General features: G+C 47.4%; 72 protein-coding genes and 1 pseudogene (1 of these 73 running past the window's edge). 15 read left to right on the top strand and 58 right to left on the bottom strand.

From position 1 onward, the window contains the following. From QUW60_RS02790 to QUW60_RS02770, 5 genes are all read right to left on the bottom strand, one after another. Positions 1-913, bottom strand: the beginning of a protein-coding gene (locus tag QUW60_RS02790) for a hybrid sensor histidine kinase/response regulator transcription factor (protein WP_289558362.1). 1,829 nt of this gene lie to the left of the window's left edge; the window shows 913 of its 2,742 coding nt (coding positions 1-913); it begins with the start codon at positions 911-913; the stop codon falls past the left edge of the window. Between the two features lie 58 nt (positions 914-971). After that, the gene (locus QUW60_RS02785) at positions 972-1,916 is read right to left on the bottom strand and encodes a tRNA-dihydrouridine synthase family protein (protein WP_434736837.1); all 945 of its coding nucleotides are present in this window, start codon (positions 1,914-1,916) and stop codon (positions 972-974) included. 34 nt (positions 1,917-1,950) lie between these two features. Further along, positions 1,951-4,857 (bottom strand): chondroitinase family polysaccharide lyase, encoded by a 2,907-nt coding sequence (locus QUW60_RS02780; RefSeq protein WP_289558360.1) that lies wholly within the window; start codon positions 4,855-4,857, stop codon positions 1,951-1,953. A gap of 216 nt (positions 4,858-5,073) precedes the next feature. Further along, the gene (locus QUW60_RS02775; protein WP_258337831.1) at positions 5,074-6,669 is read right to left on the bottom strand and encodes a RagB/SusD family nutrient uptake outer membrane protein; all 1,596 of its coding nucleotides are present in this window, start codon (positions 6,667-6,669) and stop codon (positions 5,074-5,076) included. A gap of 12 nt (positions 6,670-6,681) precedes the next feature. After that, complete coding sequence (locus tag QUW60_RS02770) at positions 6,682-9,804, bottom strand: SusC/RagA family TonB-linked outer membrane protein (RefSeq protein ID WP_434736834.1); 3,123 nt, start codon at positions 9,802-9,804, stop codon at positions 6,682-6,684. Positions 9,805-10,305: 501 nt separating this feature from the next. Between QUW60_RS02770 and QUW60_RS02765 the strand changes: the two genes are divergently transcribed. Next, entirely contained in the window at positions 10,306-10,833 is a 528-nt protein-coding gene (locus tag QUW60_RS02765; RefSeq protein ID WP_258337833.1) for a DUF4833 domain-containing protein, read from the top strand. 124 nt (positions 10,834-10,957) lie between these two features. Here the strand turns inward: QUW60_RS02765 and hisS are convergent, their stop codons facing one another. Further along, the gene (gene hisS / locus QUW60_RS02760; RefSeq protein ID WP_289558358.1) at positions 10,958-12,325 is read right to left on the bottom strand and encodes a histidine--tRNA ligase; all 1,368 of its coding nucleotides are present in this window, start codon (positions 12,323-12,325) and stop codon (positions 10,958-10,960) included. Positions 12,326-12,677: 352 nt separating this feature from the next. Between hisS and QUW60_RS02755 the strand changes: the two genes are divergently transcribed. Next, the gene (locus QUW60_RS02755; RefSeq protein ID WP_258337835.1) at positions 12,678-13,484 is read left to right on the top strand and encodes a KilA-N domain-containing protein; all 807 of its coding nucleotides are present in this window, start codon (positions 12,678-12,680) and stop codon (positions 13,482-13,484) included. Here the strand turns inward: QUW60_RS02755 and QUW60_RS02750 are convergent. After that, positions 13,427-13,810, bottom strand: a complete 384-nt coding sequence (locus QUW60_RS02750) for a hypothetical protein (RefSeq protein ID WP_289558357.1) — start codon at positions 13,808-13,810, stop codon at positions 13,427-13,429. The two genes, QUW60_RS02755 and QUW60_RS02750, sit on opposite strands and share 58 nt — an antisense overlap. A gap of 188 nt (positions 13,811-13,998) precedes the next feature. Next, positions 13,999-14,676, bottom strand: coding sequence for a zinc metallopeptidase (locus tag QUW60_RS02745; RefSeq protein ID WP_258337836.1), 678 nt, complete (start codon positions 14,674-14,676; stop codon positions 13,999-14,001). Between the two features lie 190 nt (positions 14,677-14,866). On the opposite strand from QUW60_RS02745, the gene QUW60_RS02740 reads away from it, so the two are divergent. Then, positions 14,867-17,017: a DNA topoisomerase 3 gene (locus QUW60_RS02740; RefSeq protein ID WP_289558356.1), complete on the top strand. Its 2,151-nt coding sequence runs from the start codon at positions 14,867-14,869 to the stop codon at positions 17,015-17,017. Between the two features lie 3 nt (positions 17,018-17,020). On the opposite strand, the gene QUW60_RS02735 is transcribed toward QUW60_RS02740, so the two are convergent. Next, complete coding sequence (locus QUW60_RS02735; protein ID WP_289558355.1) at positions 17,021-18,394, bottom strand: MATE family efflux transporter; 1,374 nt, start codon at positions 18,392-18,394, stop codon at positions 17,021-17,023. Between the two features lie 172 nt (positions 18,395-18,566). Here QUW60_RS02735 and QUW60_RS02730 point away from each other — a divergent pair, with 172 nt between their 5' ends. Next, a complete protein-coding gene (locus QUW60_RS02730; protein ID WP_289558354.1) occupies positions 18,567-19,874 on the top strand; it encodes an NAD(P)-dependent oxidoreductase in 1,308 nt (435 codons plus the stop codon). Positions 19,875-19,932: 58 nt separating this feature from the next. On the opposite strand, the gene QUW60_RS02725 is transcribed toward QUW60_RS02730, so the two are convergent. Continuing rightward, positions 19,933-20,415 (bottom strand): hypothetical protein, encoded by a 483-nt coding sequence (locus QUW60_RS02725; RefSeq protein WP_289558353.1) that lies wholly within the window; start codon positions 20,413-20,415, stop codon positions 19,933-19,935. Between the two features lie 1,213 nt (positions 20,416-21,628). On the opposite strand from QUW60_RS02725, the gene QUW60_RS02720 reads away from it, so the two are divergent. From QUW60_RS02720 to QUW60_RS02700, 5 genes are all read left to right on the top strand, one after another. Next, positions 21,629-23,629 carry an AAA family ATPase gene (locus tag QUW60_RS02720; RefSeq protein ID WP_289558352.1) on the top strand — a complete coding sequence of 667 codons (2,001 nt, stop codon included), beginning with the start codon at positions 21,629-21,631 and terminating at the stop codon, positions 23,627-23,629. Between the two features lie 89 nt (positions 23,630-23,718). Beyond that, the gene (locus QUW60_RS02715; protein ID WP_258337842.1) at positions 23,719-24,330 is read left to right on the top strand and encodes an L-threonylcarbamoyladenylate synthase; all 612 of its coding nucleotides are present in this window, start codon (positions 23,719-23,721) and stop codon (positions 24,328-24,330) included. Positions 24,331-24,351: 21 nt separating this feature from the next. Continuing rightward, positions 24,352-25,218, top strand: a complete 867-nt coding sequence (locus QUW60_RS02710; protein WP_289558351.1) for a mechanosensitive ion channel family protein — start codon at positions 24,352-24,354, stop codon at positions 25,216-25,218. Between the two features lie 106 nt (positions 25,219-25,324). Beyond that, positions 25,325-26,260 carry a tRNA modification radical SAM protein MnmL/YtqA gene (gene mnmL, locus QUW60_RS02705; RefSeq protein ID WP_289558350.1) on the top strand — a complete coding sequence of 312 codons (936 nt, stop codon included), beginning with the start codon at positions 25,325-25,327 and terminating at the stop codon, positions 26,258-26,260. A 17-nt stretch (positions 26,261-26,277) separates the two neighbouring features. Continuing rightward, entirely contained in the window at positions 26,278-27,468 is a 1,191-nt protein-coding gene (locus tag QUW60_RS02700; protein WP_258337844.1) for an FprA family A-type flavoprotein, read from the top strand. Between the two features lie 100 nt (positions 27,469-27,568). On the opposite strand, the gene QUW60_RS02695 is transcribed toward QUW60_RS02700, so the two are convergent. The 11 genes from QUW60_RS02695 to hepC (QUW60_RS02645) form a co-directional block, all read right to left on the bottom strand. Beyond that, positions 27,569-28,927, bottom strand: coding sequence for a sulfatase family protein (locus QUW60_RS02695; RefSeq protein WP_289558349.1), 1,359 nt, complete (start codon positions 28,925-28,927; stop codon positions 27,569-27,571). Positions 28,928-28,948: 21 nt separating this feature from the next. Continuing rightward, positions 28,949-31,435 carry a DUF4962 domain-containing protein gene (locus QUW60_RS02690; RefSeq protein ID WP_258337846.1) on the bottom strand — a complete coding sequence of 829 codons (2,487 nt, stop codon included), beginning with the start codon at positions 31,433-31,435 and terminating at the stop codon, positions 28,949-28,951. 196 nt (positions 31,436-31,631) lie between these two features. After that, entirely contained in the window at positions 31,632-32,576 is a 945-nt protein-coding gene (locus QUW60_RS02685) for an ROK family protein (protein ID WP_289558348.1), read from the bottom strand. A gap of 10 nt (positions 32,577-32,586) precedes the next feature. After that, on the bottom strand, positions 32,587-34,215 hold the full coding sequence (locus tag QUW60_RS02680; RefSeq protein ID WP_289558347.1) for a CehA/McbA family metallohydrolase domain-containing protein: 1,629 nt from the start codon (positions 34,213-34,215) through the stop codon (positions 32,587-32,589). A gap of 19 nt (positions 34,216-34,234) precedes the next feature. Beyond that, positions 34,235-35,842, bottom strand: a complete 1,608-nt coding sequence (locus QUW60_RS02675) for a sulfatase family protein (RefSeq protein WP_258337849.1) — start codon at positions 35,840-35,842, stop codon at positions 34,235-34,237. 70 nt (positions 35,843-35,912) lie between these two features. Further along, the gene (hepC, locus tag QUW60_RS02670) at positions 35,913-37,889 is read right to left on the bottom strand and encodes a heparin-sulfate lyase HepC (RefSeq protein WP_434736836.1); all 1,977 of its coding nucleotides are present in this window, start codon (positions 37,887-37,889) and stop codon (positions 35,913-35,915) included. Between the two features lie 29 nt (positions 37,890-37,918). Continuing rightward, positions 37,919-39,199: a DUF4995 domain-containing protein gene (locus QUW60_RS02665; RefSeq protein WP_289558345.1), complete on the bottom strand. Its 1,281-nt coding sequence runs from the start codon at positions 39,197-39,199 to the stop codon at positions 37,919-37,921. A gap of 160 nt (positions 39,200-39,359) precedes the next feature. After that, on the bottom strand, positions 39,360-41,093 hold the full coding sequence (locus tag QUW60_RS02660) for a RagB/SusD family nutrient uptake outer membrane protein (RefSeq protein WP_434736833.1): 1,734 nt from the start codon (positions 41,091-41,093) through the stop codon (positions 39,360-39,362). A 14-nt stretch (positions 41,094-41,107) separates the two neighbouring features. Continuing rightward, positions 41,108-44,254 (bottom strand): SusC/RagA family TonB-linked outer membrane protein, encoded by a 3,147-nt coding sequence (locus QUW60_RS02655; protein ID WP_289558344.1) that lies wholly within the window; start codon positions 44,252-44,254, stop codon positions 41,108-41,110. A 140-nt stretch (positions 44,255-44,394) separates the two neighbouring features. Next, complete coding sequence (locus tag QUW60_RS02650; protein ID WP_289558343.1) at positions 44,395-46,659, bottom strand: surface glycan-binding family protein; 2,265 nt, start codon at positions 46,657-46,659, stop codon at positions 44,395-44,397. A 32-nt stretch (positions 46,660-46,691) separates the two neighbouring features. Next, complete coding sequence (hepC, locus tag QUW60_RS02645; protein WP_289558342.1) at positions 46,692-48,881, bottom strand: heparin-sulfate lyase HepC; 2,190 nt, start codon at positions 48,879-48,881, stop codon at positions 46,692-46,694. Positions 48,882-49,291: 410 nt separating this feature from the next. On the opposite strand from hepC (QUW60_RS02645), the pseudogene QUW60_RS02640 reads away from it, so the two are divergent. Next, positions 49,292-50,929, top strand: a pseudogene (locus tag QUW60_RS02640) (beta-N-acetylhexosaminidase); the annotation flags it as partial. 125 nt (positions 50,930-51,054) lie between these two features. Here QUW60_RS02640 and recG read toward each other — a convergent pair. Genes recG through QUW60_RS02610 form a run of 6 tightly spaced genes read right to left on the bottom strand, consistent with a single transcriptional unit; the run spans position 51,055 to position 56,354 of the window. Further along, a complete protein-coding gene (recG, locus tag QUW60_RS02635) occupies positions 51,055-53,154 on the bottom strand; it encodes an ATP-dependent DNA helicase RecG (protein ID WP_289558341.1) in 2,100 nt (699 codons plus the stop codon). Next, positions 53,154-53,825 (bottom strand): 2-C-methyl-D-erythritol 4-phosphate cytidylyltransferase, encoded by a 672-nt coding sequence (locus tag QUW60_RS02630; protein ID WP_289558340.1) that lies wholly within the window; start codon positions 53,823-53,825, stop codon positions 53,154-53,156. The genes recG and QUW60_RS02630 overlap by 1 nt, the downstream gene beginning before the upstream one ends. Then, entirely contained in the window at positions 53,825-54,373 is a 549-nt protein-coding gene (locus tag QUW60_RS02625; RefSeq protein WP_289558339.1) for a DJ-1 family glyoxalase III, read from the bottom strand. Before QUW60_RS02625 ends, QUW60_RS02630 begins: the two co-directional genes overlap by 1 nt. 28 nt (positions 54,374-54,401) lie before the next feature. After that, on the bottom strand, positions 54,402-55,202 hold the full coding sequence (locus tag QUW60_RS02620; RefSeq protein WP_258337858.1) for an energy transducer TonB family protein: 801 nt from the start codon (positions 55,200-55,202) through the stop codon (positions 54,402-54,404). 5 nt (positions 55,203-55,207) lie between these two features. Then, on the bottom strand, positions 55,208-55,627 hold the full coding sequence (locus tag QUW60_RS02615) for an ExbD/TolR family protein (RefSeq protein ID WP_289558338.1): 420 nt from the start codon (positions 55,625-55,627) through the stop codon (positions 55,208-55,210). Positions 55,628-55,637: 10 nt separating this feature from the next. Further along, positions 55,638-56,354: a MotA/TolQ/ExbB proton channel family protein gene (locus tag QUW60_RS02610; protein WP_258337867.1), complete on the bottom strand. Its 717-nt coding sequence runs from the start codon at positions 56,352-56,354 to the stop codon at positions 55,638-55,640. A 170-nt stretch (positions 56,355-56,524) separates the two neighbouring features. Here QUW60_RS02610 and QUW60_RS02605 point away from each other — a divergent pair, with 170 nt between their 5' ends. Next, complete coding sequence (locus QUW60_RS02605) at positions 56,525-57,409, top strand: NAD kinase (protein ID WP_258337860.1); 885 nt, start codon at positions 56,525-56,527, stop codon at positions 57,407-57,409. A 140-nt stretch (positions 57,410-57,549) separates the two neighbouring features. Here QUW60_RS02605 and QUW60_RS02600 read toward each other — a convergent pair whose 3' ends face one another. Beyond that, entirely contained in the window at positions 57,550-59,127 is a 1,578-nt protein-coding gene (locus tag QUW60_RS02600) for an MFS transporter (protein ID WP_258337861.1), read from the bottom strand. A gap of 181 nt (positions 59,128-59,308) precedes the next feature. Between QUW60_RS02600 and QUW60_RS02595 the strand changes: the two genes are divergently transcribed. Both QUW60_RS02595 and QUW60_RS02590 read left to right on the top strand, forming a co-directional pair. Next, the gene (locus QUW60_RS02595; RefSeq protein ID WP_258337862.1) at positions 59,309-59,866 is read left to right on the top strand and encodes a DUF3332 domain-containing protein; all 558 of its coding nucleotides are present in this window, start codon (positions 59,309-59,311) and stop codon (positions 59,864-59,866) included. Positions 59,867-59,962: 96 nt separating this feature from the next. Further along, entirely contained in the window at positions 59,963-62,449 is a 2,487-nt protein-coding gene (locus QUW60_RS02590) for a family 43 glycosylhydrolase (protein WP_289558337.1), read from the top strand. A 413-nt stretch (positions 62,450-62,862) separates the two neighbouring features. Here the strand turns inward: QUW60_RS02590 and QUW60_RS02585 are convergent, their stop codons facing one another. From QUW60_RS02585 to QUW60_RS02485, 21 genes are all read right to left on the bottom strand, one after another. Further along, positions 62,863-63,897 carry a glycoside hydrolase family 43 protein gene (locus tag QUW60_RS02585; RefSeq protein ID WP_289558336.1) on the bottom strand — a complete coding sequence of 345 codons (1,035 nt, stop codon included), beginning with the start codon at positions 63,895-63,897 and terminating at the stop codon, positions 62,863-62,865. 197 nt (positions 63,898-64,094) lie between these two features. After that, positions 64,095-68,162, bottom strand: coding sequence for a hybrid sensor histidine kinase/response regulator transcription factor (locus tag QUW60_RS02580; RefSeq protein ID WP_434736832.1), 4,068 nt, complete (start codon positions 68,160-68,162; stop codon positions 64,095-64,097). 262 nt (positions 68,163-68,424) lie between these two features. Beyond that, positions 68,425-70,665, bottom strand: a complete 2,241-nt coding sequence (locus QUW60_RS02575) for a GH92 family glycosyl hydrolase (RefSeq protein ID WP_289558334.1) — start codon at positions 70,663-70,665, stop codon at positions 68,425-68,427. Positions 70,666-70,680: 15 nt separating this feature from the next. Next, positions 70,681-71,649 carry a glycoside hydrolase family 130 protein gene (locus tag QUW60_RS02570; RefSeq protein ID WP_289558333.1) on the bottom strand — a complete coding sequence of 323 codons (969 nt, stop codon included), beginning with the start codon at positions 71,647-71,649 and terminating at the stop codon, positions 70,681-70,683. Positions 71,650-71,673: 24 nt separating this feature from the next. After that, positions 71,674-73,017 (bottom strand): MFS transporter, encoded by a 1,344-nt coding sequence (locus QUW60_RS02565; RefSeq protein WP_375337974.1) that lies wholly within the window; start codon positions 73,015-73,017, stop codon positions 71,674-71,676. A gap of 33 nt (positions 73,018-73,050) precedes the next feature. After that, complete coding sequence (locus tag QUW60_RS02560) at positions 73,051-75,327, bottom strand: GH92 family glycosyl hydrolase (protein WP_289558332.1); 2,277 nt, start codon at positions 75,325-75,327, stop codon at positions 73,051-73,053. 2 nt (positions 75,328-75,329) lie between these two features. Continuing rightward, positions 75,330-77,627: a GH92 family glycosyl hydrolase gene (locus QUW60_RS02555; protein WP_289558415.1), complete on the bottom strand. Its 2,298-nt coding sequence runs from the start codon at positions 77,625-77,627 to the stop codon at positions 75,330-75,332. A 22-nt stretch (positions 77,628-77,649) separates the two neighbouring features. Continuing rightward, a complete protein-coding gene (locus QUW60_RS02550) occupies positions 77,650-78,636 on the bottom strand; it encodes a FecR family protein (protein WP_289558331.1) in 987 nt (328 codons plus the stop codon). Between the two features lie 166 nt (positions 78,637-78,802). After that, complete coding sequence (locus tag QUW60_RS02545; protein WP_289558330.1) at positions 78,803-81,025, bottom strand: GH92 family glycosyl hydrolase; 2,223 nt, start codon at positions 81,023-81,025, stop codon at positions 78,803-78,805. Between the two features lie 381 nt (positions 81,026-81,406). Beyond that, entirely contained in the window at positions 81,407-82,927 is a 1,521-nt protein-coding gene (locus QUW60_RS02540; RefSeq protein WP_289558329.1) for a BACON domain-containing protein, read from the bottom strand. A 23-nt stretch (positions 82,928-82,950) separates the two neighbouring features. Next, a complete protein-coding gene (locus QUW60_RS02535) occupies positions 82,951-84,381 on the bottom strand; it encodes a BT_3987 domain-containing protein (RefSeq protein WP_289558328.1) in 1,431 nt (476 codons plus the stop codon). A 28-nt stretch (positions 84,382-84,409) separates the two neighbouring features. Then, positions 84,410-85,597, bottom strand: coding sequence for a DUF1735 and LamG domain-containing protein (locus QUW60_RS02530; RefSeq protein WP_289558327.1), 1,188 nt, complete (start codon positions 85,595-85,597; stop codon positions 84,410-84,412). A gap of 24 nt (positions 85,598-85,621) precedes the next feature. After that, a complete protein-coding gene (locus QUW60_RS02525) occupies positions 85,622-86,731 on the bottom strand; it encodes a glycoside hydrolase family 18 (protein WP_289558326.1) in 1,110 nt (369 codons plus the stop codon). A gap of 26 nt (positions 86,732-86,757) precedes the next feature. After that, entirely contained in the window at positions 86,758-88,341 is a 1,584-nt protein-coding gene (locus tag QUW60_RS02520; RefSeq protein WP_289558325.1) for a RagB/SusD family nutrient uptake outer membrane protein, read from the bottom strand. A gap of 13 nt (positions 88,342-88,354) precedes the next feature. Further along, positions 88,355-91,735 (bottom strand): TonB-dependent receptor, encoded by a 3,381-nt coding sequence (locus QUW60_RS02515; RefSeq protein ID WP_289558324.1) that lies wholly within the window; start codon positions 91,733-91,735, stop codon positions 88,355-88,357. Positions 91,736-91,932: 197 nt separating this feature from the next. Continuing rightward, positions 91,933-92,505 (bottom strand): RNA polymerase sigma-70 factor, encoded by a 573-nt coding sequence (locus QUW60_RS02510; RefSeq protein WP_289558323.1) that lies wholly within the window; start codon positions 92,503-92,505, stop codon positions 91,933-91,935. 480 nt (positions 92,506-92,985) lie between these two features. Then, on the bottom strand, positions 92,986-94,254 hold the full coding sequence (locus QUW60_RS02505; RefSeq protein WP_289558322.1) for an adenylosuccinate synthase: 1,269 nt from the start codon (positions 94,252-94,254) through the stop codon (positions 92,986-92,988). Positions 94,255-94,265: 11 nt separating this feature from the next. Then, the gene (locus QUW60_RS02500) at positions 94,266-94,742 is read right to left on the bottom strand and encodes a Fur family transcriptional regulator (RefSeq protein ID WP_258338302.1); all 477 of its coding nucleotides are present in this window, start codon (positions 94,740-94,742) and stop codon (positions 94,266-94,268) included. Positions 94,743-94,794: 52 nt separating this feature from the next. Next, positions 94,795-95,466 carry a DNA alkylation repair protein gene (locus tag QUW60_RS02495; protein ID WP_289558321.1) on the bottom strand — a complete coding sequence of 224 codons (672 nt, stop codon included), beginning with the start codon at positions 95,464-95,466 and terminating at the stop codon, positions 94,795-94,797. 51 nt (positions 95,467-95,517) lie between these two features. After that, entirely contained in the window at positions 95,518-97,482 is a 1,965-nt protein-coding gene (locus tag QUW60_RS02490; protein WP_289558414.1) for a dipeptidyl-peptidase 3 family protein, read from the bottom strand. After that, on the bottom strand, positions 97,466-97,936 hold the full coding sequence (locus QUW60_RS02485; protein WP_289558413.1) for a helix-turn-helix domain-containing protein: 471 nt from the start codon (positions 97,934-97,936) through the stop codon (positions 97,466-97,468). Before QUW60_RS02485 ends, QUW60_RS02490 begins: the two co-directional genes overlap by 17 nt. Positions 97,937-98,335: 399 nt before the next feature. Here QUW60_RS02485 and recQ point away from each other — a divergent pair, with 399 nt between their 5' ends. Then, the gene (gene recQ, locus QUW60_RS02480; RefSeq protein ID WP_258338300.1) at positions 98,336-100,165 is read left to right on the top strand and encodes a DNA helicase RecQ; all 1,830 of its coding nucleotides are present in this window, start codon (positions 98,336-98,338) and stop codon (positions 100,163-100,165) included. A gap of 114 nt (positions 100,166-100,279) precedes the next feature. Here recQ and QUW60_RS02475 read toward each other — a convergent pair whose 3' ends face one another. The 9 genes from QUW60_RS02475 to hflX all read right to left on the bottom strand — a co-directional run bounded on the left by QUW60_RS02475 (position 100,280) and on the right by hflX (position 114,607). Next, a complete protein-coding gene (locus QUW60_RS02475) occupies positions 100,280-100,786 on the bottom strand; it encodes a nitroreductase family protein (protein WP_258338282.1) in 507 nt (168 codons plus the stop codon). Positions 100,787-100,804: 18 nt separating this feature from the next. Next, the gene (locus QUW60_RS02470) at positions 100,805-102,484 is read right to left on the bottom strand and encodes a putative transporter (protein ID WP_258338281.1); all 1,680 of its coding nucleotides are present in this window, start codon (positions 102,482-102,484) and stop codon (positions 100,805-100,807) included. Between the two features lie 265 nt (positions 102,485-102,749). Then, positions 102,750-104,789: a M13 family metallopeptidase gene (locus QUW60_RS02465; protein WP_289558320.1), complete on the bottom strand. Its 2,040-nt coding sequence runs from the start codon at positions 104,787-104,789 to the stop codon at positions 102,750-102,752. A gap of 20 nt (positions 104,790-104,809) precedes the next feature. Further along, positions 104,810-106,747: a ribosomal protection-like ABC-F family protein gene (gene abc-f / locus QUW60_RS02460; RefSeq protein ID WP_289558319.1), complete on the bottom strand. Its 1,938-nt coding sequence runs from the start codon at positions 106,745-106,747 to the stop codon at positions 104,810-104,812. 89 nt (positions 106,748-106,836) lie between these two features. Further along, positions 106,837-107,790, bottom strand: coding sequence for a transporter (locus QUW60_RS02455; RefSeq protein ID WP_258338278.1), 954 nt, complete (start codon positions 107,788-107,790; stop codon positions 106,837-106,839). 61 nt (positions 107,791-107,851) lie between these two features. Further along, the gene (locus QUW60_RS02450; RefSeq protein WP_258338277.1) at positions 107,852-109,495 is read right to left on the bottom strand and encodes a fumarate hydratase; all 1,644 of its coding nucleotides are present in this window, start codon (positions 109,493-109,495) and stop codon (positions 107,852-107,854) included. Positions 109,496-109,791: 296 nt separating this feature from the next. Further along, a complete protein-coding gene (locus QUW60_RS02445; protein WP_289558318.1) occupies positions 109,792-111,339 on the bottom strand; it encodes a TlpA family protein disulfide reductase in 1,548 nt (515 codons plus the stop codon). A 23-nt stretch (positions 111,340-111,362) separates the two neighbouring features. Then, the gene (locus QUW60_RS02440; protein WP_289558317.1) at positions 111,363-113,351 is read right to left on the bottom strand and encodes a DUF4954 family protein; all 1,989 of its coding nucleotides are present in this window, start codon (positions 113,349-113,351) and stop codon (positions 111,363-111,365) included. Continuing rightward, a complete protein-coding gene (gene hflX, locus QUW60_RS02435) occupies positions 113,348-114,607 on the bottom strand; it encodes a GTPase HflX (protein WP_258338274.1) in 1,260 nt (419 codons plus the stop codon). The genes QUW60_RS02440 and hflX overlap by 4 nt, the downstream gene beginning before the upstream one ends. A gap of 277 nt (positions 114,608-114,884) precedes the next feature. Between hflX and QUW60_RS02430 the strand changes: the two genes are divergently transcribed. Then, positions 114,885-115,337: a cupin domain-containing protein gene (locus QUW60_RS02430; RefSeq protein ID WP_289558316.1), complete on the top strand. Its 453-nt coding sequence runs from the start codon at positions 114,885-114,887 to the stop codon at positions 115,335-115,337. Positions 115,338-115,343 lie beyond the last annotated feature (6 nt).

Here is a 115,343-nt window from a genome sequence, read left to right as displayed (position 1 = left end):
TCTGCATCTCCATGACACGGGCGTTCGACTTGTCAACCAATGCAGTCTGCAGTTTGGTATCCCTGTCGTATGGCTTGCCTTCCAAAACCGCCATCACCACCTGCATTACCTTATCCCCAGATGTCGGATAAATGAACGTTGCGTCCAGTTCACCGGAAGCCACTTTCTCCACTCCATACCCTTCTCCCGAAACTGCATCAATCCCGACAAACAACATATCCTTCTGCCGCCCGCACTTCAAAGCCGCCTGATGAGCGCCGATCGCCATGCGGTCGTTTTGGGCAAACACCAGATCAATGTCTTTATGCCGGGCTAGAATCGAATCAAACTTGTCCTCAGCTTTCTGCTGAAAAAAGCCTGCATCCGCTCTAGCCACTACCTCCATTTCAGGAGATTCGGCCAACGCATCCATAAAGCCACGATGACGCTCTTCGGCCGAGGTTGAGCCCCTCAGTCCGGTGATCTCTACCACATGCCCCTTTCCATGCAGACGATTAACGATGTAAAACCCGGCACGCCGGCCAATATCGTAGTTGTCTGCACCTACATAAGCTGTATATTTTCCCGAATGAATCTTCCTGTCGACCAATATCACCGGAATGCCCGCATCGAAAGCCTTTTCAATTACAGGAGTTACCGTTTCAGCTTCATTGGGAGAAACAACCAGCGCATCCACTCTTTCCTTGATGAACGTTTCGATGTCTTCTATCTGAATTCCGCTGTTATCTTTTGCCGAACGAATCTTCACTTCCGTTTCAGGATAGAACAAGGCTTCCCGAAGCATTTCCCTGTTCATCTGTGTCCTCCACTCATCATCACTGCATTGCGAAACGCCAATTACCAAATGTTCTTTTTCATCCGAACAGGCAGCCAGCGCCACCAAAGATACGATAAAGGCTAATACTGTTTTCATGGCTTACTATTTACAAGCCACAAAACTAAAAAAAAAAACGGGAAATCTCAAACTAAAATCATTTGCCAGTCAAACCGCTCACCGCAGCGTGATACGCGCCAAGCTTTGTTGCCTTTAACACAGCCTTGCGCGCCTTCCGGTCGGCATCCGGAAGCAGATAATCCCAAAAGCTCTTCATCTTTGTCAATAACTGGGCATCACCTCCTTGGAGCTGCCTGGAATAAGCGTCAAAAACAAAATCATGCATTTTTCTGATTCTTTCCATCTTTTCCGCTTCAGGCAATGCGCTTCCCTGGCGATACTCCAACGCCAATGCCGGATTTGCCAAAAGTCCACGCCCGACAGCCACACCGGCAAGACGGGGAAACCGTTCATGTATATCGGAGATATCATCCGCAGAGAGCAAATCACCGTTATAAAAAAGAGGTTTCTCACAAGCGTCATAAAAGGCGGCAAAAGCATCGAGATCAACACTCCCCTTGTATTGCTGCCTTCCCAGCCGCGGATGAAGAATGACGGCCGACAAAGGCAAACGGTTAAGCAAGGGCAGCAGTGCCAGACATTCGTCCGGGCTGTCCCACCCCAGCCTAAGCTTGACAGACAAAGACAATTGAGGAAAGCCTTCCGCAACACCTGTCAGCAAACTTTCAACCTCATCCGGATAAGGCAACATGCCTGCACCATTATGCCGTCTGGCAAGTACAGGAAACGGACACCCCAAATTAAGATTCGCATTGCGGTATCCTTTCTCTACAAAAAGCGAAAGAATATGCTCCGCCTTATCCCTGTCGGAAGCTATAAACTGGGGAACAAGGCTTAGGTTTTCATTGTTCTCAGGCTCAATGTCACGCATATCCTTACGGCGGATCTCTCCATGTTCGATCCGGACAAAAGGAGAATAGTAGCATTCCACCCCACCGAAAAAGCGAGCATGCGCCCGACGATAAACGGCATCCGTATACCCCTGAAGCGGTGAAAACTGAATTGAAAACCCACCTTGCATCACGCCTTCATTCTTTACTGCCACATCCATAATTTCAAATTCTCTCCAGTTCAAACTCTACAGGCTGTCCGTCTTGGCATTTCACAGTCAGTTCCGTCATGCCTTCCGAAGCCGCCAACGTTATTTTATCCGAATTCCCCACAAGCTTCCAATCGCCATAAAGCACCAAAGACTTATCTTTCGGCCTGCTGGATTCTTTAGTAGTATATGACTTTTCCTTGATATCCAGATCCGGATCACAAACGCTTATCCGAAGCGACGCTTCTTCCTGTTTGTACATAACCATGGTTTCCGCCGGAAGTTCCGAGAACAATCCGTTTTGCCCCAACTTCACGTCTTCAAACACAGCACAAGCTGTAATTCCTGTCGGGATATCCCGGACAATATGCGCTTTGTCATCGCATTGCAGCACTTCATACGAATCCAACGGTGTTCCAGCCTCCAGCTGCTCTTCCGAAGGCTGAATCCAGACCAGATACTCATAAGAAGCCTTCTGAGGAGCACAGCCATGATCAATCCATGCTGAAGCAAATTCGCCCTCTGTCAACGTGCGTTTCTTTTCATGCCGCGATTCCTGTCTGGCTATATACACTTTGACATTTCCTTCCTTTATATAATAATAATTGTCATAACCGTCACGCAGACAAAGAGGATGCTTGCCGGTCACATCAAATTCGCCGGAAAAGCCAAGTTCGTTTTTCACATCTCCGTCCACAAGCAAATCATGCGCTCCATCGTCAGTCCATACGCTCTGGAAAAGCGTCGTTTCTGTAGAATAGTCCCGATTGCTATTCGTAATTCCTGATCCCAAAAAGACCATCCGGTTATCAAAACAGAACACGGACTTCCGGGCTACAAAATCGGGCGTAAAGTTTTTCAGTTCACGTTCCATAAGCTTAGTGGCGAACATTCCGTTCTTTCCTTCAAAACTGGAAGCCCCTGAAAAATGCTCCTTCGACTTAAGCATCGTCGTGCCCTTCAACGGACTGTCAAGCATCTCAAAAGGCAAATGAATGGCGGTTGTTCCCGGAAGCCTGTTCCAATCCCAACCGTTTTCATCATAGCCGCTTGTCCGGCGAGAATCTCCTCCCATTATCTGCACGGAACCATAACTCTGGTAACGCCCGTAACGGTTGTCCTTCGTATAAATCTCTGCACCCCAGACATCCGTATTATATCCTTTCAGTGTCACCATCCAGTCATTGCGCCGAAAGACTCCCGCAGCTCCATAATTGTACACGAAGAATCCTTCCGGCGCTTTGGCAGGACGGATTCCCTGCTTCCTGAAATAACGCGCCTCCGGCGTATCTTTTCTGCACAAGCGCAAATAATCCGCAGCCAATGAACGGTCGAACTCATTTTTTCCTCCCGACAGGTCGCCCGCAAGAGCAAGAGAAGCAAACGAAGCTATATCCTCTTCCCGCATCGACCCGCCGAAAGGATGCCTCCCACTGATTCCGATACCCCATTCGTATTTGTTGCAATAATTTCTCATCGCCAAAAGCGCCGTCTTCAGCACCTGCCGGGGTTCTGCCGCCAACTCATACTGCGTGTCTTTTGTCAGTGCTACAAACGAAGCTACTGCTGCCAAGGCACCGGTTGTATAGGCCGGATAAAAGCCGCCATGATGAAACGTTGTCCCGTCCACCTTTATCCCTCCGATCGTACCGGATGTATACCTCAACGAAGACGCCACCCACCGTGACAGTCCCTTAAGAGCTCTCACACGCTCCCTTTCATCTACAAGCAGCATAGCCGACACAACCTTAGGCTGGAGCAGCGTATGCCAAGTGTCAAGCAGTTCATCCCTCCCCTGAGGACAAGGCTGGCGCGTTTCCTGCAGCGCAGCCCAAAAAGCCAGTGTCGCGACAATGGCATCGCTCTTCTGAGCCTTCCATATTTTATCGCGCATCAGCCAAGCTGTAGTGTAAATATTCCGCACCTGATATCCGTAATGATGGTTTGTTCCCATTCCGCTGCCATAGGCAAATCCTTGATCCATTGCATAATCCCAAACAAGGAAGTATTTATTCTCCGCCTCGCTCGAGCCATTATAAAGAGCATCGTAAGCAAAGCCGGAAAGCATCGTTTCCAAATCATTCCATGACAATTCTCCCTTCGCACGCTTCAACTCATCCGGAGCAACGACCGGAGCGCCGACAAAGCCGGTCAGCGAACGGCGGATGTTTGCTTTATCAAAAACGTCATACGCTTTCTTCACAAGCTTTTGAGGCGCTTTCTTCAATTCCAGCGCTGCGTCCAGACGGCCAGCCATCATATCCAGTTCTTTCTTTTCTTCCAAAGTCAGTTTTGCAGGAATCGGTATATCATATGCAAGCTGTTCCCATTGCCAGACACGGCACCAATGCCACAAATCGCGAAAATCCAACGCATTGTTATAAGGCATCTGCTGGTCGGGCGTCGTACGGAGATTCATTTTCGTAACCGGAAAAGTAAGCCGGTCGATAAAGACACGCCCTTTTCTTTTCGGTGCAACAATTCTCCATCCGGCTATTTCCTTGTCAGCCTTGTCGCCATGCATATGCTGAAATCCGATCCAACAAGCCCTCCAGCCCGCAGCACACAGATTAAAGCTGAACTGATAAGAAACATGCCCTGCAGGTGAAAGAAACTCAAACCGCAGACTGTCGGTCTGAGGCTCCTCATTATAAATCCACAAGGCTATTCCATAATTTTCCTCCTTGCCCGAAGATAAAGACAGCGGCTCTTTCATGTTCACCGTCAGCACCTCTTCAGGCCCAAACTGCCACTCCATGCTGTTTGCCCCTTCCTTATAGAACAAGGCAGAAGTACTCAAACTGTGTTTCCCGGAAGCCGTAAAGTCTTCCGGAACTTTACCTTCAAAGTTCCATGTCTGCGCATATCCGCATAAAGCCGCTCCCAAACATATAATGGAGCATATAAAAAATTTCCGTTTCATATAACAAAAATATAAAAAGACTGCCAACTTGACAAGCAATCCGAAAAATTTGGTCAAACAAAGTGGGTGTGCCAGGAACCAGCCACGACACACCCACCATTACTTAACATCTAATTCACTCATGAACAAGAATGCCATGAAACGCACCGCATCCTATTCCTCACAATGAATCATAGACATCCTGTTGAGTTTTCCTAAAACCTTTACTATCGCAAATCATTTCCAATAGTCATTCTGCTGCAATTCTCCATTTACATCCAGCTCTTTTGTCGGAATCGGCATGAACTGGTGTTTGGCTTGCGTTCTTGTCACATAATCTTTGGCACCTTGATACTGGTTGCCCGTAGCCCAGCGGGAATCATTGACAGCGGCACCCAGCTTATCGTGAATAGCTTCCACATAGATTCCCCAGCGGACCAGATCATACTTACGGAGCGATTCAAAGCAAAGTTCACGTCCGCGTTCGTCACGAACTTCCTGCTGGAAATCCTCGTAGCTTAATCCAGACAACGGGTCTGTCAGTCCAGCACGGGATCTGACAGCATTGATGCATTCATAAGCCAATGCAGTAGGTCCCTGGTTCGCTTCATTTTCAGCCTCAGCCAACATCAGAAGCACATCCGCATAACGCAGAATCGGATAATTCTCCGGTGTCCAGTTCTTTTCCTTTTGCGATGAAGGCTCCCATTCACGGCGGAATTTTCCGCAAGAACGCTGCACAATCTGGTTCTTTTTCCATTTAACTTGTGCGTCTTTGTTATTTATCTGGTAAGGAGCGATGTAAAGATCACGACGTTTATCGCCATCCTCATACAAATCCCAAAGAATAAGTGTCGGTGCATAAAAGCCATAGCTATATCCCACAGCATTACTGCCTTTCTGAATATTGCCTATAACATTTCCGATTCTGCCGTCTGTATAGTTGCCCAGTCCGTCGGCCGAACGGTTCCCGATAAATTCAGCCTCCCACATGCTTTCGTTATACACCTCATCATACTGGTCGGCAGCCAGATTCTTCCAGAACTGTTCCATATCAGGATTCAACTGATGTTTGCCAGACTTCTTCACTTCATTTGCCCAATAAGCAGCCTTCTCATAATCCGCCTTTCCTCCATTGTTGGGATTGCCGGCACGCCACAGGTAAACGCGAGCAAGAATACCCATCACCGTAGTCTTTTTCACATAAGAAGGAGATTTGTCGTAAGCACTGTCGTCTACCATGTCTACACATGCTTCCATTTCCTGCACAATCCAGTCCAACGCTTCCTTGTTGGGAGTGGCTTTCAAGGCAGAATTATTCACGTCCTTAAACGACTCCTTCCGGAGGGGCACTTCATGCCAAGCCTGCACCAGAAGGAAGTGATAGTATGCGCGCAAGAATCTGGCTTCTCCCTTTATCCTTGTTCTTACATTCTCATCCATATCTGCTTTATCTATATTGTCAAGCAGCATGTTTGCATTATTAATTCCCTTATACAAAGCCTTCCATACTCCCCATACATGCTGGTTGCTCGGATTGTGATCATTCCCATACACCTGACTGGTAAGCTGGCCGCTCTGACGCTGATAATAGCTCAAGTCATCTATGTTAGAAAGCATACAAGAATAAAAGTTTCCGTAAATAGCCTCAGTCACCAGCGTATAATACACACCGGCCAAAGCCATCGTGCATTCTTTTTCGTTTGTATAGAACGTTTCAGGCGCTACAAAGTCATACGGTTTCGTTTCAAAGAAATCCTCACACGAAACGCCGGTGGCGCACAGGCAGACAGCCAAAAATATATTTCTTCCGTATTTATATATAGTTTTCATAAATCTGTTTTTTTAGAATGTGACATTTAATCCAAACGACAATGTAAAGGCACGCGGGTATGCAGACCAGTCAAAACCCGGAGTAAGCACAGAGTTACGGGTAGAAACCTCCGGATCATCACCCGAATAATGAGTAAAGGTCGCAATGTTTTCAGCAGCAAGATAAATGCGTGCGGCACTGATACCCAGACGGTCCAAGACTTTCGGTCCAAAGTTATACCCCAAAGAAATGTTCTTCAGCTTCAGATAAGAACCGTTTTCCACATACAGCGAACTGTATTCAGTCGCTCCGTTCGCTTTGGCACGAGGCATATTGCTTTCCGGGTTTTCAGGTGTCCACCGGTTGGTGTAAGTAGCGAACATGTTGGTATTCTGCTTCGACGACGGATTTTCAAAAACCATACGGTTGGCATTGAGTATGTCATTGCCATAACTCCACTGCAAGAAAATATTCAAATCAAAGTTCTTGTAAGTAAAATTGTTAGAAAAACCGCCCGTATGCTTCGGCTGTCCGTTACCGATCGTTGTTTTGTCGTCATCGTTTATTTCACCTTCGCCGGTCAAGTCCTTGTATTTGGGATCTCCCGGCTGAGGGTTGGTCTGATAGTGAGGAATGCCATCCTTGATTGTATATACCGTTTCACCGTTTGCTCCTACAGATGTATTAAAGTCATCATACTTATATGTTCCCTCATAAACAAAGCCATACATTTTACCTGCAGATTCTCCTACCTTGCTTATATAAGCCGGCATCGTTCTATACTTGTTGTCCCAGCTGATATAGCTTGTCATATAAGGCTGGCCTGAATTCAGTGCAATGATCTCATTGTTATTGAACGCAATATTAAAATTGGAAGTCCATGTAAAGTCTTTATTCTTGATGTTTGTCGTTTCAAGTGTAAGCTCCAAGCCTTTGTTGCGCAGCTTGCCGACATTCAGTGTTGCCGAAGAGAATCCGGAACTTGCAGCAATATCAGCATCCAACAGCAAATCCTTCGTTGTCTTCACATAATAGTCCATCGTCAGATTGATGCGCCCGTCCAGAAAGCCCAAGTCCAGTCCCAAGTCAAACTGCTCCGTAGTTTCCCATTTCAACAATTCGTTGAACATGCTGCTGAGCACGTATCCTTGAGTAAACTCACCGTTCCACGGATATTTGTAAACGTCATCGCTCGTCACAAGATGAGCCATATAATCATAATTGCCGATACGGTTGTTGCCTGTCTGACCGTAGCTGAAACGCAACTTACCGTTAGACAACCAATGCAGATTGTCAGAAACAAATGCTTCGCGCTGGAAAGCCCAGGCTACAGAGCCTGAAGGGAAATATCCCCAACGATGACCTTTAGCAAACTTGGAAGAACCGTCAGCACGCATGGTCGCGGTCAGATAATAGCGTGAATCATAATTATAATTGATACGCCCAAAATATGAAAACAATTTGTTTTCTCCCTTTGATGAAGTAACCGTAGGATTGCTTCCTTTATCCAGACCAGCCATTCCGAACGACTCATTGCTGATCTGCTCGGTAGTTATAGAATGAATGTAGCTGGTATTCTTCTGCACGGACATACCGACCAACGCATTGAAGCTATGGGACTTCTTGTTCAACTGATAAGTCAACGTATTTTCATTCAGATAGCTTCTCGCTTCCCCTTGGTACAGATAGGCATTGATACCCTTGCTCTGCGTATTCGACGGATGCGAATTACCTGTACGGGTCTGCGAACCGTTGAACTCTTCATTCTTGTAGTCGCGCGCCGTATATCCGGCCGTTACCTTCAGTTTCAGATTCTTGATGATTTCATATTGTGCACCGACATTGAATGCCATGTTATTCGTCGTCTTGTGACGATATTCATTCCGTGCAGAGAGAACTGGGTTAAAACGGTAGTCTTCGGTCATGTTGACACCCTCATCATACATTTGATTCAGCAAGTCAGTTCCGGTAGGTGATACCGGGCGGAATGACCATACGCTGTACATGTATGCCGTCGACATGGATGTAGTGGATGTAGAAACAGTCGGACCATCCTGCACATTGCTTGAATAATTGGCGTTGAAGTCAATCTTTAATTTGTCATTTACCGTTTGACTCAAGCTGGCACGCCCCTGATAACGCTTGAGGCCTGAGTTGATGATGACACCCTGCGTATCATCGTATGTCAACGAAGTGGTATATTTAAGATTGTTGGCACCGCCTGTCAAAGACACATGATGGCTGTGGCTTAGTGCCGTGCGATAAATATAGTCCTGCCAGTCATACGACGGAGCGTTGCGATAGTCTTCGACGGTAGGATACAAATCTGTAAGGTAGTTGTTCTGAAAATCTTCTCCGCCGCCCATAATTTCTTGCTGCAAGGTTACAAATTCATAGGCATCCATCACCTCAGGCTTATTTTTCAAGGTACTGATTTTAAACGTGCCGTTATAAGTGACGGTTGGCTTTCCAGCACCTCCCTTTTTAGTCGTTACAATAACAACGCCGTTTGCACCGCGTGCTCCATAAATGGCTGTAGCTGAAGCATCTTTCAGGATATCAATCGATTCAATGTCATTCGGATTCAAAGTGCCAAGACCGGAACTTTCCGAGGGAAAACCGTCGATGACATACAAAGGCGCCGTGCTTCCGGTCAGCGAGCCGGCACCGCGGATTACAATGCTGAAATTGTCGCCCGGACCACCGTCACTGGAAGAAACTCGTACACCGGCAATACGGCCAGCCAGATTCTCTGTAATGTTACTTACCGGAGTCTTTACCAGATCTTTCATGTCCGCAGAGCCGATAGAGCCTGTCAAGTCCCTTCTTCTCACGTCACCATAACCGACAGCAACGACCTGCACCTCATCCAAAGTCTGGGCATCTTCCACCATTGTAATATTGAAGCGGGTTTGTTTTCCAACTTTGATCAATTGTGTCTTATATCCGATAAAAGACAACTGAAGCACATCATCCGGCTTCACTCCGCTCAGTTTAAATTCACCAGTCAAATCTGTTATGGTTCCATTGTCAGTCCCTTTCACGACCACACTTACACCGGCAAGCTCACTCAAAGCATCAACAACCTTACCGCTTATGTGACCACCACTCTGCGCCTTTACAGAAAGGCACAAGAACAGACTGGCTGCTAACATCAAAAAAAACCTGTTTCTCATGATCTTAAATTAAATAGGTTAATAAAAGCGTTTTTACAAAAACATTGTTCTTACTCTCAAAAATCTAAATCATCAACAAAACGCAACTTCCCATTGTTCATTTCCTGAAGAAAATTGCGCTACCATTCTTCAGAAGTTTATTATAAACAGCTACAAACATAAAAAATAAGCGAAATGTTAATCCTGATTCTAAAAGGCCAAACCGCCTTATTTCCAACCTATTCAGAAAGAAAAGAAATTTATAAAGCCATTCTGCCCCGCACCATTCTATATCTCCAGGCTAGAGATACAAATCTCCAGACTGAAGACATATATCTCCAGACTGAAAATGCATATCTCTAAACTGGAGATAAAAAACAGACCGCTTTTTATCCTTTTTATCCGCAATATTATGCCATTTGTCTGCAATCGCCGCAAAACAAGCGCACAGAACAAAGCGATTGACTATCTTTGCAGAATCATAAAAAACGACTTGATGCAATGAAGAAACCAAAACTTTTTTTCTTCCTGCTGACTCTGTCCGCACTTGCACTCAGCCCGATGCGGGCATCAGAACCGGAAGAGAACTTATATCTTACTCCGCAACGGCTGTTCCATATTGCCAGAAGCATAAACAAGAATCTGGTCTGTTATGACGCCAATCTGGTTGGAGGAAAACTGGATACACAAAAGCCGCTGAATGTATACTGGGTAAACCGCGAAGAGCATATGGGAGAAAAAAACGGACTGAGCTTTATCCAGCGAAAAATGGCATACGGATACAAAGTGGTGGCCGAAGGAAACAACACAAGCACGGTAACTCTGACTGCCTATGACGGCCGCAAACTGGAGATTTGCCAGCAGGGGGCGCATTACGTATGCCGCACGACCATCAATGGCAAGCCTGCTGTCTTAAAATACCTGTACGTGAAGGTAAACGACAGGAATCCGCTCAGCGTAGACTATGTGGAGCTTCACGGCGAGTCCGTTTCATCCAAAGAGAAAGTGACGGAGCGGATCATGAACTGAAAACAAAAGCACAAGGACCAGAGCTTTATACGCCAGAACTTCAGGCATATTCCCTTCTGATCCTTGTGCTTCTGCATTCACCAACGTGCCGGCGCGTCAGAACACCCGGCGACAAACGCATGGCTTATTCTCCTTTTACAGCTGAAATCAGTTCGTCAGCGGTAACCAAAGCCTGCTCTCCCGTAGTCATATTCTTCAAAGTCACTTTTCCTTCATTCATTTCGGTTTCGCCCGCGATGGCAACAAAAGGAATAGACTTGCTGTTTGCATAGCTCATCTGCTTCTTCATTTTCGCACTGTCAGGATATACTTCCGCACGGATTCCGGCCTCGCGCACCTTAGCCAGCACCGGCAAAACATAATCCGCTTCCGATTCACCGAAATTAACGAACAGCAGCTGAGTGGCTTCGGACGCCTCTTTCGGATAAAGATCAAGCTGATTCAGCACATCGTAAATACGGTCGGCACCGAAAGAAATGCCCACGCCCGAAACACCGTCCATGCCGAAAACACCTGTCAAATTGTCATAACGTCCTCCTCCGCTGATGCTTCCAATCTGCACATCAAGCGCCTTCACCTCAAAAATCGCGCCGGTATAATAATTCAGCCCGCGTGCCAAGGTCAAGTCAAGTTCAACTTCTGACTTCACTCCCAGACCTGCCACTTTCTTCAAGATGAACTCGCATTCTTCAACACCTTTCAGTCCGGTTTCACTGGAAGCAAGTACAGCCTTCAATGTCTGAAGCTTTTCTTCATTCGAACCGCCCAGCAGAATAATCGGCTGCAACTTTTCGATGGCTTCTTGAGAAATGCCTTTTGAAGCCAGTTCTGCATTCACATTGTCAAGGCCAATCTTGTCAAGCTTGTCTATAGCTACAGTGATGTCTACAATCTTATCGGCTTCACCGATGATTTCTGCAATCCCCGTAAGAATCTTCCGGTTGTTCACTTTGACCGAAACACGGATTCCGAAACGGCTGAACACCGCGTCAATCATCTGCACCAACTCTACCTCGTTCAGCAGGGAGTTGCTTCCCACCACATCGGCGTCACACTGATAAAACTCGCGGTAACGTCCTTTCTGGGGACGGTCGGCACGCCACACCGGCTGAATCTGAAAACGCTTGAAAGGAAAAACGATTTCATCACGGTGCATCACCACATAACGGGCAAACGGCACTGTCAAGTCATAACGCAAGCCCTTTTCACAAAACTTGCCCGCCAGCTTGGCTGCATTCCGGCTCAGCAGCTCTTCGTCTGTCAGGGCAGAAAAATAATCACCCGAATTCTGTATCTTGAACAAGAGCTTGTCGCCTTCTTCTCCATATTTTCCCATCAACGTAGAGAGATTCTCCATTGCCGGCGTTTCAATCTGCTGAAATCCGTAAAGATAGAACACCTCACGTATGGTATTGAATATATAATTACGTTTCGCCATTTCTACCGGCGAAAAATCTCTGGTTCCTTTAGGTATGCCTGGTTTTGTTGCCATAATTGATTTCAAGTTTTTGATTTTCCGCACAAAAGTACGCAGAAAAATGCGGATTCCGCAGATTCATGCCGATTTTATTTTAAATTTTCATCGGTTTGATACAACCGATTGAGAAATAAACTTTTAGCGGAGTATTTAAGAAACAGAGGTAACGGTTTGTCGACCATACGAAATTCAGCGATTTGCGGTGCTGTCAAATTACTCTTTCAGATACAAAGGTATAACATTCTCGGAAAAGACAATATCCGTTATCGCGCTTTTGCGTTCTATTTCTGTAAATTATTCATTGAAAGAGAGATAATCTCGCGAATTATAGCTACCTTTACGGTTGAAAACCAAAAGCATAGGCCCAATGGCAAAGATTACTGTTCAAAATACAGACATCAGTGTTGTCAAGTACAACGAAGAAGATTACATCAGTCTTACGGATATGGCACGAAGCCAGCTGCAAGAGCATATAATCTTCCGTTGGCTCAGTCTCAAAAGCACCATTGAATATCTTGGCGAATGGGAAATGCTGTATAATCCCGATTTTAATTGTACCGAATTCGGTACAATTAAAAATGCAGCGGGAAGCAACAACTTCGTGCTTTCGGTAAAAACTTGGATAGAAAGAACCTATGCAATCGGCATCCGTTCAAAGGCCGGTCGCTATGGTGGCACGTATGCACATCGGGATATAGCCTATCATTTCGGTATGTGGATTTCGCCTAAATTCCAATTGCTTCTCGTCAAGGAATATCAGCGGCTAAAGAATAAAGAACAAAGGTTGCTCGGTTGGTCGGCAAAGCGTGAACTATCGAAAATCAACTACCGCATACATACCGATGCCATCAAACAGAACCTTATCCCGACGGAAGTTACTCAGGCGCAAGCAAACATCATCTATGCCAACGAAGCTGACGTATTGAACGTGGCAATGTTTGGCATGACGGCAAAGCAATGGCGCGAAGCCAATCCTGACCTGAAAGGCAATATTCGAGATCATGCCAGCATCAACGAACTTATCTGTCTGTCAAATATGGAAAATCTCAATGCAGTGTTCATCGAACAGGGTATGCCGCAGGGTGAACGTCTTTTAAAACTCAATCAGATAGCCATTCACCAAATGAGCGTATTGGGAAACAGTGATAATGGAGAGAGAAAGTTGTTGAAATAATCATTGCCAATACATTGCCCTTTATTATAGCCTATGTTTCTTAATTGTTTCTCAAGATTCCAGTTATCTGACTTTTTCTGAGGTTCAAACCATTTGGTTCCCGATTCAAGCCATTGTTTGCGATACTCTGCTTGGGACTCAGTAGTATAATCCTCATTACCCCATTCTACACCGCAACATGGGCAAATATCGTACGTCGGAGTCTTTCCATCATCACCCCACGGATTGTGGTTGCCAAGTGGATAGCCACAAATAGGACAAAAATTGTTTCCATCAGTTTGTTTATCGGTCAGCTTCATCGCTTGCCTCCTTTCCTCCAAAGACATATAAGAAACTGTTTAAATTTTCCAATTAAGTATTTTTATCCGCCCCTTTTTGAGTTTGTTTACAAATCGGGCAGGATGCCTCTCTTGCTTTAATTTTGCGGTTATATTGGCCGGCGTATGTTCTGTCTTAACTTCCCGATGCAAATCTGCGGAATCCCTACACCTATCTAAAATTTCCTTCAAGATTTTTACTCGCGCCGGTTCATATAAATCATGACATAATAAATCAGCGTGGCCAGCGAACCCAAAGCAGCCACCACATACGTATAGGCGGCCGACCTCAAGGCGTCTGTGGCCTGGCGGTGATTAAAGGCGTTGGTAATGCCCGCACTGCTCAGCCACACCAGCGCACGGCGGCTTGCGTCAATCTCAACCGGAAGTGTGATCAGGCTGAACAGGGTAGTCATGGCAAACAGGCAAATGCCTATCAGCAGCAGCTGGGGAAATGAATTGACCATCAGAATGCCCGCCAGCAATACCCATGAAACGATGGATGAAGAAAACTGCACCACCGGAACCAAGGCTGAACGCATCTGCAAAGGTCCATAGGCACGCGCATGCTGTACGGCATGTCCGCATTCATGAGCGGCAACCGCAGCCGCAGCCACACTGCACGTTCCATAAACCCCTTCGCTCAAATTGACAGTCTTGTTCGTCGGGTTATAATGATCAGTAAGCATACCCGGCGTGCTGGTTACCGTCACATCGTAAATGCCGTTGTCACGGAGCATCTTTTCTGCAACATCGCGCCCGGTCATTCCGTTGGCTAGAGGCAACTCCGAATACTTTTCAAATTTACTTTTCAATCTGGCCTGCACAATGTAACTGATTACCGCAATGCCGATGAATACAATCCAAATTAACATAGTCTTTTTCTTTTGATTGATGATTTACAATAATATACAGCAAAAACCTTGCCAGAAGATTCCGGCCTTCCTTCTGCCGGCAGAACTGCTCAAAGTTAATCAATTTGCAGATAGCAGAAACGAAGAGATGCCGATTTTTATTTTTTTATTGGACAACTTTACGTAATTTTGTTCATTATTTGAAATGACCATGATAGTTTGCATTGCCGAAAAGCCCAGTGTGGCACGCGATATCGCGGATGTGCTCGGAGCACGAAACCGGAAAGAAGGATATATTGAAGGAAACGGATACCAGGTCACCTGGACATTCGGGCATCTGTGCACCCTGAAAGAACCGCACGAGTATTCGCCCTCATGGAAGACATGGAGCCTCAGCACGCTCCCCATGATTCCGCCGCGCTTCGGAATAAAGCTTATCAATGATCCCGGCATCGAAAAACAGTTCCGGATAATCGAAGGACTGATGCAAAAAGCTGACATGATCATCAACTGCGGCGATGCCGGCCAGGAAGGAGAACTTATACAGCGCTGGGTGATGCAAAAGGCCGGCGCAAAATGCCCGGTCAGACGGCTTTGGATTTCTTCACTCACCGAAGAAGCTATCCGGGAAGGATTCTCTAACCTGAAAGACCAGTCTGAATTCCAGTCGCTTTATGAAGCCGGATTAAGCCGGGCCATCGGCGACTGGACACTGGGAATGAATGCGACCCGACTTTATACGCTGAAGTACGGACAGAACAAGCAGGTGCTGTCTATCGGCCGCGTACAAACTCCTACGCTGGCATTGATCGTAAAGCGCCAGCAGGAAATCGAACATTTCATTCCCAAACAATATTGGGAACTGAAAACGGTTTACCGCGACACGCTTTTTTCTGCCATCGTGCGGAAAAGTGACGAAGAGCTGGCAGAAGAAGCAGAAAGGGAAAAGGAAAACCCAAATGCAAAAAAGAAAGCGCCATCAGCCGACTCCAACCGGGGCATACCGCAGATAACTGACGAAAAAACGGGCCAGGAACTGCTGGAGCGGGTGCGTCAGGCTCCTTTCCGCATCACGGAAATCTCCTCCAAAAAAGGAACGGAAGCTCCTCCCCGATTGTTCGACCTGACTTCATTGCAGGTGGAATGCAACAGGAAGTTCAGTTATTCGGCGGACATGACCCTGCAACTCATCCAGTCGTTGTACGAAAAGAAAGTGGCGACATACCCGCGTGTCGACACGACTTTTCTGAGCGACGATATCTATCCCAAATGCCCGAAAATACTGGAAGGACTGAAAAGCTACACCCAGCTCACGGCACCTCTGGCGGGAAAACCGCTCGTCAAGTCGAAGAAAGTGTTCGACAACTCGAAAGTGACAGACCATCACGCCATCATCCCTACCGGTGTACAACCGCAGGGATTGAGCGACATGGAAACACGTGTATTCGATCTGATAGCGCGGAGATTCATTGCCGTTTTTTATCCTGACTGCAAGTTTTCAACAACAACCGTTGTCGGAAAAGCCGACGAAATAGAATTCAAGGTAACCGGAAAGCAGATTTTAGAGCCGGGATGGAAAGTCATCTTTGCGAAAGACACCAAAGACATGCCGGAGGAACAGAAAGACAATGACGACGAGAAGGCGCTCCCGGCATTCACCAAGGGCGAATCGGGGCCCCACGAACCGGCTCTATACGAAAAGTGGACCCAGCCTCCGCGTCCTTACACCGAGGCAACCTTGCTGCGTGCGATGGAAACCGCAGGCAAGCTGGTGGACAACGACGAACTTCGCGACGCTTTAAAGGAAAACGGTATCGGGAGGCCTTCTACACGTGCGGCCATCATTGAAACACTGTTCAAGCGACATTACATCCGCAAGGAGCGCAAGAATCTCATAGCTACACCAACCGGAGTGGAACTGATACAGCTTATCCATGAAGAACTGCTGAAATCGGCTGAACTTACAGGCATATGGGAGAAGAAGCTAAGGGAAATAGAAAAGAAGTCGTACGATGCAGGCACATTCCTCACCGAACTCAAGCAAATGGTGACCGACATTGTATACAGCGTGCTACGTGACAACAGCAACCGGCATGTAACCGTCGCGCAAGATTTTCAGACTCCGCCGGCGACTAAAAAAGAGAATACAGCCAAGCCTCGGACACGATCCTCCAAAACAAGAACCAAGGCAAAGCCTGCCCCTGCACCGAAACCGGCCTCTCTTCCCTCCGACGACAGCATCATAGGAAAGGCTTGTCCCCTGTGCGGAAAAGGCATCATCATCAAAGGAAAGACAGCTTACGGATGCTCACAATGGAAAAACGGCTGTACGTTCCGCCTGCCTTTTGCGCAAGAAGCATAAGACTCATGCCGAACGCACCGGCATCCGGCGGAGAATCTTCGGGAATTGCCATGCAAACAGAAGCGTGCAGCAGATGGCGGCAACGGCATCAGAAATGGCCTCGGAAGCAAACACCCCGCTCACTCCCATGAAATGAGGAAGAATCAAGGCCAAAGGAACCAGCAGAATAACCTTGCGAAGCAATGCTATCAAAATGGATATCCGCGCCTGCCCCAGGGCAACAAACATGTTCTGGCAAGCGCGCTGCAGCCCGAATATAGTCATGCCGGCAAGGAACAGCGGCATTGTCCACCGCACCGTTTCAACCAGACGGTCATCGTCCGTAAACACGGCCGCGACCAAGGTAGGAAAACAAACCATAAGCATCATCAGCACAAAGTTAAACGAAAACATCACAATTACCGCCATGCGGAAACAGTCTTTCACACGCTGCTTGTCGCCATGCCCGTAGTTGTAGCTGGCTATCGGAACAAATCCTTGAGCGAATCCGGTCAGCGGAACGCTGGCAAACTGCATGGCGCTCTGCAAAACAGCCAGCGCACTGACATAAATATCACCGAAACGCTCCAGCCTTCCGTTCAGCACAAAGCCTACAAGACTTTCTGTGCTTGCCATAATAAAAGGTGACATGCCCAATGCAAGCATCGACAGGATCACTTCTTTGTCCGCCTTCATATAACGCTTTTCGAGCCGGAGCGTCGCCCTGTCTGAGGACAAGAAGCCAAGCACCCAGACAGCACTGCACGCCTGAGAGATGATGGTTGCCAATGCAGCCCCCTTTACTCCCATGTCAAGCGCGAAGATAAAGACAGGGTCGAGTATGATGTTGAGCAAAGCACCTACCAGAACAGAGCACATGGCAACGGCGGGCCGCCCCTGGCAATTGATGAACATGTTCAGTCCCGTAGAGATCTCTACAAACACGGTGCCCAGCAAATAAACCGACAGATAATCCACGGCATAAGGCAGTGTCCGTTCGGATGCCCCCGTAAGCAGCAGAACAGGCTCCATAAACACATACGCCATGAAGGAAGTCGACAAGGCAAGCAGTATCAGCAGCACAAAACCGTTTCCCAGGATTTCTCCTGCCCGCACCCTGTCGCCCTGTCCCAATGCAATGGCGGCCAGAGGAGAGCCGCCGGCACCCACGATAGACGAAAACGCCGAAATAAGTATGATGATGGAAGTGGTAACGCCCACCCCCGCCAACGCATCGGTTCCGATTTCCGGTATATGACCTATATATATACGGTCGACTATATTGTAGAGCAAATTGACAAACTGGGCTGCGACTGCCGGGAGCGCCATCTTGAAAACAAGAGGCAACATGCGGTCTGTCCCTAATCGTTCTTCGTATCGGCTGTTCTGACTATTCATACATATTATTTATGGCACGCAAAGTTACTCATTCGGTTCAGAAAATCGGGTTCTCCCGCTTTTCCTGCCTTCCGACAATGTTAAAACAAACTTAAATCTGCAAGCAATAGTTGTTCAGACAGCACAAAATAGCTACTTTTGCAAAGTCGAGTTTACAAAAGTGCAATTTTCTATGAACAACAACACATTCAAAGAAATCAATGAAAGCTTCACCATCAAAGAAGCTATTGATGAAGCAAAACGTTGTCTGAACTGCAAGAATCCTTCCTGCAAGAAGGGATGTCCCATCGAAAACGACATTCCCGGATTTATCCACCAGCTCTCTATGGGTAATATGGGAGATGCGATGGCGATCATAAACGAAAAAAGCAATCTGCCTGCCATCTGCGGACGTGTATGCCCGCACGAAAAGCAATGCCAGGGGCACTGCGTGCTTTACGCAAAGGGGAAAGGCATACAGATCGGCAAGCTGGAACGCTTTGTGGCCGATTTTGATACGGACATGAATCTGATCCGCGAACGCCTGCCGCAAAAGACACGTGGGAAAGTGGCCGTTATCGGTTCGGGACCGGCCGGACTGACCGTTGCCGGCGATTTGGCAAGGCAAGGATTCAATGTCACCATCTTTGAAGGACAGAGCGAACCGGGCGGCGTATTGATGTATGGCATACCCGAATACCGGCTCCCCAAAGAAGTCGTAAACAAAGAAATCAAAAAGATTGAAGCGCTGGGAGTCAATTTTGTGCTGAACTGCCTTGTAGGGAAACAGATAACCATCGACCAGATGTTCGAACAGGGATATGACGCCATCTTTATCGGAACAGGAACTGCCCTTCCGAAAGCGCTGGATGTGCCGGGAAGCAAGCTGAGAGGCATCGTACAGTCATCCTACCTCCTTCATATGGCGAGCATCTACAACCAGAATATCGTGCCGCGCGACATGGTTCCGTTGGAAGAAGGCGAAAAGGTAGGCATCATCGGATGCGGAAACGTAGCCATGGATGCCGCACGCACCGCCGTTCGCATGGGAGCCGGAAGCGTGAGCGTTATCTATCACAAGACGGAAGCTGACATGCCTGCCATCCAGAGCGAATACCAGGAAGCCGTAAAAGAAGGGGTTCAGTTCCTGTGGCAGACATCCACTCTGGAATTTCTTGGAAATGAAGAAGGAAAAGTGCGCGCCATCCGCGCCACGACTCCGGACGGAGAAAAAGAAATTCCGTTCGACCGCATTTTCCTCGCAATAGGTTCACGTCCAGCAAACCGCATCGTTTCGACAACCACCGGAATCGATGTCGATGAAACCGGTTACGTCATCGTGAAGGAACGTCCCTATGGCATGACTACACGCAAGGGAGTATTTGCCGGAGGTGACGTGGTACACCGCCCGCATACGGTGGTACTGGCGATGAAGGCTGCCAAACAAGTTGCGGCAGGCATCGCCCAATACGTTGACGCAGTGAAGCTTCTCGAAGCATAAACGCACATTTATTCCATATCTTGCGGGGACGCACGGTTTGTGTGCCCCCGCAAGCCGTTTATCGCCCGTTGCGTCTGATATATTCGGAAATGACCAGAAAGAAGTTCACCCTGGTATAGAACACCAGCAAGAGCACGATGTCGCAATTCACGATGCCTTTCCTCCAGGCCGACAGGGAAAAGCCGTCGGGGAAAAAGGCCATCACCAGCATAACCCCCAGATAAATGAGAAAACCTTCGGCAAAACTCTCCACGACAAAAAGCACGGGACTCTTCAAATAAGTGCGGTGCGCCCAGCTTCCCAAAGAAATCTTATAAGTCAAGGGGTTGCTGCACCGATAATGCCACAAGCCCACTACGGCCAGAACCGCACCGAACGACAAATTTACAATCACTTTCCCCCATCCGGCTCCCAACAGATACGATACCGGCAGCCAGACCAGCACGAACAGAAGCGCGCTCATCCAGCATGCCTTCCCCCTCAGACGCGGGGATGCTTCAAATTCTTCCGTTTCCATAACACAATAATAGAGGTCAACCATCTGACAAATATAAACAATGCAATGCAAAACGCCAAACTTGTTCATGCCTGAAACGGAAATGTCATCTTATAAACTTATTTTTTGATTTACATCAATAAAAGCGGGACAAAACGCAATTTTATGCTGAAAAACATATTTTGATAAGAAAAAAGCCTTATCTTTGCAGTGTAATTAAAAGAAAACAAGTTCTAGAGCTTGACTAAAGTAGAAAGAAAGTTTTAAGGATAACGTAAAAAACAATAGGTAAAAGAAAAGAGGCCTGCCGCGACGGTCCGCCAAAAAAAGAAGGTTTTTTAAGGTATTAATTAAAAAAGAAAGGGTAACAATTATGAAAAAGGTAAAAAACATTTTCCACAAAATCGCTAACGCAGATCCGATGATCTGGGGTTACGTAATGCTGAATGAAACCAACCGCAAATAATTGTTGCGGAACGCTGAGTTCGTCAGCATTCTTATCGAGAACAGGAAGGCCATAAGGCCATTGGTTAATATTACGGTAAAGAGGGTGATCCGGCTAGGGGTCATCCTTTTTTTGTACGGTTCAAGAAGCGCAAGTCCGAAATGTCAATCTGACAAAACGTCATTTCCGGACCGCGAGAATCGCCTGCTTCGGGCAAGGGCAAAGGGTTGTCCATAAAACCGCAGGCACAAACGCCCGGAGCGGTTCAAACGGCTTGCATATAGCGAAAAAGGCAGACAAAAGCATATATAGAGAAGGGAGAAACGCATCAAAAAGAAAGATAAAATCCGCAGAAGTCTTCTCTACGAAAGAATGTCAGTTGGCTGATTCGGAAACAATCCGGAGAAAAAACGCCGGCATCCGGCATCCTGAACCACGGAAACAGAGCGTTTCTTCAGGAATGACGGGACATTTCACACAAGATATATGGTCATTCGGACGAAAATGACGGGACATCTTGCCGCAGATGACGGGTTATTTTCACGGAAAGGCAGGGATGAAAATCCTCTCAGAAGGGTTTCCGGAGGGAAAGGCAGCATGTTTCGGGCAGGAAAGCGCCTATCGAAGAGCGTAAATCCGCCCGTTGCAGGTCAGCAGATCGGCCGATATGCAAACATTATGAAAGCGAAATGCCGAAGCAAACAGCGATTTGCATCCGGTGCCAAGGGCGGGATTTATCGTCCCGGACAAAGCAGCCGCACGGATTATGAAGATATTTTTGTACCTTTGCCAACCACCTAAAAGGCCAAGACCATGACACACCTCTCGATCGACACAGACAATCCGGAGTTTCAGAATGCCCTGAAACTGATCCAATATACCCGCCAGTCGGTTTTCCTTACCGGGAAGGCAGGCACCGGAAAGTCTACGTTCCTGAAGTATGTGTGCCAGAACACCCGAAAGAAATATGTGGTGCTGGCTCCCACCGGAATAGCGGCCATCAATGCCGGAGGAAGCACACTGCACAGCTTCTTCAAGCTGCCTTTTCATCCGCTCCTGCCCGACGACCCCAAATTTGCGGGAAACAAGCTCAAGGATTACCTGAAATACTCGTCCGACCACCGGAAACTGATAAAAAACATCGAACTGGTCATCATCGATGAAATCTCGATGGTACGGGCGGACATCATCGACTTTATCGACCGGATTCTGCGCACTTATTCACAGAACATGCGCGAACCCTTCGGCGGAAAGCAGCTCCTGCTGGTGGGCGACGTATACCAGCTTGAACCGGTGGTGAAAAGCGACGAAAGGGAAATACTGAACCGCTTTTACCCGAACCCATACTTCTTCTCGGCCAACGTGTTCCGGCAGATAGAGCTGGTATCAATCGAACTGACCAAAGTGTACCGGCAGACCGACAAAGTGTTCGTAAGCGTGCTCGACCATATCCGCACCAATACGGCCGGAAACGCCGACCTCCAGCTTCTGAACACACGGTGCAACGTGCCGGAAAACAGGGAGGAGAACGACCTGTATATCACCCTCGCCACACGGAGGGACACGGTTGACTACATCAACGAGAAAAAACTGGCGGAGCTTCCGGGCGAACCCGTCACGCTGAAAGGCGTCATCAAGGGAGAGTTTCCCGAAAACAGCCTCCCCACACTCATGGAGCTGATCGTAAAGCCGGGCGCGCAAATCATTTTCATCAAGAACGACCAGGAGAAGCGGTGGGTGAACGGAACCATCGGAACCATCTCCGGAATATCCGACGACGGCATCCTTTACATCGTGACCGAGGAAGGACGCGAATTTGATGTCCGCCAGGAAAGCTGGAGCAACATACGCTATCACTACAACGAACAGGAAAAGAAAATCGAAGAAGAAGAACTGGGCACCTTCACGCAATATCCCATCCGGCTGGCATGGGCCATCACCGTCCACAAAAGCCAGGGACTTACGTTCAGCCGCGTGGTCATCGACTTTACCGGAGGGGTGTTTGCCGGAGGACAGACGTATGTGGCGCTGAGCCGGTGTACGTCGCTCGAAGGCATCCGCCTGAAACGGGAAATCACCCGGAGCGACATCTTCGTGCGGCCGGAAATCGTAAGCTTCGCCAAGCATTTCAACGACCGGATCGCATTCGACCGCGCCATGAAGCAGGCGCAGGCCGACGTGGAATATGCGGAAGCAGCAAAAGCTTTCAACAAAGGCGACTTCACCGCCTTCCTGAGCTCGTTCTTCAAGGCAATACACAGCCGATATGACATCGAGAAGCCTCTCATACAGCGGTTTATACGCAGAAAGCTGAACATCATCAACCGCCTGAAGGAAGAAAACCGCCGGCTGAAAGAGGAAATGGCAGCACAACGGAAGAACCTGGAAAAGTATGCACGCGAATATTACCTGATGGGGAACGAGTGCATCACAAAGGCACACGATGCACGGGCGGCCATCGCCAACTACAACAAAGCCATCGAACTTTACCCCGGATACGTAGACGCATGGGTGCGCAAAGGCATCACCCTGTTTGATGAAGGGCACACCGAAGAAGCCGGAATATGCCTCAACAAAGCTGTCGAGATACGCCCCGGAGAATTCAAGGCCGTATACAACCGCGGGAAACTGCGCCTGCATACGGGATACATCGAGGGAGCCATAGCCGACCTTGACAAAGCGACCAGCCTGAAAGCGGAACACGCCGGAGCGCACGAATATTTTGCCGAAGCGCTCGAAAAAGCCGGGAAAGAAACGGAAGCAGCCATCCATTACCGCATAGCCGAAGAGCTCAGGAAAAAGAAAAAGCAATAAAGCGCAGGTATTCTGCACTTCAAGGCATCCGTTTCAATTAAAATTCGTACTTTTGCGGATGCGGAAGTCTAATCTTCTGCAACCAAAGCATGCTACTCAAACTTTATTCAAAGAACAACAATCCGGATGACATCCAGCGGGTAGTGGAGATACTCAACGAAGGAGGCATCATCATCTACCCGACGGACACCATGTATGCCATCGGATGCCACGCGCTGAAAGAGCGTCCAATCGAACGCATCTGCAAGCTCAAGGACATCGACCCGCGCAAGCCAAAGCTTTCCATCATCTGCTACGACCTGAGCAACATAAGCGAATACGCCAAGGTAAGCAACAACACGTTCAAGCTGATGAAGCGCAACCTCCCGGGACCGTTCACGTTTATCCTCAAGGCCGACAGCAGGCTGCCGAAAATCTTCCGTAACCGTAAGGAAGTTGGAATCCGCGTGCCCGACAATCCCATCATCCATGAAATCTGCCGCGCGCTGGATGCACCGATACTGACCACAACGCTCCCGCTGGAAGAAGGCGAAGACACCGAATACGTGACCGACCCGGAACTGATAGATGAAAAGTTCGGGGACAAGGTCGACCTCGTAATCGACGGAGGAATAGGAGGGCTTGAACCTTCCACCGTCATCAATTGTTGTGAAGATATTCCTGAAATCACACGCCAGGGTAAAGGCGAACTTATAGAATAACCATTTTACAGAAGAAACATTATGTCAGCTACACTACAACACATCATGCTATTGAGCGCTTCTACGAAAATCAATATGGAAGCCGTTCTTGACCGACTGATCGACTGGGGTATCGATGCCGGAAAAAACATCATCGGCGCCATCCTGATCTTTATCATCGGACGCTTCATCATCAAACAGATCAACCGTCTGGTAAGCAAAATACTCAGGAAAAGAAAACTGGAAGTCAGCGTAGAAACCTTCCTCAAAAGCCTCCTAAGCATCTTGCTCAACCTGGTGCTGGCCTTCGCCATCATCAGCAAGCTGGGAATAGAAACCACCAGCATCGCCGCCCTTCTGGCCTCTGCCGGCGTAGCGGTAGGTATGGCTTTGTCAGGCAATCTGTCAAACTTTGCCGGCGGACTGATCATTCTGGTATTCAAGCCGTTCAAGGTGGGCGACTATATCGATACGGAAACAGCCGACGTAAGCGGAACCGTAAAGGAAATTCAGATCTTCCATACGGTGCTCGCCACACTCGACAACAAAATCATTTACGTCCCCAACGGAGTGCTCAGCAGCAGCGCCATCACCAACTACAGCAAGCAGAACATGAGGCGCGCCGAATGGATCATAGGCATAGAATACGGTGAAGACGTAGACAAGGTGAAGGGCGTCCTCGAAGAACTTATCGAAGCCGACACACGCATCCTGAAAGACCCGGCTCCGCTTGTCGCTCTGAAGGCACTTTCGGCAAGCAGCGTCGACATTGTTGTGCGCGCATGGGCCAAAAGCGAAGACTACTGGAGCGTATACTTCGACATGAACAAGAAAATATACGATACGTTCAACCGGAAAGGAATCGGCTTCCCGTTCCCGCAGCTCACTGTACATCAGGCCAAAGACTGACGGACAGCCGAAAACATTTAAAGGTATTTAAAGGGCGGAATGTGCAGAAACCAGACTTTGCACTTCCGTGAAAAAAGATTATCTTTGCGCCCGTAAAAGACAAACGATGGACGAACGGGTACGCTACAACGACTTTTCCGGTTTTCTGGCCGCGCACTTTCCGTACAAAGTACAGAAAATATCGATCAACGCAGGCTTCACGTGTCCGAACCGTGACGGCACAAAGGGATATGGAGGATGCACATACTGCAACAACCAGACATTCAATCCGGCGTATTGCCACACGGAAAAACCTGTCGGGCAACAGGTACGTGAAGGGGTGGCCTTCTTTTCCAGAAAGTATCCGAAGATGAAATATCTCGCATACTTCCAGGCTTACACCAACACCTATGCCGGGCTGGAGGAACTGAAACGCATGTACGAAGAGGCTCTGGAAGTGGAAAACGTAGTGGGACTGGTCATTGGAACACGGCCGGACTGTATGCCGGATTCGCTGCTGGACTATCTGGAAGGGCTGAACAGGCAAACATTCCTGATCGTTGAGTATGGCATCGAATCTACAGACAACCGCACATTGAAACGGATCAACAGAGGACATACATTTGAATGTACAGCCGATGCCGTCAGAAAAACAGCGCAAAGGAAGATTCTGACAGGAGGGCATGTCATTCTTGGCCTGCCGGGAGAAAGCGGCAGGCAGATCATCGCTCAGGCGGAAACGATTTCAGAGCTGCCTCTGAATACGCTCAAGCTCCACCAGCTGCAGCTCGTGAAAGGAACCCGCATGGCGCATGAATATGCCGAACACCCCGAAGAGTTCCATCTGTACAAGGCAGACGAATACATCGATCTGACCATCGACTATCTGGAACATCTTCGTCCCGACATCGTGATCGAACGGTTTATATCTCAGTCGCCCAAAGAACTGCTCATCGCTCCCGACTGGGGACTGAAGAATTATGAATTTACCGAAAGGATAAAGAAGCGCATGAAAGAACGCGATTCATGGCAAGGAAAACATTATAAAAACAGGATACAATAAATAACTATTAGATTCAAATGGAAATTAAAGGAAAAGTTCATTATGTAGGTGTGAACGACCGGACAAAAGCATTGTTCGAGAATCTGTGGCCATTGCCTTACGGCGTATCTTATAACTCTTACCTGATTGCCGATGACGACATGGTTGCATTGGTCGACACGGTGGATGTGGCTTTTTTTGAAGTATACATGAAGAAAATCCGCAGCGTTATCGGCGACCGGAAGATTGACTATTTGATTATCAATCACATGGAACCGGACCATTCAGGCTCCCTCGCTCTCATAAAGAAATACTATCCTGAAATTGTGCTGGTCGGAAACAAAAAGACTTTCGACATGGTTGAAGGCTACTATGGCGTAACCGGCGAACGTTATGTCGTGGGCGACGGCGATTTCCTGAAGCTGGGACACCATAGCTTGCGGTTCTACCTCATCCCTATGGTACACTGGCCCGAAACGATGGTCACTTTTGATGAAACAGACGGCATTCTGTTCTCGGGCGACGCGTTCGGATGTTTCGGAGCGCTTAACGGCGGATGCATCGACAAGAACATTAACACGGACATCTATGAAAACGAAATGCGCCGCTATTATTCAAATATCGTCGGGAAATTCGGCAATCCGGTACAGAAGGCTTTGCAGAAATGCAGCAGCCTGCCAATCAGCATGATCTGTCCGACTCACGGTCCCGTATGGGAAGAAAAGATACCCCAAGTTGTCGACCTTTACGACAAGATGAGCCGCTATGAAGGCGAAGAAGGGGTTGTCATCGCTTACGGAACCATGTACGGAAACACCGAAGAGCTTGCAGAAACCATTGCCGAAGAATTGAGCAAGGAAGGCATCAAGAACATTATCCTCCACAATGTTTCGCATACCCACCAGTCCTACATTCTGTCGGACATATTCAAATACAAAGGTCTGATTGTCGGATGCACTACCTACAACATGCACCTGTATCCGGAAATGGAAGCATTGCTCAGCAAAGTGGCAGGAAGAGAGATGAAGAACCGCATCATGGGCTATTTCGGTTCATACACATGGGCCAGTGCAGCCGTAAAGAAACTGGCTGAATATGCGGAAAAGCTGAAATTTGAAGTAGTCGGCAATCCGGTAGAAATGAAACAAAGCATGAAAGCCGACAATTACGCTCAGGCAAAAGAACTGGCCAAAGCAATGGCCGACCGCCTGAAAGCAGACCGGAAATAAGATATAGCCAGCGTAAAATACAATGTGCCGATGCACGACAAACGCAGAACCCACATGCGCAAGAGTCGGAGCATCGGCACATTAATTTATATCAGCACTATCAATCGGCAGGAATCAGACTCAGATGTTTCTCCCGTCCTGGCGCAGGATGTTTCTCCAGCCATTCTTTCAACATCTGCCGGTGTTCCGCCAATACCTGAGCATAACCAGACTCAACCGCAAGGTTTTGCATCTCGCCTCTGTCTTTATCCATATCAAACAACTGCTCACGATACTTCCCCTTGTCATAAAGCACATACTTGTAATGAGGCGTGCGCACCATCCATCCCAGCGTGCCGCTGGTCTGGTTGAAATTGGTTTCAGTCACCACATATTTCTGGTGAGGCTTCTCCGGAAGTCCGCTTTCAGCAATGCCGCGGAAACTCACGCCCTGTCTGCCCGCCGGCATGTCAATGCCCGCCCAATCGCATACACTAGGCATGAGATCAACGGCATTGTTTACCAGCTGGGGCAACACCTTGCCTCCATTCTTGCTTCCCGGAAGGCAGACAATGAACGGGATATTAGCCACTTCCTCATAAAGCACGGTTTTCTGATTCCACTGGTGAGCGCCGCATCCGTCGCCATGATCGCTTGTAAATATGATAACAGTATTTTTCCACAAGTCCTGACGGTCTATTTCATCCACAATCTTTCCGATTTCGGCATCAACCGCCTCCACCAGGCGGAAATACGCATTTCTGTAGCGCCGCCAGTCGTCCGGAGTAAAATCTTGCGAGGGATACAAAGCATAACTCTGCTTCTTCTCGAAAGCGAGCACACTGGCATCATAAGGATTCACGGCAAAATTCGCAGGAAGATTCGGGCATTCCTCCAAAGGCGGTTCCTCTACCGTTGCATAAGGCGTATGCTGATGGCGTGCATATTCGCAGATATTATGCGGATTCGTAAAGGAAGCCACAAGGAAAAACGGAGTTTCAGGCTTGCTCCGGAGGAACTCCACGCAAGACTCGGCCAAACCGATGTCCCCGTTCATGCTCAGACGATGAAAACCGAAAGAATATTCGGAAGGCAGCGAAACGGTATTCGCATGCCACTTGCCTGCATAAGCACAATAATACCCTCCTTCCGTCATCAAGGAACCAAGCGTATGCTCCTGCAGTGAGTCGGGAATCGCTATGCCGTTTTCTATCGTGCCTATTTCGCTCGGCATATAGCCGGTAAACATGGCCGAACGCGTCGGACCGCTCAAAGGCATCCCGCAGTAGGCGTTCTCAAACCTCACGCCATGCGCAGCCAGCCGATCCATATTCGGCGTTTTCACCTCAGCCGTCCCAGCGCAGCTCATGGCTGCAGCCGACTGCTGGTCTGTCATAATATAAATAATATTCGGACGGTTCTGAGCAGACAATGCAACAGGGGCAACCGTCCCGGCCAACAAAAAAAACTTTACATTCATACCTAATACATAAATTTGCCACTAATATACATAATTTCCTTCAGGTATCAAGTCTGAACAAGAATGTTTCATTCCGTTTTCTTCAAGCCGGGTTTCCCGTTCGCCGACATCAAGCCGCGAAGTTCCGCATTCCACTTTAAGCATAACAGGCTTGCCGGCATCAAGCTGCGCCTCAATTGAAACGTTTCCGACAGTCCACTTTCCTTTTCCCGTGCATACGAGCGGGCAAAGATCCGATCCCTTGTCGCTCATCCGGATTACGGTCAGGAAACGCATATTTCTGACCTTTGCGGCATTGCTGAATGAAGCATGATACTGCAGAGGGGTTCCGTTCTTATATTTCTTCTTGAAGTCGACCGCCGGAGAAAAGAACTTGTCGGTCAGTTCCGCACGGAGAGGCACACTGCCAAATACATCGGCGCGTGCAACACTGCGCTCCGTATTCAGCTGCAAAGCCAGCGAATCAGCCAGCGAACTTTTTTCGACCGTATGGAGCAGCATAGTCCACACCGAAGGATTTTCAGCCTGAAGTACATCATACACAACCACGATATCCGGACGGACAAACACCAGATGCCGCTCGTATTTCTTCAATCCCGAATCGCCGAAACCGGAAGCACTGTCCTGGGCTATGCCGTTCTTTTCCAGCAAATCCTTGAACTGGCCGTCCGTCACCGGGCGGTAAGCACGGCTGGCATCGCCGCACACATACGACAGCAAGCGTCCGTGCAGGTGCCTTTTGATCCATCCATAGCCCTCATGACCGAAAGCCTGTCCGCATCCGTTCACCAGAATCGTATTATGTGCGCGCGTATGACGGTATGAAGTCAGCGAATGAGGGTCGGCAAACGACGTATAATAACCCGTCGGATAAAAAAGCCGTTCCCCTTTCCGCGAGATGTTGAAGCTGTTCTGATTGGCGTGCATATGTCCTTTTGCGCCAAAGGGAGAAGACCGGAAAAACACAGCCGTATTTTCTGCGGGATGCAGCACATCCGTATGCATGGCTGCCGCCCCTACGCCGACAAAGACCTTATCCTGAGCAACCGTATCCGGCTCCACCGCATCTTTTGCCGTCAGCCTCACATTATCCACAATCTGATACCAGGGCTCTACTTTCGCCAAAGGCTTTTTCCAATAATCAGCCGGACACTTCCCTCCATAAAAAGAGTCTGCCGGCTTCAAGGAACTGAACAGACGGTAAACGGCTTTCGGATTATTCTCCTCGCAACTGATGACCAGCATCTCAGAACGTCCCTTCAGACTTCCTGTAGCTACGCGGTCGTGCATATCTCCGAATCCGGACACAGGCGAAGCCACAGGAGAAAAATAGATGAAATAGTCGGGCAGGTTACGGTACCATCCCGACTTGAAGATGTCTATCTTCCCTATTTTCTTCAAGAGCAAAGCCATGTCAACGATCGCGCTCTGATTCACGCTATAGTATCCTTCTCCTTCAGCCCATCCGCCATCCTGAGTCGACAGGTTCGGAAAGCGGGCGATAAAGAGCTCGTAGGTGTAGCGCAACATTTCTTCAGCAGATTTCAGATGTCCCAGTGTAGCCAAAGCCGCAGTAAAGTTGCCCGTAATCTCCATCTGCCAGAAATGATTTTCCACCTGACGTGCCTCCGTGTATCCCGGCCAGCGCTTCAGCCCGTCCTTCAACTGGCTGTTGATGACCGCCAGTATCCGCTTCTTCACCTTGTCATCCAGCTTATCATAAAGCATGTCGTATCCCAAGGCCAGCGAAGTCAGCACTTTTGAGCCCAACAGGTCGTAAGTGGGCCATTGTAGCAGAACATCCGTGCGCTCCAGCAAAGCGTCGAGCAGCTCCGGTTTTCCGGAAAGCACATAGCCTTCAAGCAAGGTTCTGTATATTTCGGTTTCCTCCCCTCCTATCTGGTTCAGCCGGCGTTCCTCGGCAGGAATATCACTCTCCACCGGACCACGATACACAGGCTTGACCGCAGCCTGTTCGGCAGCACGGATCATGCGCTTGTACAACGGATGCGAAGGCGCTTCATGCCGGATAGCGTCCAGATTTCTGCCATAGTTCATTACCCTGGGATGGACCTGCGGAATATTCCGGACAAAAGCATCGAAAGCGGGTGTGACCGTTCCTTCCGCATCAGCTTCAACCACAAAAGAAAACACTCCCTGAGGACGCACCTTTCCATTGTCTACAATCTCGTATTTCCAGTACCACACACCGGGTTCAAGCGACCGGTGAGGATTGAAAAAACAATAACGCTGTCCCATGCTCCGCATAGTGGACTCGTCAGAAAACACGGAATCCCGGCTCAAATAAACATTGTAAGTCACATCCTTCTTTTCCCAATACCTCACAGAAGGCCACAACAGAGGAGATGGATTTACAGAAACCGTCACCCCTTTCTGAGGGAAAGGCGATTTCCTCCATTCCTCATAAAGATAGTCGGGCAAAAGCCCGGAAGCCAGCCCCCACTGCACCGCCATGCACAGCAAGGCCAATGATAAAACTCTCTTCATACTCATTGCCTAAACATTAAACCACATTACAAATGCCGAAAATACGGCAGACAATCTCCATCTCCAGCCGAAAGACACATATCTTCAACCTAAAGATATATATCTCCAGCCTAAAGACATACATCCTTAGGCTGGAGATACAGAACAAGTGCTGTTCCAACAGCTTACATAAGGGAAATCACGAAAGATACAAGACTCATCCGCAGAAAAACAGCGAAGCCGCCCCCAAGCATCCGGCACGGTTTCCCAAAGAAGCCGCTACAATGCGCGTGTTGACCGCACTGTCGGGAATAGCATATCTGAATGCACTCTCGCTGACTTTCTTTATATAGAAGTCGCCCGATTCGGACAATCCCCCGCCGACAACGACCAGCTGGGGACTGAATATATTGATGAATCCCGCGATGCCGTGCCCCAAAAAGTCGCAATGCTCGTTGAAGCTTTCCACGGCAATTGCATCATTTTCCTTGTACAAACGCACGATCAGTTCACCGTTAATCTCTTCCGACGGCACCGGAGCTCCTGCTTTTTCAAGACGCTCGCGGAAACGGCGGACCAGCGCCGAGGCCGAAGCATAGTGCTCCAAACACCCCACCGATCCACAGGCACACCGCTCTCCGTCTGCAATCAACGGCACGTGTCCAAGTTCGGTACCCCGGTTTGCATAACCGCCGAACAGCTTCCCATCGATCAGCACCGCACCGCCGATTCCGGTTCCGACGGTCACGAACACGATGTTTCCACAACCTTTTCCGGCACCGAAAGCCATTTCTCCCAGTCCCATCATGTTCGCATCGTTTCCGATTCGCACCGGCAGACCGATTCCCTTCTCTATGATGTCGGCCAGAGGCAGGTTCTCCCATCCGGCCAGATTCTCCGCACCGCCCAGCACCCTGCGTCCCGATGCATCCACAATGCCTGGAGTCCCGATGCCGATGCCTTCAACACGGATGCCGAGATTGGCCGCCGCATCAGCCGCATCCCTTACAGCCTTGCAGATCTGTCCCGTTATCGCTTCGGCCGAAATGTCAGCATACGAGGGCAAACGCCCCTGGCGGTGAAACGTCCCTTCGTTGTCAATCAAGGCATATTTCACGGACGTGCCGCCCAAATCAATTCCGATTACATATCTCTTTTCCATACAAACTCAATCAAACACGTTCCACCCATATCGGAGAACTGAAAGCCCACTGCTGGTCGCGCTGACGGACACGCACGTAATAATAGTCCGTATCTCTTTCAGGCTCCTTGTCCTCCATGTAATGCTCAATCATATAGCAGCTTTCAGGCATGGCGCGGTTGAACAAGATGGCCTCGCTCAGCCATCCGATCATAAAATGCGAGCGCGAGCCTTCCAGCAGCTCGCCCAGCGAATGCTTGAACTGCTTGCCGTTAAAGTCAGCCGTTATGATTCCGTCCTTCGGCATCTCCAGTTCGAGAATAACGGCCTGCGTAGCCGGAGTCAGCGTATTCGGGTTCTTCGACGTATAGAGCAAAAGCTCCGTCTGACGCTCCGATGCCGAGATGATCTTGTTGACATGGGTATGGAACTCCGTTTCACCCTCCTGCGGAGAAGTAAACGCTGCACCGCGGAAACAAGGAGTGACTTTCAGGATGCGTCCCTTGTCGATTGACAGGTTTCCCTTCCAGGTGACATAACGCTCCTCACGGTTCCAGCCGAATTCAACCTTCACTTTGCAGTGTACGGTATCGCCTTCCGGCATAACCGGAGTCATCGGACCGTTCATCCGCGCAAGCAGCCTTCCGTTCTTGACGATGTCGATATAGTCGATGCAGCTCTGCCCCTCTACATTCAGATAAATGCGGCGGCTGTTTCCTCGCACCACATCCCCCATCATCGCGTCATTCAGCCGGAAGTCAATCTTGATATTGTCGCCCGTAGCGCAGCAAACGTGGCGCGTGCGCAAGGCCTCCCATACCGCATCACGGGTCAACGAAGGAGCCAATACCCCCACACGCCCGTCGCCGTAACTTCCCGGATACCCTGAATGCTGGTCGGTAGATCCTATCAATCCGAACTTATGCCCCTGCTCAAGACCGTACAATATAGTGCCTTCCCACTGGCGCGGTCCCATATCATGCAGATACGGATAATCTCCCTGATCCGTTTCGGCCAAGCCATGACGCGAATACATTTCAACAAACGGAGTCTGATTGCCTTCCGTAAAGAACTTCCAGTTATATCCGCGGTAGCCGGTCTGATACCCCATGTGGTGAGGGGTAATGAAAACCTTATGCCCCTTTGCCTTCTGTTTCCAGTCCTCGATCGACGTACATTCTACAAGCGGGGCATTCAAGTCGTAATTCAAGGCCACGTGGTCGCCATGCTCCATGCTGTGCGCCTCATAGCCTATGAAAGTCAGAAACTCTCCCTCCCTGTTATATTCGTTCGTCATCTTTACATACTTGTCATAGCCTCCCGCCCTCAAGCGTTTGAAAGCACCGGTATGATAGTCAATGACCCACGACAGACGCGGATCGTTCCTACCCGGAATGTCCGGCCACATCGCATGAGGTGTCACGCTCACAAAATCAAGCTGCCCTTTGGCAGCCTCGAATGCGTCGCGCATATCGCCGTGCCCATACGTCAGGTTGCAATGATTGTGCAAGTCCCCCCAAAACAGCTTCGTGTTTGTAGGCGACGGCATGATTTTCTTTGCTTCCTTGCTTCCCGGCTTGCATGCGCCGAGCAAACTGCCAGAAGCGGCCAGTCCCAAAAACGACCAGCCCGAAATCTCCAAAAAATGTCTTCTGTCCATGATATCAGATTTTATATAATTACTTTTGTCTATGCTGGAATCTTCTGTCACCTTTGAAAAGCACCTTTTCCTTCTCTTCGGGATCCGTATCGCCATACTGCGTCTGAGTTTCTTTCAGCAGCGACATCATTTCCTGCTGAACTTCCGCATATTCCGGATGTCCGAACACGTTGTTCATTTCATTCGGATCCTTCTTCAGGTCATACATTTCCCACTCATCGATATCATTATAAAAATGTACCAGCTTGAAGTCCCGGGTACGTATGCCGTAATGACGCTTTACGCTATGCTCTGCCGGATATTCATAGTAATGATAATAAGCGGCCTTTCTCCATCCGTCCGGAGTTCTCCCTTCATTTTCAAGAATCGGCTTCAACGATTCGCCCTGAATGTCTTCCGGAATATCTATCCCGGCAAGGTCGAGGAACGTAGGAGCGAAATCCACATTCATGCAAATGGCCGAACTGACCGAACCTGCCTTTATCGCCTTCGGATAACGGACTATCAACGGCATACGCTGGCATTCTTCATACATGAAACGCTTGTCGAACCAGCCGTGCTCGCCCAAGAAGAAGCCCTGGTCGGATGTATAGACAATGACCGTATTGTCAAGTTCCCCCTTGTCTTCAAGGTATTTCAGCAGACGACCGATGTTTTCATCCACAGAAACGACTGTCGCCAAATAATCCCTCATATACTGCTGGTACTTCCAACTGACAAGTTCTTTTCCTTTAAGGTTGCCTCTGCGGTACTCTGCTATTCTTCCCGCATAAACAGAATCCCATTTGTGCTGCACTTCCACAGGCATTCTTCTATACACCTTTGACAGACGGTTGGTTGTGTCTTTCAGAAGCTCTTCCCTCGTCATAAGCTTCAAGTCCCAGTCGTCCGTAAAAGTCCTGGCGAGCGACATGTCCTGTTCCGCCGCAGCGCGCCCCCTGCCGGCATAATCATCAAACAGCGTGGCAGGCTCCGGAAAAACCGTATCGTTGAACATCCCAAGATGTTCCGGAGCCGGCATCCAGTTCCTGTGAGGAGCCTTTTGATGGAACATTACGCAGAAAGGCTTCGACGTATCTCTTCCGTCAAGGAAACGGATTACCTTATCCGTGATGATATCCGTCACATAACCTTTTTCCGTGATGTGTTTTCCGTTCTCGTTGAAATCCGGATCATAATAGTCGCCCTGCTCTTCCTGCCCGGTCAGTATACTCCAATAGTCAAAGCCCTGAGGCTCCGAAATCAGATGCCATTTTCCGATAACAGCGGTTTCATAGCCAGCCTGCTGAAGCAGCTTCGGAAAAGTCTGCTGGCTTCCGTCAAAGGTACTGGCATTGTCTGTAAATCCGTTCACATGACTGAACTTTCCCGTCAGCACACAAGCGCGCGACGGTCCCGACAAAGCATTCACCGCATAGCAATTGTCAAAACGGATACCTTCCTCCGCAATGCGGTCCATATTGGGAGTCTGGATAAGATGGCCTCCATAACATGACATTGCCTGTGTTGTATGGTCATCTGTCATGATGAAAATGATATTGGGCTGTTCTACATGCTCTTTCTGATGGGAAGCACATCCCAAAAGCCCGAGTGTGGCCACACAAAGACTGCCTGATATGTTTTTCATAATTACCGATTTTTCTTAAAAAAAACGAGCGTGCACCGAACTGTGACGGCACACGCTCATCCGTCAATGATTATAAATTGTATTTCAATACCTGTTTCTTGCCGTTCACCTTCACTTCCACTTCAAGCCCTTTCTCATCGAACTTCTTGTTCTTGAACTTGGCAGACATTTCGGGCGCATCGGCACTGTCTTTCATCGGATAGATGACAGTGATGTAGCGTACGGCATCGCCTCCGTCTTTTCTGACATTGAACGAAACATTCATACGCTTCACCTTCTTGCGGTAAGCAGTCGACTGCCACCCCTCTTCTTTCTTCATTGTCATTCCGTCCGGGCCGAAACATTGCAGCTTCATGTTGCTGCCGTTTTCAAACTGAGTGACGAAAGTCATATCCTCACGGCTGTTGGCTATCTTTCCTTTCGGCATCTGATAATGCAGATTCACTACACCTTTGGCACTGCCTGCAGCCTCATCGACAATCACGAAATAAGTGTTGTCGACAAAGAACACCGAACGGCGATGCTTCAGGTTCTTGTAGCCCGGATTTTCTGTCACCAAAGTCTGCACATCTCCATCCGGCTGCCAAAGCTTGGTTACAGACTCTGTCGTTTCCAAGTCCTTGTCGTTCAAGGTCAGCGTATTATGCACCCTTGTCTGGCGGAACCATTTTCTCCATTCCATCACTTCTCCTTCACCGGCGTAAACATACGAACCGGAATCAGGGAACAAGTCTTTTCCGTTGAACCAAAGTTCAAACGTTCCGTTGTCCGGCTGGCAATGCCAGAACCCTTTCGGACCAGCTTTCACAACCATCTGGGTAGCATCCATTCCCCAAGAGTTGCGGAAAACAAAGAAGCCGGATGTCAGGAAACCTTTCGACAGATAAGCAGGCAGTTCGCCTTTCTTTCCCTCCGTTGCAAAATAAAGAATCGCCTTGTTGTCGGGGAAAAGCTTCGCCCATTGCTTGTAGTTCTTTATCATTTCCTTCTTGGTTGTCAGCTTAGCATCGCTGAAACAAGGATTGGTATAGTCCGGGAAGCTGACGTTCATGTAGAACATAATCATATTTTCCACCGTATCCAGATACTTTTTCGGGAACTCGTCACGGAAGCCGTTCATATCTGCCAGATACAAGGCCTTGCAGAAGATATTGATAGCTGCCAGATGATAATGCGGATCAAGTTCAAACTGCCCTCCGTCATCATATACCTGCACACCTATCTCACGATTCAGGATATCTATCCCGCTTTTCCTCCACATCTGAGCATCCTTGAACTCGGGGAAGAAAGTCCCGGCATACATGATGCGCTGCGACTCAAACAACAGGTGGTTTCCCTTGTCAGAGTAGTGTCCGATAAGGTAGTTCGCATGTTTGTAATAATTGAGCAGGAACTCGGTAAGGAATTCCGGCGTAAACGACGGAGAAACGAGGAAAAGCTGGAACTGCGTAGTCTGGTCCTGCAGACGGTTGCTGATTTCCAGCGGACGCCATGCAAAGCGCATGTTCTCGGCATCCCCCTTCAGTTTAGAATCTCCTTTCATTTCAAACTCATCCTTGCTGATTTCCACCAGCGGATTTTTCTTTATCCAGTCGATGTACTGTCTGGTCCATTCTTCCGCATATTTTTCATCACCCGAAATACGGTAAGCCTTCCCCATCGGAGTAAACCATTTGTGACGGTGAAGCTGCCAGCGCAGTTCATTATCCTTTACCGGCCAATAGCGCCAGTCGATGTCTTCTCCGTAATTAAATGAAGGCTGGTATCCCTTATGCGCAAAAAAAGTATGCTGCAAGGCATCGTCCGCCCACTGCTGTTCGGTCTTGCTGATTTTGATGCTTTTCAGATTGATGTCCGGGGTTTTCACACCTGTGCGGGCACGGTAATAATCCAGCAGTTCTTTAGCCGCATCAGCATCTTTTCCTTCATTATGCAAAGCCTTCACCTTTTCCAGTCCGGGATAATCCAGATTAAGCAAAGAAAAGACTTCAGTCTTCAGTTCCTGCGCCATAGCCTGTCCCAAAGCAAAGCATGAAACGACAGCCATCGCCACGGTCTTCAAATTCAGTTTCATAATCATTTAAGATCTTTATAGGTTAGTTTTTTCAGGTCCATATAACGCTTCAGTGCCTCCATATAATAATAATCGGCATAATTCAACGGTGTATCAATTTCTGATCCGTTGGGAAGCGATCCGGTAGAATGCATCAATATAAATCCGCAGTTCTCGCCCGGTTTTGCCAGATAAGCAGGCGATGACAGACTTTTCAGAATCTTTTCGGCATAGTCAAAATATTTCTGTCCGTCGGAAACCATTGTGCTCAGTTCCAGCATTCCGGAAGCGGTAACTGCCGCAGCCGAAGCATCCCTCGGAGTTTCCGGAGTGACAGGAGCATCATAATCCCAATACGGAATGGCATCATCGGTCTTCACCTTATCCATAATCATATCGCCTATATGGCAGGCAAAGTCGAGATAAGTCGAGTCACCTGTTTCACGGAAGCAGGAAGTATATCCATACACAGCCCATGCCTGTCCGCGAGCCCAAGAAGAATCGTCGTTCTTCCCCTGATGAGTCTGCTTCCTTTCTACCGTACCGTCATCGTTGTAGCTCACCACATGCCAGCAGGTGTAGTCCGGACGGAAATGATTGTGCATGGTCGTATTGGCATGTTTTACGGCAATGTCCTTATATTTAGAATCGCGTGTCATCTTGCTGACCGTAAACAAGAGATCCAGATTCATCATATTATCGATAATCACAGGGAAATTCCATGCGCCGAAATCCCACGAACGAATACAGCCGATTGAATCATTATAACGTTTGTACAGATTATCCGCCGTTTCAGTCATGACAGCGGCAATGGTGTCATTCGGAGCCAGACGGCGCGCATTTCCGTAACTGCAGTTCACCATAAAGCCCAGGTCGTGCGTTCCGCCATAATAGCGGACCGGATTCAACTGATTCGTATACTTGACCGCTTCTGTCTTCAGTGAGTCATTGCCCGTCAGTTCATATGCATACCACAGCGTGCCGGGGAAGAATCCGCTTGTCCAGTCATATACATTACAAAGGCGAAGCTTTCCGAGTTTGTCGGCGGCAGGATTTATCCGCAATGAATCTTTAAAAGTAGCGGAATCACGTTCCAATTGACTGCAAAGGAAATCCATTGTATAGCCTGTCCATATTGACCGGGGGAACTTGCCAGTTCCATCAATTTCCTCCGCTGTCTGCATCAGTTGAGCAGAAGCCACATCCAAACTGTTTTTAATCCAACTGTAATCCTCCTTGGGTGCATTCTGACAAGCAGCAAAAGTCAAAGCTGCAGAAGCGAGAATAACAAAATGTCTTTTCATTCGTCTTTTTAAGTTTAATGTTAATAATTGAAGATTCTCCTGTTTCCTTCTATTACAAAGTTAGGCTTTCTGCTGTAAACAACTGACTTCAAATGTCAAAACGACTGTCAGAAAAGCCGGGAGAATCTTCAATTTTGTTGAAATTTATGTCACTTCTGTATTACCAGCCGGGATTCTGCTCAAACTGGGTACACAAGTCCATGTCGCGCTGCGGGATGGGACAAAGTTCGTTTTTGCCTTTCACCGTATAGTTGTAAACCACATAGTTGGCATCCGGCCACCAGTTCATCAACTTGTCATAAGTTTCCTGAATGGTTTCATAATAAATGCCCCAACGTACCAGATCCAGGCGGCGGTGTCCTTCAAACGCCAGCTCATACTTGCGTTCCTTGCGGACAGCCTCACGGAAAGCAGCCTGATCCATTCCTTGTGCAAGGTCATGACTGGTATCATTATAGGCACGGCGGCGCACTTTATTTACTGCCGCATATGCTTCGTCAGTCGGTCCCCCTTTCCATTCATTCAACGCTTCGGCATAAATCAACAGCACATCAGCATAACGGAGCACATACCAGTTTACATTCGACTTATCATCATTAATGACAACATTGGCAGCCTGAGTGTATTTTTCAATATCCCACTTTGCAGGTGTATAATTCTGTTTATACCTTTGTCCGGCATCCGGATTAAGATCATTCTGAGCCGCCACTTCATCCGTAATACTGGATGTTTTTGTCCACAGCACATAGTCATCATTATACTGATAATTAGCGATCGAAAGAGGACGACGGCAGTCATATCCCGGTGTACCGGCTTCCGGTTCATACGTATAAACATTGTTAGTTCCGTCTGTCGTCATACCAATACCATCTTCCGCTCTCCAGTCAAGCACAAATGAATGCACCACTTTATCGTTTGCCGCACAACGTCCTCTCGTACCTGCTATCTGAGTCGCTCTTACCCCATTCCACTTTCCGATACGTCCTACAGGATCGCTGGAAGCACTTGCAGTAGGAGAATAGAAAGAGATCTCAATCAAGCTTTCTGTCGGGTCCCAGATACTGTTGCACGTGTTATACCAAAGCTGTTCAAAATCAGCCAGCAAATCATGCTTTCCTGAATTTATCAACTGACCGGCAATATTGGCAGCCTGCTCCCATTTCGAAGTATCCTGGATGGGATATCCAGCCCATGTTGCATAAACTTTTGCCAGCAAACCCATTGCCGCACCTTTTGAAAAACGAAAATCATTACTTTCACGATAAGTGTCGTCCGTTGCATACGGAAGCGTTTCTATAGCATATTTCAGGTCTGCCTCTATGAACTCATATACCTTCACCGGATCCTCCTGCACAAAGGTAGAGGGATGCTGGTCTGACATGGCCGTACTGGTCATCAATACAATGTTTCCAAAACGGCGCACCAACTCAAAGTTATACAAAGCGCGCAAACAACGGGCTTCCGCCAAATAGATAGCGGCAAGATTCTTGTCATCCTCCGACTCAAAACTTTCCATTTTGACAGACAAACGTTCCAAGAAGTCATTGGCACGGTAAACACCCGTATAAAGGGCCTCCCATGTATTCTGGATATCTGATTGAGTGGTAGGATAAGCATTGGTCGGAACGATACGGAAGTTCTCTGTAGAGCTTCCTTCCACCTGTTCGCAGTCCGTGCCCATATTCAGATAAAAAGACAAGTTCATCCCATAAGTAGCATCAACCGCTCCGGCCTGATATACTCCAAGCAGCACGGTTTCCGCCTCACTCGCGTCGTTCATATAATTGTTCTTTTCGATGTCTACATAATCCTCTTCATCCAAGGAGCATGACGTAGCAACTGTTGTCAGACAAGCAGCAGCAAACAGCATCGTATATAGATATTTCTTTTTCATCGTTCGATTGTTTTTTAGAATTGTAAATCAAGTCCAACAGTAAAGATACGGCTCTTCGGATAAGCTCCCCAGTCAAGTCCCGGAGTCATCGGGTTGCTGGCTGCCATGCTGACCTCCGGATCGTAGCCGCTATAACCGGTGATACAGAACAGGTTCTGTGCCTGAGCATATACACGCAGTTTGGAAACCTTAAATTTCTTCGTCCATTCGCGCGGGAAAGTATAGCCCAATGTCATCGTCTTCAGACGCAAGAATGAACCGTCCTCCACAAAGCGTGAATACACATCATTCGTTATATATCCGTCATATTTCGGCACATTATTTGAAGCATTGGTCGGACTCCAACGGTCTGCCACCTCAGCCAGCATATTCTTACGTCCCAAGCGAGATTGAGTAGCAAACAGTCTGGTTGCATTATACACATCATTTCCATAGTTGAACTGGAACATGAAGCTGAAGTCCACGCCATAGAAATTAAATGTATTGGTGATACCTCCATACCATTTAGGAAGTGCATTGCCGATTACCGTACGGTCATTTGTCGTAATTACTCCATCACCGTCCTGATCTTTGTATTTTACGACTCCCGGTTCCACTCCTTCAGTGTAACGCTGGTTGTCTGTTACTCCCGGCTTCAGAATCAGCTCACCGGTAGAAGCGCTTGTATAGAAGTCATCGCTCTGATAGATTCCGTCAAACTCATAACCGTAAATCAGGCCAAGCGACTCGCCTACCATCGCTACATAGTCGTAAGCCGTAAAGTTACTGTCGAAACCGGAACGTGCATACATGGCATCCACACCGTCAGCAAGAGCCTTCAGCTCATTGCGGATAAACGAAATATTGAAATTGGTCTGCCAAGTGAAATTTTTCCGTTCAATGTTCGAACTTGTAAGGCTAAGTTCTATACCCTTATTCTGTATTTTACCGATGTTCTGCATCTGAGATTCAAATCCAGTTACATGCGCCAACGACTGTGCAAGCAACAGGTCTTTCGTATTCTTGATAAAGAAGTCGGCAGTAACATTCAGGCGGTTGTCAAAGAAACCCAGATCCAGGCCGAGATTCACAGTAGAAGAAGCCTCCCATTTCAGATTGGAGTTCCTCAACTGCTTCGGCGTTAAAACGGTCACAACCTGATTGCCCACGCCATACTTTGTTGTTTCATAGAGGTCGAGTGAAAGGTAATTGGAAATCCGGTCATTACCAACCAATCCCCATCCGAAACGGAGTTTCATGTTTGAAATCCAGTCAATGCCTTTCATGAAGTTTTCTTCCGAAATACGCCATGCAGCAGAGAATGAAGGGAAATATCCCCACTTGTTCTTTGCAGAGAACCGGGTAGAACCATCGGCACGCATTGTCGCCGTCAAGAGATAACGGTCGTTATAATTATAGTTTGCACGGGCAAAGAAAGAAAGCAGCTTATTGTCCGAACGGCTTGAAGTGACACGGCTCGGGGTAGCTCCTACACCAAGATTGTCGTTTCCTAAATTGTCAAACGGGAAATCCATCGACTGCCCCAACAGATATTCTGTACCTCTGAATACAATTTCATGACCAAGCATCACATCGTAGCTGTGCTTCTTGATTTTCTGTTTCCACGTCAAGGTATTGCTGTTTGTCCAACTTACCTCACGAGTCATCTGGCTTTGTCCGTATGGACTCTGACCATTACGGTAAGCCTCCTTGGATCCGTCATGGTAAAAGACATCAGCACGCGTATTGGTCGTACGATACGTTCCTGAAACATTGGCAGTCAAGCCTTTGATAATCTCCCATTTAACAGCTGCGTTTCCCGACCACATTTCAGCTTTCCTATTGTTTGTCACATTTTCTGTCTGCATCACAGGGTTCACCTGCGCCAAACTTTCGCCGCTTTCCAGCAGTTCCGGGTCAATGGCAGTAGCAAGAAACTCTTCGTTCGTCATACGAAGACCTGCAGTAGGACGTGCGGTAAGAATCTGAGCCAACATGTTGAAACGCCCGCTGTCTCCCGATGTACCCTGTCCCCTGCGGTTAGTCATAGAATAGTTCACCTGTGCATTAAACGACAAGCTCTTTGAAAGTTTCTGGTCAAAACGAAGTTTGAAAGTCGTCTTGTCAAAACCACTGTTATTAAAAATACCTTCTTCTACATAACGTGAAAAAGTTCCTGCATACTTGCTCTGATCAGTACCTCCGGTAAGAGATACGCTATGCGACTGCGACCAAGTCGGATTGAACGTTTCATCCTGCCAGTCCACCGGTTCTACACCTATATAATCATCCAACGTCTGATAACGGTAAGGATTGCCATCGTCATCGTTTCCTTCTCTATAATAGGTGTTAAGATACTGTGAGTTGATTTCTCCTTGAAGCTTTACAAACTCATACGGACTGAGCACATCCAGTTTCTTTGAAATATGACGGTAGGTAGCCGATCCGTTATAAGTGACTGTCGGTTTGCTCACCGTTCCCTGCTTGGTAGTAATCAATACCACACCGTTTGCCGCACGTGCTCCATAGATAGCAGAAGAAGAAGCATCTTTCAGCACTTCAATCGATTCAATATCTGCATCTGAAAGGTATTCGATATCATCCACCTGAAAGCCATCCACAATATAAAGCGGAGAAGCGTCGCCCGTCAAGGTTCCCACACCGCGAATGTTGATGTTGAATCCCGAACCCGGCGTTCCGTCAGTCTGCGTGATCTGCACACCAGCCACCTGGCCTGCCAACGCTCCGGCAACCGAGCTGCTCTGATAGCCTATCAAGTCTTCACCGCGGACAGAAGCAACCGATCCCGTCAAATCGCTGCGCTTCATCGAACCATAACCGACAACAACCACTTCATCCAGCAACTTGTTGTCCGGCTCCAGACGAACAGTAATATTATTCTGTCCCTTAAAAGTCATTGTCTTTGTCTGATAGCCGATGTAAGAGAAAGTCAGTTTGTCCCCCACTTTCACTTTCAACGTGAACTTTCCGTCCATATCTGTCACCGTACCTCCCGTTTTTCCGGAAAATGCCACTGTAGCCCCTATCAAAGGCATATCCTGCTCATCAAGCACCACACCGTTCAATGTTTTCTGAGCATACACACAGACTGTAAGAAGCAATGCGCAAAGTGTAAGCGCAAACTTCCGGCCTGTTGAATTTGATAAATGTATATGATTCATAATCGTTTCATTAATTGTTTTTATTATAAAGAAAACGGTTTCAAAATCTCCGGCCCTTTCCGGCATCCTGTCCCTTGATATTCTTCACCTACCGAAAACTTCTCGGAAAGAATATACCGGAGATTTTTTATTTTCTCTTATCAATTTAAACTCTTGTCAAGCCAGATGGCTATAGGACGAATTTCTGTTCCACCATTCACATTATTAATGTTTCCATCAACTGTAAAAGTCATTGTCATCATAAACACGCCATCAGCCCAACCATCGTCATTCCATAAATTCGGATTGACAACAACAGAGTATTTGTTTGAACTTCCTGATGTGTTATCCACATATCCTAATTTCCTAGACAAATTACTATGATCAATATCAGTTCCTCTAAAGAATCCCATGGGATCCTTCGACCCTGTACCTGCACCATAGGTAGTCCACAAATTTGTTAGGAATTGGTTGTCCGCAATAGCACCGCTTTCATGAGGTGTCCCGTCACTTCTCTCACCATTCAAGTTCCAATATTGGGGACTTCTCCGGTAATCTATCAAAAAGTTAGAAGCATCCGCTCCTCCAAGTACCGGCACACTTGAACGACCGCCCAATCTAGGACTTGTACGAGATACGAACGGAGTATATTCTAAAGTGATTCCGTTAACTTCTTTCGCATAATGGAAGAATACAGGTACCACATGCGAGTAAGAGAAATCATCCAATGTAGCCGTTGCTGTCACAAAAATTATCGGCATCTCTCTGGCAAAATTAGCCTCAGTTGTTCCTAAAGTCAGAACCCCAGTGTTACGATCGATACTAATACCTGCAGATTGAAATTTAGCTTCACTACTCCATGTCAAAGTAGCTCCACCATCTGGATTAAAGTCTGTTTTAGGAGCAATAGTTCCCATACTCTGTATTTCGCTAAGACTATGGAAACGGAACTGACTGGCTTCAGTTGTTTCATCCAAGCCCAGATTGTTTCCATATCGGATATAAGTGAAGTAACACGGGTGTTCATCCACATGCAGATTCATTGTTCCGGTAATTTCACCGACAAAATTGCTTGCTTTCACTACAACCGTATAATCACCCGGAGTTATTTCATGCATTTGCGCAGCTGAAATCACGCCGGTTTCCGAATCAATAGACAAATAATCCGCCAGACTTTCATCAAGGTTATCAAATGAATAAACCAATGCAGTCGTACCTCCTTCATATTCCGGAGATGCAGTAAACTCAATAAGACGTTGGGCACTCACGTTGCCATAAGACAAAGATATCGGTGCGCTCACCCAATCTACCACTGTAACCGTCAACGCATCTTCTCCAACGTACACTTCTCCTTCAGCAGAATACGCATTAGTTACGCTAACATCTACCGTATAAACGTCATCAATCACGAAACCATGATCATCGCCAATAGTAATGATTCCGGTTGCTGCATCAATGCTGAACTTAGCCATCGCGCTTTCATCTTCCACACCATTCCTCTTTACTGCAACAATGGCATAGTTCGCACCTTCTGCAGATCCGCGCAAAACAGGAGCTTCGCTGGTGAATCCTCTCATCGGATGTTCTGATGTGCCGTCACCGGCTTCTACATAGCCGTCTGCATAACTTAAGCCGCGCGGAGCAGAAATGACATTCACCTGCAACGCATCCGTATAAATACCCAATTCACTGTTCGCATCAGCCGCACGTGTATTCAACTTCAAATCAATCGTATATACACCGGGAACCAAATTCGTTTCAGTTGCTTCGTCATGTCCTTTCACAATGGAGATTTCTCCCGTTTCCGATATAGCAAAAAGCGGATTAGCCGTATTGTCATAAATCACATCCCCACGGCGCACGTTGGATATGGCATACCCTGTGATGGTTATATGCTCTGCAGAGTTATCCGTTGTTACTTGCGCTGTCGGCATTTCTGCTTCGCTGTTTGCATCAAGAATATCATTGTAATCAGCGGTCAACAGATTCGGCTCAACTACAATTCCGTCAGGGACAGGCTTCAGGAAATTCACTTCCACAATATCCGGGAATGAATAAAAACTTCCGGCCGACATGCACGACACAGAGATACGATAGGTGCCAACGGCAATATTTTCCGTATTTCTGACCTCTATCGACCCCACAGCCGCATCAATAGTAAAGCAATCACCCGTATATGCCTCGTTTTCGTCACCGAATGTAATTCCGGTAATGGCAAAATCATAGGGAGCCGACCCTTTATAAGAAGGGCTTGCGATTACACCCGTCATGGAAGGGCCGATATCAGTCAGGCTGGTATAATGCAACGCAAACCCAGACTTATCGACAGTTTCCGTATCCTCACAGGAGGAAAAAGTCACCGCTGTAAAGACAAACATCAGGATTGCCATAAATCCCGATGAGATGTGTTGATGTTTCAGTCTCATTGTATTAAAATGTTTGTTAATGAATTTCGTTATTACAATGTATATGAAAGGTCGTAAGTTTCACCATTCGCCGTTACTTTCACACAGGCACCTACAGGATTACCGTTTGACTCCTGCACATCCGTAAACTGCGCATCAAACGTCATTCCATCATTGTATTGTCCATCGATCGGATAAATAACCGAAACGAAACGAGTTGTTCCATTCTGCACCTTTCTTGTTGTAATCTGATAACCTGTACGGTCTCCACTTTCCTGCCCTTGGTCATTGGAATACTTAGTTTCCAATTTCTTCACGCTGAAATCACTGGCATTCTTCGGCGGTTCCTGCAAGAATGTTCTGACAAGCATGTTATTACCGTCATCAAACTTTGTATACATCCCAGACTGATAATCGTCTGCCAAATCTTGAAACACTACGTTAGTTCCATCGGCACCTTTTATGTGGAAATTAAGTTTCACTTTATCCTTGCTTGTGCCATAGACCTCATCTACCAACACAAAGAATTTCTTCTGCACAAAAAATACTGTGCGACGGTGTGTAATCCCTTCATAAGAGTTATTTTCGGTCACAAGGACATCCGTGTTATCAGAAGTTGTTTCCAACTTCAAAAGTTTTCCCAGCCGATGTCCAGCCTCAATATTATCATCGAAACGAGTCATCGTGTTATGCATGAGTGTACGACGATACTCCGCACGTTTGGTGTTATTATAGCCTTCATCGTATGCAAAACACCCGGCATCCGGAAAGAAGCTCCGCCCCTTACGATAAATTCCGAAAGTGCCGTTATCCGGCTGGCAATGCCAATGGTCTTCCGGATCATAATTGTTCTTCAGCACCATCATCAAATCATTCTTCGTCCATCCGCTACGCAAAATATAATATCCGCTAGTCTTATACGCCTTTGTCAGATAAGACGGCACCGTACCGCTTTTTCCTTTCGTTGCCATCCACTCAAGTTCCCTATCTTCAGGGAACAATTTGGAATAATCATTCAAACGGCTGGATATAGCTGTTCTGAAACGTGCCGAACGTGTGTCATTAAAGTTATCAATCGCATAATTATTTGTTTCTTCAGACAAATAAGTCATGTCTTTGACAAAATTCATGGATGCCTTCAGTCTTGTCAGACAATCATCACGCAATGGTATTGACTTTCCATTCGATTGTGCCACCTGCGCCAAATTATACACAGAAAGAAAATCTGAAACAGCTGCAATATGGTAAGAAAAGTCCAACTCAGCATGGACACCATCATCAAGGAACTGCTTGTCAAGCTCTTCATTCAGAATCTGACATCCCTCATCGACCCACGCTTCGGAGTTCTTGAATTCGGGCATCAGTACACCAGCCGTAGCCACGGCCTGAGCCTGTGTAATACGAATATTACCTTCTATGTAATAATTCAAACGAATCATTTCGACATGATCTGCAAACATATTCAAGAAAGTCGTCAACCACTCAGGCGTAAAATTATCCGAATAAATAAAGTAAGGTAAAATATTGGTCTGCGTCAGCACACGCTCCGCCGTTTGAAGCCCTTTCCACTGATAAGTGTCCGAGGGATCCATATCGTCTATTTTAGGATTTTCAAAAGACACATTTGGACACGGAAAAGCATTCATCCAGTCTTGATATACCTCTATCCATGAACGGACGTATTCCTCATTCCGGCTTATACGATAAGCTTTGGCCTGAGGCTCCATCCATTGGTGCCTGTGGGTCTGATAGCGAAACTCACGCCCCGTATTTTCCGGTTCCATGTTCCAATTAATGTTCCCATCCGCATCGTCAAATAGATAATAAGTATCATCTTCGTCCAAATGATCCTTATCCACATTTCCCGTCCCTTCATCTTCCACAAAAGACGCACTGCGAAAACGATGCTCCAAAGCCTGGTCAGCAATCCGCTGGTCGGTCGCAGAAATCGAAGGAGTTATCAGGTCTACTTCCGGATTGGATATGTTCCGGTTGCGGTAATAGTCTAATAAAGCAAGAGCGGCATAATACTGCTCATCTGCTTCATAGTGCTGTTTCACTTTTTCCAGACCTGGATAATCAAGATTGAGTTTGGCAAACACATCTCCTGTCACCACATCGTTCGGTTTGTTCTCGGGAGTGATTACCGGCTCCGCAATTTCTCCACCACTAAAAACATCCTCATCATCGGTGCAAGCCGTCAAAGCCAAAAACCCGAACAGATACAAAAACTGTTTTTTCATAATAGTTTTATTGGTTAATAAATCATTTAATTCTTATGATACAAATTTAGATTTAATAAAACCTTCATCTCCATCGGTTTGTATTTGTTTTAGACAAATATGTATTCACAATATCAATTTTGTTTTAAAGGCTGTCACTTTTGTTGAAGCAAAATGAAAAATATCATCTTTTATACAAAAAAACGCACCAATTATACCTCCTATTTCATTTCTAAGACAATATAAAAAAACAACGCCGGAAAAAGTTCAAGGCCTCACAGACAAAACGGCAGAAACGGATTTGCCTGCCACTGACCACTCCATCCCGACGAGAAAAATCCACATTATTATCCCCTCAGCATTAGGCACAATGACAAACATCCATTATATTTGCAGAAAGACTCAACATTTAACTTTAAAAACACACAACCATGAAAAAAAGCTTTTTATTGGGCGGCATCTTCGTCCTTTCACTATGGGGCACTTCATGCCAACAGCCTGCGGCAACCGCCGACTACCGGATTGTACCTTGTCCGCAGCAAATAGACACAACGGCAAACAAGGGTGAATCGTTTGTTCTAAACAGCCGGACGAAAATCGTTTATCCGGAAGGCAACGAAAAAATGGGACGAAACGCACAGTTCCTGTCTGAATACATCAGCAAAATGGTGCATTTGAATCTTCAGACCACAACTGAAGCGAAAGACAACAACGTCATACTGCTGCAAATCGGCCTTGAATCTGATAATCCGGAAGCATACTCACTGAAAGTAACTCCTGACCAGATAATCATTCAAGGAGCCTCGGAAGCCGGAACATTCTACGGAATACAGACATTGCGCAAAACGCTTCCGGCAAGCGAAAAGAAAAGCAACGTGGAATTTCCATCCGCAACAATAGAAGACAGTCCACGCTTCGGATACAGAGGAGCACACTTCGATGTAGCTCGCCATTTCTTTACAATCGAAGAAGTAAAAGAATATATTGACATGATGGCTCTCCACAACATGAACCGCCTGCACTGGCACATCACTGATGACCAAGGATGGAGAATCGAAATAAAAAAATATCCCAAACTGACGGAAGTGGGTTCGCAACGTGAAGAAACGCTGATCGGACATGCGAGCGAAAGGCCGGAGCGCTTCGACGGAAAGCCCTATGGAGGATTCTACACACAGGAAGAAGCCAAAGAAATCGTGGCGTATGCAGCAGAGCGTTACATCACAATCATTCCAGAAGTCGATCTTCCCGGACACATGCAGGCTGCCCTGACTGCTTATCCGGAGCTTGGCTGCACAGGAGGCCCGTATAAAGTATGGACTAAATGGGGAATATCCGAAGAAGTTCTATGCGCCGGCAATGACAAGGTGCTTCAGTTCCTCGACGACGTATTCACCGAAATCATGCAGGTATTCCCGGCACAATACATCCATATCGGCGGCGACGAATGTCCGAAAGTGCGCTGGGAAAAATGCCCCAAATGTCAGGCACGGATCAAGGCAGAAGGCATCAGAAGCGACAAAACCCATACAAAGGAACAGTATCTTCAGACATTCGTAATGCAGCACGTGGCTTCTTTCCTTGAAAAACACGGAAGAAAAATAATCGGCTGGGACGAAATGCTGGAAGGAAACGCAATACCCGGAGCAACCATCATGTCGTGGAGAGGAGAAAAAGGCGGCATCCAGGCTGCTCAAAGCGGACACGATGTGATCATGACACCCAACACTTATCTCTATTTTGATTATATGCAAAGTAAAGACAAGGAAAATGAACCGCTGGGAATAGGCGGCTATATCCCGGTCAAGAAAGTATATGAATACAGTCCGATACCGGAGTCACTCTCCGTTGAAGAAAGCAAGCACATCATCGGTGTACAGGCCAACCTGTGGACGGAATATATCGCGACGTTCGACCATGTACAATACATGGTTCTTCCACGCTGGGCTGCCTTGTCAGAAAACCAGTGGACTTGTTCATCCCATAAGAACTACCGTGATTTCCTGAACCGGCTGGAAGCGCTGATGCGAGTGTACAAGGCAGAAGGATATAATTTTGCCAAACACGTTCTGAGCGATCCGGACTTCCCCCAACAGCCGCAGGCTGAAGAAATGGAATAAACATATTTCCCAACAGAAAGAGGTGTGCCGAATGAAAGGCTGATTTTCATTTCGGCACACCTCTCAAAGAAATCTCAGGAAATCACAGACCAGTTTACATTTTTCTTGCGCAGCTCTCTTAGCTGCCTCCATACAATGGCATTTTCCGGACGTTCTCCGTTGGGATCAGAGTCAAGCAGTCTTTCGGCTATATCACGCACATATTGCAGAAGCTGGCCATCCTTGGCTATATCAGCGACCTTCAAGTCAAAAGCCACGCCGCTCTGTTGCGTCCCTTCCAGATCGCCGGGCCCGCGCAATTTCAGATCAGCCTCCGCAATCTCAAAGCCATCGTTTGTCTGCACCATGATTTCAATGCGCTTCCGCGTGTCTTCCGTAAGCTTATAGCCGGTCACCAGAATGCAGTAAGACTGATCCGCACCCCGTCCCACACGCCCGCGCAACTGGTGAAGCTGGGACAGCCCGAACCGTTCGGCATTCTCAATCACCATTACAGATGCATTCGGAACATTCACTCCGACTTCTATCACCGTTGTAGCCACCATGATCTGCGTTTCATTCCGCAGAAAACGCTGCATCTCTTCATCTTTTTCCACCGGCTTCATCTTGCCATGCACCTTGCTCACTTTATACTCCGGAAATGCCTCGCAAATATGCAGATAGCCGTCCTCCAAGTTCTTGATATCCATCTTTTCGCTTTCCTGAATCAAGGGATACACTACATAAACCTGCCTCCCCTCCTGTATTTGCTTCCGCATGAAAGCATACATACTGGCACGACGGTTGTCGAACTGGTGAACAGTCTGTATCGGCTTTCTTCCGGGGGGCAGTTCATCGATAACAGATACATCAAGGTCGCCATAAAGCGTCATTGCCAGCGTGCGGGGAATAGGGGTGGCCGTCATCACCAGCACATGGGGAGGCGAAACATTCTTAGCCCACAGTTTGGCGCGCTGAGCAACGCCGAAGCGATGCTGCTCGTCTATCACGACAAGACCAAGCGAAGAGAACCCCACCGTATCCTCTATCACCGCATGGGTGCCTATCAGGATATGCACGTCACCTGTCAGCAGGTCGCGCAGAACCGTTTCCCGCCTTTTCCCTTTAATGCTGCCTGTAAGCAGTTCCACCCGCACATCCATTCCGGCAAGGAAACGCGTGATGGTTTCATAATGCTGAGTTGCAAGAATTTCCGTAGGAGCCATCATACAGGCCTGATAACCGTTGTCCAAGGCTATCAGCATGGTCATCAAGGCAACAAGCGTCTTTCCGCTCCCCACATCCCCCTGCAACAGGCGGTTCATCTGACGGCCGCTGCGCATGTCTTGCCTCATTTCCTTTATCACCCGCTTCTGCGCACCAGTCAGTTCAAAAGGCAGGTTCTTTGAATAGAATGTATTGAAAATCTCTCCCACCCGGCCAAACACCAGACCGCGGAACTTGTTTCTCCGCTCTTTCGTATACCGCAGGATATTCAACTGTACGTAAAAGAGTTCTTCGAACTTCAGACGATAACGCGCCTTGCGAAGAAATTCCGGATTACGCGGGAAATGAATATTATGCAACGCATCAGTCAGCGGCATCAAATGATAGGCGGCCACCAGCGACGGACTGAGCGTTTCATCAAATGCGTCTTCTTTCAGCAGGGCAAAAAGATTCTTCATCAGTTTCTGGACGGCATGTGAGTTCAGGCTGTGACGCTTCATCTTCTCCGTTGTATTATAATACGGTTCAAGCCCCATCTCGCTCAGCTTCAGGTCTGCCGCAGGATCAATGTCCGGATGCGCCACATTGATGCGTCCACTAAAGACAGTAGGCTTGCCGAACACGATGTACTCTTCGTTAGCCTTATACTTCCCTTCAATGTATTTCAACCCCTGAAACCACACCAGATCTATCACGCCCGTGCCGTCGGTAAAATGCCCCACCAGCCTCCGCTGGCGTCCTTCTCCAAACGTTTCAAAGCTCAAGATACGTCCACGCAACTGGATATAAGGCATATTTCCGTCAATCTCCCGAATCAGATACAGACGGCTTCTGTCTACATACTTATACGGGAAATAATACAGCAGATTCTTGAAAGAACATATACCCAGTTCTTTGTTCAGAACAGCCGCACGCTGAGGTCCTACCCCCTGCAAGAACTTTATGTCGCGTGTAGATAGATCAATCATCAGTCTTTTATGAGTGCCTCCGCCATTTTCAGATCAAAAGGAGTGGTCAGCTTGATGTTCTCCCGGTTGCCCGGAACCAGATACACCGGATGCCCCAATGCTTCGACCACAGAAGCATCGTCTGTGAATTGGGGAACATAATCCTGAGCGTATGCCTGCTTCAAAAGTTTCACTGCAAAAACCTGGGGAGTCTGCACAAGCCTGTAATCGCTGCGAGGAACCGTTTCGCTTCCTCCGTCCGGCAACAGACGGCGCACTGTTTCCACCACATCTATGACCGGAACAACGGCCTCCCTGCTTTCAGCCTGACGATAACACTCCGCTATCACCTCGGCCGATACAAACGGACGCACACCATCGTGTACACCCACCAGACCTTCTTCGCCAGGAATCAGTTCCAACCCGTTTTTCACCGAATGGAAGCGCGTTTCTCCCCCTGAAGCAACCTTATGCGGAACATGAAAGCCATGTTCCGCACACAAATGCTTCCAGCAGGACTGCTGTTCTTCCGGAAGCACCACAATCAGTTCCATCCCCTTGTTACAGGAATAAAACGCTTCAAGCGTACGCATAAGAACCGGCTTGCCCTTCACAGAAAGAAACTGCTTGGGCACACTGCCCCCCATGCGTACACCTTTGCCACCTGCAACAACTATCAGGTATTTTTTCATCAGGCAAACAGCATTCCCGATTTAACTTCTTGCGCCTTTGACTCTCCCGCAAGCTTTGCCAGCAAAGCGAAGCCAAACTCAGCAGCTGCAGCCGGGCCTTTGCCAAGGATGAAATTATCACATGCTTCTACCATGTTGCCTGTATATTCAGCCCCTTCCAGGTATTTGTCGAAGCCGGGATAGCAAGTAGCCTTCTTGCCTTTCAGCAGTCCGCGTTTTCCATATACCATCGGAGCCGCACAAATAGCAGCCAACGGCTTGTTTGCTGAAGCAAAATCCATGATCAGTTTGCCCAGTCCTGCATGAGCGTCCAGATTGGCAGCTCCCGGCAGTCCGCCCGGCAATACAACCATCTCCACGTCATCCTCTTTCAGGTCTTCAAACAACATATCCGCAACTACAGGAACAGCATGCGCACCTGCAACCGTCCTGTTTCCCGTAACGGAAACCGTCTTCACACTCAGTCCGCCACGACGCATGATGTCTAACGGCAACAATGCCTCAGATTCTTCGAATCCTTCTGCCAAAAAAATACAAACTGCTTTCATATTCATATGTTTATAAGATTCTACAATTCTACTTCAGCTTGAAATAATACGTTATTGTTCCGCTTTGGTTGTCCACTCCGTCAACCGCATTAAAGCGTGCTTTTTGGGCAGCCTCCAGCGCAGCCCGGCGCAAAGCCGGATTCACCGTATTGGTACGCTTGTTGATGCTTGTGCGAATAACCGCCCCTTCGGGATTAACAACGATAGTCACCACCACGCGGCCTTCATCCTGAACATTATAGACAGGCACCGGCAATGCGCCTGTACCCAGCGAACGCCCCTGAAGGTCATACACTCCGATTCCGCCGGTTCCCGAAGGCTTCCCTTCGCTGCTGTTTCCTGCCGCACTTCCCTGACGGTGCGTCCCGTGTCCGTCGCCCGCAGCCCCCATCTTCGAGCCTTTGCCGAAAGCCCCGGCTATCTTGTTTGCAGCGGCCTGCGCCATGGCACGTTCCGCCTCGGCACGCTTTTCGGCTTCAGTCTTCTCCTTCGGCTTCTTCACAGCCTCAGTTTCAGGCTCTTTCGCTTCCTCTTTTTTCTTTTCGGTTTCCTTTTCAACCTTCATGGGCGAGTCGTCCTCCTGCGAAATCATCGGACGGTCGTCCACTTCCGCTTCACTTGCCTCTTCCGGGGCAGGCATCACATCCACTTCAGTCAGCGAATAAGCCTCTTCCTCCCCCGTTCCCGATTCCGCATCGCCGAGCATAACAGGCACACCACCTTCTTCCTGCTCCTGCGGAACAGAAAACTTCAGAAGGAAAAGCAGCGCCAGCACAGCCAAATGAAGCGCCGCCGTACATACGACTCCCGTTACCTTGCTTCGTTTCATTCCGGTCATTTACTCTTGTCCGGCCGCCTTGTGGCCAGCACCATCTTAAAGTGATTTTCGTTTGCAATATTCAGCACATGCACTATTTCCCTATACGGTATCGACTCGTCGGCATAAAGAGCCACATACATTTCCGGCTCCTTTTGCGCGCATTCCTGCAGAAAAGCAGTCAGTTCGTCTACCCCGAGCGGCATTTCATCTTCGTTGCCGAACGCTCCGTAATAGTTGAGGTTCTTGTCGATGATTACCCTCGCCATCGGTTTGGCCGACGTCTGTTCAGAGCCTTGAGGCAGAAGCACCTTGATGGCATTCGGCGAAACCATTGTCGAAGTAATCATGAAAAATATCAGCAGCAGGAAAATGAGGTCCGTCATGGACGACATATTGAACACTGGCGATATTTTTTGTCTTCTTTTCAATGACATACTTCAGAATTTAAGAGTTTGGTTCGTTCAGCAGATCCATGAAAGCCATGGTCTTTGCCTCCATCTGATTCACCACCTTATCTATGCGGTAGACCAGATGATTATAGGCAAACATCACCGCAATGCCCACAATCAGACCGCCCACGGTAGTGATCATGGCCTCGTAAATGCCGCTCGACAACAGCGTGATGTCAATGTTGTTTCCCGCATTCGCCATATTCCAGAAGGCACGCACCATACCGGTTACTGTTCCCAGAAACCCCAGCATCGGCGCTCCGCTGGAAATGGTTGCCATGATCGAAAGCTTGTCCTCCAGTTTCGCCACCTCGATGTTTCCGGTGTTCTCAATGGCCGCCTGGATGTCTGAAACAGGGCGTCCCATGCGTTTGAGTCCCTTTTCTATCATACGCGCGGAAGGCGTATTGGTCATCCGGCAATAGTTGAGAGCCGATGTCATGTCGTCCGACTTCACATAGTCACGTATGCGGTCCATGAACAGCGGATCATCCTTTGCCGCCTTGCGTATTGTCACCGCACGCTCAAAGAAAATATAGAACGCTATGACCGACATCACGGCAAGCACAATCATAATCCAGCCTCCCTTGCAGGCCATATCCCAAAGATTCATCTGAGGTTCGCCGGCAGTAACAGGCGTGAGTACCGGATTTTCACCGGCTACAGTTTCAACGGCAGCCTGGGCTGCCGCAAGTACAGTAAGCATCATAATCCCTTAAGACAATTTTGTTCGTCACTCTTTTTATGGTTCAAAATACAGCAGACGCAAATCCGTTTTGCACGAAAATTGCTATCTTTGCGTCTACGATATGCAAAGTTAGCAGGTTTTACGAGAAACTTGCCATAACACCCCTAAAAAGATTGATAAAAGCAACAAAATATATGCAACCAAACATGAAGTTCGCCCTTTTCGGGAACACTTACCAAGAACACAAATCTGCACATATAGCCAACCTGCTGGACATCCTGCGCCGGAAAGAAGCGCAAATCTGCATCAGCAGCGAATTCTACTATTTCCTGAAGCACCACACACGGGCAGACCTCGGCGGACTGGAAGTGTTTGACGGGAACGACTTCCATGCCGACATGGCCTTGAGCGTAGGCGGAGATGGAACTTTTCTGAAAACGGCCAGCCGGGTAGGAAACAAGGGAATACCCATCCTCGGAATCAATACCGGACGGCTGGGATTCCTGGCCGCCATATCGCCCGACCAGATGGAAGAAACCTTTGAAGAAATCTACCGCGGAAAGTATCTCGCCGAACCCAGACGGGTACTCAAGCTCACCAGCAACGGCCAGGTGCTGAAAGGCTACCCCTACGGACTGAACGAAATAGCCGTGCTGAAACAGGACAGTTCGTCGATGATTACCATCCGGGCCTACATAAACAACGAGCCGCTCAACGTGTATCAGGCCGACGGACTGATCATTGCCACACCTACAGGATCTACGGCCTATTCGCTCAGCGTGGGAGGACCGGTCATGGTTCCGCAAAGCGGCACCATCAGTCTGACCGCCGTAGCTCCGCACAGCCTCAACGTCCGTCCGATCGTGCTGCGCGACGACTGGGAAATAACCCTTGACGTAGAAAGCCGGAGCCATAACTTCTGGGTTTCCGTCGACGGAAGAAGCGAAACCTGCAGGGAAGGAACCCGACTGACCATCCGGCGCGCCGAATACTTCATACGCATCGTGAAACGGTGCAACCACTCCTTTTTCAACACGTTAAGGGAAAAGATGATGTGGGGAGCCGACAACAGACAATAAAAAAACAACGGGAAGCTCCGAAAAACTTCCCGTCATCTTTATCTCTTCACTGCAGTGATACGATCTCCTCACTCCAGTGATGCAATCTCTTCACTCCAGTGATACGAACTCCTCACTGGAGTGAAGAGGTAAAAATATCCTTATTTCTTTATATTGGCCTCCTCAAGCCCGTAATGTTTCTTCGCGTCTTCCGAACGGAGCATCAAGGCTATCACGATTGCGCACAGCCCGAAAAGAGAGAAGATAGCCATCGGAACCGTATAGTCATACCCCGTAATGGTTCCGGAAGCGTCGCGCAAGGTCGCAAAGCGGTCGATCACCCATCCGATCAGCCAAGGCACAGCCATCAGACCGATATTCTGGATGTAAAAAATGATGGCATAGGCAGAACCCAACTGCTTCAAGGGAATGATTTTAGGAACAGAAGGCCACATGGCACTCGGCACGAGAGAAAAAGCGATTCCAAGCACAACCATCACAATCACGGCAAACCACCAGTAGTCGAGCACTGGAAGGGTAAACAAAATATGCACCACGGTAAGCATGACCGAACCGATAAGCATCAACGTAGCCCCTTTGCCGATACGGTCGTACAACGACCCGAACAGGGGGGTCAGCAAAATGGTTCCGAACGGAAGCAAAGCCGGAATCAGTCCGGCAAACGATTCGGGAACGCCATACTTGAAGATCATCAGCTTGGTTGCGAACTTGAGGAACGGGAACACGCCGGCGTAAAACATCAGGCACAGCAGCGTGATCAGCCAGAAGCCCCTGCTGCCGAATATCTGCTTCAGGTCGGCCATTCTGAAGCCTTCCTCTTCCTTTTCTCCCGCTTCCTGACGCACAGCAACTTCCGAAGCATCCTCCTTGCGATCCATCACGCAATATACCATATAAGAAACAAAACCTACACACAGGGCAATGGCTCCGAACAGCACCGGATAAGAAACAGCCCCCATCATCCGTGCGACAGGCAGGCTTACCCCCAGCGCTATCGCTGTTCCGATACGCGCCATAGCCACTTGAAGCCCCATTGCCAAGGCCAGTTCCTTGCCCGTGAACCATTTCACGATCACTTTCGATACGGTAATTCCGGTAATTTCAGCTCCCATGCCGAACACCGCAAAACCGACAGAGGCAAGCGCCACCTGCATGTTCATTCCAAAAAGCATCGAGCCTCCGAAATCCGTAGACAACGCATACCATTTGATGAGCGCTCCCGCCAGCATCAAGCCGCACGACAATGTACCGGTAAAGCGGATTCCCATCTTGTCCAGAATCAGTCCGCCGAAGAAAAGCATCAGCAGAAACACGTTTATCATGCCATAGGCACCGGAAAAGAATCCATATTCCGTACTCGACCATCCTTCTCCTTTCGCCACGGCACTGACCGTCTTCTCCATCTCCGTCTGTATGCCGTCAACCGAATCCATATACTTGAGGTTCATCCCTTCCTCCAGCTTTTCCACCGCCAGTTCAGGTTCTGACAGGGCGCTTGCCGCTGAAAAAAGCTTCACCTTGGTTATCAGACTGTCAGCAGACATCGACGTATCGTCCGTAAAGTACACTACCTTTCCCTGAGTTGTCAACAAATTTTCCAAAGGGGACATCACATCGGTCAAGAAGTAACCGCACATCATTGTAAACGAAACGATCAGCATGGCCGACCAGCGCGCCGTCTTCGAATCGCTCAACTTTTTCTGGATATGTTCTTTCATCTTTTAATTTTATGTTTTAATTTTATGTTTTAATTTGATATTTATCCTAAAAAAACGCACAAAGATAATGATTTTTCCGGCTTTTTTCTTTCAATTTCCAAATTAAGTTCTAACTTTGTTGTCAATACATAAAAAACGAGATATAAAACGGACTTATAACTCAATTAAAATTTGAATGCGTATGAAAAAAACAAGAATGACAGTTCTGTGCGCCGTATTAAGCGGAAGCCTGCTCTGCACATCCTGCATCGGCTCCTTCGGGCTCTGGAACAACCTGAAAGATTGGAACCAAAGTATCGGAAATAAGTTTGTGAACGAAGTTGTTTTTCTGGCCTTCCACCTCATCCCGGTGTATGAAGTGGCATATATAGCGGATGTCATCGTTCTGAACTCCGTGGAGTTCTGGTCGGGCTCAAACCCGCTGGCTGATGTCGGAAAGGTAAAGACCGTGAAGGGCGAAAACGGCGAATACATGGTACGCACCAACGAAGACGGGTATACCATAACGAAGAAAGGCGAAGAAGACAAGCCGCTGGACCTGGTTTACAATGCAGAAAACCGCACATGGAACGCCGTCACCTCTGAGGGCGAAAGCTATGAACTGATTACGATGAACGAAGACGGAACCATCACGTTCAAACAGGCGGACGGCACTCCAATGACTGTATCTCCCGACTTGCAGGGACTCGCCACTGCACGTGCGGCCAGCGGACAATCATTGTTTCTTGCAGCAAGATAAAAAACTTTTCTAAAAAGACACTCCATCATAAAGGCTTTCAAACGAGGTTCAACCTTTCTTTGAAAGCCTTTTTTTGAGCTTAAACCGTAAACATTTATGCGAAAACTTCTGGCACTCATCTTCCCGCTATTCATGTGGATGGGACTCTGGGCGCAGACCTATCCCAAGGCTATCTTTCCGGGCGACTATCCCGACCCCACCATTCTGCGCGACGGAAAGGACTATTACATGACGCACTCTCCGTTCTATTACGCGCCGGGGTTCCTCATCTGGCATTCGCAGAACCTGGCAAACTGGAAACCTGTCTGCCGGGCCGTGCCCGAGTACGAAGGTTCGGCGATGGCTCCTGATTTGGTGAAGTGCAACGGCAAATACTACATTTATTATCCTTCAGACGGAGTGAACTGGGTGGTCTGGGCCGATGACATACGTGGCCCGTGGAGCAAGCCTGTCCGACTCGACATCAAAGGCATCGACCCGGGACATGTGGTGGGCGAGGACGGGAACCGCTACCTGTTCACCAACAACGGCTGGGTGACTCCGCTGACGGATGACGGACTGAAAGTGGCCGGAGAAAGCCGGAAAGTGTATGACGGATGGAAATATCCAAAGAACTGGGTTACAGAAGGAAATGACATGTACCTGGAATCTCCCAAGCTGGTCAAGAAGGACGGATATTATTACATGGTATCGGCTGAAGGCGGAACTGCCGGACCCGCAACCAGCCACATGTGCGTGGCCGCCCGCTCGAAAAGCATCTTCGGTCCGTGGGAGAACTCGCCCTACAACCCGATAGTGCATACCTACAGCAGTAAAGAAAGGTGGTGGTCGAAAGGGCACGGCACACTGGTGGATGATGCAGACGGAAACTGGTGGATCGTATACCACGCCTACGCGAACGGCTACCACACGCTGGGACGCTCCACCCTCATCGAACCGGTTGAATGGACATCTGACGGATGGTTCCGCACGGCCCGAACCGCTCCGTCCGACCTTCCGGAAGGACAGGCGGTCATGGAACTCTCGGATGATTTCAGCACCCCCCAGCTCGGCCTGCAATGGACATTCTGGAAGGAATATGCCCCGAACGCTCTGAGCATAAAGGACAATACGCTGGAGGTAAGCGGGAAAGGGGAATCTCCTTCGGACGGACGCCTGCTGCTTGCCACCGCCACCGACAAGTGCTACAAAACACAGGTGGAAATCACAACCGGCAAAGGAAACCAAGGAGGGCTCCTACTCTACTATAACGAAAAGGCGTACGCCGGAATCGTTTCAGACGGAAAGACCTTCACCGTCTATCGGGGCGAAAAAGAGCCTCTGACAAAGCCCAACATATTCGGAAAAACATTCATCGCCAAAATCCTGAACCAGGGGAACAGGCTGACAATATCCGCAAGCAAAGACGGCAAGGGATGGACTACGATTCAGACTGTACTTGCTGAAAATCTGGATGTATCGTCATTGAACCACAATGTATACAAGGGCTTCCATGCGCTCCGTCCGGCACTTTACTCGGGCGGAAAAGGCAAAGCATCCTTCAGAAACTTCCTCTACCGCAATGCCATTCCGCAGGAAAAGGATATGAGGGCTTATCTGATGGTGTTCCATCGGGACGAAACGCACGGACTCTATATGGCCGTAAGCCGCGACGGATATACTTTCACCGCAGTGAACGAAGGACAACCCGTGCTTGCCGGGGACACCATCGCCAGCCAGCACGGCATCCGCGACCCGCATATCTTCCGCGGACCGGACGGTGCCTTCTACCTTGCCATGACCGACCTGCACGTGTTCGCCCGACGGGACGGATACCGTGACACGGAGTGGGAACAGCCCGGCGAAGCATACGGATGGGGAAACAACAGAGGGCTTGTCCTGATGAAGTCGTGGGACCTGATCAACTGGGGCAGAGCGAACATACGCTTCGACCAGCTTTCGGCAGGACTGGGAGAAATCGGATGCGTATGGGCTCCGGAAGTTGCCTACGATGATGAAAAAGGGAGGCTGATGATTTACTACACCATGCGCTTCAAGAATGAGCAGAACCGCCTCTACTACGTATATGTCAACGATGACTTCAACCGCATCGAAAGCATGCCCCAAATACTGTTTGAATACCCGATGGACAACATCTCTGCCATTGACGGTGACATCACCAAAGCAGGCGGCAAATATCACCTGTTCTATGTAGCGCACGACGGAAACGGAGGCATCAAACAAGCCGTTTCCAGCCGGATGGACGGAGGCTATGAATACGATCCCCGCTGGTATGATTTCGAACCGAAGGCCTGTGAAGCCCCCAACGTATGGAAACGCATCGGAGAAGACAAGTGGGTGCTTATGTACGATATCTTCAGCATCCATCCGCACAATTTCGGATTCGCTGAAACAAGCGACTTCATAAACTTCAAGAATTTGGGACACTTCAATGAAGGTGTGATGAAAACCACGAACTTTACATCCCCGAAGCACGGCGCCGTCATCCATCTGACCAAAGAGGAAGCGGACAGGCTGGTGAATTATTGGAAAGAAAACCAACGGAACTATGACCGGACACGGTTTCTGAAAAAAACGGAATAAACTGACAGAAAATAAGGTGCATAAGGCCTCTCATAAAGCGTTATGCACCTTGCTTTTAAGAAACTGTTTTGAATTTATCGTGTGCTGATTTGGGATGAGTTTTTGAGGCATTTCCGTTTGTGTGATGAGGAAGATAGCGGGCTATCTGACGAAGAACAGAAGCGGAAAAGACCAAAAAATAGCCCAAAGCACACACGAAAACGAATACATCAAGCCAAGAAAAACTTTTTGGAGAAATTCAAAACAGTTTCTAAGTAGATGTTGAGAATTAGCTTATACAAAATTGTCTGTTCAGAAACGCAGATCAACGCGGATTTTCACAGATGATTGCGCTGATTATCTGCTTTTAATCTGCGAAAATCTGTGTTTCTAACAGTTTCATTTAATTTTGCACATTTACTTATAGTAAAAGCCTATTTCAATTTGGCATCAAATACCTCCATTCCCCATTTCTCATGCCAGGGAATCGTAATTTTTTCTCCGCTGATCACAACAGGCAGCCATACATAACGCGAATTTTCCAGATCCGTCTTGTTCCACCTGTCGAACATGGCGATGTAGGCATTCTTTTTCCCGACAACCGGCTGCACATAAGTGCTCTGTGCATAGAAAGTCTTGTCGGCATCCTTTCCGGTACAAGGGTTCCCGATTACTTTCCATTCCCCCATAATCGAATCAGCGACAGCCAGTTCTGCCGCATTGGGATCCCATCCTGTACAGCCGGAAGAAAGCATATAATACTTTCCTTCATGCTTGAACACAGCCGGAGCCTCGCGCGACTTGTTGATAAAGTTCCGTGTGAAGCGTCCCGAAGGTTTCAGATAATCATCTGTCAGCAAACTGATATACATCGTTGCATTGTTTTCTGAAGAATAGAACTGATACGCCCTTCCGTCATCATCCACAAACACCGTCTGGTCACGACTCATGGCATTGTTGGGACGGAAACTTCCCAGGTATTCAAACCTGCCGGTCGGAGAATCGGACACTGCGACTCCGGCACACGCCTTGCTGTAATCGGCACTTTCCACATGCGCCCACATCACAAACTTCTTGGTCTTCTTGTTATAAATCACTTTCGGACGCTCCAGCACCTTTGAAGGATGCAAATCATGGTTCGGATCGTCTTTTACGGCAGGAAGCACAATGCCCTCGAACTTCCAGTTCAACAGATCCTTCGAAGAATAACAGCTTACTCCCGTCACATCCGTACGGTAACACTCCCACGTCGCCCACTCCGGAAGGACAGTCTTTCCCTTCTTGTATTCCCCATACCAATAATAAGTGCCCTCATAATAAAGAATACCTCCACCATGAGCATTGATCGGATTGCCTTCCGTGTCGCTCCACACTTCTCCGGGACAAAACTCGGTGTGTTGTGCCCTGCCTACCTGCGGAAAGGCCAGGGCGCATGCGAACAATACGCTTGTAATAAATTTCACTTTCATAATGCTAATAAAATTTGATAAGTAGATGTTGAGAATTAGTTTATACAAAATCTGCCTGTCCAGAAACGCAGATTAACGCGAATTTCGCAGGTTATTGTACCGATTATCTGCTTTTAATCTGCGCTCATCTGTGTAAAAATCTGTATTTCTGACAATATCATTCATTTCGCACACTTACTTATTATATTCCATTCATGTCATTTGTTCCGCTTGAAATACTCGCTCGGCATGTAACCGAAATACTTCTTAAACGACTGGGCAAAATAAGAAGGCGTATTATAGCCTACCATCGTACTGATCTCAGCAATGGAATATCGCCCGTCTTTCAGCAAACGAACCGCCTCATTCATACGAATCTTGCGAATAAACTCAACGGCCGACTCTCCGGTAATTCCTTTCAGCTTCAAATGAAGGTTCGAGCGACTCATGTTCATCGCTTTCGCAAAATCTTCAGCAGAAAAGCCCGAGTTATCCATGTTTTCTTTCACTACATTCATTGCTCTGGTCAACAATTCCTCGTCCATCGCATTGAACGTGATTTTTTCCGGCTGGATTTCAGTGGTCTTCTTGTAATATTCTTTCATGCGGATGCGTGTACGCATCATATTCTGAACCTTAGAAACCAGCAGCGACAACGAGAAGGGCTTGGAAATATAATCGTCCGCCCCTATCTGGAAACCTTCCATCTTGTCGCTTACGTCATTTTTGGCCGAAAGCATAATCACAGGAATGTGGCTGGTAGACAAGTCCTGCTTGATGTGCCGGCAAAGCTTGATACCGTCCATCACCGGCATCATAACGTCAGTAATGACCAGATCCAGATCACCTTCCTTCAGCTTTTGCAGAGCCTCCTCCCCGTTTCCAGCCTCAACAACCGTAAATTGTTCAGAAAGGCCTTCGCGCAAGTATCTTCTGATGTCCTCATTGTCTTCCACAACCAGAACCTTTCCGTATTTTTTCGTTTCTCCCGGTTCTTCCGCCTTATCCGCTTCCCTTTCCGTGTCGGCAAAAAACATCGCTTTTGAATTAACGGAATAAACCTGCTTTGCCGTTTCACCTTCTCCGTCCTTCTTCATTTCCTCCGGCGAATAGGCTTCCGGACTTTGGGGCAAATAAACCGAAAAGACACTTCCTTTGCCTTCCTTGCTCGTCAGTTCAATATGCCCGTGATGCAGTTCCACCAGGCGGTGAACCAACGAAAGCCCTATACCGCTTCCCATATGGGTATTCTCAAGCTGGAAGAAGCGTTCAAATACACGCCCCTGCACTCCTTCAGGAATCCCCACGCCTGTATCACTCACTTCCAGCAGCATATCTGCTCCCGACAAAGTCAGACGAACCGCAATGCTTCCTTCCTGCGTATATTTGAAAGCATTGGACAACAAGTTGTTTTCAATCAGATCCAGATACTGGGAATCGACAAGCAGCTCCCGGCCTTCCAAATCAGACTGCAACGTGTAATTCAGCCCGCGGCTTCTGGCCAGTTTCTCGTAATACAGATAGTTCTCTTTTACCTGGCGGTAAACATTCACCTTTCCCACCTGCAATTTGAAGACACCTAATTCCGCCCGGCGATAGTCCATAAGCTGGTTGACAAGAAACAGCAGACGGTTTGCGTTCTTCTCCACATATTGCAGTTGCGAACGGAACCACTTGTCCGTCGTTCTCGTCAGCATCTCTTTCACCGGAGCAACAATCAATGTCAACGGCGTCCGCAGCTCATGAGATATATTAATGAAGAAACGGAACTTCATCTGGCTGATCTCCTCCTGATGCTGTTTCTCCTGGCGTTCCATTTCAAGTTTCATCTGCATGTTTTTACGGTCCTCCCAATGCTTGAACAGCCAATAGAGCAGAAGCATACCGGCAAGAACGAACATAAGACATGCCCACCACGTACAATACCAGACCGGAAGAATGGTTATATCCAAGGCAACCGGATTCTGACACCATTTTCCGTCACTGTTTGCAGCTTTCACAAGAAAACGGTATTTCCCGGAAGGGAGGTTCGTATACGTGACACTTCGCACATCCTGACTATAGAACCATTCACCGTCATAACCTTCCAGACAATAGGCAAACGTGTTATGCTGTCCGGAAATGTAGTTTGAAACCACATAGTCCAGCGTGAACATCCGCTGCGAATGATCGAGCACAATACTTTTAGTATCGCAGATATTTTTGGAAAGAATGCCCGTATCATCTCCAGGCATAATCTTCCGGTTTGACACACGCAGCCCGGTAATGACAGGAGAAGGAGCGTAAGGATTATCGAGCAGCAGTTCGGGGCGAAACGCTGTAATGCCATTTATCCCGCCAAAGTAAAGCACGCCGTTTTTCGTCCGGCAATGCGAATATGTGTTGAACTGATTGCTCTGCAACCCGTCATTGGCCGTAAAGTTACGGAAACGCCCCGTATTGGGATTGAAGCAGCTCAAGCCTTTATTGGTGCTTATCCAAATGCAGCCATATGAATCTTCTTCTATACCATAAACCACATTGTTCGGAAGTCCGTCATCCGTTGTATAATGTTCAAGCTCCTCCTTTTCGTCATTCCACCGGTACAGCCCCAAACGTGTAGCAATCCATATTTCCTTCTTCGCACTTTCAAAGACACATTGCACTTCAGAAACAGCCGAGAACTCTGGCGAAGGCAACGGCATGCTATAAAGTCCCTTCACTCCTTCATGCTCAGTCCCGAATATCCGCAGCCCGTCGGTTCCGCCAATCCACAATCTTCCGGATGAATCCTTAAACAGGACAAAAGCCGACATCCGGGGAATTGAATTGCCTTTTGAATCCGAAGACACAAGCGCAAATGTCCTGCGCTCCATATCAAACAGGTAAAGCCCTTCGAGCGTTCCGGCCAGCAGTTGGCCATCCTCATAAAAAAGAAGCGAATAAATGTCGCCGGGAACATTGGGAGAAATATTAAAATAGTCAATCCGCCCGGTAACACGGTCCAGAATCTTCAGTCCCCCGGCATGCATTCCTATATACACGCGATTACGTCTCTCGTCGATATAAATGGCCTTCACATTGTTCGACTCCATATTAGACAACAATGTTTTCCCGGTATTCAACGGATAATAAACAAACTGGCCCGTCTTTGTGCTGTAGTAATTCACTCCCCCATCATTGGTTCCGATCCACAGGTTGCTGTCCTCATCTTCCACAATACAACTCACGACATTGTCACTCAACGAATTCCGATAAGGAACATGACGGATATTATAAAAACGGTTCTTCAGCGGATGATAGTAGTTAAGCCCTCCAAAATAAGTTCCCAGCCACATGCCCCCCTGCGAATCCTTGAATATACACCTCACCGAACGTTGGCTTAGGCTTCTGGGATCTACCGAACTGCTGGTATACGAAACAAACGAATCTGTCTTGTCAACATAAATGTTCAAGTCATTGAAAGTACCGACCCACAAACGGCCCTCCGAATCGAAAGACAACGAACGGACATAATTTGAGCTCAAGCCATTTTTACTTCCTGCCTCATGCAAATAATGGCGTAATTCTCCGGTTTTCAGATCGACGGCATACAAGCCTTCACCTTCCGTCGCAATCCAAAGCTGCGAGTCATTTGACTGAAGCATGTCCTGCACCTGCACTTCCGCATAAAAATGCGGAAAACGTTCGACCATACCGGTCCTGAAATGATAAACATAAATGCCCTGACTGTATGTACCTATATAAACCTTGTCGCCAATAAGCTTGACAGAAGCAACCTTCAAATTCCTTAATGACTCTGGAAGAGCATTTTCCAGAAACTTGCAAGAAGCACGGTCAAAAAGCTGCACATGGTAGTCTGCATTGACCAGAAGTTTCTTCTCCGGCAATTCGACTATACCAGACACAACCATCGGCACATCCGGCTTAAGACTGAAATTCCGGAAACAGTCCTGTTCTTCATCATAGCACGACAAACCTTTCTGCGTTCCAACCCAAATCTTACCGTCATCATCCACCTCCAGAACACGCACAATATCATTCGCCAAGCTATACTCCGGATTATCAGAAGAATGACGGTAGACCGTAAAGTCGTATCCGTCATACTTGTTAAGTCCGTCGTAAGTGGCGAACCACATATTTCCCTTCAAATCCTGAACAATGGAGAAAATGGTGCTTTGAGATAGTCCTTCATTGATTGAAACATGGGTAAAACCCACAGACGAAAGATCTGCGGCAGAACTGTTCCCAACCATCCATCCCCACAGGCATATAAGAAAAACTATACGAAACTTCATTGCGATCATTTAAAACTATATTGTTAGACAGCCTAATAGGTTTCCTCACTTTTACACACATAGGGAAACGACGATAAAAGTACGATAAAAAATTCATTCAATGATAAAAACAAGAACAAAAATCCAAAGATTGATGCAAAGAATAAAGCAAGCCCCTATCTGACTGGCTGTGAGCGTCAATTCGTTCCCAGACAATCAGACAGAGGCTTTGTATATCCCCGACGATCAAAAGCAGGCTGCCGCAATTCCCAATGCAGCTGTTTGCCGGATGTTAAGGCTTTTTCTCGAAACTGAGATGCCCGGCACTTATCAAATCACGATGCGAGATACGATATCCGCATTTCTTGCCTCCCAAGCGGATAGCTTTAATATAATCTCCTTTTGCTTTCGGATTGGCTACTTCGATAACCAGCTTCTCTTTTCCGTAATAACGGGGATTCAGCTTTATCGTCACTCTATCAAAAGCAGGCAAAGTCAGCGTGTATTCCGGTACACCCGGACAGTCCGGATAAAAGCCCATCATGCTGAATACAGCCCATCCCGACATTGTACCCGTATCTTCATTTCCTGGAAGTCCGTCAGGCTTTGTCGTGAAATGCTTGGCCAGAAGTTCTTTCACCAGTTTCTGCGTGCGCCACTCTTCTCCCTTAAAATAACTGAACAAATAAGGATATGCGATATCCGGTTCGTTGGCCGGATCATAAAGCCCTTTATCAAAAACCATCTGCAACTTTCTGACAAAGTTCTTTTTTCCTCCCATCAGCCTGGCAAGCCCTTTCACATCATGAGGCACATAAAACGTATAATTCCATGCACTTCCTTCGTGAAAGCCCGGAACCGGTTCAAAATTGGCACCCTGGCTGGGATCAAATGGAGAATAAAAACTGCCATCAGGCAAAATGGGACGGAATGTTCCGTATTCTTCCGAATAATAATGCCTGTATCCCAACGAACGCTCACGAAACATCTTGGCATCTTCTTTCTTGCCCAAAGCTTCGGCAAATGCAGCCAATGCATAATCAGCTATATAATACTCCAGCGCATGAGAAACAGAATTGTCGAACTGCTCACGAAGAGGCACATACCCCAAATTCATGTAATCATCGTTGTCGGGACGCAACAGATTCTCTTTTCCCGGTGACGTAGCCGACTTATACATTGCCTCATACGCCAGATCAACATCAAAATCACGCAGTCCCTTCATCCAGGTGTCCACAATGACAGGAATGCTCGGGTCACCTTCCATTGTCAGTGTTTCACGCCCATACAGCTCCCATTTGGGCAACCATCCGTGTTCACGATACATATCAACCATGCTTCTCACCATATCCAACTGACGTTCAGGATAAACCAAGGTCATCAACTGATGCAGGTTGCGATACGTATCCCAAAGCGAAAACACGGTATACCGGTTTCCTTTTGAGGTCAGAATCTTGTCCCCTTCCATTTGAGGATATTGTCCGTTCACGTCTTGCAAAAGATTCGGATGGATGAGCGCATGGTACAGTCCCGTATAAAAAACCGTTTTCTGTTCTTCTGTCCCTCCTTCCACCAGGATACGTCCCAAATCATCATTCCAACGTTTCCTCGCCTCCTCGCGGACTGTTTCGAAATGACGGCCATGCTGCTCTTTTTCCAGATTTTCACGCGCATTTGCTATACTTACGAACGACACTCCCATCGCGACCTCTATCTGTTCCCCCTTCTCCGTATCAAAAGCAAACCATGCACCGATATCATCTCCGGCAATATCTTTTGCATATTTCGTGTAAAGTTTGTATTTCCCCTGATCCTTATCCCATTCGGCTTCTACCCCAACCATCGGGCGCTGTTTCTTCCAATAACCCGAAGCTTGCGGAACTTTATTCACTTTCATTACAAAATAAATAGGAAAAACAGCCTGCGGATTATAGCAGAACGTACCAAGCACCTTCATTCCCTCCACCTCGGTTTCACTGACTTTCCTCATATAAGCGCCGCTTTCATTCGTCAGGCCTTCGCCAAGGTTCAACAGTATGTTGCTCTTGCCCTCAGGAAAAGTAAACCTGACAAGTCCCGAGCGCGGTGTAGCAGTAGCCTCTGCAAGAATATCATATTTGGTCAATGAAATGGTATAATACCCCGGAGATGCACTCTCTTTCTCATATTTGCTTCCATAATGATGGTAATCGACATCCAGCTCCCCAGTTGTCGGCATCAAGAGAAGGGAACCCAGTTCAGGGCATCCCACCCCACTCAGGTTTACATGTGAGAAACCGGTAAAATAACTGTTGGTATACTCATAAGGAGTCGACCACCAGCGGGCATCCTTGTCATATCTGTTGTCATCAGACCCCATTACATTAAACGGAACGACAGACATCATTCCATTGGGACAGACTGCACCCGGATTGCATGTTCCGAAGTTCGTTGTTCCTATAAACGGATCAACGTAGTCAGCCGGCTCCTGTGCGGCCAGCCGCTCTCCCACGAACCAAACAGCCAGAAAGGCCAGCAATACATGTTTCTTCATGCTGCAAGATTATTATCAGATAATTGAATGCGATTTCACGAAATCAATGATTTCGTCAACATACCCGAATGCCAGTCCGACAACCGTGTCAGCGGCCCCATAATATACAGCCACCCGTTTCCCGTCTTGAAGGGCTGCACATGGAAAGACAACGTTCGGCACATCCCCTTGCAGTTCATAAGGTGCAGCCGGCCCCAGCAAATACTCGCGTGTACGCCACAATACTTTCTCGGGATTTTCCTTATCCAGAATAGCAGCTCCCATGGCATAACGGAAGCCGTTGCAGGTCGTAATCACTCCGTGATAAAACAGCAGCCAGCCTGCTTCGGTCAGAAAGGGCACAGAACCGGCACCTATTTTCGTACACTGCCATGCACTCTCCTCGAAAGGAGTCACTTTCATTACACAACGGTGTTCTCCCCAATATTTCATGTCAGGGCTGTAACTGATATAAATATCTCCGAAAGGAGTATGTCCGTTATCGCTCGGACGACTTAACATCGCATATTTCCCGTTTATCTTTTGAGGGAACAGCACTCCGTTCCGGTTAAACGGAAGAAAAGCATTTTCACACTGATAGAATTCCTTGAAGTCGAACGTATATCCCAATCCGATGGTCGGGCCGTTATAGCCGTTGCACCATGTAATCCAGTATCTGTCTTCGATCCATGTCACGCGAGGATCGTATTTGTAGTCCGACTCAATCATTTCCGTATTTCCAGGCTTGAAACTGATCGGATCGTGCTCGATTTTCCAGTGAATGCCGTCATTGCTGAACCCGGCAAAGATATTCATCTGCACTGCCTTGTTATCACATCTGAACACTCCGGCAAAGCCGTTGCCGAAAGGCACCACTGCACTGTTGAAAATACTGTTTGACGAAGGTATGTCATATCTTCCGATAATCGGATTCTCCGAATAACGCCACATTACATCCGCACATCCTGCCGGACGTTCTTCCCAAGGCATGTTCATTTTTTCCATACTTATTGTTTTAACGATTGATTATCATTCTTTTTCTCCCTCCAACAACGTACCGTCAGAAGCATACTTGAACGGAACAAAATAGGTCATCAGAAACGCAGGTATCGTGGCAATCAAAACAAAAATGAAGAACGGTTCATAACCGCCCGGCCTGTCAAACCATTTTCCCAACATTTCACACACCCATCCGCTCATCATTCCGGGAAGCATCACTCCCAGATTCATAATTCCGGAAGCAAAGGCATAATGTGCCATCTGATGTTTTCCGGGAGCAACCTGCTGCATCATAAACAAAGTCAATCCGACAAACCCGAATCCATATCCAAAATATTCGAAGACGATTCCACCGCAAATCAGCAATCCGTTTTCAGGCTGAAACGTTGCCAGCAAAGCATAAACCACAAAAGGAAGGTTGAAAATGCAGCAAAGTGAGAACAAGGTTTTCTTCAGCCCCCTTGCCGAAATATAATAGCCGGCAAGCAAGGATCCCAGCACGAACGCAGCCGCGCCGAATGTTCCATAGTACAATCCGATTTCCTTTTCCGTCAGTCCCAAACCTCCCATGCTTCTTTCTGCCTTCAAGAACAGAGGCACAATCTTCATGACAAAGCCTTCGGCAAAACGATACAGAATAATGAAAAACAGATAATAGACAATATGACTTTTGCGGAAAAAATCTGTCAGGACAGCAACAAGCTCTGCTCCCACCTGCTTCACGGTCCGAGAGCCCTTTCTGCCCGTTTCGGTCGACGGAAGCATGAAATAATGATAAATCCCAAGCAAGACCATCACTCCGCACAGAATTGCCATTATCAGCATCCACGCTTTACGGCTTGCATCTAAAAGCATTTCTCCGTTCTGCGCGTTTCCGCCGAAAGATTCGATGGCATAGCCAGCCAGATAAACCAGCCCCCCCGTTGCTATAATCTTCGCTATATTATAGAAAGCGCCTTGCCAACCGATATACTTGGCCTGATCAGAAGAAGAGAGTTCGCTCATATAAACTCCGTCGCAAGCAATATCATGAGTTGCTCCGCTGAAAGCAACGACGGCAAGCAAGGCAATGGCTATACTGAAAAAATGCGGCAGATTAAGCGAAAATGCAACCAGACCGAACGTTACGCCAGTAATCAGCTGCGTAGCTACCACAAAAAACTTCTTTGTCCTGAACAGTTCGAGAAAAGGACTCCACAATGGCTTCAATGTCCATGGAAGCAGGATCAGCGAGGTCCAGAAAGTTATCAGCTTATCTTCCACTCCCAATCCTTTAAACATCAACACCGTCACCATATTGAGCACGACAAAAGGAAGTCCCATTGCAAAATAAGCCGTAGGCACCCACGTAATGGGACTCCTTCTCTCTTTCATATTCATATCTGCATGCCAATATTTCATCGCGAATCAATATTTCATCTCATTACTGAAAGAATACGGAAGGTCTTCTTGGGCCGTTCCCCGTGACATGTCGGGCTTGCTGCTCATGGAAATCTCAATGCGTCCTCCATTCTGCAAGACGGAATGAGTCAGGTAATTTTTCGTATACTCCTCTCCGTTGACATTCATCTTTTCAATGTAGAAATTGCAAGAGCTGTTTTCAGGCACATCAATCTGCATGCTGTTGCCGTTCTCAAAATGGAGCGTTGCCTTCTTGAACAGAGGCGCACCCATGACATACTGGTCTGTACCCGGACAAACCGGATAGAATCCCAGCGCTGAGAATACATACCATGCAGAAGTCTGTCCGTTATCCTCATCCCCGCAATAGCCGTCAGGAGTGGCAGAATACATTCTGTCCATAACCTGGCGCAACCAATACTGCGCCTTCCAAGGCTGCCTTGCATAGTTATACAGATAAATCATGTGCTGTATAGGCTGATTGCCATGCGCATAGTTTCCCATATTCATTACGGTCATCTCACGAATCTCGTGAATGGGAAAGCCGTAGTAACTGTCATCATAAAGAGGCGGTACAGAAAATACAGAATCCATCATTGCTACAAATGCCTCATCTCCTCCCATAAGGTTAATCAGACCTTGAGGATCGTGGAATACAGACCACGAGTAATGCCAACTGTTCCCTTCGGTAAATGCATCGCCCCACTTCAGCGGAGAGAACGGAGCCTGGAAGGTGCCGTCTTCGTTTTTGCCGCGCATCAGCTTGCTCTCCGGATCAAACAGGTTCTTGTAATTCATGGCCCGCTCTGCAAAGCGTTTGATTTCCTTGTCAGGGAGCTTCAATTCTTTAGCCAGACGATAGATGCACCAGTCATCATATGCATACTCCAACGTGCGGGCCGCATTCTCATTGATGCCGACATTATAAGGCACATAGCCCAACTTATTATAATACTGGCAGCCCAACCGCCCGGTTGAAGATATTTCAGGGTGCACGTGTTCTGTTCCGTGAACCAGTCCCTTATAAAGGGTTTCCACATCATCCACCTTGACACCTTTCAAATATGCATCCACCAAAACAGAGGCGGAATTGTTTCCGACCATGCAGCCCCGATGTCCGGGACTTGCCCATTCGGGAAAGAATCCGCTTTCCTTATACACATTGATCAGCCCTTCCTGAATCTCCTTGTTCACGGAAGGATACATCAAGTTCAACAACGGGAACAGGCAGCGGAACGTATCCCAGAAACCAGTATCTGTATACATATAGCCCGGAAGCACCTGTCCGTTATAAGGACTGTAGTGCACTACCTTTCCTTCAGAGGTTATTTCATAAAACTTCCGAGGAAACAACAGCGAACGATACAGACAAGAATAGAACGTACGATACTGGTCCAGGTTTCCGCCTTCCACTTCAATCCGGCTCAATACCTTATTCCAGGCATCTTTTCCTTTTTCGACTAAGCAGTCAAAAGAATCCGCTCCCAGTTCCTTCAAGTTCTGCTCCGCCTGTTCATAACTGATGAATGAAGAAGCCACACGCGCATGCACGACTTCCCCTTTATGCGTCCGGAAACCGATGACAGCACCGGCATGGTCAGCCTGTGATTCGGGCACACCCGTCCGAACAATGCTGTCGGCCACAGTCGCCTGATAAGCAAACGGCTTGTCGAACTCAATCACAAAATAATTCTTGAAGTTCGCAGGCACCCCTCCGCTGTTGCGGGTAGAATATCCCCAAATACGATTATTCGCCTTATCAATCTTTACATAAGAACCTTTGTCGAAGGCATCGACCACGATATAGGAATGCTCATTTTCAGGGAAAGTGAAGCGGAACATGGCGGCCCGTTCGGTAGGTGTCATTTCGGCCACAATATCATAATCGGCCAGATATACCTTATAATAATAAGCCTTCGCCGTTTCCCCTTTATGGGCAAACCAGCTGGCACGCTTGTCTTCATCAAACTCTGCTTTCCCGACCATAGGCATGATAGAAAACTGGCCGTAGTCGTTTATCCACGGACTCGGCTGGTGAGTCTGCTTGAAACCGCGAATCTTGGTAGCAGTATATGTGTACTGCCAGCCGTCACCCATCTTACCGGTCTGGGGAGTCCAGAAGTTCATTCCCCACGGACGAGAAATGGCAGGATATGTATTTCCCGCCGACAGATCGAACGTCGACTGGGTTCCGACAAGCGGATTCACATAATCCGCATAATCCTTTGCCTGCACCAATGCAACGACGCAGGCAAACACAAACAACAACAAATGTTTTTTCATAATTACTCAGCTTTTACAGGTTTGACTCCCCATCGGGTGGGCTGGCCGGTCATACGAATCTCAAGCGTTCCGCCCTCAGCAATGTCCCGATGGTTCAGGAAAGGTTTGTTTAAAGGCTGTCCGTTCAACAGAACAGATGCAATATATTTATTCTCAGGCGAATTGTTCTCCGTAACGACAGAAAATACTTTTCCGTCCTCCAGGCGAATCTCCGCCTTGTCAAAAATCGGGCGCCCGATAGAGTAAACCGGCTTTCCCGGGCAAACCTGATAGAATCCCATCGAATTAAGGATATACCATGCAGACATCTGTCCGCAGTCTTCATTGCCCGACAAGCCGTCAGGAGCATTCCGGTACTGCTCTTTCAGCACACGGTCAACCAGTTCCTGCGTTTTCCACGGACGGTTAATGTAGTTGTACAAATGAATCACATGATGGCTCGGCTCATTTCCGTGCGCATATTGCCCGATCAGTCCACTGATATCGGCAGAAACCAGTTCTCCTTCAATCGTAGAGTCTGCCGTAAACAGCGAGTCCAGCTTTCCGGCAAAGGCATCTTCTCCGCCCATCAGTTCAACCAGCCCTTCCACATCATGCGGAACAAACCAGGACCACTGCCATGCATTTCCTTCACAGTAATCGTCGTTCCGGTGATTCGATGCTTTCGGATTAAAAGGAGTGCGCCAATTGCCTTTTGAATCTACCCCGCGCATGAAACGGGTAGAAGGATCGAAATACAGCGTATAGGCCTTGGCAAACTTGCGGTACTTCTCGCTGTTCCGGTAATCTCCGGCTGCCTCGGCAAGAACCGAGATGCAATAATCGTCATAAGCATACTCCAATGCCTTTGCCACCGATTCATTCTCAAGGTCGCACGGGATATAACCGAGCGCATTCTTATAATATTTGGCCATAGGCATCAGATGCGGAAGCACAGCAGCAGGGCATTTGATTCCTGTCGTATCGTATTCAGCCACTCTCAAGCAAGCCTTATAAGCATCATGCAAATCAAAGTCCGCATTTCCCTTTGCATAAGCATCCGCAATGAGAGAAGCGGCATGGTATCCGATCATCGTACCGGTATAGTTGGAAGCCAGATCCCACATCGGGAAAATTCCGCCTTCACGGTTCTTCAGAAGCAGCGAATTGATAAATTCATTGTTCAGCTGAGGATCGATGATCGAATACAGCGGATGCAAAGCCCGGAATGTATCCCAAAGAGAGAATATCGTATATACCGGCTTACCGGCATCACCCTGATGCACTTTCAGGTCCATGCCGAGATACCGTCCGTCAACATCCGTAAACAGATTCGGACTGACAGCCGCATGATACATAGCCGTATAGAAAATGGTCTTGTCCGTTTCGTTCTTTGCCGATACATCTATTTTCGACAGACAGCCATTCCAGGCATCGTGCGCGTCACTCCGTACCTTTTCAAAATCCCAGTCCGGTATCTCCGCTTCCAGGTTTTTCTGCGCTCCGTCCATATCCACGGCAGAAATGCCCACTTTGGCAAGCACCTGCTCGTCTTTCTCTGTCTTGAAGTTCAACAGAACCTTGCAGCGCGGCTGCATCTTTCCTTTCGGGTCGGCCAGCGTATCCCGGACAATTGTATAAGTAAAAGGCTTCGAGAATTTGGCATAGAAACTGAGCTGCTGATCAAATGCCCAGTATTCGGTAAGCTTGTGCCCTCTGATTTCCGTATCGCTCACCACCTCCACCTGCATGTCGAGGTTTGTCTGATGCTGGATAGAATAGTCGAGATCAAGAATAAAGCCCGATTTGTCTGATTCAGGGAAAGTATACCGGTGAATGGCGGCCCTCGGAGTTGCCGCAAGTTCCGCTTTCACCTGATAGCGGTCGAGAAACACCGAATAATATCCCGGCACAGCCACTTCATTTTCATGCGAAAAGGCAGATGCGTAAGGCAAGGTCTGCGAGCTGTAATCCTGCGGGTCATACTGCTGTTCTCCCACAGTAGGCATCAGCAGAAAGTCACCATAGTCGGCACAGCCAGTACCGCTGACATGCGTATGCGAAAAGCCGTTAATAGTGGAATCTTCATAATAATATCCCGAGCAGGCATCCCATCCGTCGATCCGTGTGTCCGGACCGGGCTGGATCATACCATGCGGAGTGACCGGACCGGGAAAAGTGTGCCCATGTCCGCCCGTGCCGATAAAAGGATTTACATATACGGTATAGTCTTTTTCTGTCTGTTTGTCCGAACAGGAAGTTGCGCAAAAGACACTTCCGCAAATTCCCAAAACAACAACCGCAACTGCATTTTTCATAATATTCCTGTTTTTAGATTAATGTCTATTCTGACGAAATAAAAATCACATTGTTACGCTCTTTGTATTTGATGTGAAGCGTATGCCTCAACAGCTCCAGCATTCCGGTGACCGTGCTTTTCTTCTTCAGCTCGCCGGAATAGGTAGAAATCTTTTCCATATCAGGCGACAGAATAATCTTCACGTCATATATTTCTTCGAGCAGTCCGGCAATCTTTACGATATCCGCATTGACCAGACGCACCATATCGCTGTGCCACACAGCATCAAGCATCGCATCCGTTTCAAGCACTTTCATCTGTCCGGTACCCTTGTTCAGTTCAACTTTCTGCCCCGGCGAAAGCGTAATGGCACCCTCATCGTGTTTTCCCTCTGCCCGTATTTCACCTTCGAGCAGCGAGGCTTCCACAATCCGGCATCCGGGAGCATTCTTGAAATTAAACTTAGTACCCAGCACCTGTATGTCCATCGACTCGCCCGAAACGATAAAGGGCTTGTGCCTGTCTTTCGTCACTTCAAAGTAAGCCTCTCCACACAGTTTAAGCCTACGGCATTCGTCCGTGAACTGCTCCGGGTATTCCAGCACCGAGTTTTCATTCAGCCACACATGGCTGCTATCCGGCAACACCACTTCAATCACCTCACCGTCTGCCGTGGCGACCGTCTGCCATTTGCCCTGATACGTATCGTCAAAATACCAGACCGCCAGTCCGGACAACGACAGAATCAGCACGACAGCAGCCGCATATCTCGTCCATTTGGGAAGGACAAACACCTTGCGTTCTTTTCTGTCCTGCCCGATCCGTTCAAAAAGGCGCTTTTCAGCCCGCTCAATCCGCTCCCTCTCCAAACCATCCGCACGCTTCCCGAGAAAATACATTTCCTCCCACTCAAAGAGTTGGCGGGCATGCTCGTCCGATTCATTTGCCCATCGGACAATCATCCGACGTTCATCGTCCTCGCATTTCCCGTTAAAATAACGAATGATCATTTCATAATCAACATTTTTCATTTTACCTCAAGACTTCTACCTATTATATATATCCATTATCCTTCGACGAAATATCCGAGCTCAAACGTGCCCTGTCTGTTTCACAAAGAAAACAGATTCTGATTACAAAACACTTACAGCAAACATGTTAAAAAACATTATTCTGTCATTCAACCGGATATGTCCGCTACCACCAGACTTGTCCCGGCGAACTTCCCATCTCGATTTCCAGCATTCCGCCTTCCATTATCTGCTTATGAGTTATGTAACTTTCCGTATACGGCTTGCCGTCAAGTTTGACCGACTGGATATAACAGTTCGCACCGCCGGCTCTATGAGCGCGGACAACAAACGACTTGCCTCCGCCGAGCTGCAAGGAAACCTCCGGAAAGAGCGGACATCCTATTTCATATTTTCCTGATATCGGATTCACCGGATAGAAGCCCATTGAACTGAACACATACCATGCAGACATCTGCCCGCAGTCTTCATTGCCGCACAAGCCGTCAGGAGTATTCGTATACAACGTGCGCATAATCTGCGACAAATACTTCTGTGCCTTCCAAGGCTGTCCTGCCGCATTGTACAAATAGGCCACATGATGTCCCGGCTCGTTGCCGTGAGCATACTGGCCGATCATTCCCGTACTGAAGATAGGCAGTTTGTCCGCATCCGTCGGATGAAATGTGAACATACTGTCCAGCTTCTGGACAAACCGTTCTTTCCCGCCTGTCAATGCCATCAGCCCTTCGACATCATGCTGCACCGACCAGAAATATTGCCATCCGTTGCTCTCACATATATGCGGAGTATAGTCTTCGGCATTGAAATCCTCAATGAAGTTTCCTTCCTTGTCACGCGGCTGCATGAAGGATGTAGCGGGATTGTAAACGTTTCTGTAGTTTTTCGAACGCGCATAAAACGCTTCGGCAATGTCTTTCTGTCCCATTTTGCTGGCCATTTCCGCTATGCAGTAATCGTCAAAGGCATATTCCAACGTTTTCGACAATGACCAGTTATCTCCCTCCGAAGGATCATGGAGATCATAGGGAATATATCCTTTTTCCTTATACACGCCGATATCTCTGTAGCTGTCCAGATTGGCTGTCGCGACGCAGGCTTCGAGAGCCTTTTCCGGATCAAAGTCACCGATACCTTTCAGGTAGGCATCCGCTATGACAGGCACAGCGTGATAGCCTATCATCATGTCCGTTTCGCATCCATAAAAGTTCCACACCGGCAGACGGCCGTTCTGGTCATAAAAGGCAAGCAGCGATTTGACCATATCGTTAACACGCTCGGGCTGTGTCAGCGTGAAAAGCGGATGGGCTGCCCGATAAGTATCCCACAGCGAAAAGGTGCTGTAATTCACCCATCCGTCGGTCTGATGCACCTTTCCGTCGGGTCCATAGTACTTGCCGTCTACATCGCTGTATATCGTAGGTGCAAGCATACTATGATACAAGGCTGAATAAAAAACCGCCTTCTCATCGCGAACGTCGGTCTTCACCCTGACTTTCGCAAGCGCGCTGTTCCATGCGGCTTCAGCGTCTGCCAGGTAATCATCGAAATCATTCCCTGATCCCTCTGCCCGAAGATTGCCCAATGCTCCTTCCATACTCACTCCGGAAAGAGCCGTCACAAGCGTAAGCTGTTCTCCTTCGCGCGTGGGATAATCAAAGCGCGCAACCGTCGCTGTCCCTATCCTTTTCCCGTCTTTCTCTATAGCTGCCGTATCAAGTTCCACACCGGCAAACGGACGGGAAAAACGAGTGCAGAAATACACTTTCTGGTTACGTGCCCATCCGTCGGAAAAACGATAGCCGGCCACAGTGACCGAATCGATGATTTCTATATGCGAATCTTGGGTAGCATCCCAGTTCATCGCCTTGGCCAGATTCAAGAAAACAGCTGACTGCGCTTCCGGAAAAGTATACCGCTGGACGCCGCAGCGGGGAGTGGCTGTCAGCTCTACGTTAATGCCGTAGTCATCCAGTTTCACCTGGTAATATCCCGCCCATGCCTGCTCGTTTTCGTGTGAAAATTTCGAGTGGATGCCCAATGGAGCTTCTGCTTCACGGCAGGGCAAGGTGACAGGCATGAAAGAGATGTCGTACAAATCACCGGCTCCCGTTCCTGAAAGGTGCGTATGACTGAATCCGGCAATCGTGCTGTCCGGATAAAAGTAGCCGGCAATACGGTCCCAGCCGGGCAGTCCGTTGTCCGGACTCAACTGGACCATGCCGAAAGGCACCTGAGCCCCCGGATAGGTGTTCCCGGTAAAGTCGGTTCCAATAAACGGATTGACCAACTTCGCATAACTCTCTTCTGTTTCTTCCGAAAGGCGGCTACAGCCGGCAACGGTCAGACCCGCCATAAATAATATCAAAGAAATCGGGAATTTCTTCATTGAATGTGTTTTTTAGGTTTATATAAAAAACAGACTGAAAGCGAGAAACACTTATATGCTCCCGTATATTTAACAGTTTTACCGGAATGTTCCGGCAAGATTATTTTTCTGCAACGCCACCAAACATCCTCAATCTCCAATGTAAAGATATGCGTCTTCAGGCTAAAGATATACATCTCCAGTCTAAGGATTTATATCTCCAGCCTAAAGATAAAGATTTTATTGCGGCATTCCAAAATTTATACTGCCTGAAATTGCTCTCCGGAATGCAATGCCCCAAAAGATAAAAAAGCCATACTGACACAGAAAAGCTCTCTCCGCCAACGGATAATCCCGCAACGGAGAGAGCCACTCAAATTATACTATGGAGAAAAGAAACGGTTATTTGTATTCGATGGTTACACCATCTCCCTTTTCTATATTATCAATGACTTGTCCTTCTTTTAGAATAATGGTCTTAAACTTCACGCCACAAGTTGTTGCTTTCAAATATTTCAACGAAGGACATCCTGAAACATCCAATACTTCCATGTCACTACTATATCTATCTCCCATTCCCGCATCAAGAGATTCAAGATGCTCGCCGATATAAATCATCGTTCGTGCGTAAGTATAAGAAGAACTTGACGTACTAAATACAAAATCTTTGATCGGATTATCACCAAAATTAAATGAAGTGATACGATATCCGTATTGCACACTAAATGATTCAACCTTATGAAGGCCTGACAAATCAACCGTTGTCATTCCTGAACGGGTATTATCAGCAGCAATCTTAATCCTTGTTAAATTCGGGAAATTCTCTATTCCTGTTAAATTACGGATTCCATTCCTCCAATCATCATGATTTAATTCCGTCGCATTTTTCCCTTCATCTGTCACATAATATTGCGTTCCAGCTTTAGCAATCCATCCTTTTCCTGACAAGAATGTTGCAAAATTACTATCTGGAATATCAAACAAGACCATATTGGGATCTTTTTGAATAACGGATATTTGATAGGTATCTTCGTTCTGATCCGTAAAAATAATATTCCCCGTACGGAATACGCTGCTTTCCTCAACCCTAAAAGTTACAGTATAAGTTGACAATCCGTCATCTCCCACCTGAGGTTCAGATACAACAGGAGCTCCAATCCAGGCAATTTCAGCATCTACCTGAGCTTCAAAATCCAGATTTGTAACTATTTTAAACTGCAAATCTTGTGCATTGAGACCACACACTATCTGATTATCCTGCATCAAATCATTTGTTACCTCAAATTTTTCTGTAGGAGCCTGTTCTACCATCACTTCAACTATCTGTTCTACCAACGGACTGGAAATCTTAACAGAAGAAGAACGGGGAAGGAAAGTTGCATTCTCTGACACATCCAACAAAACGATACGTTCATCTCCAAATTTCGTTATCTTAGCCAAGCTTAACCAATCTTCATCACATTCAACAGACAAATCAGCAATATTTGTATTGAGCCTAACAATCACATCACCTCCTACATTTGTCGCTTCAATAACATTTTCACCATCAAATGATAATACGTAATTGGGATTAGACTCCACCAATAAAGGAGCTACGCTCGAACCGCAAAAGAACTTAAACAATGCGGTTCTAGCTTCATTAGCAGGGCTTTCATCAATGGTAAAAGTGACTTCTGCGCCACTCTTTCCTTCTGTAACAGACGGATGCACCCAATCACTGACACCAGCCAGCCGCCAGTCACTTTCACTTGTAACAGTAACAGTTGCTGTCCCTCCTGTACTTGTTACTTGGATTGTGTCAGACGACAATGATATTGAGGATACTCCAGCAACATCTGCCGTAGGATCATTGTCATCATCAGAGCAGCTCCACAAAGCAAGAACTGCCGACAACATTATTGCTAAATATTTAAATTGTTTCATTTTTTATCTTTTAGAAGTTGTTATTAATTTAACTCACTGAGAGAAGTCCGCACATTGCTGTTCTTTGGGTAATAATAAGTCGGAGAAACCAGCTCCTCATCGTATAATCCTTTACAAGCAGCATTACAATAAGATATTTGTGTTCTGTATTTATCAGGATTCAATGCAAAATACATGAAATATCCATATGTATCCCTTCTATTTCTCGCTGTATTTTCAATTTCACTCGTAGTATATAGTTTATTTAATTCCACAGACATTCCACCACATTGTTTATATGTCATCCCGATTCCCGGTTGAGCAACCCATCCATAGTCGCCAACCGCATAATCACAATATTCTCCCGGTGTAACACCATCGATAACATGAAGTTCATTCGAATACATATAACCTAAATTATAAAGTGACACAATCTTGTCAGGCATTGCAACCTTACATTCATACATCAATCGCGAACCAGCGTAATACGATCTTCTTGCGAGCCACGGATTGGACAAATCGGGAGCTGATGAATATTCATCATCAAAAGCCACACCGTCCAAATTGTAAGCATCACAATAAGCAGCCAGTTCACGGGCAAACTCACGAGCCCCCATATCGGAAAGCTGAGCCACACCTGCCTCATCGTGATTTCCAAGAATACTGATAATCACTTTCATTCCAGCCTTGCGGAGCGGCTGTAAATATTCCTCATTATTATCCAACAAGAACTGCACGTTGGGATTGTTAGACACGTACACCCGTTGCTTTTCAGCGTTCCAATTGATATTAGCAGCAAACAGCACAACATGGTCAAAGAAATACTTTCCACTCGCTGTCACAAATTCCAAAGCATTAAGCGGATTTACATCATTCACTTCAAAATAAACGACATTTTTAGGCGCATCTGCTCCTTTATCCGGTGTGGGCATACTCCGATAATCCTTTACAAGAAATACCATATGTCTGGCATCTTCCGGCAATATAACACCCTCGGTAGTCGTCGAAACGGCTAATGGAACAATATAGGTCTGATCTTCTTTCATACCTTCAAAGGCAGTTAATGTAACGCCAATATTCGGCAAAGTCTGATCATCCGGAGCAAGCACATAAGCACCATTATTCTCAAAACTTACATTTGCAGACGGAAACAGTTCAAAGTCAGTTCCATGCGCTGTATTATAAGTCTGGGCATAAGCCTCATCCACCTGAATCTTTATATCAACTCCTTTTTTCGGCCGTGTAGATAAACGAAACGTAATGTCTGTGGAATATTGATCGTTGCGCATCTCTACTACCGAATTATTTTGAAGGGTGGTTCCGTCAATCAATTTCCCTTTAAGCTGTATTTCTTCTGCATACGGTGAAACACTATCCGACCTTACGATAGCATCTTCCTCACATGAAGTCATCAATGCCAGCACCGCCAACGGCAATGCTAAAAGGCTTCGTTTGATAGTATATGTCATATTCATACTTCAAATTATAAAAATAGATAATAAATCAGTTTCCACGCTCAGGCAATGCAACATTTGTCCACGTCAAGTCCTCATTAGCTGTGATGTCATTGCCATTGACTGTATTGTCCTTAACGACTTTTCCAGCACCTTCATTAAACTTCCAATAAGCCACCAGTCCCGGACTTGCAGGATCCACTTCATAAAAATGAGAAGCAATTTCTTCCTGCGTACGCTGCACATTCCATATACGCACTTCAGAAATATCACCTTCCAGCCAACGTTCATCATTATAAGCACGACCGATAAAGCAACCGTTACTGCCACCTAGCAGGCTGACACGTCCAGCCGCCTCTTGATCACGAGCCACCTCTTCACCATTTGTATAAATAATACGATCTCCTGTAGTAGCGTCCCATACAACTGCAACATGTACCCATTCATTCGTTGGAAGTCCTAATGCTGAGTTCCCTTCAGGGAAGTTTCCGTTTGGATTTACCAATTGTACTTGATTTTCCGGGAATCCACTATCTCCAATACGAACCAAGAAAGTACCTTCAATTCCAAAAATAGTACTCATGGCCTGCCCCTTTAAGCCATCTACCGTTCCAAAATCACGGACACGGATCAATGCCTCAACCGTAATTGCAGACATATTAGTCACCAAATCACGACTAGCCCAATTAACAGGGAAATAATTTTGAGAAATGTCCGCCACCACATTAATCAATGACGCTCCCTTGAACACAAAATAGGAAACTTTCTTTGAATCAAGCAAGCCTATACCTGTTACATCAGTCACTTCCACAGGCATTACATAAGTAGAATCAGAGTTCAATGTTTCCAAATTAACAAAAGATACAGTTACCGGATTCGACTTTGTCGCACCGGCATCAATAGTAGCCACCGGTGATTCTATCACACATTTGTTTTCCGGCAAAGGCAAAGCCATTCCTCCATAAAGAGAATTATATACAGACACTTTCGATGGGGCGGCTACGAAACGTCCTGTGACTGTTGTTGCAGCTTCAAGAGCCGTAGCCAAATACAAATCGCGGGATGCTGTTGAAGATTCTTCTCCTTCTTTGAAAACAAAGTCATTCACAGGGTTCTCCATATCCACGAAGAGCTTGTTGTCGAAATGATGCTCATTCAATTCGTCGTTTGTCTTACATCCGCAAACGGCAATTGATGCAAAAGCAAGAGCAATTATATTCAGTTTTTTCAGTTTCATAGTTCTTTATCCGTTAGAATTTGACTAATTCATGATTTGCAATGCCTGACGAATATGCCCGTAAGTATATTCGCGCTGGAAATAATCATCCCTTACATTGTCTACGCAAAGACCGGCCTTTTCAAAAGTACCTTGTGAAGATATCACTGCATAAGCAGCACCTATCACTGCATAAACCTTAGTTCCATCCTCATTTGTCCCGTTGAAATAGCCGTCCGTTGCCTTTTCATCAGCAAGATCAGGTATTGTCACTCCGAAAACGATACGGTCGGCAGGCACACCTTCGGTCAACTGCATTTCGGCATTCCATATCACATCATCCGAAGAAACAGCGTCAAGCATCGGGATAACAATATAATCCGCATAACTGAAAATGGAAGCGTCCATTATATTGGACGTGTATCCCTCAAATATGAATACAGCATCCTGATGGCTTTCCGCCCACGTCTTGATTTTTCCAAAGAATGTTGCCTGACGTGCCTGCAGCTGTGCTTTCTCTGCTTCAGGCATACCTACCGGTGATGCAGGATTTGAATAAACTACCTGAATGCCATCGTATCCGTACTTGTCATACAAAGCCAGCAGGCTGTCTACATACTGATTGCACACTTCCGTAAAGCGGTCGGCTTCCGGCTCTGCCGGCTGTTCTGCCTCACCTCCTTCTTCAGCCTGACTTTCTGACTCCTCTTGAGAAGCGTCGTTCTCAGCTTCTTCTCTGTCCAGAATAGCCTGAAGAGCAGCTTCTACATCAGTATAGCTGACTGAATACAAAGTGCGGGTGCCCTTCTGCTCGCGTATTTCAGCCATTTCCTGCTCTGTAACCGGGTTCAGGCTGTCTGCCGCCTGCAAGACAACAAAGTCCGTGCTGTCGGGAAGCGCAGAAATACGGTCGCCCTGTCCTCCTACAGTATACCCGCTATTGTCAAACTTCGCTATCAATATCTTGTGGGGATTCTGCTTATACTCCCTCAGCAAGTTCAAGTATGCGTTATAAGCTTCCGGATCCTGTTCCGACGGAAGAGTGTAGTTATAGTCCAAGCTCTCCACATCTGTCCAGTCTGAACATGACGATACAACCGGAACAACGAACGCAGCCAGCGCAAAGCTTTTGATCAGTTTTTTATAGTTGTTCATAATCTTCAAATTTTAAAGGTTCAAGTTTACTTTTTGCAAGCCCACCATACATCAGTAGCCATATTGTCCGGACCATTCAGGTAATTGTCACGTGCATATTGAACGTTTTCCTGATTATTGGTGTTTTCTTCTGTAGGATAAGGCATCCGTCGCACTCCGCGGTTGCTGTCAACCACACCTCCACTCTTGTTTCCTGTAGCTGTAGCAGGCAGCAGATGAGGATATCCCGTGCGGCGATAATCCGCCCAAGCCTCATTGCCCAGCATCCAGTTGGCAATCCATTTTTGCGTGATGATGCGTTCCTGCTTTTCTTCAACAGTAGCACTTTCATCCCACTTGATCGTGACATCACTGATCGTGGCGGCATATGAGTTGATGCCAGCAGGATCTGTATAAGTTTCCGGCACGCTCGTGTCATCAGCCAAATATTCGTCAGCGCCGGTAGCTCCCCACTGCTCAAATGACAGACGTACACCCTGCTCGTAGAAGCTCTGTGCAGTTCCACCCAGATCAAAGCCGAACACCGCCACACCTTCTGCACGAAGGAAAGCAACTTCTGCTGCATTCATCCACTGAACCGGATCTCCGGCAGAGATGTTTATTGCCGAATATTTTGAGAAATATTGGCTTGCAGACGAACCACGGTCTATGCTGCGGCGAAGCCCCACAAACGTGTTCTGGTTCCAGGCACCGTCTTCATTCTTAAAATAGCTGGCACGACGGTTATCCTTGTAACCGTTCATATAGCAGACGATATCTGCCGAAGGCCGGCTTTCATCACCGTTATAGTTAATAACAGTAAACAAAGAATTGGTAATAGTTCCAAAATAATGCCATGCAGCATTGTCTTCGTTCTCTTCAATCACTCCAAATTCGTGTTTGACTGCGCTTTCCGCCATTTCCTTGGCCTTGGTCGGGTTCGCATAAGAAATACGCATCGCCAGACGCAGCTTCAACGAGTTAGCAAACTTAATCCACTGCTGAACGTTTCCGCTATATACAAAGTCTGCACTCGGAACCAAAGCAGCATCCTTATTTTCGGTCAGCGTAACGATTGCGCTGTCCAATTCGTTGAAAAACGTATCATACACCTTTTCCTGCGAATCATAAGGCACTGTAATCTTTCCTTCTTCTCCAATCTGAGAATAAGGAATCGCTCCATACGCATCTGTAACACGGCTCATTGCAGCGACCTTGATCACCATAGCTATCGCATACGGAACAGGATTCTCCGTTGTCTGGGAAACGAGTTTCACGGTGTTGAGATTCGGATACAATTGCGGGATAATCCGGTCGCTTATCAAAAACACGCGAGTCCAGTCATTCGTTGCATTGAAGTTTCCAATTGATGAAGGCCAGGCTCCGGAGTCAGCAAAATATCCGCCACAAGTACCTCCCAGCAAACAGTCGGTAAACTGCGCCGTATTATTATCATCCGATATAACTGTCCCAGCCAAATTACTCATAGCGGACCCAAGCGCATAGTCATCCGGATTCAAGTCACCCGGCTGATAAGGATCGGAGTTGATGTCGATGTATTTGTCAGTACAAGAAAAACTTCCCAAAGCCAAAGCACCGCACATCAATGTATTAAAAATATATCTTTTCATACCTATCTACTTATTAAAATTTAAAACTAACATTTACACCTATGTTGCGCAATGCAGGCATCATGAAATAGTCGATACCTTGATAGAAATTATCGGTAGAAGCCACAGCTTCCGGATCGAACGGAGCTTTGTTGTAAATCATCCAAAGATTGCGTCCAACCAGTGAGATGCGGATGTCACAAATATCACGAAGCATCTTTCTAGGGAATGTATACCCGAACGAAACTTCCTGCAAGCGGACATTGGTAGCCGAATAAGTATAGTATTGCGGGACAGCAGTACCTGCAGCCACCACATTATACCAATTTTCAGGAGCTATCCGGCCTCCGTCGTTGATGCCGACATAACCCAAGTCACGTGCGGCGGCAGTAGCCTCCGAAACGCCATAATAATCAAGAATAGCCTGTGTACGTGAGAATACGACACCACCCAAACGGGCAGAAATCATGAATCCCAGGTTGAAGTTGTTCCAACTGAAATTGTTTCTCCATGCAAGATTGCCTTTAGGCAGCACGCTTCCCAGTTTGATATAGTTTTTAGGATCGCTGATAGTCTGTGTCGCCACATTGCCGTTCTGGTCAACATAAATCCTTCCCTGATCGTCACGGGCCAAATCGATCTGCGAATAAAGGTCGCCCATCGTGCCTCCTTCACGAAGCAGGAAACGGGCTTCTCCCAATCCTCCCATATCCAGCTGGTCTACAGAGAATATTTCACCGGTAGCCGGGTTGACGGCATTGTCTGCCAATGTAAGGATCTTGTTGCCGTTCATTGAATAAGTGAAGCCTGTATCCCATGTAAACTTGTTCCATGTATTCTGGTAGTTCAAAGACAGTTCGACACCCTGGTTGCGCACAGCACCGGTCTGAATATAGATGGCAGAATAACCGCTGACAGACAATCTCGGATTGAATGTCTGGTTCTTGGTCTTTGCATTATAATAAGTAACATCCAGATCGAAATTCTTCAGGAAACGCATGGTCAAACCAACTTCAAACGATTCGGTACGCTCCGGTTTCAAATTGTACATCGGATATTGGGTAGTAATGCTCCACTGGTTGCCGTTCCATTCGTAACGCGGGTTGGCAAGATAACGCTGGAAAGGAGTACCTACCGATGCCCATGAACCGCGGATTTTCAGATAAGACAAATAGTCCTTATTCAAATTCGGCATCAGTTCAGACAAAAGCACAGAGGCTCCCACTGAAGGATAGAAGAACGACTTGCTTGTTGATTTCGGACCGGCAAGCTGTGAAGGCCAGTCATTGCGTCCGGTCAATGTCAGATAGTAAGTGCTCTTATAGCCGATTTCGGCAGAAGCAAAAATAGACTGTGTCTGTTCACGGTAACCGGTCTGCAAGCGCGTGCTGGTACTGCTCAAGTTCTGGATATTGAACCAGTTGGTCAATCCGACAGGCTCTCCGGAGAATTTGTCGGTACCGTCGGCAATAGGACCGCGCACCTGAACTGCATCCTCACGAACATCAGAAATAGAAGCACCTATATTTGCAGAAAGTGACCAGTCTGTTCCGAACGTTTTATTGATGTTCACCAGGAAGTCGGCATAAAGCTGTTTGTCCTGCGTCCGTGTGATGCTATAAAGTCCTCTGCTGGAACCCTCGGTCAGCTGGTCGTTGGTTGAAGCATAAAATTTCTCTGTATAGTCGTTGGTCGAGTTATCCAGACGCACACGCCCCGAAACACTCAGCCAGTCCAGAATCTCATAGCTCAATCCGGCATTCAGCATATAACGGTCCTTCTTGTTTTCGCGCAAGTTGCGGTAATTGATCCAATACGGATTCTGCATTGTCATTCCCGCGTCGCCAACCGGCCAATATTGCGTGTAAATTTTGCGTGCGGGGTCATACCGCTCATACATTCGGATATCTTCCCAGTCGTTTCCGCGCGGGAAAATATAAGCACCCACAATCGGGTTATTGTATACACCTTGATTTGTCATGTTCCGGTCGTTCTGCAAAACATAGCTGGCGCCGATATCCAGTTTCATCTTATCGTTAAGGAACGATGTAGTATTTCGCACCGTAAAGTTATAGCGGTTATACTTATTGTTGGGCACGATACCTTTTGAATTGACAGCTGCAGCCGAGGCGTATGTCTGGTTCTTTTCCGTACCGGTAGATAGAGAAACACTTTCCGTACCGATTATACCTGTTTGAAAATAATCGTTTTTCGGATCATAGCCGTAATAACTGTCCGCTGTCAGACGAGCTCCCCAACTGCGGTCGCCGGAAATAGAATACGCGCCTCCGGTGCCTGTTCCGTATCTGTTTTGAAATTCAGGCATCACAAACGGAGTGGAGAACTCAGTATTGCTGCTTACCGTAATGCTCAGTTTTCCTTCCTTACCTTTCTTTGTAGTGATGACAATGGCACCGTTGGCTGCATCCGAACCATAAAGAGCCGCAGCCGCCGCACCTGTCAGCACAGACATTGACTCGATATCTTCCGGGTTGATGTCCGCAATCGGTTCAGAACTACCTTTTGAATCGAATTCCGTTCCGCCTCCTTCGCTTGAACGTCCGGTAAACATCGGCACACCGTCAATCACATACAGTGCGTTAGACGACTGCATGATTGATTTTGTACCACGCATCACAACTTTTGAGATACCGCCCACGCCGGAAGATGAGGCGTTGATATTTACACCAGCCACCTTACCGCTCAAGGCATTGACAAAATTCACATCCTTATTCGTAGTGATTGCGTCCGACTTCACTTCCTGCACATTATAAGAAAGCGCCTTCTCCGCACGTTTGATACCTAATGCAGTAACGACAACTTCATCCAGAATCTCAGAATCCTCCCGCATTGTCAGATTAATGGAAGCCTGGCCAGATACGGGCATTTCAGTTGATTTATAGCCAATGTAGGAAAATTGAAGCGTTGCGTTCTCAGGAACAGTCAGCGTATAGTTTCCGTCAAAATCGGTGATAGTTCCGTTTGTCGTTCCTTTCTCCAGCACCGACACACCGATCAGCGGCTCGCCATTAGCATCCACAATCCTTCCTGATACTTGTTTGGTCTTTTTCCCTTCTTGCTTGACAGATGAAGATTCACTTTCCCGCTTTGACAAATAAACGACATTTTCATCTATACGATATGAAATGTCTTTTCCGGCCAGAGCTTTCTCCAGCACTTCATTGATGGACGCATCCTTCACATTCACAGCCTCAACAGGAACCGACTCCACTTCATCATCGTAAAAAAAACGATACTTTGATTGAGATTGAATTTGCTTGATCATCGTCCCCACCGTAGAGTTCGACAAAGCAAGATTCAGTTGTGCCGATACGAACTGCGTCGGAACAGTGAGCATAGCCGCAACCACCATTGCTCGAATCAACGAGCGATTGCACGAGTTTTTGCTTCTCATACTGAACTTTTTAAGGTTACACATTACGTTTAATTTATTATTTTTACGAGTTATTCCGTTTAGGATAACACTATTATAACATAGAGGACGGGAAAAACACTTACTTCTGAGATGAACTTTTTTGGGAAATTCCCTTATTTGTCTTAGACCCTATCGTTTAAAAATGCAGACATCAGAACCTTACAGACACCGAAATCTTACCGGCTAAAAATATTCGAAAAGAAAACGAGGAGAAGTAAAAATCCGTGCAGATGCGAAAGGCGTTCGCGCAAGATTTTAAGTGCCTTATACATATGTGCTTCTACCGTGCGCAAGGAAATACTCAGCGTATCCGCAATATCCTTATTCTTCATATCATAAAGATAACTCAACTTGAACACCTCCCTGCATTTTTCAGGCAAACCGTTGATTGCCTGAAAAATTTCCTGACGAAGCTCACGATTTTCGATACGCCTGATCACTTCAGACTGATCCGGCTGATAATATTCGAGCTTTTTTTTCATCAGTTCAGCTTCTTCAGCCGTATAATTCTCTACGACAGCCTTATGATTGAGCACATTAATGGCACGAGTATAAACAGAACGGTAAAGAAAAGACTGAATCTGACCGCCGAGTTCAACGGTATCCTTACGCTTCCATATTTCCAAAAACACGTCCTGTACTATATCTTCCGCATCGTCTTCCCCAACAAGACGCGCAGCATAGAATGACAGTCCGGCATAATAGCGTCGGAATAAAGTTCTGTATTTTTCTTCAAACTCATTTTCCATTTTCCCATTCAGCCTATTGTACTAGTTATGCAAGATAGACATGTGTTTTCTCCTGCATTATATTATATAACATTCAGGAAACAAAAAACACTTACAGAAGCAACTGAAAAAACGTCACGCACAATCTGGATAAAAGAAACCGACAGCACAAGCAACCTCAACGAGCCGGCAACTTCAGCGTAACGGATAAACGATACGAAGGTTATCAAGTTATATTTCAAAAAAAGAGAATAAAGAAAAAGATGAATTTACACGATTATTCTTTCAGCACAACAGTACTTATAACAAACATACCAGCGCTTACACAAAAGCACCATGAGTCTATTAAATATAAGGAACAAGTATCCTCTCCCGAGATGTCGGACATGCAATCCTGCCATTGAATAAACGCTCTGTTTATTTCCAGTTATCACATTACAAATCAGGAGCAAAAGGCGATGCGTTCTATTCTGCCACCTTTTACTCCTGATTCGAAAACCATCAGTCTATATAACGTTCGATAGTCTGCTCTCTGTCCGGTCCGACAGAAACTATTTTAATTGGAGTTTCCAACTGTTCTTCAAGGAATGTGATATAAGCATTGAATTCTTCGGGGAACTCATCTTCACTGGTCATCTTTGTCATATCCGTCTTCCAACCGGGGAATTCCGCATAAACCGGCTCCACTCCTTCGCTGATATCATAAGGGAAATAGTCGATTTCCTCGCCGTTTACCCGATAGGCTACACATGCCTTGACAGTATCAAAGCCATCAAGAACATCACTCTTCATCAAAATCAGCTTGGTCACGCCGTTAATCATTATCGCATAGCGCAAAGCCACCAGGTCAATCCATCCGCAACGCCGTTCACGGCCGGTTACCGCACCGTATTCATGTCCCAGGTCACGAATAGTCTTTCCTGTTTCGTCAAACAACTCCGTAGGGAACGGTCCGGATCCGACACGAGTGCAATAAGCCTTCATGATACCATAAACCTCACCGATTCTGTTCGGTCCGAGCCCCAGTCCCGTACAGGCTCCGGCACAAATTGTATTCGAAGAAGTAACGAACGGATACGAACCGAAGTCAACATCCAGCATTGTACCCTGAGCGCCTTCACAAAGGATGCTCTTTCCAGCCTTCAACAGTCCGTTCACTTCATGTTCACTGTCAACCAGATGGAATCCGCGCAAATAGTCAATGCCTTCCATCCATTGCTTTTCAAGTTCCGTAATGTCATATTCATAGTTCAGGCTCTTCAGAATCTTTTCATGACGCGCCTTGGCTTCCGCATATCTTTCAGCAAAATTATGAAGAATATCTCCCACACGCAGCCCGTTGCGGCTCACCTTGTCCGTATATGTCGGTCCGATACCCTTGCCCGTCGTTCCGACTTTTGCGTCACCTTTAGCCGCTTCATAAGCAGCATCCAGGATGCGGTGCGTAGGCAAAATCAGATGCGCCTTCTTTGATATGTGCAGACGTTCCTTCAACGGATGTCCGCTTGCCTCAAGCGCTTCAGCCTCAGCTTTAAACAAAGCCGGATCAAGTACAACGCCATTCCCGATGATATTTATCTTATCGCCTTGAAAGATTCCCGAAGGAATGGAACGGAGCACATACTTCTGCCCTTCAAACTCGAGCGTATGACCTGCATTCGGTCCGCCCTGGAAACGGGCAACCACGTCATAGCGGGGGGTCAGCACGTCAACGACCTTACCCTTACCTTCATCTCCCCACTGCAAACCTAACAAAACATCTACTTTCATGATTCTCTGTTTTATGTATTTTTCGTTATATTATTTTTCTTGCGCTTCATTCCCATGCACTTGCTGCAGAGTCCATAGATATACAGCGAATAATGCGACGCATGAAATCCTTTCAGCTTCGTTTCAGCTATGGCCTGCTTCAGGTTCTCATCTTCAAATTCCGACACTTTTCCACAGCAAGTGCAAATCATATGATGATGGGTTTCATTGTTATACGAACGTTCGTATTGGGAAGTGTTTCCAAACTGGTGCTTTATCACCAGTCCAGCATCAATCAGCAGAATGATCGTGTTGTAGAGCGTTGCACGGCTGACACGGAATTTTTCCTTATCAGCCATGTAAATATACAGACTGTCTATATCGAAATGCCCTTTGATCGAATAAATCGTATCAAGTATCGCATAACGTTCAGGAGTCTTGCGATGTCCGTTCTTCTGCAAATAATCAGTCAGTATCTGCTTTACCTTATCTTTTATATCCTCTTCCATCATTCAACTGTTCAGCGTTCAAAGTTAACCTTTTTTGCGTAATATAGAAAGATTATAGACTATATTCTATCTCATTTTTTATTTCCCGGGCAGCAGCAGCCACTTCCGGCTTCTCCGATTTCTGAAGGGGTCCCAACAGCTTCATCATTTTCTTTGCCTGCATACGGCTTTGCAGAGCCAGCTTGCACAGCGAAGCAGAAGCGGCTCTTTTGATCCATGCAGAATCCCCCTCAACGGCTGCGAAAGCCTGGTCGGTAAACTCCGCCTCGGCACGTTCGTCAAGCTTGAGGTCGTTAGCCAGCAGGCGGGTCATCAGCAGGAAGCCGCACAAACGGAAATACTCACGGTCGTCCGCAATCCACCTGAACACGACTTCCGAAGCATAAGGCAGACGCTGGAACAGCGTCATCACAGTATATTCAGCCAGTTCCGGACAGGACATGTCATCCATCCACATTTCAGCAATCTCCGGATAAAAAGTTTCGGCCGGCTGCAACATGCCTGCCATGATCTTGCACTCGCGTATATCTTCCTTCCACAAAGCCTGGGCAAGTGCATGGTCCGGCTTATAAGCGGAAGCGATTTCTTTCAGCCGGGGATATTCAATGCCGAATATCACCTTGTACTTCATTCCCTTGTCGCGCAAGCTCTGCGAAACCGTACCGTTCATGAACAGACGGAACTTCGACTTTATATCTTTTATCGTTTCATGTATATCATTCATATCATCATAGAGTTAAACCAACGGCACTCCGGCAACAGCAAGCAAAAGCAATCACAGATTGCTGTATTCCCTGCTGTAACGAAGCATCTGTTCGGCATATCCTTCCGTATAGTCTACGGACACATCCACTATCTTATTCTCACTGTCTGTCGTCGCCCTGTATACAGGGTTGACAAAGCCTTTGTATGGTGCCAGGTGCAATCTCCTGTAGCGTGCGAGCACTTCTTCATGAAGCTCCTTGTCGACTCTGACTCCATATTTTTCAACAAGCACTCGGGCCGCCTCAAAATCTCCCTCACTCTTGATTCGCTGTATTTCAGCAAGCAGCCGTCCAAACAAATCCCTGAGAGCCGGATAGTCATTTATCTTCACATACGTCTTTCCGTCCCGCTTCACCAGCTCCACTACACGGGCGGAAGCTCCATGCTCCAGCGCCCACCGGGCTATCAACTGCCGGTTGCGCATATGCGCTTCTTCCACATTGCATCCAGGCTCTATCCGCACCAGCTGGGTCATCAGTCCATTCATCATATACGAATAGTATTCAGCCTTATATGCTTCCGTGTCCGGCGTGAGCTTCAACTCCACCAGCTTGGCATCAGGCAAGAAATACAACCCGAACAGATCGGCACGGGCTTCTTCAACAGTAGAGCCATAAGCTTTCAGGGCATCCGGATCGACACCTGGAAGAAGCTTGCCCGAACCATGCCCCAGACATTCATGCAGATCGGTATGAAGGTTGTCGGTCAGATCGGCATATTTGTCAAGAAGTGCCTTCTCATCCTCGCCATATACAAATTCTTCACGGAAACCGTTGCCTCGGGCCGCCTTGTTGTAAGCGTCAATCAAGTTGCCGATAGTTACAGACTTCGAACCATGAACGCTGCGGATCCAATTGGAATTCGGCAGATTGATTCCGATCGCTGTGCTCGGATACAGATCTCCGCCCAAGATGGCCGCTGTAATGACCTTGGCAGATACTCCGGTAACCTTTTCTTTTCTAAAACGCACGTCTGCCGGCGAATGGTCTTCAAACCACTGGGCATTGCTGCTGATTGTTTCCGTACGGCGGGTAGCTTCCAGATCCTTGAAATTCACGATCGACTCCCAACTGGCTTTCATGCCCAAAGGATCCCCGTAACTCTCAATAAAACCGTTCACAAAGTCTACATGCGACTCCGTATCCTTCAGCCATTCGATTGAATATTCGTCAAAAGTATGCAGATCGCCGGTCTGATAGAATTCAATCAGCAGGCGGATCACCTTGCGCTGCGAATCATTCTCCGCAACCGTTTCCGCTTTCTCCAGCCAGCCTGTTATCTTTTCGATGGCAGAACCGTACATTCCGCCCGCCTTCCAAACCTCTTCTTTCAGCCGCCCGTTCTCTTTGACAAGCCGGCTGTTCATTCCGAACATCACGGGCTTATCGTTTCCCGGTTCTTTCTGCGCCGCATAAAACGCTTCCGCCTCCTGCTGGGTAACCCCTTCATAATAGTTGGCGGCAGAAGTCTGTACCAGATCTTCTCCGTCTGCCTGATTAACCCGCTTAGACATTACGGAAGGATCGAACATAACCGGAAACAGTTTTCCGCACATGGCTTCTTTGGTTTCTCCTTCCTCTAAAGGCAGCCGCGATTCATCCAGCGAATCAACCAGTTGTCTGAAATAGCCTTCAGAAAAGTCCGGAACAAATTTATCACAAGCATAATGGTGATATATTCCGTTTGAAAACCACACCCGTTTAAGATAAACTTCAAAGGCACGGAACTCATCTGTCGTCCGCTCTCCCTCATAATCCGTATAGACCGCCTCCAGCAGGCGGCGGATCTGCAGATTATATTTCCCGTTCTGGTCAAACAGAATATCTCTTCCTTCAAGCGCAGCCTGCGACAAATAATAAACCAATGTCTTTTGCCTGAGCGACAATTCGTCGAATCCGGGCACACGATACCGAAGCAGCTGCAAATCAGCGAACTGCTCTACCGTATAAACAAAACCATTATCCTTTTCCTTCATTTCTTTTCCTGTAATTATTGGGCGTTTCACCCAGATTTCTGTAAAAAGCAGCATAAAATGACTGACGGTTTGTAAAACCTGCCATCGCTCCGATTTCCTCAATGCTCCTTTCCGCATGCCTCCTGTCCTGAAGCAGACGGAGGGCTTCCTTAATCCGATAGTCATTCAGCAGGCAGGAATAATTCTTGCCGAAACGAGAATTGATGACAGCCGACAGATAACGTGAATTTGTATGCAGATCTCTGGCTAAATCCTTGGCTGTGTAATACGGGTCCCGATATTTTTTCTGGCCTTCCACTATATCAACAATTTTTCTATACAGCTCGTCAGCCAGCCTGACGCGCATCACAGTCCGATAAGACGGCTTTTTATCCTTCTGCTCTCTCAAATTATAAGGCAACCGCTTCCCGGTTCCGCCTCCATCATCCGCATTAAGCTTTTCCTGCTCCACCATTTCATCTGCCTTATTAAAAACCATTCGTAAAAAATAAAATTACAAAAATGGCAGAAGTTTTTTTATTCTGCAAGTTTTGACCTATTTATTTCTGCCCGAAGAAAGGGCCGCCATTGCCTGCGACAAAAGTTGGCGAAAGAATGAGCAAGTCCGAAGCCTCTCGCCGGAAAGTTTGTCTTCAGGCTAAAGACATGTATCTCCAGCCTGGAGATATGCGTCTTCAGCCTGGAGATTTATATCTCTAACCTGAAGAAACAGATTACTCCAATGCAAAATGCTCTTTTCCCGCATCTATCGAACGCACAGCATTTGCACAACAAGTGGAACCAAGCGTTGCTTCTCTTTATAAAAGAATCATTACCTTTGCAGCAAATCACGAACAAGATGACAAAAGAATTGATGCTAAATACCCTGAAAGCCTATTTCGGCTACACACAGTTCCGGCCATTGCAGGAAGATATCATAACAAACATCATGCAGAAAAAAGACACGCTTGTCCTTATGCCTACCGGAGGAGGAAAATCCATCTGCTTCCAGCTCCCGGCTCTCATGATGGACGGAACAGCCATCGTCATCTCCCCGCTTATCTCACTCATGAAAGATCAGGTGGAGGCTCTTCAGGCAAACGGCATTCCGGCCTACGCGCTGAACAGCATGAACGACGAAACGACCAATGCGCGTCTGAAACAAAAGTGCCTGCAAGGGAAAGTGAAGCTGCTCTACATATCGCCCGAACGCATCCTGTCAGAAATCAACTTTCTCCTGCGCGACATCAAAATATCTCTTTTTGCCATTGACGAAGCGCACTGCATCTCGCAATGGGGCCATGACTTCCGTCCGGAATATACGCAGCTGAAACTCCTGCGGGAGAGCTTCCCGAATGTTCCGGTCGTGGCGCTGACAGCAACCGCCGACAAGATTACACGCGAAGACATCGTGCGGCAACTCGACATGCACGCCCCGAAAATCTTCATTTCGTCATTCGACCGCCCCAACCTCAGCCTGGAAGTCAAACGCGGATACCAGCAGAAAGAAAAGATACGAACCATCACAAACTTCATCCTGCGGCACAAGAACGACAGCGGAATCATCTACTGCATGAGCAGGAACGGAACGGAGAAGGTTGCCGAACTGCTGAGGAAAGAAGGTTTCAGCGTCGCTGTCTATCATGCCGGACTGAGCAACGCCCAACGCGAAGCAGCACAAGACGACTTCATCAACGACCGTGTGCAAATCGTATGCGCCACCGTGGCTTTCGGTATGGGAATCGACAAATCAAACGTGCGCTGGATTATCCACTACAACCTGCCCAAAAGCATCGAAAGCTTCTATCAGGAAATCGGACGGGCAGGGCGCGACGGGCTCCCGAGCGAAACCTTGCTGTTCTATTCGTTCGGCGACATCGTCATGCTGTCTAAATTTGCAGAAGACAGCGGACAACAGGAAATAAACAGGGAAAAGCTGGAACGCATGAGGCAATACGCTGAAACGGACATCTGCCGCCGACGGATTCTGCTGAACTATTTCGGAGAAAACATGGATCATGACTGCGGAAACTGTGACGTCTGCAAAAACCCGCCGGAACGGTTTGACGGCACTGTCATCGTACAGAAGGCTCTCAGCGCAATCATGAGAACCGACCAGAAAGTCGGCATGCACACGCTGATAGACATTCTGAAAGGTTCGCCTACTCAAGAAATCACGGCAAAAGGGTATCATAACCTGAAAACGTTCGGCGCAGGAAGGGATGTCCCGGCGCGCGACTGGCAGGATTTTCTTCTGCAAATGTTGAATCTGGGCTTCTATGAGGTAGCATATAATGAAAACAATCACCTGAAAATAACCGATGCGGGACGCAAGGTCCTGTTCGGCCGCGAACGGGCACAGCTGGTGGTTATCAAAAGAGAAGAAAGAGTTTCCAAAACAGCAGAGAAGAAGAAACATACGGCATCCGCAAAACCTGCCGCTACTCTTTTCGACCGTCCGGCATCAACAGATGACGCGCTGTTCGAAGAACTCCGCCAACTGCGTAAAAAACTTGCCGACCAACAAGCTATACCGCCCTATATTGTACTGTCAGACAAGACGCTAAAACAAATCTGCATCCAAAAGCCTGTCACACTCGACGAGTTCGGAGAAATAAGCGGAATCGGAGAATTCAAAAAAACACATTACGGAAAGGACTTCACCGATGCCATAAAGAAGTTCCTTTCAAGCAACAGGCTCTGAAACAACAGACAGGGCATAAAGGAAACGGGATTTCATACGCTGAATTTGCGAGCATACGAAATCCCGTTTCCTTTGTATTTATGTCGGATACGACTCAGTCCGGCAACAGCAATTCTATTTCAAAAGTATGCCTTCCATCGGTTTCCGCTTCTTTTCGGGAATAACCGAATCGGCAGCATAGCCAAGCGGAATCAGAACAGCAGGCTCAATTCCGGCCGGAAGGCTCAATGCCTCAGCGCATAACCGGACATCGAAATTGCAGACCCAACAGGTTCCCAGACCAACTTCGGTGGCTGCAAGGCAAAGATGTTCTACCGCAATGGCCACATCAATGTCGCCATGATCCTTCCCGTCAGACGGACGATGCCACGATTCGTTGTGATTGACACATGCAACGACAATGCAAGGAACCGAAGCAATCCAGTCCCGCGGGTAAGCCCTTTTAAGAGCTTCCAATGCAGTGCCCTCCGTAACGACAGCAAACCGCCACGGCTGAAAATTGACCGCCGAAGGAGCCATCCGGACACATTCCATGATGTAATCAAGTTTGGACTGCTCTACCGGATTAGGCAGATATTTTCGCACCGAATGTCTGGACTTTACCAAATCAAGCATTTTCATAACTCCACCTTTCCTTTTCTAAACAGCCAAAAGCAATATCAGTAACTGAGCTGTCAAAATACGCAAAAACATAGCCAATGGATAAACCGTTGAATAACCTACCGCCGGAGCGTCATTTCCAGAGGTCTGGTTGGCATAAGCCAATGCAGGGGGGTCTGTGTTGCTTCCGGCAATAAGTCCCATCAGCGTAAAATAATTGACCTTATGATGCCAACGTGCCACCGCACCAATGATAATCAGAGGCAGGAAGGTTATCAGAAATCCGACCCCCACATAAAGCAACCCGTCGCCCTCAATGACTGTCTGCACAAAATTCTCTCCCGCCTTGATTCCGACACTTGCAAGAAAGAGAACCAGGCCGACCTCACGAAGCATCAGATTTGCACTCATGGTAGTATAAGTGACCAGCTTCACTTTATAGCCGAAACGTCCTATCAGGATAGAAATGATAAGCGGACCACCGGCAAGACCCAACTTCACCGGAGTAGGCATACCCGGAATGGCAATAGGCAGACTGCCGAATATGATACCGCAGAGAATACCTGCGAAGATAGTCACGATGTTCGGATGGTCAAGACGCTTCAACTGATTACCCAGCAGATTGGCTACGCGTTCGATAGCGTCCCGCGGACCGACAACCATCACACGGTCACCGACCTGCAAGCGCAGTTGGCGCGAAGCGAACAAATCCATACCCGAACGGTTCACTCGCGTCACATTTACACCGTACATACTGCTGAAATGAATCTCACCTAACGTCTTTCCGTTAATGCTGGGCTGAGTAACCAGGATACGACGCGACACCATTGTCTTGTCGTGCTGGTCGGTGATTCCCCACTCCTGCTCCACTCTCGGACCAATGAAGGCCACAATCGCTTCAGCATCATCTTCCGCACAGATAATATACATCCGGTCGCCCAAATGAAGTTCCGTCTTAGAACTAGGCGTATGCATATGTTCATTCTGGATAATGCGCGAACAAACGAAGTCACGCGCAAGGAAGTTCTGCACCTGCGACAAGGTTTTCCCGTTCAAAGCCTCGTTATGGACTTCCAGAGAAAGAGAGAACGGTTTCAGATGCGGGTTTGCTTCTTCCTGCTGCTGTATCTCTTTCATTTCCTCAGCCAAATCCACCCGGCAAAGGTAACGGATAACAATCGTAGAGAGAATAATGCCCATTACGCCCAACGGATAGGCACATGCATATCCCATAGCGATTTCCGGACCGTTGTAATGCAGCTGCTGCAACGCTTCGTTCGCAGCACCAAGTCCCGGAGTATTGGTCACCGCACCGCAAAGGATACCCACCAGCATCGGAATCTCAATGCGGCCCTGCAATGCATAATAGCAGACTAAAGCTACGGCAATATTCAGCGCCACCACACCGACAGCCAGAAGGTTCAGCGTTATACCTCCTTTCTTGAATGATGAGAAAAAAGACGGACCTACCTGAAGACCGATACAGTAGACAAACAGAATAAGTCCAAAATCTTGCAGGAATGAAAGAATGGCCGGATTACCGGTAAAGCCAAAGTGTCCGGCCAGGATTCCAGCAAACAAAACAAAAGTTACTCCAAGCGATATGCCGAAGAACTTAATTTTCCCCAACAACACCCCTAAAGTGATGACAAATGCATAAAGCGCCACTATATGGGCGATGGAATTGGGGTTTGTCAATAAATCTTGTAGCCAATTCATAATATTAAATCATTTCAATTTGCTGACAAATGTAACCAATTAAAAACAACATGACAAACTTTTCTTTCACAATATACGAAAAGCCAGACATAAAAAAGCCGGACATTCCCTATGGCTCGCACAAAAACACGCCCGCTCCTTCAGTTATACCAGAAGCAGGACACGGCCTTTGCCGTTGAAACGGACACGGACATCCATTAAAAAAATATCCCGATGCCATCTGCCGGCACCGGGATACCTGTTGGGAATATTGAAATTTTCTGCATTACCAGATGTTCACGCGCTTTTCCGGAGCAACATACAAAGAATCGTCTGCAGTAATGCCGAACGCATCATACCATGCCTGGATGTGAGGAAGCGCACCGTTCACGCGCCATTTGCCCAAAGAGTGAGGATCAGACTTGGTATACACGCGGATCTGCTCGTCACGGATGTTCCCGGCCCACAAAGTGGCGTAAGCGATAAAGAAACGCTGCTGCGGAGTGAATCCTTCCTTCACTTCCAAAGGAGCATCCTTCGTTGCATTCTGGAATGCCAGATAAGCCACATTCAGACCTCCATGATCTGCAAGGTTCTCACCCAATGTCAGCTGGCCATTGCCATGCAGTCCCGGAAGCACTTCGATGTTGTTAAAGAAATCAACCATAACCTGAGCACGTTCCTTGAAACGTTCCGCGTCACCTTCGGCCCACCAGTCTTTCAAATTTCCGTCCTTATCGAACTGGCGGCCCTGATCATCGAATCCGTGAGTCATTTCATGGCCGATAACCACACCGATGGCACCGTAGTTGGCTGCATCGTCAGCATCCATATTGAAGAAAGGAGGCTGAAGAATAGCTGCGGGGAAACAGATTTCGTTTGTAGACGGATTGTAATAAGCATTTACAGTCTGCGGGGTCATCAGCCACTCTTCTCTGTCCACCGGCTTGCCCAAACGGCTGATCATATCATTGAATCCCCATTCAGAAGCACGGCAAACATTCGCCCAATAAGAATCTTTCTTGACTTCCAGTTTTGAATAGTCCTTCCACTTGTCCGGATAGCCCACCTTTACATGGAAAGCAGCCAGTTTTTCATGTGCTTTGACTTTCGTACTGTCACTCATCCACTCCTGCGCATCGATACGTTCGCCCAAAGCTACCTGCAAGTTATTGACAAGCTTCACCATACGCTCCTTTGCAGCCGCAGGGAAATACTTCTCTACGTACATCTGTCCGACCAGCTCGCCCAACATGCCGTTTACCGAATTTACCGCACGTTTCCAGCGAGGCTGGTTCACCTGACGGCCAGACAGCACTTTTCCGTAGAAATCAAAGCGGGCAGCCACGAAATCATCGCTCAAGCAAGAAGCCGCTGCATCAAGCAGATTATATTCCAGATAAGAAACATGCTTTGATACCGGCAAAACGTTTATCAGACGTGCAACTTCCTGAATCGGCTCAACCTGCTCCACATTCAATTCTGTCGGAGGCTGAATACCCAGTCCGATCATGAAAGCGTTCCAGTCAATGCCAGGAATCTGCTTCTTCAGATCAGCATAAGACATCTTGTGGTAGTTTGCTTCCGGATCCCTCAATTCGGTTGCACTGCGGGACTTCTTTGCGATGCTTGTTTCTATTTCCATTACATCAGCCACCTTCTGCTGCGCTTCTGCCTCAGAGAAACCGGCCAGCGTAAACAGTTTGCCGATGTATTTCTTATATTCATTACGGATGTTTTCAGTGATGCTGTCTGTATCCAGATAATATTCTTTTTCGCCCAAGTTGATACCGCCTTGTCCCATCTGGAATATATTCAGCGCACTGTTCTTCGGGTCTGCATATACATAGAAACTGAAATACGTACCTATACCTTGGTTGCGGCGCATCTCGACAGCCATCGGAATAATCTGCTTTTTGTCGGTCAGGGAAGCAATCTTATCAAGCATCGGCTTGATTGGCGTGTATCCCTGCTCATTCAAAGCGACACTGTCCATCGCCATATTGTAGAGATCGCCGACTTTCTGTGCTGTTGTACCCTGCTCATTCTGCTGTGCAGCCAACCCTTCGATCAGTTCTCGCAACTGCTTCTGGTTGTTTTCTGCCAGCTGGTCAAATGTGCCGTAACGGGAATATTCGGCAGTCAGCGGATGCGCTTCGTTCCATCCGCCACATGCATAGCGGAAAAAGTCCTGACCTGCCGACACTGTAGTGTCCATATTTGCCAAGTCAATGCCCGAAGTATTTTTTACTTCTTTTTGTCCGCCGCAACTTGACAATACAGCCAAAGTCATTGCAGCCACGGTCAAATAATTTTTCTTGTTCATAATCTGTTTATTTTAAATAATCAATTCCTTTCCATACCCTCCAGTTCCAGCGAAGCGTTCTCCCATTCTTCTTCAGCCTCAGCTATCTGCTTTTTGATCCGTTGATGCTCTTCATAAAGCTTTACATCAGAAGCCCCTTCGGGAGTAGACATTCTCGTTTCCAGTTCTGCGACCTGCGCTTCAAGCTTCTCAATACGTTTTTCACAATCCGCAACCAGTTTCTCCAGTTTGCGCACCTTTTTGTTCTGCTCTTTCCGCTCTTCATACGAAAGTTTGCTTTCGGTTGGAAGAATTTCCTTTTTCTCCTCTACAGCCGCAGGCGATTTGGAAAGCTGCAGCTCGTCAAGGTTTTCTATCTTCTTTTTCTGAAGGAAGTCATAGATGCCTCCCAGATGTTCACGAACCTCACCTCCGCCAAACTCATAAACTTTAGAAACCAGACCGTCCAAGAAATCACGGTCGTGAGAAACAACAATTACCGTTCCGTCAAACTCCTTGATCGCTTCTTTCAGAACGTCTTTTGACCGCATATCCAAATGGTTGGTAGGTTCGTCGAGAATCAACAGATTGACAGGCTCCAGCAGCAGACGAATCATGGCCAGGCGGCTCCGCTCTCCACCGGAAAGCACTTTCACCTTCTTGTCCGAGGCTTCACCGCCAAACATAAAGGCACCCAGTATATCACGGATCTTCAAACGGACATCGCCTTTCGCCACACGGTCTATCGTATCGAATACCGTCAGATTCTCGTCAAGCAACTGTGCCTGGTTTTGTGCAAAATAGCCGATCTGCACATTATATCCGATCTTCAGGTTTCCTTCGTAAGGAATCTCTCCCATGATACACTTGACCAAAGTAGACTTACCTTCTCCGTTCTTGCCGACAAACGCAACCTTGTCACCCCTGTGAATTGTAAGATTCACGTCATGAAAAACAACGTGATTTCCATACGCTTTCTTTACATCCTCACAGATCACGGGATAGTCGCCAGACCGGACAGCGGGCGGAAACTTCAGATGCAAGGCCGAATTGTCTTCCTCGTCTATTTCTACAGGCACGATCTTTTCCAACTGCTTGATACGGCTCTGCACCTGCACGGCTTTGGTAGCCTTGTAACGGAAACGCTCGATAAAATCTTCGGTTTCCTTTATTTCTTTCTGCTGGTTTTCGTAGGCGCGCAACTGTTGTTCGCGACGCTCCTTGCGCAATACAACATACTCGTCATAAGGAACCTTGTAATCATAAATGCGCCCGCATGAGATCTCAATGGTGCGGTTAGTCACATTATTGATAAATGCCCGGTCATGGCTGACAAGCACGACAGCTCCCGTACTCGTTTTCAGAAAGTTCTCCAACCACTGGATGCTTTCGATATCCAGATGGTTGGTCGGCTCGTCAAGCAACAGCACATCGGGACGCCTCAACAGAATCTTTGCAAGTTCGATACGCATGCGCCAGCCGCCGCTAAACTCCGAAGTGGGACGGTCGAAATCACTGCGCACGAAACCAAGCCCCATCAATGTACGTTCAATGCTTCCCTTGTAGTTCGTTCCGCCCAGCATAAGAAAGCGCTCGTTTTCGTGCGTGAAACGATCAATCAGCTGATGGTAGCTTTCCGAATCATAATCCGTACGCTCCGCCAGTTCCCTGTTCATCCGCTCCAGACTCTGCTGCATCTCAAAAATATGACTGAAAGCCGTTTCCGCCTCTTCCATCACCGTACGCGTATCGCTCAACACCATCACCTGAGGCAAGTATCCTACCGTTACGCCACGCTGTACTGCAACGGTTCCGTCAGTAGGATTCTGAAGACCGGCAAGAATCTTCAGCATGGTCGATTTTCCCGCTCCGTTCTTTCCCACCAATGCTATGCGGTCTTTCTTGTTTATCACGAAAGAAACGTCTTCAAACAAAGGTGTTGCCCCAAATTCAACTTTCAGTCTTTCTATCGAAATCATAAAAAATACTCTTCAACTTTACAAAGTGCTCGCAAAGTTACAACTTTTCAAGCAATATCACGTAAATGCAATTCGTTTTTTGCCTTTCATTACCTTTCAGTCCGTTTCCGTAGCCTATACAATTGATAAGAATTAACAATATTGTGCCATACACTATAAAATCCGGCAGCGATTGATGTTACGGGAGTAAAAAAAGTATATCCGAGCCAAATGGCAAAAACAGTATTCTTCTGCCCCAACGCCTGACCGGCACTGATCGAATCGCCATAACAGTTTCCAATCCGCTTGCCAAAATAAAATTGCGCAATGCAGCATAGAAAAGAAACAACGGCAAGGCCTATCTGATACCATACAGCAACCTCACTATGCACGATGCTCTTCACCGTCAGCGCAATAGCCAGCATCAAAGCAACCGCCCACATGTAAAACGACACATTCTGCATGCCGGCCAGCCTGGCATGGAGTTTCGGACAAAGGAAACGCAACAATACTGCCAAGACAAACGGGCAAAGCAACATAGGAAACACTTTTCCCATAATTCTTGTAAAAGATACGCCGAACGATTCGCCCGCGTTCGGACTCAGCAACGGCACGACCAACGGTATCAGCAAGGCCGCCAAAAAATTGACAAGGATCGTATAAGTGGTAACCCGTGCCGCACTTCCTCCCAATTTAAACGTAATGACCGCACTGGCAGTAGCCGTGGGGCAAATCAGACAAAGCATGGCACCTTCCACCAGCACCCGCCCTGAGAAACCCGGGAAACAGACAAGCAGCAGCCCGAGAAGCAAGAAACATCCGCCTTGTATCAGCAGCAGCCAGACATGCCACTTGCAAGGATGCAGATCCTGAAAGCTTATCTTACAGAACGACAGCAGAAGCATACAGAATATCAGCATCGGCTGTACGATATCAACAGCCCTCAACACATAAGGTTTGGCAGGAGCCAGCCAGGGAATATTCACATAAACAAAATAAATCAGCACCCCCATTCCCATCGCGATGGGCAATGTCCAATTCCTGCAAAAACGAAGAACATCCATAGGACTAAATAAAAAATGGCGGGCATTTCGCCCGCCTATACATTTATATATTACTACAATATCACTTGCAGTTGCCCGCACAACGAGGCTTGATCTGCTTAAAGAAGTCATTGCCCTTGTTGTCCACCAGAATGAATGCCGGGAAGTCTTCCACTTCAATCTTCCAGATAGCTTCCATTCCAAGTTCAGGATATTCTACACACTCTATGCTCTTGATGTTGTTCTGAGCCAGAATTGCAGCAGGACCTCCGATAGAGCCGAGATAGAAACCTCCGTGCTTCTTGCAGGCATCTGTCACTGCCTGGCTGCGATTGCCTTTTGCCAGCATGATCATACTGCCCCCATGGCTCTGGAACAAGTCGACATAGGGATCCATACGGCCCGCTGTAGTCGGTCCCATCGAACCGCATGCCATTCCTTTCGGAGTTTTGGCAGGTCCGGCATAATAGATCGGATGGTCTTTGATATACTGCGGAAGCTCCTCGCCCCTGTCCAGACGTTCTTTCAATTTAGCATGAGCGATATCACGCCCTACGATAATCGTACCGTTCAATGACAGACGAGTAGCCACCGGATACTTGTCGAGTTCGGCAAGTATTTCATTCATCGGACGGTTCAGGTCAATCCGCACAGCGTTGCCTTCGCCCGCCTGACGCAATTCTTCCGGAATCAGTTCGCCCGGATTTGAGTCCAGCTTCTCAATCCAGATACCGTCCTTATTGATCTTGCACTTGATGTTGCGGTCAGCAGAGCAAGATACGCCCAGTCCCACCGGACAAGAAGCGCCGTGACGAGGCAGACGGATAATGCGTACATCATGCGCATAGTATTTGCCTCCGAACTGAGCGCCCAAACCGATATTGTGAGCTGCTTCCAGCACTTTCTTTTCAAGTTCGACATCACGGAAGGCACGGCCATACTCATTGCCTGTAGTAGGCAGATTATCATAGAAGTGAGTAGAAGCCAGTTTCACCGTCAGCAAGTTTTTCTCGGCCGAAGTGCCTCCGATAACAAACGCAATATGATAAGGAGGACAAGCTGCCGTACCCAGCGTTTTCATTTTCTCAACCAGGAACGGAACCAAAGTTTCCGGATTCAAGATGGCTTTTGTTTCCTGATACAAATACGTCTTGTTGGCAGAACCGCCACCTTTCGTTACGCACAGGAATTCGTATTCCATTCCTTCGGTAGCTTCCAGATCAATCTGTGCAGGAAGGTTGCAGCGAGTGTTCACTTCATCATACATTGTCAGCGGCGCATTCTGAGAATAGCGCAGGTTGTTCTCGGTATATGTCTTGTAGACTCCGAGCGACAAAGCCTCTTCATCACAATAGCCTGTCCATACCTGCTGTCCCTTTTCACCGTGAATGATGGCAGTCCCCGTATCCTGACAGAAAGGCAAAACACCTTTTGCAGCCACTTCCGCATTGCGCAAGAAAGTCAGAGCAACATACTTGTCGTTCTCGCTCGCTTCCGGATCATGCAGAATCTTGGCCACCTGTTCGTTATGCGAACGGCGCAACATAAAAGAAACATCATGAAAAGCGGCGTTAGCCATAGCCGTAAGACCCTCTTTTTCAATCTTTAAGATAGGTTTTCCTTCAAACTCACTTACAGACACATAGTCTTTTGTAAGCAGATAGTATTCAGTCGTATCCTTACCTTTTTCGAACATCGGCTGATACTTGAATTCTGGTGTTGCCATAATAAATATGAATTAATTGTTAGTTATCGTGAGGCAAAGTTACAAAGTATTATTGAAATTTTTCCTTAAATCCTGCTTAAAAATTCGCCCAAGTTTATGCCTGAAAACAGAAACTCTTCCACAGGATCTCTATCTCCAGCCTAAAGATATATATATCTAGGATAAAGATACATATCCCCAGGCTAAAGACATGTATCTTTAAGCTAAAGACCGAGAATGCCACGGCATGTTTTTCTTTTCTTCATAACCAAAATCAACCGGGCGCTGGCTGACAAAAACTTTACATTCCGCACCGTTTATTCCCCAACGGCACGAAGCAGTTCCTTTTCAAGTTCATCAACGCCGGGAAAGCCCACATAACGACGCTGAAGCTTTCCGTCATGGCTGATAATCAAGTAAGCCGGTATGCCTGTCACACCATAGGCGGAACAGAGGTACTTCCACTGCGCGTCATTCAGACGATAGTGCACACCCGTCATTTCCTTCAAATTATCTTTCCACGTATTTTCAGGAGAAGACGGACCAGTCAGGTAGACATATACCACATCTTCATCAGCAAGTTTCTTCTTCAGCGGAAGAACAGACTTCATGCTTTTCTTGCACGGACCGCACCAGGTGGCCCAAAAATCAATCAATATGGCATGGCCCTTGTGCGCAGAAATAATCTGAGGCAAAATGTCAGCACCTGCAACATTACTTCCGAGCGAAGCTATCACAGCCCCCTGCATCGACCGGCTGCGCGCTGCCTGCGAACGCAAGTCTGTTTCCTTTTGCAGAACATAACTGGCAATATCCTTCAATTCGAGTCCTTTCAGAATTTTCTTGTCAGCAGAAGATAGTTCTGAATTTTTAAGCAAGTTCTTACAGATCGGCTGTACTTGTTCTATGTCTTTTTTCACCAGCTCCGCCATCTGTTCATTGCTGAACAATGTTTTCTCAACCGAACGATACGCTTTCAAGGCTTCTGATTCGCCTTCCGCAGCCAGCTCCGAGTTTATCAGTTCTGCGGCGCCGTCAAACCAGGCTTTCTGTTTCTTCCCGTAATGGTCTTTATGCAAACGTGAGGCAGACATGCTTAACAATGGAAGATTGACATAAGCTGTAAACTCCTCATCAGGCACGAGAAATAATTCCATTTTTGCCTCATTCACATATAAGGTTGCCAGCGTAGGCTGAAGCAGATCTACCTCAAAATGGAACAATCCGTCATGATGAACATGGATATCTTCTCTCCATGAAGAAGGGAACAGGCCGTCAGCATACTCCAGATTCATAGCCAACCGCATGTCTGGTTCGTATCCCAACAAATAGCCGTTCACTATGGCTTTTCCTGCCGAGAATCCGGGTTCAGGCAGTTCATTGCTCCTCTTCGGCTTTCCAGTCGTCAGAAAATCCGGGACATAGACATAAGGCTCTTCACGGCTCAGCTGCACCCCCCAAATAATCCATCCGGCTTCCGGCTCCACAAAGTCCACTTCATGCACCCCTACCGGAACTGGAGCAAAAGAAAGCACCACATCCAGCCGCCCGCTTTCCGGAATCAATTCAGGCTCAGTCGTTCCGTCAATAGAAACTCCCCCTGCCTCACGCAAGCGGAAAGTCGCATTATCCGAACGCAGACATGTATGGGAAGAAATAACGACGGGCGTACCGGCCTTACCGTACATGACGGCATCCACTTGAGTCTGTTCGGCGGTAAGTATGATTTTCTTTATCTCTATATCAGAAGTGTTGGCTGTCACAAACCCCGGACGTTCAACCACTTTTTTCATCCGGGTCTGAGCCTGCACGCCCAAAGCCAACAAACAAAACAGGAGAATGCTTCCTATATATTTCGTCGCCATAAACTTTCCTCCAGAATTCTTTGTTAAAGCAAATTCTTCAGACGGTCGATCAACTCATTACCCAATTCCGTCTTCACCTTGATATGCTCAAGCACGGCGGTAACAAACGGATTGCTTTCAAACACTCCGCGCACCTCCTCAAAATCCCGCACTTGCTCTTCCCTGCTTCCGTCAGCACCGAATCCGGTCATTGAAGTCAGTGAAAATTCTTTCTTGGCATCTTCATAAACCAACTTGTCAAGCCCGACAACGGCTTCCTGCCACCTTCTTACAATAGCCACAACATCTTTTGCCGTAACAGTATCCGGATCCAGATGATAAAACTCCAGTATCTTACCATAAGCCCATGTCCATTCATAGATGTAATAATTGGCATGCATTTCGGCAAACCGCGCATGAATTTCATCCACAGTGGTCAGCGTTCCGCTTTCAATATCCTCCATCAGACGCTCAATTTCACTCTTCGGAGCAATCAGCCCGGAAACGTCCACCCATTCGCCCTCACCCACCGAAGTGTCCGGCAGCAAGCGGCGGCGGATCTCCTCATCACTTCCGAAAGACTTTATTTCCAGACGTTTGATAATAGAGTTTCCGAGGAACTTATGTATGGCGGTTTCATAAAACTTAATGCCATTGTTCAAAGAAGAATTCTTTATTTTCGCACTCTGATACGAATAAATCTCCGATGTTTCTCCCGACACACGCGCCAGTTCCTTCAAGATATTCCGCCCTACCATCATTTTCTGAATCGTATACGGACTGAGCAAATTATAATTGATCTGATCCAGTTTGCAAGGATCCTTGCGCTGGTCGCGCTTCGGCCATTTCTGCGCATCACGAATCGTACCAACACTGCGCAGATTCACTCCAGGCACCAGATAAGTGGTATTCTTGTCTTCTATCAGATAAGAAAACGGCAGATTCGACGTATCCGGATGAGCGACATGACGCCCCATAACCAACGAAAACGCACCGATACGCGCAGGCCACAGAATATACGAATCGGATGTCGTTTTCGCTCCCCGCTCAAGCGCACCCTGATGAATGGGGCCCAACTTATACATATGGTTGCTTTGGTTCGAACCGGAACCGGCGTTCATGAACGAGAACATGCCGGCAATAAGCAAAGTCGATTTATGGTGAGTCACCGTAAACGGACCTGCAAAAATAGCACATGCCTCACCGTTTTCTTCCTGGCAATTGCTGAAGAAAAGCGAATCAGAAGCAGAATAAGTATGTCCCAGATGACAGGCCTGCCCCACAAAACAACGGGCAAGCATTGTGCCGTCCTCCACATGCGAACCGCTCGAAATGATAAAATCATCGCAAATAACTCCATATCCGATATGTACCGGGGCATACTGGTTGCTGTTCACACTACCGTTTTTCAAGCGGCCCGCACCTTCTATCTGGCAATAATCTCCGATGCGCACATTCTTTATATAACCGGAATTGACAATCGTGACATGGCTTCCGATCGTTCCGGTTGCAGAGGCGTGCCTCTCGGCATAATCCTCTACAATCCGCTTCATCCGCTCAATCAGTTTGGGGCGGTGGCGATACAGTGCCATGATATATGCCTGGTGTGCAGACAAACGGTCGTGAATATACACCTCACGCCCGCCAGTTTCATTCAGCACAGATACTTCTACACCATTCCCAAAACGGCTCCGTCCATCCACAAGGATAATATCCACATTCTCGATGAATGTGCTGTCGCCAATCTCATAATTGGCGATATAATTCTTCACATTTTCGATATAGCAGTTATCACCGACCACCACATTATATAATGTAGCATAATACAGTCCGGAATGTTTGGTTATCCCTCCGGCAAGCCTGAACTCCTTATCAAAGCATCCCAGGCGGATTTCTCCGGAAAAACGGATATGATGTATATGGTCAGGACGGAAACCATCCGTCACCTTCACCATACTCCAGTCGGAAGCCATGCAGTGCTGCGCTTCCAGCCGTGAGATTTCTTCAGCCGTAAGTGAACGATATTGCTTCATTGTTCGTCGTCGTAAGTTTGATACAAAAAGTCATTATAAGGATACTTCTGCACATGAAGCTGCTTTACCTTCTTGTACAGCAACGCGCGGAATTCTTCCAGATTGGTCTTCTCCCGTGCAGAGATAAAGATGCAGTTATCATCCAGCTTCGCCATCCATGTACGCATCAGTTCATCCAGCGTAATGTTTTCTTTCGTCCGGGGAGTCAGATCATCCTCGTCTTTCTCTATATAAGAGTAAGCGTCAATCTTGTTGAAGACAATCATGGTCGGCTTTCCGCCCGCTCCGATATCAGCTACCGTTTTGTCGACCACCTGAATCTGTTCTTCAAAGTCGGGATGCGAAATGTCAACCACATGCACCAGCAAATCCGCTTCGCGAACTTCGTCCAGCGTCGATTTGAACGAATCGACCAAATCGGTAGGCAGTTTGCGTATGAAACCTACCGTATCCGAAAGGAGAAAAGGAAGATTCTCTATTATCACTTTACGGACAGTCGTATCGAGAGTAGCAAAAAGCTTGTTTTCTGCAAAGACATCACTTTTTGCCAGCAGGTTCATCAGTGTCGATTTTCCCACATTCGTGTATCCCACGAGCGCAACACGGATCAGACGACCGCGATTCTTACGCTGTGTAGACTTCTGCGTATCTATTTCCGCCAAACGCTGTTTCAACAGCGACATGCGGTTCAGAATAATACGGCGGTCCATTTCGAGCTGCGTTTCACCGGGACCGCGAAGCCCTACCGAACCTTTTCCTCCGCCCGCACCGGAGCCTCCGCCCTGACGTTCCAGGTGAGTCCACAACCGTTGCAGGCGTGGCAGCATATATTTATATTGTGCCAGTTCCACCTGCGTCTTGGCGTTTGCAGTCTGCGCGCGCATTGCAAAAATGTCCAAAATCAATGAAGTCCGGTCCAGAATCTTCACGTTCAATTCTTTCTCGATGTTTCTGATCTGTTTTGCAGAAAGTTCATCATCAAAAATCACCATTCCGATCTCAGTGTCTTCGCTTTCATTCTGCACAGCCAAATACTCCTTGATTTCCTGCAGTTTACCTTTTCCCACATAAGTTACAGAGTTGGGAGTGTCGATTTTTTGCGTAAAGCGTTTCACAACCTCCGCCCCTGCCGTTTCTGCGAGGAAAGCCAGTTCGTCCAAATATTCGTTCGTCTTGCGTTCATTCTGAGTCTGCGTAATCAAACCCACCAGCACAGCCTTTTCGGTCTGCGCGTCAGATATAACAAATTCTTTCATTCAATGTGATTCAACTATTCAATCGCAAACTTAAATAAAATTCTTGATTTTATATATTTCTGAAATAACTTTTTATGAATTACTTGATTGAAAGCACGCCGCAGAAAAGCAACGCGTCTTACAGCATGCAATCCACCACAAAAGAAACTATTGTCTGCGCATAAAATACTGCGCCTGCATGAATTTTACGGAAAGTACCGTTCGCCATATGCCAAAACTTCGTAACTTTAGCCACAAAAAACAATTCACATTCAAACAACTCTGAAAATCGTCAATTATGAAAAGCTTAAAGTTTTGTATATTGCTGATCGGAATGTTTCTAGCTGCAGGAACAAACACGCATGCCACCAATCTGGAAAACAGCGACAAGTCTTCTGCAACGGCAAAGAAAACGCGAAGTGAAACATTCGTCTACTCAGACAAGCAGTCCTGGGAACCGGCGGGAAAAGGCGTAACACGACAGGTGATGGGGTATGACGGCCAGGTAATGATGGTTAAAGTGAAATTTGAGAAAGGTGCAGTAGGCACTTTACACACACATTATCATACCCAAACAACTTATGTTGCCAGCGGCAAGTTTGAATTCACCGTCGGCGGTGAAACAAAGACCGTAGAAGCCGGCGACGGCATCTATATGGAACCGGACGTTCCGCACAGCTGCACCTGTCTGGAAGCCGGTATGCTGATAGACTGCTTCTCACCGATGCGTGCCGATTATCTGAAAAAATGAAAAAAA

Source organism: Bacteroides gallinaceum (genome assembly GCF_030373775.1).
In the GTDB taxonomy this organism is placed as follows: Bacteria; Bacteroidota; Bacteroidia; order Bacteroidales; family Bacteroidaceae; genus Phocaeicola; species Phocaeicola excrementipullorum.
The sequence above is the reverse complement of the archived record's forward strand: the minus strand, read 5'-3'. Positions and strand labels throughout refer to the sequence as shown.

Coding starts and splice junctions, on each gene's coding strand:
- QUW60_RS02785 (WP_434736837.1), bottom strand. CDS start 1,916: ATGCAAGGTGGGTTTTCAATTCAGTTTTCACCGCTTCAGGGGTATACG.
- QUW60_RS02780 (WP_289558360.1), bottom strand. CDS start 4,857: ATGAAACGGAAATTTTTTATATGCTCCATTATATGTTTGGGAGCGGCT.
- QUW60_RS02775 (WP_258337831.1), bottom strand. CDS start 6,669: ATGAAAACTATATATAAATACGGAAGAAATATATTTTTGGCTGTCTGC.
- QUW60_RS02770 (WP_434736834.1), bottom strand. CDS start 9,804: ATGTTAGCAGCCAGTCTGTTCTTGTGCCTTTCTGTAAAGGCGCAGAGT.
- QUW60_RS02765 (WP_258337833.1), top strand. CDS start 10,306: ATGAAGAAACCAAAACTTTTTTTCTTCCTGCTGACTCTGTCCGCACTT.
- hisS (WP_289558358.1), bottom strand. CDS start 12,325: ATGGCAACAAAACCAGGCATACCTAAAGGAACCAGAGATTTTTCGCCG.
- QUW60_RS02755 (WP_258337835.1), top strand. CDS start 12,678: ATGGCAAAGATTACTGTTCAAAATACAGACATCAGTGTTGTCAAGTAC.
- QUW60_RS02750 (WP_289558357.1), bottom strand. CDS start 13,810: ATGTCTTTGGAGGAAAGGAGGCAAGCGATGAAGCTGACCGATAAACAA.
- QUW60_RS02745 (WP_258337836.1), bottom strand. CDS start 14,676: ATGTTAATTTGGATTGTATTCATCGGCATTGCGGTAATCAGTTACATT.
- QUW60_RS02740 (WP_289558356.1), top strand. CDS start 14,867: ATGATAGTTTGCATTGCCGAAAAGCCCAGTGTGGCACGCGATATCGCG.
- QUW60_RS02735 (WP_289558355.1), bottom strand. CDS start 18,394: ATGAATAGTCAGAACAGCCGATACGAAGAACGATTAGGGACAGACCGC.
- QUW60_RS02730 (WP_289558354.1), top strand. CDS start 18,567: ATGAACAACAACACATTCAAAGAAATCAATGAAAGCTTCACCATCAAA.
- QUW60_RS02725 (WP_289558353.1), bottom strand. CDS start 20,415: ATGGTTGACCTCTATTATTGTGTTATGGAAACGGAAGAATTTGAAGCA.
- QUW60_RS02720 (WP_289558352.1), top strand. CDS start 21,629: ATGACACACCTCTCGATCGACACAGACAATCCGGAGTTTCAGAATGCC.
- QUW60_RS02715 (WP_258337842.1), top strand. CDS start 23,719: ATGCTACTCAAACTTTATTCAAAGAACAACAATCCGGATGACATCCAG.
- QUW60_RS02710 (WP_289558351.1), top strand. CDS start 24,352: ATGTCAGCTACACTACAACACATCATGCTATTGAGCGCTTCTACGAAA.
- mnmL (WP_289558350.1), top strand. CDS start 25,325: ATGGACGAACGGGTACGCTACAACGACTTTTCCGGTTTTCTGGCCGCG.
- QUW60_RS02700 (WP_258337844.1), top strand. CDS start 26,278: ATGGAAATTAAAGGAAAAGTTCATTATGTAGGTGTGAACGACCGGACA.
- QUW60_RS02695 (WP_289558349.1), bottom strand. CDS start 28,927: ATGAATGTAAAGTTTTTTTTGTTGGCCGGGACGGTTGCCCCTGTTGCA.
- QUW60_RS02690 (WP_258337846.1), bottom strand. CDS start 31,435: ATGAAGAGAGTTTTATCATTGGCCTTGCTGTGCATGGCGGTGCAGTGG.
- QUW60_RS02685 (WP_289558348.1), bottom strand. CDS start 32,576: ATGGAAAAGAGATATGTAATCGGAATTGATTTGGGCGGCACGTCCGTG.
- QUW60_RS02680 (WP_289558347.1), bottom strand. CDS start 34,215: ATGGACAGAAGACATTTTTTGGAGATTTCGGGCTGGTCGTTTTTGGGA.
- QUW60_RS02675 (WP_258337849.1), bottom strand. CDS start 35,842: ATGAAAAACATATCAGGCAGTCTTTGTGTGGCCACACTCGGGCTTTTG.
- hepC (WP_434736836.1), bottom strand. CDS start 37,889: ATGGCTGTCGTTTCATGCTTTGCTTTGGGACAGGCTATGGCGCAGGAA.
- QUW60_RS02665 (WP_289558345.1), bottom strand. CDS start 39,199: ATGAAAAGACATTTTGTTATTCTCGCTTCTGCAGCTTTGACTTTTGCT.
- QUW60_RS02660 (WP_434736833.1), bottom strand. CDS start 41,093: ATGAAAAAGAAATATCTATATACGATGCTGTTTGCTGCTGCTTGTCTG.
- QUW60_RS02655 (WP_289558344.1), bottom strand. CDS start 44,254: ATGAATCATATACATTTATCAAATTCAACAGGCCGGAAGTTTGCGCTT.
- QUW60_RS02650 (WP_289558343.1), bottom strand. CDS start 46,659: ATGAGACTGAAACATCAACACATCTCATCGGGATTTATGGCAATCCTG.
- hepC (WP_289558342.1), bottom strand. CDS start 48,881: ATGAAAAAACAGTTTTTGTATCTGTTCGGGTTTTTGGCTTTGACGGCT.
- recG (WP_289558341.1), bottom strand. CDS start 53,154: ATGATTGATCTATCTACACGCGACATAAAGTTCTTGCAGGGGGTAGGA.
- QUW60_RS02630 (WP_289558340.1), bottom strand. CDS start 53,825: ATGAAAAAATACCTGATAGTTGTTGCAGGTGGCAAAGGTGTACGCATG.
- QUW60_RS02625 (WP_289558339.1), bottom strand. CDS start 54,373: ATGAAAGCAGTTTGTATTTTTTTGGCAGAAGGATTCGAAGAATCTGAG.
- QUW60_RS02620 (WP_258337858.1), bottom strand. CDS start 55,202: ATGAAACGAAGCAAGGTAACGGGAGTCGTATGTACGGCGGCGCTTCAT.
- QUW60_RS02615 (WP_289558338.1), bottom strand. CDS start 55,627: ATGTCATTGAAAAGAAGACAAAAAATATCGCCAGTGTTCAATATGTCG.
- QUW60_RS02605 (WP_258337860.1), top strand. CDS start 56,525: ATGCAACCAAACATGAAGTTCGCCCTTTTCGGGAACACTTACCAAGAA.
- QUW60_RS02600 (WP_258337861.1), bottom strand. CDS start 59,127: ATGAAAGAACATATCCAGAAAAAGTTGAGCGATTCGAAGACGGCGCGC.
- QUW60_RS02595 (WP_258337862.1), top strand. CDS start 59,309: ATGAAAAAAACAAGAATGACAGTTCTGTGCGCCGTATTAAGCGGAAGC.
- QUW60_RS02590 (WP_289558337.1), top strand. CDS start 59,963: ATGCGAAAACTTCTGGCACTCATCTTCCCGCTATTCATGTGGATGGGA.
- QUW60_RS02585 (WP_289558336.1), bottom strand. CDS start 63,897: ATGAAAGTGAAATTTATTACAAGCGTATTGTTCGCATGCGCCCTGGCC.
- QUW60_RS02580 (WP_434736832.1), bottom strand. CDS start 68,162: ATGATCGCAATGAAGTTTCGTATAGTTTTTCTTATATGCCTGTGGGGA.
- QUW60_RS02575 (WP_289558334.1), bottom strand. CDS start 70,665: ATGAAGAAACATGTATTGCTGGCCTTTCTGGCTGTTTGGTTCGTGGGA.
- QUW60_RS02570 (WP_289558333.1), bottom strand. CDS start 71,649: ATGGAAAAAATGAACATGCCTTGGGAAGAACGTCCGGCAGGATGTGCG.
- QUW60_RS02565 (WP_375337974.1), bottom strand. CDS start 73,017: ATGAAAGAGAGAAGGAGTCCCATTACGTGGGTGCCTACGGCTTATTTT.
- QUW60_RS02560 (WP_289558332.1), bottom strand. CDS start 75,327: ATGAAAAAACATTTGTTGTTGTTTGTGTTTGCCTGCGTCGTTGCATTG.
- QUW60_RS02550 (WP_289558331.1), bottom strand. CDS start 78,636: ATGAAAAATGTTGATTATGAAATGATCATTCGTTATTTTAACGGGAAA.
- QUW60_RS02545 (WP_289558330.1), bottom strand. CDS start 81,025: ATGAAGAAATTCCCGATTTCTTTGATATTATTTATGGCGGGTCTGACC.
- QUW60_RS02540 (WP_289558329.1), bottom strand. CDS start 82,927: ATGAAACAATTTAAATATTTAGCAATAATGTTGTCGGCAGTTCTTGCT.
- QUW60_RS02535 (WP_289558328.1), bottom strand. CDS start 84,381: ATGAATATGACATATACTATCAAACGAAGCCTTTTAGCATTGCCGTTG.
- QUW60_RS02530 (WP_289558327.1), bottom strand. CDS start 85,597: ATGAAACTGAAAAAACTGAATATAATTGCTCTTGCTTTTGCATCAATT.
- QUW60_RS02525 (WP_289558326.1), bottom strand. CDS start 86,731: ATGAACAACTATAAAAAACTGATCAAAAGCTTTGCGCTGGCTGCGTTC.
- QUW60_RS02520 (WP_289558325.1), bottom strand. CDS start 88,341: ATGAAAAGATATATTTTTAATACATTGATGTGCGGTGCTTTGGCTTTG.
- QUW60_RS02515 (WP_289558324.1), bottom strand. CDS start 91,735: ATGAGAAGCAAAAACTCGTGCAATCGCTCGTTGATTCGAGCAATGGTG.
- QUW60_RS02510 (WP_289558323.1), bottom strand. CDS start 92,505: ATGGAAAATGAGTTTGAAGAAAAATACAGAACTTTATTCCGACGCTAT.
- QUW60_RS02505 (WP_289558322.1), bottom strand. CDS start 94,254: ATGAAAGTAGATGTTTTGTTAGGTTTGCAGTGGGGAGATGAAGGTAAG.
- QUW60_RS02500 (WP_258338302.1), bottom strand. CDS start 94,742: ATGGAAGAGGATATAAAAGATAAGGTAAAGCAGATACTGACTGATTAT.
- QUW60_RS02495 (WP_289558321.1), bottom strand. CDS start 95,466: ATGAATGATATACATGAAACGATAAAAGATATAAAGTCGAAGTTCCGT.
- QUW60_RS02490 (WP_289558414.1), bottom strand. CDS start 97,482: ATGAAGGAAAAGGATAATGGTTTTGTTTATACGGTAGAGCAGTTCGCT.
- QUW60_RS02485 (WP_289558413.1), bottom strand. CDS start 97,936: ATGGTGGAGCAGGAAAAGCTTAATGCGGATGATGGAGGCGGAACCGGG.
- recQ (WP_258338300.1), top strand. CDS start 98,336: ATGCTAAATACCCTGAAAGCCTATTTCGGCTACACACAGTTCCGGCCA.
- QUW60_RS02475 (WP_258338282.1), bottom strand. CDS start 100,786: ATGAAAATGCTTGATTTGGTAAAGTCCAGACATTCGGTGCGAAAATAT.
- QUW60_RS02470 (WP_258338281.1), bottom strand. CDS start 102,484: ATGAATTGGCTACAAGATTTATTGACAAACCCCAATTCCATCGCCCAT.
- QUW60_RS02465 (WP_289558320.1), bottom strand. CDS start 104,789: ATGAACAAGAAAAATTATTTGACCGTGGCTGCAATGACTTTGGCTGTA.
- abc-f (WP_289558319.1), bottom strand. CDS start 106,747: ATGATTTCGATAGAAAGACTGAAAGTTGAATTTGGGGCAACACCTTTG.
- QUW60_RS02455 (WP_258338278.1), bottom strand. CDS start 107,790: ATGGATGTTCTTCGTTTTTGCAGGAATTGGACATTGCCCATCGCGATG.
- QUW60_RS02450 (WP_258338277.1), bottom strand. CDS start 109,495: ATGGCAACACCAGAATTCAAGTATCAGCCGATGTTCGAAAAAGGTAAG.
- QUW60_RS02445 (WP_289558318.1), bottom strand. CDS start 111,339: ATGGCGACGAAATATATAGGAAGCATTCTCCTGTTTTGTTTGTTGGCT.
- QUW60_RS02440 (WP_289558317.1), bottom strand. CDS start 113,351: ATGAAGCAATATCGTTCACTTACGGCTGAAGAAATCTCACGGCTGGAA.
- hflX (WP_258338274.1), bottom strand. CDS start 114,607: ATGAAAGAATTTGTTATATCTGACGCGCAGACCGAAAAGGCTGTGCTG.
- QUW60_RS02430 (WP_289558316.1), top strand. CDS start 114,885: ATGAAAAGCTTAAAGTTTTGTATATTGCTGATCGGAATGTTTCTAGCT.